A 115343-nucleotide genomic window follows, 5' to 3' on the forward strand; every position below is an offset into this window, starting at 1 on the left:
CTATTATTCTACAGGAGAACTCACTTGTTTTCTAATATCTAAAAAAATGACGTTAGTGAGTTAATCTCACCAACGTCATTTATTGTACAACCAATTTTCTATCTTACATAATCCAGGATGTTTGTTTGCAGTATTCTTGTTCCCATATTTAAAGATGCCTGATATGATACCATCTGCATAGAGTACTTCATATACGTTTCAGCCAGATCTATATCTTCAGTAAGTGATCGTGTGGTTTCCAGGTTTAAATACTCTTCTTCATTACGATCTCTAGCTGCAATCAATCGGTTTTGAATGGCACCAATATTTGTTCGCTGATTAACAGTATTATTCATCGCTTTGTCAACACCAGTTAACAGTCTGCCACCTAATGCTTCTGTATCATCTGAGTCAAGCGCTTGGAACAAATCAGAAAATAAAGCATTTAAATCTTGCGCATTACCTTCACTATCCGTAAAAGCATTAAACAACTTTGATCCATCAGTCTGTAATTCTACCATCACACCTCGACCGATTTCTTTCGAAACATTACCATTCGGTGCTCCAGCTGGATTATTGAAAACTAGCTCAAATCCTCCATTTTCTTTATTAACTGAAAAAGGTTTGTCAGAACTAGCTTGTCCTCCGAAAATATAGCGTCCAGCAAAGTTTGTATTTAATGAATCGACCATTGTTTCGACTTCACTCATGATTTCGGATTTTATCGATTGTCTGTCATCATTACTATAGGAGCCATTCGCGGCCTGCTGGGTCAGTGTGTAAATTCTTTGAAGTGATGAGGTCATGCTGTCTAAAGCAGAATCCTGAATATTAGTGAAATCGATGGAATCACTTATTGTCGTCTTGTACTGCTGATTCTGCTTGATTTCATTTTTTAGGTCGAGTATCTTGGATACCTTCAGTGGATCGTCACTCGGGCGGTTGACTTGTTTCATTGAAGACAACTGCTCCTGATATTTGAAGACACTATTTGAATTTTTATTTAGATTAGATAAAAAACTTTGAGACATTAAGGAGTTAGTTATTCTCATTTTTATACCCCTGTTCTATTGATTAATGTATCGAGCATCTCAGAAATCGTCTGAAGGACGCGTGAGTTGGCCTGGAAAGCACTTGAGTATCTGATCATGTCTACGACTTCTTCATTGATATCGACTCCAGAAATAGATTCACGACGCTGTGTCAGCAAGTGCATCAAGGCACTTTGAGTATCCAGCATATTATCTTCCTGCTGCTTGACGATACCCATCTCAGTAACCATACTGTTGTAGCGACTGAACAATGTTGAACCAACTCCGGACCCTTCAATTTTCATCGAGTCCTGGTTAAACGTCCAGCTTTCTGAATTAAGAGACAGATTCTGGTACTGAAGCCCGGCAATCGCTTGAGCTCTTGATCCATCACCTGAAAAAGTATTGTTAAGGTCTTTACCTGAAACAACATTTTCGGGATTTTTTCTAAGTGACTCACTTACTCGGATATTTAAAGCTGCATTTTCTTTAGTCAGTTCTCCGTTATTGAAGAATTCGACTCCACCGTTATCATAGTCTCCACCATTACTGTGGATAAGGTTGACTGCAGTAGCGAAGCTGAACGCAAACTCGTTTAAATCACTCTGCATGTCGGAGATAACTCCAAGAGCGTCTTGAGTCCCTTTCATTGATCCTTTTTGAGGATTGATAAATGTTGCAGAACCGGCTTCATTTTTAACAATGACCTTACCTATTAGATTTTCGCCTTCAGGACCTTCAACGCTATCCCCATTTGACAGGTAAAAAGTCCCGTTCTCCTCTTTCGTCACCACTGCCAGTTCTTTGCGTGACGAACTGTCCAGGACATTTGTTCCGGCAACATCGACGGAGACTCTATTGAAACGGTCACGTTCCACTGTAATGTCCACTTTACCTGCTAAATCTGTCAGCAGTCGATCCTGCTGATCCAGAAGATCATTAGGGGTAAATCCACGAACAGACGCCTGCCAGATCTGATGGTTCAGATTTTCCAGCTGCTTCAAGGTTGAGTTCGCGTCTAGTGCGGATTTGTCCAGTTCATTCAATGTATCTTTATGTAAGCTGTCCATGCTGTTAGCCATATGATGGATCGTATCGGTAAAGGTTTCGGTTGTCTGAACTAGCATCGTACGGGCAGATGCCTGTTCCGGATTAGATGCCAGATAAGTCCAGGCGTTGAATACTTCAGAAATCTGATTGGATAGTCCTGTATCCGACGGCTCGTTGAACGTTGCTTCCAGCTGGCCGATAATGTCAGATAGGGACTTATGTTTCTCTGTAGTTGAGTGTGCATCTCTCAGTTGCGTATTGACATACTGATCGCTGACTCGGTCAATGTTTCCGATACGTACACCTGTACCGATCTGTCCAACGCCTGCAACACTTTGAGCCAGATCAGCCTGCATGGTAACACGCTGTCTTGTATATCCAGTCGTGTTTGCATTCGCTACATTATGGCCGATAGTCTGCAGAGCTGTCTGCTGGGCATTCAGCCCTTTTGTAGCTGTATTTAATGTTCCAAATAATCCACTCATATGCTTTCTCCTTAAAGTGATTGATCAAATAACGTACTTTTTTTCGTGTCGTCAAATGTCCCTTTTTTCGAATACGTATTGTTCTGCTTCGCTGCTTTCTTGATATGCTCCAGCATCGTTTCAGTGTATCTGATCGATTGTTCGGTCAGCATAAGGTTCGTTTCCTGAAGGGCTTTGACTTCACGAGAAAGAACGCTGAGTTTATCAACCTCAACGTCGTCTTCGCTGAACTTAGACAAAGTAATCATAAGGTCTTCTTTCTCCTGGATGATTCCCGGCAGCTTTTCCGCATCGTTTTCAATCAGAACTGACTTTTCTCTCTCCAACACTTCTTTTAACTGAGACAGATAAGTCAGTACTTCTTCGGTTTTACTCATTTTATTAAAACTCCTTTTGTTCCTGAAGCGTTCTGACCAGCCCATCTGTGATCTTGCTGGCATCCACTTCATACTCTCCATTTTGAATAGCCTGCTTGATCGCATCAACGCGTTCAGAAAAAGCAGCTTTATCTGCATCGAGCATCGCCTGAGCTTCTTTAGAAATGCTGACTTTTACGGCTTCTTTTGGCTGTGCTTTAGAAGCTGAGTCAACAGCTCCCTCTTTTTTTAATTGTTTAGGCTGGTTTACCGATGAAACCAGGTTAGAATATTTATTTATTTTCATCGTTCATACTCTCCTTTACCCTACACTTTTTAGCTGACAGAGATTCAATTTTATAAAATTAGTGTATCTAATGTTATTATCGGATGGATACAACAGATATTAACCCCTATTTCCGATTTACAAAACTAGAATAAGTATATCGAAAATGGGGGCGGGATGTAACCCTTCGTAAGATGAAACCTGTGACATATCAAAGAAAAGGATAAAGAGTAACTACTAACAACACATTTTCCAAAATAAAAAAGCAGGACTGCTCCTGCTTTTCCATAACATATTTAATCTTTATTCAAATGACGGACACGTTGTTCTTTACTTAAAATATTTGTGATGCGGATACCGAAACTTTCGTTGATAACGACGACTTCGCCTTCTGCGATCAGTTTTCCGTTGACGTATATTTCAAGTGGTTCGTCAGTCATCTTGTCCAGTTCAACCACAGATCCTGTGCTCAATGACAGAATATCTTTGATTGTCTTACGACTTTTTCCTAGAACGACACTGAAGTCAAGCGGGACATCCATGATCAGGTCCAGATTACGTGGAGAATTTTTGGACTCATTTGGTGTCAGATCCTGAAATTTAGGTTTCTGAATGCTGACAGTCTCGTTTTGAACAGCTGTCTGTTCAGCAGGTTCAGCTTGTTTTGTTTGAGGTGCAGGTGTGTCTTCAACAGGTTTGACTACAGCCTGTTCGCGGCCATGAAGCACTTCAGCTTCGTCACCCAGCATAATATCTGCAATCTCCATAGCTGTATCAAGTGGAAGGACCTGCATGATTTCACTGTCCAGCAGTCCTTCCACACTCAAGCGGAAGGATGTACTGCAGACAACTTCCTGCTGGTTCGGCATTTCAACTGCTGCTTCTTCGGCATTTTCCCATTTCTTTACAGTCGGTGGAGATATGTCCACCCGTCTGTCGAACATAGTAGCCATAGCTGTAGAAGCAGCTCCGATCATCTGGTTCATGGCCTCTGATACGGCACTCAGTTCAAGTTCAGTGAACTCATTATCTTCGACATTCGTTCCGTCATTTCCCATCATTAAATCAGCGATAATAATTGCATCGTTTACATCGATCATCAGAACATTTTTACCAATTAGTCCTTCTTTGAACGAAATGGTCGTTACGACTTTAGGCGTTTCGTTGGCATCAACGACTTCCTTGATCGTTACTCCTTTGACCACAGGTGTTGTAATTTTCACTTCTCGATTCAATAACTGGGAAAGAGTCGTGGCTGCCTGTGACATGGATATGTTACCGACTTCGCCAATGATATCTTTGACATCCTGACTTAACGGATCTTCCGTCGGCTTAGGGGTCTCAGGTTCGACCGACCCACCATTAAGCATGGCATCGATTTGTTCCTGTGTTAACTGCTCACTCATCGTCACTCTCTCCTCCCGTAAATTTCAGTATTTCGACTGCCAGTTTCTTGTTAAGCAGTCCAGGTTTCACCTTAAAGTAAGGCTTATCTTCAACGTATAAGGTCAAAGGTTTGGATGTCTTTTCATCCAGCTGGATAATGTCGCCTTCTTCCATTTCCAGGAAGTCGGAAACGTCCATTTTAGATTCTCCAAGTACCACTTCAACGTCTACCGGAACACGATCCAGATTATGTGCAATTTGTCCTCTTTCAGAAGAATCAAACTCTTTTCCGGAATGGAACCAGTTCTTGAAACTGAGTTTGTCGAGTATGTCTTCAAAAAATATGTATGGAATGCACATGTTCAGGAATGTTTTCTGTTCACCCAAAGAGACTGTGAATGTAACCAAAACGACAGGTTCATTAGGAGACATCGTCTGAAGCAGTTGGGGTTTTGTTTCGGTGTCTTCAAGGGTAACATCGATTTCCTTGATGTCTCTCCATGCTGCTTCAAAAGAACGCATAAGGGACTTAAGAACATCCTCAAGTATAGCCAGTTCAATATCAGTGAAACTGGATTTGTTTTTCAGAGTTTCTTCTGAAGATACTTCAGTATAGCCACAGAGAAGCTCTACGATCTGAAGACTGAACTGGGGATTGATTTCCAGTATCTGCAGGCCACTTAATGGGGCGCTCTTGAATACGCCCATTAAAGTAAAGCTTGGGACGGAATGGACGAATTCGTCAAAGGAGACCTGTTCGATGGCGGCAATCTTAGCTTCGACAGGCTTTCTCAGTTGAGTCGACAGCAGATTGGATGCCAGTTTCGAGAAATCCTCAAAGACCATAGTGATCGTTGACAGGTATTCTTTTGACAGGCGGACAGGTCGTCTGAAATCGTAAGTCTTGACCTTCGCGCCACTTGTTTCCTCATCCATTTCTTCTGTATCGATTTCTCCACTATCCATGGCAACCAGCAAAGCATCTATCTCTTGTTGGGATAAGACTTGTTGGCTCACGCTACTTCCTCTTTCTCTTTCAGAATTGAGTCAATATTTATAATACTGACCATCTCATTGTAGACAGAGACATAACCGTCAACAAGCGCATCCTCCTCATCGTCGAATCGCTGGATCTGATCTTCAGTGATGTCGGTAACACCGACTACCTTTCCGACCATTAGTGCAAGCGGATTATCTTCTGTATTCACAATGACGGTATTATTGTACCACAATTCTTCTGTAGCGCTAGACCCGTTAAGCAGTGCTTCAAGGTCGATCAGGGTCATGATCTGGCCTCTCAGGTTGATGAGTCCCCTGGTCCAGGATGGTCCTTGGGGGATGATCGTCTCCTTGAGAGGAGTGGTGATTTCCTCTATATTCTCTGTATTAAAGCCATAAAATCGTTCTTTTAATTTGAATACTATCAGCTGCATTGAGTAAATCCCCCTCGCTTAATCTTCGGCTATTTCATGATGTGACAGAATTCTGAATCTTTATTCATTTACATTGAATGAATTAACTAATGGCTTTATCCAATGCCTTGATCACGCGTTCAGTATCAAATGGCTTGACGATGAAATCCATTGCCCCAGCACGAATAGCATCCATAACCATCGTCTGCTGCCCCATTGCTGAACACATCAATACAATTGCACTGCTGTCCATCGCCTTGATTTCTTTCAGAGCTTCAACTCCGTCTTTTTCAGGCATGGTGATGTCCATAGTAACAATGTCGGGCTGAACTTCTTTATACTTTTCAACAGCTTCATTCCCATTCTGGGCTTCTCCTGCTACTTCATATCCATTTTTTTCCAAAATGTCTTTCAGTTTGATACGCATGAAAGCTGCATCATCGACGATTAGTACACGTTTACTCATTTTATAAATCCTCCTATTATATTCCTAGTTGTGTCAGCAATAGTTCCAATGTGTTGGGTTTTGGAACGAAGTACAAACTACCCTCGATTTTATGACCCTCACTGTGGAAATTATTCCTGATGATAAATAGCTCGTCACTGTACTGTTCCTGCTGCATGTAGACACTGGTCAGAATCGATCCGAAAAGATCGGTCGTCATGACCGGAAGTGAAGCGATCAGTGGTTTACTGATCAGCTGCATCACTGCCTGAAGGAAAGACTGAAACAGAATATTGCTCAATTCCTTCAATGCTGAATCGGTCAGGTCTTCTGTAAATTCCGATGTTTCCGGCAACAGCATTTGAGCCAGTTTCTCTGCATCTTCAGGATCGATCACGAATAAAAATACTCCGTACTTCTTACCGTGCAGTTCAGAAAGGACAGCCCTAACAATTGTATCATCAGATTGTACTGTTTGATAGACCTCTTCGTAAGAAAGTAGTTCTACAAAGGGAACATCCATATCTACCGGACGCCCAATCATCTTGGACAGGCTGGTTGCGGCATGTCCGCCTCCAATATTGACGACTTCCTGAAGCGCATCCTGCCTGAGCAGTGCATGTTCCTTAGTCATCTCATCTATCCTTCTTTCTTGTACAGAGAGATGTAACGTCAAGAATCAGACTGATGCTTCCATCTCCAAGAATGGTTGCTCCGAGGAAATTGGAAATTTCGTTCAATTCGCGCCCCAGTTTCTTGATGACGATTTCTTTCTGATGGATCAGTTCATCTACAACCAGTGCGTAGCGGTTTTCACCAATCAGAACGACGACCACATGCTGCGTGCTCTCGTCAACTTCCGCAATATCCAGTGCTTTGGATACTCGAATTAGAGGGATAGTGTGCCCTTCGTACTTGTAGACTTCTTTCTGATGGACAGATATCGCTTCTTCCTCTTCAAACCGGTTGACTTTGTCAATGACCGCCTGTGGAATAGCGAATGTTTCTGTTCCTACTTTGACCAGTAAGGATTGAATAATTGACAGGGTCAATGGCAGGGTGATTCTGAACGTTGTCCCTTTACCCACCTCACTGAAAGTCTCAATGGTTCCGTTCAGGCTTGATATTTTTTCCTTAACAGCATCCATCCCCACACCACGACCAGATATACCTGTTACAGAAGCTGCCGTTGAAAATCCAGGATGGAAAATAAGATTCTGAATCTGCTCGTCGGACATGCCTTCAGTCGAAATACCTTTTTTATTGGCGCTCTGTTCAATCAGTCGAGGATTCAGTCCTTTCCCGTCATCAGCCAAAGTCACAATGACCCGGTTGCCCTCAGGATAAGCGGACAATTTGATTTTTCCAGTTCTTGGCTTACCTGCCTGTTCACGTTCATCAGGCATCTCGATGCCGTGATCAGCCGCATTTCGGAGCAAGTGAATGAGTGGTTCCCCAATCTCCGATACGACTGTCCGGTCAAGTTCGGTATCTTCTCCTTCAGTCAGGAAGTCGATTTCTTTTCCAAGTTCATTAGTCAGATCCCTCATCATACGTGGGAAACGCTGAACGACTACGTTGAAAGGCTGCATACGCAACTGAAGGACCAGTTCCTGAAGCTCTGTAGTAATTCGGCCGACCTGTGTCAGTGGTTCATTCAGTTCCTGAAGCTGATTCTTTTCAGAAACGTCCTCCAAGCGAGTCCGGTGAATAACCAGCTCTGACACTAGATTCATAAACTGATCCAGTCTTGTCAAGTCTACTCGTATGGTCTGACGAGCGGGAGCTTTCTTGCGCTCCGGGGTTTTCTGTACTGACTCATTAACCTCTTTTAGACTTTCAGAGTCTATTGTATTAACAGGGACGGATTGCTTAGCTTGTGTGTCGTCCTGCTGTTTCATCTCTTCTTCTATTGTAGTAGCAGTAACCATGAATTCTTCAATTTCACTGCTATCTTCTACATGTTTTTCAATTTCCTCTTTTTCTTCTTTAGACAGGAAATACAGAGTGACTGGACCATCCAATTCTCCTTGCTCAAGTGCGTCTGCAGAAGGCTTCATTTGAACAAAATCACCAATCTGTTCCAGTCGATTCAAAATCATAAAGGCGCGTGCGGCTTTCATCATGCTTTCTTCTTCAACTCGAATGCCTATAGCATAAAACTGATAACCCGTAGCTTCTGCAGACTGAACAGCCAGTTGATCCGCTTCTTCCAGATCAGGGAAGTCAAATTTCGGTTGACTGTTTTCATTAAGCACGGCTGAATCGGACGCTTCACCTTCTTCATTAGCCACTTGATGCAGTCTGTTTACAAGATCGGAAATATCAACAGCTTCCACGTTTTCAAGGCGCAGGTTCTCAACGATTTCTGTCAGCAGATCCAGGCTTTCAAAGAACAGAGAAATCAGTTCACTGGACACTTTGACCTGATCACTTTTCACCAGTTCAAAGACACTTTCGACCGCATGTGTCAGTTCTGCCATCGTTTCAAATCCCATAGTTGCCGCCATCCCTTTAAGAGTATGGGCAGCTCGGAATATCGCATCAATAATCTGCTTATCTTCAGGGTTCTGTTCCAGCTGAAGGACTTCCTGGTTCAGTATGGCTAGGTTTTCGTCTGTTTCTTCAAAGAACAGATCCAGGTATGCACTATTGTCTTCCATCATCTTCCTCCTATCGCATTACACCGTTTTTTCATAGATGAACGACGACACTTTCTTCAGTCCGAATTGTTCAGGCTGATAGATGGTCTCTGTTGCACCTGTAAACAGCAAGCCACCTTTAACCAGTGAGTCGCTCATTTTACGGTAGATCTCTTCTTTAATTTCGTTTTTAAAATATATCGTGACATTTCTGCAGACAATCACATGCAGGTTCTTCTCGAAGTCATCAAGAACCAGGTCATGCTTTCTGAAATCGACCATCTGTTTGATATTATTATTAAGCACGTAGCGGTTATTCTCAATAGCAAAATAATCGCTGCGATCGATTACTGATACATTTTTCAGTTCACTTTCTTTAAATATACCCGTTTTTGCTTTTTCTAAGATTGTATCATCGATGTCAGTAGCAATAATCTTTTTCTTTAAGGGGAGAGAATGGCGGTCAATAATCATAGCTAACGAATACGGTTCTGCTCCAATAGAACAGGCAGCACTCCAGATCGTTATCTTATCGAATTTTTTTGAAAGGTCTGTCCTCAGAAGCTCCTCAAACTTTTCAAATAAGTCTTTATTTCTGAAAAACTCCGTTACATTAATTGTTATGTAATCGAGAAACTGTTTTCTGATCAGTTCATCACCATGTATTAATGTGGAGTATTCTTTTAGATCATTTGCTCCTGCCTGCCTCATGACGGTCTGAATCCGTCTGTTAAGCTGTTTTTCCTTGTATGCATCCAGGCGGATATTCAAATTAGTATGGACCCAGCTATAAAAATAATCAAAGTCTAAAGTTGTCATATGGTCACCTTGTCATTTCTTTTAGTATGTCTGCAATGTCATTCAAGCTTGCCGTCTGATCTGATAATCCTCGTTCAACGACTGCTCTTGGCATGCCGTAAACGATCGATGATGCTTTATCCTGTGTCAGAACGTACCCGCCGTTTTTCTTAATTACTTCACACCCGGGGGCCCCGTCACTTCCCATGCCGGTCATGATAATCCCCAGGATATCGCTTCCGTATTTATGGGAAGCTGTTTCAAACAAGTAATCCACTGCCGGTCGAACACCATGTACTTTCGGTCTTGTATCCAGTTCAAGATGATTTCCATTGATCGTCATGTGTCGTGCGCCTGGAGCAAGATAGACTGTTCCCGGTCTGATTTTCTGCCCATGCTCTGCTTCTACTACTGGAATGCTCGCTGCAGTGTCCAGACGTTTCGCAAAGGAAGCCGTAAACCCTTCAGGCATATGCTGAACAATGAATACCGGTATTGAAAGATCAGGAGATATGGCCTGAATGGCTTTGACCAGTGCTTTTGGTCCTCCAGTCGAAGCGCCTATCACGATGGCTTTAAGTGTATCTTTCTTCGATAATAATGCGTCATTTAAGACTTTTGAGGGTTGCTCTGTAATTACAGGCTGTTTTTCCTTAGTAAAATGTATTTTGATGCGTCTGGATAGATCACTTTGAAAGACATCCCAGTTTTCACTGATTGAGACTGGTTTTTCTATAAAGTCTTCTGCACCTAATTCAAGTGCCTGAATCGTCGTTTCTTCATTAGTCTTGGAACTAAGCATGATGACTGGTAATGTATGCTTTTCCTTTATGGCTTCCAGTGTTTCAAGACCGTTCATCATCGGCATTTCGACATCCAATGTAATAAGATCCGGTTTAGATTGTTCAATCAGTTTTAATGCTTCTATACCATTTCTGGCTACGTCTGTGACTTCGATTCCACTGCAGTCATTGAGTACGTTAGTCAGTACTTTTCTGAGCAATGCAGAATCGTCGACGACTAAAACTTTAATAGTCATGCTACATTCCTCATTCTTCTCTATAATACAAATTCTTCCCGGTTGACCATTCTTACTCTTACATCAAAAGTCTCAAGATCGACAAACATCGACCGACCCATATTACCACCAAGGTGTTCTGAGAGTATAGGCAGCTTAAGATCCTCAAGCGTCTGTCTGACGGCCTCAATATTCCGCTGGCCAATTTGTAGCGTTGCAGATTCACTTGCAAAAGCGAACATGCTCGCACCTCCTGCTATTTTTACCTGGAATGTGTCCACTTGAGTTCGTTCCTTTAGTTCCGAAACGATTCTAGGCAAAGCCAGATCAGCAAATTTAGGCCAGTTGTTTACATCTGAAAACGATGTACTATCCGGCAGCATGATGTGACTCAATGCACCTATCTTGGATTTAGGCTCATATATGGCTATACCTATACAAGAGCCTAATCCAATGGTTACCAGCTCGTCTGGTGCCTGCGCTATTTTATAATCTGATATTCCCACTTTAATTTGTTCCGACATCTTATTCTCCAATATGATTGCTGAATTTAGTCTTTTACTGCATGGATCGATACTAAACGTCTCAGTTCGTCGCCTTTTTCTTCTGCAAAAAGATAGTGGCTATCTAGAATTGGAATGATTCCCTCTTCTGTCTGAACGAAAAATGAGATATAAGACGTGGATAGACCATCAATTTTTTCTTCTTCAGTTTCCAGCAGATCTTCAGTATTGAATGTTTTAACCACAGTTACTTCGTCAACCAGTAGACCGATCGTTGTATCTTTCCAGTTTACTAATATGATATCAGCTTCCTCAGGAGAAAGATGAGGTTTTTGGTAAAAACGGTCTAACAAGTCAATGACCGCTATAACTTCACCTTCAACTTCTTGTACGCCGACTATATAAGATGACATATCAGGTACAGGGGTATGGTTTTCGAGAGCAATGATTTTATCTGTTTCTGAAATAGGGAGGCCGAATGTCTGATCTCCTGCCTTGAATAAGATGTACTGTGTCATAATTGTATTTACTCCTTCTTATTATGCAAACTCCGGAGCCAGTCCGTCCAGGTCGACTTCGTTATCAGTCATCTGATCAGAATTCTTCTGATCAATAATGAATTTTTCTGCTGATACTTTAAGTGTCACGGCTACGTTTTCCAGTCGGTTGATATGTGAAGTGAATTCTTCCATTGTTGCAAGAATCTCTTCTGCATTTGCTGACACCTGTTCAGTCCCTGCAGAATTCTCCTGTGCACCTGCTGCAATACTTTCGAGCTGAGCCACTACTTCTTCTTTCTTCTCATTGATGATTGAAGAAGACTGCATGACCACCATCATGCTGGCCACAAGTCGTTCCAGAGATGCGGCAACATTTTCTGAGCTCTTGATCGCTTCATCAATTTTTTCTGTCTGCACTTTACTGTCTTCATTCGTTTCTTCCAGATGATGAACCATTCCAGATGACTTCTCCTGAATTGTACGAATGATGGTCTGAATGTCTTTTGAAGATGTCGCACTCTGTTCGGCAAGTTTACGGATTTCTTCAGCAACAACTGCAAATCCGCGACCGGCATCTCCAGCTCGTGCAGCTTCGATTGAAGCGTTAAGAGCGAGAAGGTTTGTCTTGGAAGCAATCGTTGTGATCGCCTGGACTATGCCTTCTATGTTTTGAATGTCGCCATCCACTTCCTCAATCTTCTCTTTAAGGTCATCCAGTGTTTCTAACGTTTCTTTCCACTTCTGTTCAACTTCATGGGTCGCAAATGTATTCTGACCGTTCACGATCATTGTCTTATCTGCATGCTCGCCCATTTGTCCGACGGCCTGATTGATTTCTTCCAGAGCTTCTGACAAGGCATTCATCTGTGTAGCCGTTGCTTCAGTATCCTGTGTCTGCATGGATGTCGCTTCTGCAACCCCATTGATGGTTTCAGAAACTTCTGCTGTCGAACGGCTGGTCTGATCAGCTATTTCTGTCAAAGTCGTTGCCATTGTTGATACATTCTGACTATTTCCTTGGATCACTTCTACAGTTTCTCCAAATGTTTCCATTGTTCGGTTGAAAGCCAGTCCAATCTGATGGATTTCATTTCCTTTAGGATCGAGTGCCTTGCCTTCTTTTGGCTTCCTGCCACGTTTTTCATTCCATTTGTCCAGCCCTTTAATTAAAGTTACGCTTGGGTTGAACAAGTCTTTTTTATTCAGTCGAGCTGTCAGATCTCCTTTTTCTACTCGTCTGAATGCATTCATCAGAGCATCAGAGATAGCTGCAACCAGTCCGGAAGCCAGAAGCGCCACGACTGCAGCGACAATTATTGTTAGAACAGTAATGAAGATCAAAATATTACGTAATGCACCCTGTTCTTCAGCCATTTCATTTAAACGGACCATTCCATATATATTGAGTCCTAAGTTCGGAAGAGATTCATGATAAATCCCAAATCTCCCACCGTTGATTTCTCTATCGTAAACCAATGCAGATGCATTCTCTTCACCGGTATCTGATGACGACGTTGATACGTCATTTCCAACTGTCTTACTGAAAAAGTCCGAAGATGACATGTTTTCTCCTACCCAGTCCTGCTGAGAAGAAGCTACAACGTTTCCACTGTCAGTCAGAATGCTGATGAATCCTGTATTGGCAATTGCTGTATTATTGATTTCTTCACGAATAACATTCATATCCAGGTCGATAGCCAGAACACCTGTTGTGTTTGTCCCAGTACCGATAGATCTAGTGACAGTCATTCTAGATCTGTTATTGAATACATGCGGTTCATTCCAGTTCAATCCTGATGAGACAAGAGCACGCTCAAGCCATGGGTAGATTTCATAAGGATCCTGATTCCCTCTCACTACTGAGAGCGTGGATACGAATGGATTCTGAGAATCTGCAGGTACAAAATGCACATCTGCAATGTAGGGATTTCCTGTGACCACATACTGAAAACGTGATCCCAGTTCCATCTGTGCAGATTCATCACCGCTTGCTACGCGCTGTAAAACCCCATCCAAAGCTAAACGCTGAACGGTTTCTTCAGCAGCTAGAGCAGCAGCTGATATATTTTCAACCAGGTTGGCTGTGATCTGCTGCTGCTGTTCTTCGACTCTTTGAGTAATCAGATCGGATGTTCTGTTATATGTATACAGCATGGCTCCTAGAACTGGAACGAGCATTAGGACAATCAGACTAATAGCGATCGGCAGACGCACACTTTTATGTTCTCTGTTTTTGCCATTCTTACCTTTCTTACTTGTGAAGCGGGATAATTGATCACTAACATTAATTTTTGGCCATTTCACAGCTTTCAGTTGAGTTTTCAACCGATCAAACTGGGTTTTAGCTTTGTTCATATGTATTCTCCTCGTATATAATTTTTTATTAGTGCACTTCATTTTTTATAATCGGTCAAATATACAAATTGTTTATGCTTTCAGCGTATCTTATTGATTGTTCTTAATTCTGTCACAATTGCTTAAGATTAATTATTGAAGCTTTCTCTTTAAAGGGATGACACTTATATATAACCTATCAAATTTCTGCTTAGTTTTCTGTTTATTATACGTATTAATAAAAAATTCGAGGTCTCTCTACTATAAATAGCAGACCTCGAATCTGATTCATTTGAATTATGAAAACTGGTTAGTTGATTCTTTTAAGTTTCCTGCCAGGACTTTCATTTGTTCTATCGATGCAGTAAATTCTTCCATCGAAGCGAGGATTTCCTCAGCGTTCGCGGATACTTCTTCGGTTCCCGCCGCATTTTCTTCGGCAGAAGCTTCGATATTATCTAACGCTTTTACGACAGCTTCTTTTTTCTCTTCAACTAGAGAAGCAAGCTGGAAAGCCTGAGCGATGTGTTTAGCCAGCACTTGAATATTCATTGATATGTCTTCATTAGTCTGAGTGACACCTTTCAATGATTCCGTCTGTTTGTCACTATCATCCAGCACACGATCCAGTGTAGACACCATTTCATTTGAATCATGTTGAATAACTTGTATGATTTCGGTGATCATTTCAGATGAGTCATTACTCTGTTCAGCAAGTTTCCGTATTTCTTCAGCAACTACTGAGAAGCCTTTTCCTGCTTCCCCGGCACGAGCCGCCTCAATTGACGCATTCAAGGCCAGTAAGTTGGTCTTTTCAGAAATGTCCTGAATAGCTTTCAGTATTTTTTCTACATCCTGGACATTGCCGTCCACTTTTCCAATATTAGCTTTCAGCCTATTGAAAGAATCTACGGTCTCATTCCAGGTCTGATTAACATGTCCCATTTTCCGGTCGTTTTCTCCCAGAGCCAGCACAGTGCCGTCCGCATGCATTCCAACTTCCTGCATATTTGAAGTAATCGCATTGACATGTTCCGACAGTTCGTCCATGAGCTTGACCGTGTTCTGAGTATCCGAAGTCTGCTGACCACTGGAGTGAGCAATGCTCTGAATCGTTTCTGATACTTCTTCTGTTGCATTTTTTGTCTGCTCAGTTATTTCTGCCAGATCAGAAGCCAGTTCATCTACTGATTTAGCTTTACCTTGAATATCATAGATTACCTTCTGGAATGTTGAGACAGCTTCATTGAAACTCCACCCGATCTGATGGAGCTCGTGTCCATTTTCTTTTATCTCATTAACAGCCGGCTTGTTTTTCTTCGATGTTTTTTTCTTTTTCCCAGTCTTTAAAGAGGTTATGCGTGTTCTCAAGTCCCCTTCCTGAATTCCAGCTAGAGCTTCCCTTATCATTCTAGTAATCGATACGAGATAATTCGATAGAAGAATGGATAACCCCGCTGCACCTATTATGCTGATGGCCAGCACTCTTAGACTGCTTGTCAGAAACAAGTCATTTTCCGCAGACATCTCATTAGAGGTGACTGCTCCGTATACAATTAGGTTCATGTCTGGGACTCGTTCATAATAGATTGGGAAGGTCCGGCCATTAAAATCATTATATATTTCACCGGACATGTCAGTTGCTTCTAAGAAAATACTCTGGTTGCTTACGTCTTGTCCGGATAGAGTTGGATCTTGTGTAAACTGCCAGTAGCCTGCTTCAGTTATGACAAACGGATACCCTGTCTCTCCAATTTGACTACTGTCGATGACAGCTGCAATACTCTCCATGTCCATTTGAAGACCTAATATTCCAGTCTCTCCATTTTCCTGATCGATTGTCATGGCTGCAGCCATTGTTGTGGCCCCTGATACCACATCAGTATATGGCTCAGAGAAGTAGATATCTCCACCCGCTCCAGTAGCTCCAGCAAGCCAGTTTTGTGAAACTGTCTCTAAGTCCTGCTGTTCCATTGTTCCAACTGCTTCCTGACCAGGGATAAAGAAGAAGACATCGCTTATGTATTGTGAGGCTGACTGGACGACGGTCATCAGCTGATCCAGCTGGCTTTCATCTTCCAAAGTTGTGACTTGTGTCATGTCTTCTACTTCAGCGAGAGCCTCCAGACCACTTCTTGCTTCAGATCCGGCATCCTCCATAAGAGTAACGATTCGGCTTGTTGCCTGCTGCTGCTCTCTAAGCACGCGCCTAGTTACTGCCTGATCCATGCGGTAGTATAGTGCGCCCGAAACTATTAATATAGGAACGAACACCAAAGTTGTGAACAATAGAATAAAACGAAGGCGTAATGATTTCTTTTTTTGATCACTATTAACTATTCTGTTTCTTTTCTTGCCTGATATCTTTTTCACTCTAATCCCTCTTTCAAATATTGTGCATACTTTCTCATTATCGGATTAGGATCTGAAAAATTAATAGTTAATATCTATAAATTTTTCTAATTCTATAATTAAGAGTATTATATAATTAAATAACAAGTTAAATTTGTCGGTTAGTTTGTAAATATAATATAATGAGAACATTCTTACTTTTAGTGAAAACTGATCAAAAAAGCCCATCCATTGCCTTTAGGCGGGCAAAAGATGGGACTGGTTTATACTATTATGTCAGTAACGATTAAAGATAGTTGCTAATTAATCCTGGACCCATCTGGATCCTTTTTTTGCGTAACCTTCTACTGCATATACCTGATTGTCTTCATCAAAAAGCTGACGTTCGAGAAGAGTATTCTGACGGAGTTCGACTAGCCAGTCTCCCCGTTCGCTTGGAATGCTGAGCTGATAATGAACCATCTGTTTCTTTATTTCTTTTTCAATCGCATGTCTTAGCATCTCTATATCTTCAGGGTCGCGAGCCGAAATCGTGCAGTTCGGAAAGAGCGAGGTACGCGCAGGGGATTCCAGCAGATCCTTTTTATTGTACACCGTCAGCATCGGAATCAGATTCATTCCCAGTTCATCAAGCAGCTCCATGACCGTTTCCTCATGCGCCTTGATATTCTCAGCAGATGCATCCACGACATGTAAAAGCATATCCACGTGCTTGGATTCTTCGAGTGTCGACTTGAAAGCTTCGATCAGCTGAGTGGGCAGCTCCTGGATAAATCCGACCGTATCCGTCAGTGTGATCTGCATGCCTGACGGGAGCTCACTTTTTCTGGTCAAGGGATCGAGTGTCGCAAACAGCTGATCTTTTTCATACGTCTCCGCTTGAGTCAGCTGATTCAAGAGGGTCGATTTTCCAGCATTCGTATACCCGATCAGACCGATCTGAAATACGTTACTGTTTTTACGCTGTTCCCGGCTTCGCTCACGGTGAGCCGCAATCTTCTTCAGTTCCTTACGTATCTCTGTCATCTGTCTCTGAATGTGCCGGCGGTCAGTTTCCAGTTTCGTTTCCCCTGGACCTCTAGTTCCGATTCCTGCACCCAGCCGGGACATGTTCTCTCCCTGACCAGCCAATCTAGGCAGAATGTAAGACAGTTGTGCCAGTTCGACCTGCAGTCGCCCTTCCTTACTCTGTGCTCTGAGGGCAAAGATATCAAGTATGACTTGAATCCGGTCGATAACTTTAGCATCAACTTCCTCCTGAATATTTCTTACATGACTGGGTGAGAGTTCCTGGTTGAATACAATCGTCTGGGCTTCCAGCTCGTCTGCCAAATGCTTCAGTTCATTGACTTTTCCTTTTCCTATCACCGTTTTATGATCGATCCGCTCTCTTTTCTGAGACAGTTTAGCAACGACTTTTCCCCCGGCATTTTCAACGAGCTGCTCGAGCTCATCGAAAGAATAACGAAAAGCATCTTCTTCGTTCTGTTTTTCTATGCCGACGATGATGACTTTTTCATATGTCTGTTCTTGTTCCATTTAATCACTTCCTATATGGTCTTTTATCTGGCTTTTTAATGTATCGATTGACTCAGGATGCTCAATAAGATCAGCCCACTGATCGATTTCAAAGCGATTTCTGAACCAGGTTAACTGACGTTTTGCGTAATTTCTGGAATGCTGCTTGATTGTATCGACTGCTTCTTCTAGCGGCATACTTCCTTCAATATACGGAATCAGTTCTTTGTAGCCAATCCCTTTCAAACTCTGAGCATCTTCCGGAACATGTTTGATCAGCTCTTCCGCTTCCTCGAGCAGGCCAGACTCCATCATCTGATCCACCCGTCGATTGATTCGGTCGTACAATAAAGTCCGGTCTGTAGTCAACCCTATTACAAAAGCATCGTACAACGGTTCTTTCTTTTTTTCCGACTGATATTTGGAAAATGGCTGACCTGTTTCGTGAATCACTTCAAGCGCTCGGATCACGCGTCTGACATTGTTTGGATGAATCTGTTCAGCCGAAGCAGGATCCTTTTCCCTAAGCTTCTCGTGCAAAGCTTCTCTGCCATCCTCACGTGCCAGACTGTCCATTTCATCTCTAAATGCCTGATTCGGTTTTGCTTCACCGCCATGACTGATATCATACAGAAGGGATTCGATATATAAGCCGGTCCCTCCTACAATGATCGGAAGCTTGCCTCTCTCAGTGATCTCACTTATTTTCTGAGACGCGGCTTCTTTAAAATCCGACACACTAAATGGGTCTATAGGGTCTTTGATATCGATCAGATGATGCGGAAGACCTTCCGCTTCCTTTTCAGTCACTTTTGCTGTCCCGATGTCCAGACCTCTGTAGACCTGCATCGAATCTCCATTAATCAGTTCACCATTAAATGTTTTTGCCAGTTCAATACTTAACGCCGTTTTTCCCACTGCTGTCGGTCCGACGATCACAATTATCTTATCTTTCACACTATTCCTCCGCGATCTGTTGTGACTCAAGTATAGCATACGTCAGAGGAAAACTTAAAAGGGAGTCCATTGCTGAATAAAGCTTTTATAGTGAAATGAAATGGACTATAGAATGGATGGATGGAGTTTATGGGGATTATTTCTTTTGAACTAAACTGAAGAAGGGCTAAAAGGTAGTTCAGCACTGGAAAAAGCGCTGAACTAAACTCATCTGATAACGTGTGGAGTTTAGAGGGTAAAAAGATTGGTGAACTTCATTTTACCAGGAAAAAATGAAGTTCACATCGAAAAGTACTGATAAACTCAATTCCAAATAAAAAACCGGAGGAGACGAAAGCCTCATTATAGACTTTCTTCTACTCCGGTCATTAATCAGTTAGGCATTCACAAAACTTCTACATGCATCAGCACAGGTAAAGCAAGCTTTTGCACATTCCTGACAGTGGTCATGGTCGTGCTGCTCACATTCTTTTCCGCAGGCCTGACAGATCGTTCCACAAAGTGAAACCAGGTCGTTTCTCAAAGACCCTTCTCTTCCACTGAACGACAGAACCATCTGGCAGATATCTGCACACTCCCGGTCCAGACGGATACACTCTCTCATCATATCAAGGTGCTCTTCATTCAAACAGGCGTCAAAGCAATTATTACAAGCCTGCATGCACTCATATGTCGCATCCATCACTTTTTTTAATTTCTCATCCATCGTCTCCCCTCCTCCTGTATCAGTCGTATCATCGCTTCTCCTTAATTATACGAGCAGGAATCGGGGGCTTTCAAGCAATAGCCACTGAGTATGGTTTCTGAGTCCGGGCCAGCAGAATATCTATCCTTGCATGACTTTTTATCATATATAATCAATCTTCGAGCAGCGTCAGTACTTCTTCTGTGCTTAGACTGTTCAGTGTCTGAGTATTGCCTTTAGTAATAACTGAATCGATCAGTTCGCGTTTCTTCTCCTGAAGATCGTTGATGCGTTCTTCGATCGTTCCCGTTGTAATCAGACGAATGATCTGTACGGATTTCTTCTGACCGAACCGGTGCACCCGGTCAGCCGCCTGATCTTCGATTGCCGGATTCCACCAGGAGTCATAAAGAATGACGGTATCTCCACCTGTCAGGTTCAACCCTGTTCCACCAGCTTTAAGTGAAATCAGGAACAGGTCCTTTTCTCCAGTATTGAATCGGGTCGTCAAATGCAGACGGTCTTCATTTTTGGTCTGACCATCGAGGTAATGGTAATCCACATCTATGGCATCCAGACGCTCCCTAATGATTTTCAGCATGGATGTGAACTGAGAGAACAGGACAACACGTTTGCCGTTGGCCCGCGCCTCTTCAAGGTATTCCATCAGACGCTCCAGTTTAGAAGACGCCCCTTCGAAATTAGGCATGACTAGCCTTGGATCACAACAGATCTGTCTCAGTCTGGTCATACCTGCCAGCACTTTGATCCGGTTGGCATTCAGCTCATCCGTATCGATCAATGTCTTGATTTCCTGCTTGATTGCCGCATGCTGGGTTTGATACAGACGCTTCTGATTATCAGACAGTTCAATGTACTCTGTTGTTTCTGTCTTCTCAGGTAGATCGTCCAGCACATCCCGTTTCAATCGTCTTAAAATGAACGGCTTGATCTTTGCAGAAATTCTAGACTGGTCCATAGCCTGGAACGCTTTCCTGTTCTTGAACAGACCTGGCTGGATGATTGAAAACAGGGACCAGAGTTCTCCCAAATGGTTTTCAATCGGTGTTCCTGACAAAGCAATCTTGCTTTCAGCTTTCAGTTTCCTGACAGCCTGAGTCGTCTTGGCTGCACTGTTCTTGACAGTTTGTGATTCATCCAGAACGATCGTCTCAAATGTTTCGTCCTCGTACAGATCTGAATCTCTTTGAACAAGAGGATAACTTGTAATCCAGATTGGAATGTTTTTATTCAGCGCTTCCTGTTTTTTAGCTTCCCGTTCTTCCTTGGAGCCTGAAATGATGATCGTTTCTGTATCGGGCACAAAGTTCAGCCACTCGTGCTGCCAGTTGTAGACGACACTAGACGGGCAGATGATGAGATAGCGCCCTTGTTTTTCTTCATATTTGGACTGTAGAAAAGCAATCGTCTGGACAGTCTTTCCAAGTCCCATGTCATCCGCCAGCACTCCTCCGAACCCATAATGATCTAGGCTTTTCAGCCACTTGAATCCAGTGACCTGATACGGTCGCATGTTAGCTTTCAGACCAGCTGGCAAATCAAAGTCCAGTGTTTCCGGACTCAACAGCTGCTCCACAAGTGACTTGAAGCGTCTTCCGGTATTTATAGTTTCCTCATCTAATGCGGACAGCCCCTGGAAGACAGAAACAGTCATATCAGTCTCAAACTCATCATCATCAATATCCAGTGATTCTTTAGCCCGTTTCATAGCCTGAAACGCAGGGTCTTTCAGATTCACCAGCTGACCGCTTGACAGTCTATAAAACGGCTGATTTTTTTCAAGGTCCTTCAACAGGGCCTGCAGTTCATTTGAAGGAATATCTTCAGTTTCGAAACTGATATCCAGTAGATTGGATGACTCCCTCATTTCCATCGTGACTCTCGGCTGTCTTTTCGGACTGTAAATCAGACGGCGGGCAGACTGAGACAGGAAGATTTCCATGTTTTCAGCAAGTTCCGGAAGTGAATCATACAGAAATCCGCTGATGGTATCCGTTTCAGTCAGCTTCCACATGCCCTGCTGACGGGCAACTGAAGGGACATGAGTATACAGCAGATTCAGAACATCTGATTCCTTCTTCCATTCCCTGACGAGGATCGTTTCTTCTACAGTAGACTCAGACTCTTCTAATGGATAGAGAGTCGTCTGTCCGTAAGAGTATACCGGACGAATCAGCAGTGACTGACCTTCAGTATCGATATATAGTTGAGGCTCTAATTCTGCCTGATAGATCAGTTGTCGGACGGCCTCGTCCATATCGACCTGTATGACTTCCTTGAGCTGTGACAATGTAACGGACAGGAAAGTTTCAATTTCAGACCGGCGCATGACCAGCGTATAGGAACCGGAACTCTTCAGTCCCTCAAAAATACTGTGAATCAGCTCATATGAAGGAGATGACAGAAGGTAGAAAACTTGCTTGTACTCAATCATCTTACCTTTGTCGTGGAAATGAAAGTCTTCAACTGTCAGTGACGTATCTGCAAGAGAAAAGTGGAATAAATTATCTTTCTTTTCAAATTTGAATGTCAGATCAAGATCTTCAATGCCTTCTTTTACCCGAAGCGTATCTCCGCGATCGATCTGAGTCAGCTGACGAGGTGGTCTTCCAAAACGCACAAATGCACCCATAGTGTTTTCCAGCAGTCGGATCAATTCTTTGATGTATAAAGCGGGAATTGAGAAACTTTCCCGATTCGACATCTGGCTTTCATATCCTACAGGTGTCAGAGATGAAATAATATCCTGAATATCCTTCAGTTTTTCAAAGACATATCGATCTTCCGCCAGTAAGGCATACTCGCTGGAATCAAATGTAAAGTTCTTCCCAAATTCAATCGCTTCTCCACTGATGATATCATCAATGACCCGTGCTGTATTTTTAACAATATATAAGTAATCCTTGCCGATTTTGAAAAAAAGATCGTAAATAGGATTAGCCGAAGTCCCGCTCACATTTAAGATATATTCGACATATACCGGCTGTTTATATAAGGAGTCAGTTTGTCTGGCAATTTCCTGCTTGGATAAATGGAGCAGTTCATTGACTGCCTTTTCACTTTTCTTATAAGAAAACATAGGCTGGGTCTTACTCCCTGAGCTGGCAGGTGTCTCATTTTTAGCTGTGAGATCATTAGCATCCAGATCATTCAAGTGGAACATGGCCGCGACCACATGCTTACAGGCACCCGAATTCTTTTCAAATGGTTTACACGTGCAATGATATTTTCTAGCCACACCATTCGGATAAAAGCGCAAGTGTACGGTTTCTAACTGACGGTCTTCAACATTAAACTGAACAGTGTGATTCTTGGTGTCCACTTTCAGATTCTTGACTGCTCTGTTCTTATATACTTCCTTGCCTTGAAGAAATGTCGAGTAGTTGCTGGCTAAAGAAGTGATCGTCATTTCTGGAAAAGCCTGTTTTTTCATCGATTCAGTCATCCCTTTTCAACTGTAGTTGCTTATGTCTGTTTATCCGTTTAAAATCTTCATCTATCCATTATACCAAACATTTCGCATTTATTGGACATAATAAAGCAATCAAGTGGTATAATCGAGTGAAGAATCTGCAATCGCTTCACTACATCCCTATATTTATTAAGGAGAATTGCTCATGTCAGTAAAAATTAAACGTCCATCACTTCCTGATAATCTGCCCATCATTAACTTTTCGGAAATCTTTGATCCGGAAGATCCCTATATTGAACAGGCAGAAATTGCTGATTGCGTCATCACTTTGTCCGATACACGACTAATCGAATTCAAAGGTGTGCGGTTCAGAAATGTCCAGTTCGATCAGCTGACCATAAATAATGCTTACTTCAAAGATGTAGAATTTATCAAATGTGAATGCATCAATGCCGAACTGACTGAAACAAGCCTTAAACAAGTATCATTCAATCAATGTAGACTAAACGGCATGCTTTTCACTGACAGCTTCCTTGAAGATGTCTCGTTTACTGATTGTATCATGCATCTATCAAGTATAGGCTTCTCAAAAGTCAAATCTGTATTATTTGACCAATGCAAGTTAAATGAAATGGACTTCCTTGAGTGTTCTTTAAAGCAAACCCGGTTCGAATCCTGTGACTTGAATCGGGCAAAGTTCAGCCATACCTCATTGAATACCATCGATTTGAGTTCATCAGAGTTTGACGCCATTGCGGTATCTATAGACGACATTAAAGGTGCCATAGTAAACGAATCTCAGGCTCTCGGTTTCCTGGAGATGCTTCAGCTTAAGATTAAAGACTAGACTGCGTATGATGTAGGTGATTTGATTTCCAAAATATGGGATATCCTAAGTTAGCTTTTCATTATAGACTCCCTCTTTTGCCCACTCGTTGACTTAAACTCTTTGAGCGGGTTATAATCCTTCATTTACTTACCACTCAGTTGAATGTTTTCGGCGAGTGGTCCATAATACCTAAACCTTTGCCCACTCATTAGCGTATATTCTGCGAGTGGGCATTAATTTCAAATTTATTACCCACTCTTTGAGCATTTTCCGGTGAGTGGGCAATAATTTAAATTATAATACCGCTTATTGTTCTTATCTACCACTAGTTAATTTTCCGTTCATCTCCCAGCTGTCCTTATGACTTAAGTTGTAACACTCATCATGATGAGTGTTTTCCTTTTAAAATTATTGCCATTTAGAAAAGTCAAAAAGACACACCCCCTGTCAGCACCCACCGACTAGGTTAACGAGTGTGTCTCTTTTGCTGCTGTTGACTTGTTCAATCGTTTAGTTTAGATCACTATATTACGTAATGAATCAGTGCTTGACGAGAGTCAATGAAGTAAAGTCAGCGTGTCCGCGGTCTTCTCTATCAGTCACAGCGTAAATTCCCATTGTACAACCGACGAATCCGCCTGCTACCTTTGTGCTCAAATAGTGGATGTCTACATTTTCTGCGATGACAAGTGTTTCACCATTGATCACAGTTGATGCGCTGACTGTCTGACCTTCTCCTGTAAGCGACAGCTGAAGAGTGCTGTCAGTTATGTCCTTGGACCCGACAACTGTTTCTTCTCCATCGATTAAAGTTAAGAATCTGACTGTTTTAACGCCATCCAGATAGCTGACTGTCAGACGAATCGAATACTGGTCATTCTGCAGAACGACTAGTCCCGCTTCTTCTCCTTCTTTCAGTGCTTCATCCATTTCTACACTTAAAGTGTAGTCCATAGTTGACTGACGCAGGCCGATATAGGTTGGTGTATCTATTTCCTGAATCGTCACAGTTGACGGATAAAGTCTTAACCATCCTTTTCTGCTCTCTCTGTCGTAATTATCCCAGTTAGGATTTCTCAAATGAACAAAAGCGGAATCTTCCTTGGTCAGATCAAAGGCTTCCTGAGTTTCAACCGGGACTAGTGGCAGTCCGTGCTCCTGCGTGTCCATAAGACGTCCTTCTCCAGGGTTGATGACTGGCCAGCCGTCTTCCCATTGAACTCTTGCCAGGAAGGTTTCACGTCCTAAGTTGTCATAGCCGTTGAACTGTCTGCTCGCCAGTAGAGTAATGAACCACTCTCCATTTGACGCTTCGACCAGATCGCCGTGACCGACATTATGAATAGGATACTGATTCCCTAAGTGGCGATGGGTCAGAATCGGGTTATTCTTATTGCCGATATATGGGCCATCGATAGATTCACTGCGTGCAATCGTGATCGCATGGTTGAATCCCGTGCCTCCTTCGGCAATCATCAGGTAGTACAGTCCATCCTTTTTATAGATATGCGGACCTTCAGGCCAGATTGCATCTCTCAGTGCACCTTTCCAAAGTTTAGTGCTTACGCCCACTAGAGACATGGTTTCGAGATCCAGCTCCTGAAGCCAGACTTCCCAGTCCCCGTTATAAGTTGCGCCGCGAGGGTTTTCTCTCGTGCCGACATAGTAGCATCTGCCGTCCTCATCGAAGAACAGGCTTGGATCAATTCCGGGTGCGTTGTCTATAAAGTATGGATCGGACCAGTCTCCTGCTGGGTCATCAGTCTTAACCAGGAAGTTTCCGCCGTTAGTCACGTTAGTTGTAATCATATAAAATGTGCCGTCGTAGTATCTGATGGACGGTGCAAAAATTCCTTGTGAATGAGCTGCACCAAGCAGGTTCAGCTGCTCTTTTCTATCCAGGACATTACCGATCTGTTTCCAGTTGACCAGGTCTTTACTTTGATAAATCGGTACACCCGGAAAATAGGCGAATGTGGAAGTGACTAGATAAAAATCTTCTCCCACCGCACAAACGGATGGGTCTGGAGCAAAACCTTCAATAATTGGGTTGTTAAACTTCTGCATAAAATGCTCCTTTTACTATTGTTCATTAATTTGACAACTCAATGAGCTTTACATCATGTTTCTGTATAGCAAAGTGAATATCTTCTGCTTCCAAATATTCTTTGTTAAATATATCCTTAGCCTTTTTATATGTTGTCTCATTAAGTTTATTTAAAGAGTATTGGACCTTTTTGTCAGAGTCATTAAGGTTAAAAACTGCAATCCACGTTTTATCTTTCGCTTTCGATTTCCAGATAACTATATCGTTTTGCCTCATGACTTGTTCAGGATTCTCCCCATTACGGTGCATTTCTATTAGTGTTTTATTTTTCAGTAAATTTAGAGTAGCTGAATCCATATCAGTCATTTCTCCACCAAAAAATAGAGGTGACTTGAACAGCGACCATAGTGTCATCATTGTCCTTTGCTCTGCCAAGGTAAATCGACTGGTTCTATTACTACCGCCTCCATCAACAGAACGAATGCCAATATGTCCCATAGGAAGCATATCGCAATCAGGCCAATTCCCTTTCCGCACAAAGGGAGCCCACTTTTGACACCTATCAAACATATCATATAACTGATGCCAATTATCCCAGTAATCATCCGTTAGACGCCACATATTTGCATTCTTTTGTAAAAAAGCGCCATGTTCAAGTGAAGCTGGACCAGGGGATAAGCTCAATACAATGTCATATCTCGATTCGTCTATTGCTTCACGCAGCATAGTTATTTCGTCCAAATGGCCTCCATACAGTTTTGAATCTGCAATATCATCTACTTTAAGAAAATCAACTCCCCAGGATCCGAATAAATCAATAAGAGATCTATAATAGTCTTTTGCTCCAGGTTTACTCGTATCAACACCATACATATCAGTATTCCATGGACATATAGAGTTCGGTTTTGCTATATCTCTTGCTGTATGATCTGATCCTAAAATTGATGTGTTGTTATGGACAGCCTGTCTCGGTATACCTCTCATGTAATGAATACCAAATTTCAACCCTAACGAATGAATAAAATCTCCCAAAGGTTTAAACCCTGCTCCATTAGCTGCCGAGGGAAAGCGATTCGCTGCTGGAATCAATCTCGAGAATTCATCCATTTCCAAATCTGCATATGCATGATACATGCTCGAGTTTGCAGTTGGTTCATACCATTGAATATCTACAACAACATACTCATAACCTGCATCATTTAAATTATCTTTCATATAAATTGCATTTTGCTTTACTTCTTCTTCAGTGACGGAAGCACCGTAACAATCCCAGCTATTCCATCCTTTAGGTGGTGTTTGAGCTAAACTTCTGAAATACTTCATCTATCATTACTCCTTAAGTGATTAAGTGTCAGTTCGCTATTAAGATTTATCATTATAGGTAGCTTATCTATTGGAGCATCTATCTCGATCGACTGTCCTCCAATATACTGCTGCTTTGTCCAAAAATCCTCCCATTTTGTGCCTTTCGGAAGATATATATTTCTTTTCCTAGCTTTATACTCTAATACTGGTGCAATAAGCAGAGAACTTCCAAACATAAACTGGTTATCAACCTCCCAAGCGTCAGGATCGTCTGGAAATTCATAAAAGAGTGGTCTCATTGGAGGAGTTCCCTTGTTATGAGCTTTTAGCATTATTTCTTTTATATATAGTTTAAGACTCTCTCTTAAACTAATATAATATTTGAAAATATTGTATGCTTCCTCACCATAACTCCATATTTCATTTTCTGCTCCACTGTGACATAGTCCACCACCTGACTCACCTATCGGAGGTTTAGATGGTAGTCTATCTCCGTGCATTCTCAGTACAGGACAAAACGTTGCATACTGGAACCACCTAATCATTAATTCCTTAAACTCAGAATCATGTATATTTCCTCCATGAAAACCACCAATATCGGTCGTCCACCAGGGAATTCCTGCTATTCCCATACTAAGCCCGGCCTTAACCTGATGGTTTAATGATTGAAATGTGGATGGAATATCACCGGACCAGACTAGAGCACCATATCTCTGACTTCCAGCCCAAGCAGCCCTAACTAAATTGATGATATTAGTTTGCCCTTCCTTCCTCATTCCGTCATAAAAGGTTTTACTATAGCAAAGAGGATACATGTTTCCGGTCTTCTTGCTAGGACCCGATTCAAAACGATAAATATCATGATCATATACGCTGAACTCAGGTTCAGCTTCATCTAGCCAAAACGTCTTTATACCATAATCATAGTAATTAGCTTTTATCTTTTCCCATAAATATTTCCTAGCATCAGCATTTGTAGCATCAAATATTTCTGTTTGTCCCAGAAACTGAAATTGGGTTCGAACCCCTCTATCTGTTTTCACAAGAAATCCTTTTTCAACCATCTCATGATAGTTTAAACTAGTAGACTCAACTGTAGGCCAAACCGAGATCATCGTTTCAATTCCCATATTCTCTAATTCTGTAATCATAGCTAAGGGGTCCGGCCAGTAAGTTTCATCAAAGCACCAGTCTCCTTGATTAGGCCAATGAAAAAAGTCGATTACGATCACTGATAAAGGAACCTGTTCATCTTTATATTTCCTTGCGATTCCTAGTAGCTCCTCCTGATTTTGATATCTTAATTTGCTTTGCCAAAGTCCCATTGCATATTCAGGCATCATCGGGACTTTTCCGGTTACTTCTGCATAACTTTCTTCAATCTGAGCTGGAGTATCTCCTGCTGTTATCCAGTAGTCGATTTGATTGGAACACTCAGCAGTAAATTCTGTCACGTTAAGATTGAAACTAGCCTTACCAATTGAAGGATTATTCCATAACATGCCATAGCCAAGATTAGATAGAAAAAAAGGGATACTTATTTGGCTGTTTCGATGAGTCAGCTCTACCATACAACCCTTCAAGTTAAAGAAATCATGCTGGTATTGCCCCATTCCAAAAATCTTCTCATTCGGTTGAGTTTCTAGTCTCATACTAATCGTATAATCCGATGACCCTACATTCGGAATTATCTGACGGCCTCCGTATTTCAGCTGATAAGTATACTCAGATTCTTTAAGTAAGATCTCTCCTTTATGATTCCTTATAGTAATATGACCAGATAAATTGACAGTCACATTAATTTTTCCATTAACAATAAATGCCTCCTCTTTATTAATTTGGATATCAGTGTCTTCTTCTAATATATTTAGTAACGCACTTTCTTCATTTGAAAACTCAGTGTATCCAGCGCGTATTCTAAAAGAATTTTTACCCCATGGTTCAATCAACAGTTTTTCCTTATCATAAAACCAGTATAATTTATTATTTTCTTTTTTAAACATACGGTCACGTACTCTCTTAAATGATCTTGAATATTATTTTTTATTAATCCAAACTATCATTTCTCCTTTGGAGCGATTTGCCCACAAATGGTAAGGAATAAAGATCACTTCTTGTTTTTTAGAATCAAGTTTTAATTCAGATTGATACAGAAAGTTTTTCCATGAGGCATCTTTCAATCGTCTTTCCGCTTTTCCTTTTAGAACAACAAAGTCTCCCAGAATTGAATCAGTTTTTTCTTCTGGGCTTGCCATATCTACTAAACTCAGAAGGTGTAGTTCACTTCCATTGTCCTCCTCTTCAAGGCAATAAACAAAAGGTCCCCTTTGAACTGCAACTTTATCAAGATTATTTTTAACAGATGGGTGAGATCTCCATTCGAGGACAGGTAATTCAAAGTTAATCTCAATTGTCTGGTCCGAGTCTATATCTATTGAAAGGTATCCCTCTTCTTCCTGATATACAATGTCAGTATTATTAAGTTCATAATTTTTAATCCAGGCTGGAAGACGAAGCATTAATCTGAATCGTTTGGAAACATCGGAGACCTTAACTTTTGTATAACCATTATATGGCAGATCAGTAGTCATACTGACAGACACCGTTTGATTATTCATATCAAACGATCCTATAAAATCTTGATACATATGAATGTAAAGATTTTCGTCTACTACGTCAGAGATATAATGGTTTAAAGAAGTCAATGTACGTGCAACATTAGGCGGACAGCAGGCACAGCCGAACCATGATGGCCGAGTGGGTTTGACATGGCTTTTTCCAGGATCATTTTTGCTTGCTTTAGGATCAACTTCAAGTGGATTAACATAAAAGAAATGTTTTCCATCTAATGCCATCCCACTGATTATGTTATTGTAAAGAGTCCTTTCCATAATTTCTGCGTACTCAACATCAATTTCATTTTTCATCATTGCTTTAGCAAAAAACAATAAACCAATTGATGCACATGTTTCACAATACATGGTGTCATTTGGTAAATCATAATCAAAAGTAAAAGCTTCTCCATGGACTGTCGAACCAATGCCACCAGTAATATACAGACGTTTTTTAACAATGTTGTCCCAGATTTTTCTGGCAGCAGCAAACATTTTTTCATCATTATGAATCGAAGCGACCTCTGCCATTGCAGCTGCCATATAGACTAACCTGACAGCATGACCGACAGCTTCTTCCTGATCAAGTACAGGTTGATGAGCCTGGTGATACTTCGTGTTAATATGTGGAATGGGCCCTGTACTTAAACCTTTTTTCTTATTATCAATTAACTGTTTTGTATAGAAATCAGGATCCTGTCCTCTGATTTTTAAAAACCATGAGCTCAAATCAACATATTCTTTCTTACCAGTTACTTCATAAAGTTTCACTAATGCTAGTTCAATTTCCTGGTGTCCATCTGCTCCGTTTATTTTTCCTTCTTCCGGTCCAAAGTGTTCAGAAATACAGTTAACAAATTTTTCTGAAACATTAATTAATTTTTTGCTGCCAGTAGCTTTAAAATGAGCTACAGAGGCTTCAATCAAATGACCTGCACAATAAAGTTCATGGCTTTCAAACAGTCGTTTAAATCTCAAATCGGGTCTTTCAATTTGGTAATAGGTGCTGAGGTACCCATCTTCGTCCTGAGCCTCTTCAATTAGTTGAGCCACCTCATTCATCATGTCTAATAAATTGTCATCTGGATTTAATGCATAACTATTGGCTGCTGATTCCAGCCATTTATACACATCGGAATCCTGAAATAACCAGCCATAGTGATTCCCTTTTTTTTGTCCTGCAGCTATTTTGAGATTCTCAATTGCATTACTTTTTTCAGAGGGAATACCATGATCATCTCTCTCTTTATCAATTGAAATACCTGCTCTATCATGTAGCACATCCCATTGGTATGGTATCATTTCTTTTCTTATCAGTTTGGTGTATTTAGTCCAAAACTGATCCGTAATGACTATTTCTGACTTCATTTATGATTGCCTCCATATATGCATGTTGTTAGTCCTTTTTCTGATCTGAATTAATACTCTTTTTCAAATCATCTACTTTGTCCACATTAAACTTTTCAAAATCTTCTGGTCGTGATTCCTTCTCCTTGTTGCTCTCGTTTCTATTTAGCTCATCTGTCTCGCTCTTATTACTTGTGGCTTCTTTCTCATCCTGTTCTGGCTCGATATGTGTTGGACGGCTGGCATGATGTGGACTGGAATTACCGTGTGTTGGATCATTCTGCATTGTTTCTCCTTCTTTCTATATCTTTTTTATAGAAATCATTTTTTAAAGGTCCTTTATTATTTAACGAGTATCAAAACGACTTTGAATAGGCAATAAAAATAAATAAGAGACACCCTTTTCGAGCCTCTCCTATTTACTTTAATCGATTAAAACAGTTTCCAGATCAACCATGTTGGCCCAATCCAAAATCACTTCTTTATCCAATGCCAACGTAGCGACTGTATGGTGACCACCACCGTTTTCGATCCATTGTCTGATGCTGGTCTTGAAGTCAGGATTCGGTTTCCATATCACTCGGGCGACAGGCAGATGAGGCGCATCTTCCTGCGGCATCACCGCTTCAAATGAGTTGACCATCAGACGATAATGCGTCCCTAAGTCCAGCATGGAGATTGTGAAGCCTTCTCCTGCTTTTCCATCGAAGACCAGACGTGCCGGATCTTCCTTATCCCCGATCCCCAAGGGATTGACTATCACTCTCGGTTTGGTTTCGGCGAAAGTTGGATCCACCTCCAGCATATGGGACTGCACAATATACTCTTCCCCTTTTACGAAGTTGTAAGTGTAATCTTCCATGAATCCAGTAGACACATTATTCGTCATGACTTTGACCAGGCGGTCAAGCGCCGCTGTTTTCCAGTCCCCTTCTCCTGCGAAACCGTATCCTTCCGCATTCAGACGCTGAACAGCCATACCCGGCAACTGGTTCATGCCATGCAAGTCTTCAAAATTCGTTGTAAAGGCGGTATAGCCACCTTTTTTCAGGAACCGTTTCAAGCCGATTTCGATTCTGATCTGTTCTTTCACTTGTTTCTCATAAAAATCAGCGTCATTTTCTCCCGGATCCATGTCATATAATGACTGACACTCGTTATAAACGGACTGGATTTCATCATCAGAGACTTGATCCATTTCAGCCACAAGGTCACCAATGCCGTAATAATCCACTGTCCATCCGAATTGAATCGCCGCTTCCACTTTGTCCCCTTCGGTGACCGCTACGTTACGCATATTATCTCCGAAACGGGCAACTTTGATGTGCTGGGATTCCGCATAACCTACAGCCGAAAGCATCCAGTTATTTATCTCTGAGTGGACCTCGGGATCCTGATAGTGTCCGACCACTACTTTATTCTTGATGTTCAAACGGGCATTGATAAAGCCATATTCCCGGTCTCCGTGTGCACTCTGGTTCAGGTTCATGAAGTCCATATCAATAGTGCTCCACGGCACTTCATTGTTATACTGCGTAGATAAATGCAGTAACGGTTTCTGAAGCAGCTTCGTCCCGGGGATCCACATTTTTGCGGGTGAGAAAGTATGCATCCAAGTGATGACACCTGCGACTTGATCTTTATAGTTGACCTCCTTGATGACATCCTTGATTTCATCAGCAGTAGTGACAAGCGCTTTGAAGACTAGAGGATATGACAGTTCAGCTTCTTTGTTCAGCGTCTCGACAATCTCCTCAGCGTGCGCTTTCACTTCATTCAGGGCTTCTGGTCCATATAAATGCTGGCTCCCCACTACAAACCAGAATTCCTTTTCACTCGTTTTTATCATTCTGACACGTCCTTAATTTATCATCATTTAAAAAATCTTTTGTTGAGATATATTATATTCATATTTTCATAGTAAAAATCTACAGATATATGCACTTGATGAAAATATAAATTTCTAAAAAAACAACACAGTTTTAATTAGTATTCTAAAGGTAATGTAAGTATATATGGATAACCCAAATACCGGAATAAACCCAGGAAATGTATAATATAAGCCAAATAGAAAAATAAGACTTAGCAGTAAAAGAATGGATTGTAATGGTTTACCAATAATCAGTACCAGACACTTTAAAACGTATTCTTTCAAGTTCCCTTTAAAATGAACGTATACTGGAAAGATATAGATAGTAAAGAGCAGGAGAATGACTGTAAATATCATTAACACTACTGACAAGATGTCACTAATTAAACCAAAGTGATAAACATCAAGAAGCCTTGAGTCAACGTATATAAATATCCAAATAAAAGCTAGAATTGACAGTTTATTTGCTTTGAAAAACTCTTTTTTATAGACTTTCTTAAATAATATCCATGACGTTTCTTCATAATATCCATACTTCATTTTCTGCCTAACACATGAGTAAAGTGCAATAGTAGATGGGAATATTCCCAATATAATCCCACCTTTGAGAGCAAATATTACCCAGTATATATTTAACAGAAACAGATCCAGACCTATTTCTCCAAGAGCATTATACTTTTTTAAAAAATTATCCATGTTAACCCCTCTATTTTAACCTTTTATCGATCCGATCATTACACCTTTTTCAAAGTACTTCTGCAGGAATGGATAAACAGCAAGAATAGGCAAGGTTGAAACTATGATCACAGCATATTTTATTTGTTCAGCATACTGTTGAGCATATCCCCCTATATCTCCTCCACCTGCACCTGCTCCTCCCTGGAATGCCTGATTAGATATTAAAATGTCCCTTAAAACAATCTGAAGGGGTTGTTTGCTGTAATCCCTAATGAAAATCAGACCAGTGAAGAAATTATTCCAATGCTGAACCAGATAGTATAAACCAATAACAGATATCAAAGCTTTAGAAAGAGGCAGTGCAACCTTCAAAAAGAACTGAAAATGTGTACATCCATCAAGTTCGGCGGCTTCATATAAACTATTTGGTATTGAATGTTCAAAAAATGTCCGTGCAATAATCAAGTTAAATACATTTAAAGCTGTAGGTATAACGAATACCCATCTGGAATCAATCAGACCCAAATCTCTGAAGAGTAAATAGGTAGGTATAATCCCTCCGTTAAAGAACATTGTGAAGGCAAAAAAGAAAGTTAAGAAATTTCTTCCTCTCATATCTTTTCTGGAGAGTGCATAAGCTGCAGGAAGTGTCACCAGCAAGTTAATAAATGTTCCACCTATTGTGTATATCATTGTATTCATGTACCCGATCCAGATTCTTGTATCTTGAAATATTTGCTCGTAACCATATAAGCTGAATCCTCTAGGGAATAAAGTCACTAATCCTCTAGTAACTAGCCGAGAATCACTTACTGAAGCAATTATTACGAAATAGATCGGATAAGCTATAATAATAAAAACCATTAGGCTCAAAACAGCTACCAGAAAATCAAAAAGTATATCTGCAGTAGATGTTTTAGAAAAGTATTTTTTTATAGCAGTCATCATCTCACCCTTTTAAAACAGACTTGTTTTAGCTACTTTTTTAGATATATAGTTTGCCAGCAGTAAGAATCCAAAATTTATCAGTGTATTGAATAATCCAATAGCTGTAGCATAACTGAATTGGTTCTGAATAATACCGATCTTGTAAACATAAGTTGATATAACTTCTGCAACAGGCAAATTTAAAGGATTTTGCATAAGGAATATTTTCTCAAAACCTGCATTTAATATCCCCCCCATATTAAGTATGAATAATATGATCATTGTTGGAACTAGCGATGGTATTTCAACGTGTCTGACTAACTGCCACCTATTAGCTCCGTCCATTCTAGCTGACTCATAGAGCTGGGGATCAACGTTAGATAGTGCTGCCAGATATATGATGCTATTCCATCCAGCTCTTTGCCATATTTCAGAAATTACATAGGTAGGAACAAAAAATCGTGTACTTCCTAAAAAGTCTCTCCTTGGAAATCCTAGCATATCAGCAAAATGATTTAGGATTCCGGACTGGGGTGACAGAAACACAGTAAGCATACCGACCATTACTACTATAGAAATAAAATGTGGAAGGTAGACTGTAGTCTGCATAATAGATTTAGCTCTTTTATGTTTAATCTGATTGATTAGAAGAGCCAATAATACAGGTGCAATAAACCCAACTACCATAGTAGTTGCACTGATTCTAATTGTATTGATCATCAGTGTACTGAACATTCTGCTGTCAAAAAACTGATTAAAGTACTGCATTCCTACAAATTCTCCACCGGTAATTCCTTCTGTAGGAACAAATCGTCTAAAGGCTAATTGTAATCCATACATCGGAATATAGTTAAAAATCAATATTACTAGAAATCCCGGTAAAATCATTAACCACAACTGATAATTTTTTCTGATTTCTTTTAAGAATCCATTTTGCGTTTTAGAGTCTGTAGTTTTGTTTTTAGTTTTCTTAGCAGATTTCGTTTCGTTTTTTGCCAAATTCAACTTGTTCACCTCAATTCATGAAGTATTTAGGATTATAATAAAGTGTATAAAGAAGCTACTTAGGGTAGCTTCTTTATTTTCCTGTTATTCACCTAACTGTTCGTAAGCTTCCTGCATGATTTCAATATTTTCAGGAAGTCCGGAGTTTTCCATCATCTCAACATAACTATCCCATTGTGCTTCAACTCCACCTTCAGTGACCCACTGACCAAAATATGTCATTGCAGTATTCATGATCTCAGCATTATTTACTGATAGAATATTGCTGTCATCTGTTGTGTATTTCAAGAATGAAACAGGAAGTACATCATTATCTCTATCAATATTATCAATAGTATCTTCTAACGGCTCCAACTGTTCCAAAGTTGCCTGCATATCCACACCAAGTTCTAAATCTAAATCATCTCTAATATACATAGGACCGTTATCAGCCCATGTGGACGTCCATTTCCATGTTCCCGGATCCATTGTTTCTTCTTCAGGCGGGAGAACTGAATAAGAGCCGTCACCATGATCTTCTATATTAGTACCTAAGTCTCCAAATAGTATCTGCATGCTGGTTACTTCGTCATAGAGCTGATCAGTGAATCTTAATGCAGCATCTATGTTCTCGGTATTTGCAGATACCTGAACCATATTCGTATTGTAATTCAGTACATAATGATCAAAAGACCAAGAAGGATCTGCATCGTAATCATCAGAAACTCTTAAAGGTGGCATAGAAACATATTGATCAGCTAACTCTGTACCAAATCTATCTTCTGCTTCCCATCCATAAGTATAACCGACAGTTGCATACTCTCCATCTCCACGTCCCAATGATTGAAAAGCAACATATTCTTGTGTAAATACTTCAGGATTAAGAAGTTGATCTGCATATAGAGAATTCATAAATACCATAAATTCTCTGTAGCGTTCATCAACGAAGAAATTTTTAACTTCTCCATCTTCAAGGAAATATCCTTGCCCTCCCCCATTTACTGGAGTTAAACCAGTGCTGGCGAGCAGTACAGTAGGATGGAAGAAGCCAAACCCTCCAGTTCCTACAGGAGCATAATCAAATGGTATTTCATCATTAGCATCACCACTCCCGTTAGCATCATTATCTCTGAAGGCAGTCAACACCTCATGTAATTCATCCCAAGTAGTTGGAACTTCTAGTCCTAAATTATCAAGCCAAGTCTGGTTAATATATTGTTTAGTAGCAGATTCAGGCCAGAATCTTTGATATTTTGATAAACCAAATATTTCTCCATCAAGTGTAGTTGCCATATCTCTCGCTACAGGTTTTTCCCCTAATAATGCGCTTACATTTGGCATTTGATCTAAATACTGATTAAAGTCTACAAACATACCTTTAAACTGCTGATGTTGCGCATCAGTTACTGCATTAGGTCCCACGATTATATCAGGTATGTCTCCCGCAGATAACATTGGTCCAATTTGCTGATCCCAATCCGCTGTAACAGTTTCCCAATTGACATCTACTCCAGCTGCTTGCTCAGCATCTTCCAACCATTGCATATCATTAATATCTTTAGTTAAGGGGTGTGCTAAAAATATGCCTGTTAATTGAACGATTTCGTCACCATTCTCATCTGTGGTCGCAGCATTGTTATTGTTATTACAAGCTGTCAATATTAATCCGGATAACAGAAGTGAACTTAGAATATACTTTTTCATGCTAATTCCTCCATTATTTATATTTTAACAATTGGTACGAACATCTGCCCTCCAAAACAGATTGACATCGCTTACATTTAAGTATTTTTGATAGGTTTATTGTATCACCTCTTATTTGTACGGTCAAGTTATTCTTTAATAATCTCTACTTTTTTTTTAGCTATTATAATCTTCAGATAAATATCCTTTTGTATCAATCTTTATAGTTATTTTATCAAATATAGTCATCAAATCTATCATTATGTTTCTTCTATATATTTCTATTAGTGTGCTCCAAAGAGAATGATAACTTATAGGTACGGACCATCTTTTTTTAATTATGTACATAGCATACTATTAATATATATCCAACACACACAATCACTTAACCAACACGAAATAATTTATAAGATTCCTTCATCAACGATTCGTACCGTATTTTACTGGCTATATTCTGAAAAACTACTATATTATCGAATGGAAAGTATAAAAAAACGGTTCTACGTCAAATGACGTTGGTAAAGAATAATAAGTAAACTAAGAGAGTTTATATAGGGTGTATAGTATGGTGGCCTAGGCCACCATACTATACACTTCTTTTTGTGCATGCTCACGTTGAGATGCTTTTAAAGAAAAGTGAATGATGATTCTATTCTTGTAGTTGGCGAAGTTCCTGTAGCCGTAGGCCACACGATTAAGAACCTTAATCTTGTTATTGATTCCTTCGATTTTTCCGTTGTTGTAGGGGTATTTAAACGTATTTTTAATAAACGGAAGATGCTTACGTAGTGTTCTCAAGCTGGTCTTCATATACGAGGATAAATTTGAAACGTCAGATCGGTCCAATATACAACTCAATTGATTATAATCGTTCATTCCTACTGCTTGAATAATCTGCTGATAGACATCATATGTAGCTTTTAGTTCACTATCATAGGCCAACATTTCAGAGACAATTGCCGACTCCAGGCGCTGTCCGAATAGCTTGTAGCGCTGATACTTAGTGTAAGAGAGATCCGTTTCTTTCTTGAGTATTTTTTTCCAGAAGTGCTTCAATCTACGATATTTCTTCTGATCTTCTCCATTTGACGTATTAAACTGATTCATGATCTTTACTCGTGTTTTGTTCATGGACCGATTGACGAGCTGAACGATATGGAACCGGTCGATGATAATCTCTGCCTTAGGAAAAAGCCGAGGAATAAAGCTGACATAGCTTGCATTCATATCTACAGTAATGGTCTTTACTTTCTCTCTTTGCTCCAAGCTGTAATGAGATATAAAGTGATTACTGACTGAGCGACTGTGTTTAGTAGGCAGAATATCAAGAATGTGGCCGTTTTGGACATCAATGTATTCGAATGCCATTCGCCCACTGGCGTATTTAAATTCGTCAAAAGACAAATGTGACGGCAATGTATGATAATGAGGTCTGTACTGCTTACTTTCCTGGTTTATAGTCCTTTGGACTGTGGCTTCAGACACGTTCGCCTCTTTAGCTATATCTTTAACAGAACAGGCTTCTGAGGATTTAGTCAAAATCTTAGCCTTAATGAAGGTGGATATAAAACAATGCTCTTTAACAATCGGGGTTTTTGCAGTGAAACTTGACCCAAAGGCTTTACACATGAACCGCTGCTTTCTTATACGTAAATACGTTGGTCGAATACCGCTCATTGGAAAAGTCACACGAGAGGACTGTGTCCCATTTTTATAGATACTGTAATCATTGTTCGGAGCATGACACTTCTCGCATTCGGCTGGTGTATAGCTTAGAGTACAATCGATATATTTAACTTTTCGCCCTTTCAAAACACCGTAGGTGACACAATCATCTTTAAATATGAGATTTTTATCTTGAATATCGAGCACTTTTTGCATATCATTTGAAGTAGGCAAGTGAGTTCCTCCTTAGGTGATGTTTTCGTCGACTATTATTCTACAGGAGAACTCACTTGTTTTCTAATATCTAAAAAAATGACGTTAGTGAGTTAATCTCACCAACGTCATTTATTGTACAACCAAAAAAACAGACGCAGTCAGAAGAATTCACATTTCTGACTGCACCTATTATATAATGGACTATTCCTTGTCTTTCTTAGTTTTCTTTAGTTCGTCTACTTTATCCACGTCAAATTTTTCGTAGTCTTCTGGAGTACTTTCATCTTCGACAATTTCTTCCTGTTTGTCACTGGATTCTTGTTCAGCTGCATCAGAATATTTATTCTCTTTATTTGCGGCTTCTTGATGTGCTGGATGGTTTACTGCACTGTTGCTATCCCCTTGAGTTGGATCGTTTTGCATCATGTATCCTCCTTATTTACTTAAGATAATTAATAGCTGTTTTTTCAATTTCAAGCATGTTAATATATCGATCCATAAACCGGTTAAATGACTCTATACCTTTTTTTTCTGGATCTAAAGTAATGATATCCAGCTGACTAAATACTTTCTTTTCTAAATAGTTTTCCAATGATTGATTGTCATTTTTGTCAATTAAATAGGATGCAAGCAAAGCCATTCCCCATGGTCCACCTTCACCAGCACTTTCCATAACTGACACTGGTACAGTTAAAGCATTAGACATCATCTGTTGACCGACTTTTTCTGTTTTAAAGAAGCCTCCGTGACCCAGTAACTGATCAACTGTCACATTTTCTTTTTGAGTTAAAATATCCATGCCCATTTTTAGTGTCGCTAAGGCTGAATAAATATGCGTACGCATAAAGTTTGCGAGTGACAGAGTACTGTCAGGCATCTGAAGAAACATTGGTCTACCCTCTTCAAAGCCAGTGATTGGTTCTCCAGAATAATAATTACAGCTCATTAGTTGACCGTTATCTTCATCAGCATTTAAAGCTGCATTAAATAGGGTTGTAAATAACTTTTCATCAGAGACATTCAGTCCTAAAGAGCTGATCAGCTCTTTAAAAAGTCTAGCCCATGCATTGATATCTGTAGTGAAATTGTTACAATGTACCATAGCTGCCGGTTTACCAGTTGGTGTTGTAACCATATCTATTTCTGTATAATAATCTGACAAGGCTTCTTCAAGAACAATCATAGAAAATACTGAGGTTCCAGCAGATACATTCCCAGTTCGTTCAGCTACCGCATTAGTCGCCACCATTCCGGTACCGGCGTCACCTTCTGGAGGACATAATACAGAACCACTTTTTAATCTTCCGCTAGGATCAATGAGTTTTGCCCCGTCGATAGTAAGTTGACCAGCTGCTTCTCCAGCACTTAACACTTCTGGAAGAATACCTAATAAACTCCATTCTTTATCTACATCAGCTGTTTTATTTTCATAGAGCTTTACCAATGACTGATTATAATTTACGATTTGACTATCTATCGGAAACATTCCAGCTGCTTCTCCAACTCCTATTACTTTCTTCCCTGTCAATTTCCAATGAACATATCCAGCCAAAGTTGTAAGGAATGTAATATCCTTAACGTGCTCTTCCTTATTTAATATAGCCTGGTGCAGATGAGCAATACTCCATCTTTGGGGGATATTAAAAGAAAATAAATTAGTCAATTGTTGAGCTGCTTCTTCTGTAGTAGTATTTCTCCATGTACGAAATGGAGTTAGTAAATTTTCATCCTTATCAAAAGGAAGATAGCCATGCATCATACCAGAAAAACCAATTGAATCAATTTTAGATAGGGGTTCTCCAAATGCAACTTCATATTTATTAGAAAGCTCTTTGTAAGCTATCTGTAATCCACTCCACACATCATCTAGTGAGTATGTCCAGTAACCATCAATAAGTTTATTTTCCCATTCAAAAGATCCACTCGAAATTTGGTTAAAGTTTTCATTTATCAAAACTGCTTTTATACGAGTAGAGCCAAATTCAATACCCAACACTTTTTGCTTAGGCAAAACAACGTTCTGTTCCATATTATCATCCTTTTTTCAAATGTATTAACCAAATAGGAGACACTCAAGCGTGAGCCTCTCCTATTTACTTTAATCGATTAAAACAGTTTCCAGATCAACCATGTTGGCCCAATCCAAAATCACTTCTTTATCCAGTGCCAACGTAGCGACTGTATGGTGACCACCACCGTTTTCGATCCATTGTCTGATGCTGGTCTTGAAGTCAGGATTTGGCTTCCATATCACTCGGGCGACAGGCAGATGAGGCGCATCTTCCTGCGGCGTCACCGCTTCAAATGAGTTGACCATCAGACGATAATGCGTCCCTAAGTCCAGCATGGAGATTGTGAAGCCTTCTCCTGCTTTTCCATCGAAGACTAGACGTGCCGGATCTTCCTTATCCCCTATTCCGAGAGGATTAACTACCACTTTAGGTTTTGTTTCGGCGAAAGTCGGATCCACCTCCAGCATATGGGATTGAACAATATACTCTTCCCCTTTTACAAAGTTGTAGGTGTAATCCTCCATGAATCCAGTAGACACATTATTCGTCATGACTTTGACCAGGCGGTCAAGCGCCGCTGTTTTCCAGTCCCCTTCTCCTGCGAAACCGTATCCTTGCGCATTCAGACGCTGAACAGCCATACCCGGCAACTGGTTCATGCCATGCAAGTCTTCAAAATTCGTTGTAAAGGCTGTATAGCCACCTTTTTTCAGGAACCGTTTCAAGCCGATTTCGATTCTGATCTGTTCTTTCACTTGTTTCTCATAAAAATCAGCGTCATTTTCTCCCGGATCCATGTCATATAATGACTGACACTCGTCATAAACGGACTGGATTTCATCATCAGAGACTTGATCCATTTCAGCCACAAGGTCCCCGATGCCGTAATAGTCCACTGTCCATCCGAATTGAATCGCAGCCTCCACTTTGTCCCCTTCGGTGACCGCTACGTTGCGCATATTATCTCCGAAACGGGCAACTTTTATGTGCTGGGATTCCGCATAACCTACAGCCGAAAGCATCCAGTTATTTATTTCTGAGTGGACCTCAGAATCCCGATAGTGTCCGACCACTACTTTATTCTTGATGTTCAAACGGGCATTGATAAAGCCATATTCCCGGTCTCCGTGTGCACTCTGGTTCAGGTTCATGAAGTCCATATCGATAGTGCTCCAAGGCACTTCACTGTTATATTGCGTAGATAAATGCAGTAACGGTTTCTGAAGTATCTTGGTTCCAGGTATCCACATTTTTGCGGGTGAGAAAGTATGCATCCAAGTGATGACACCTGCAACTTCATCTTTGTAGTTGACCTCTTTGATGACATCTTTAATTTCATCAGCAGTGGTCACAAGTGCCTTGAAAACTAAAGGATATGACAAATCCGCTTCTTTGTTCAGCGTCTCGACAATCTCCTCAGCGTGCGCTTTCACTTCATTCAGGGCTTCTGGTCCATATAAATGCTGGCTACCTACTACAAACCAGAATTCTCTTTGACTCGTTTTAATCATTCTGACACGTCCTTTATCCTACAATTATTTATTGTCCATAATAAGCATCTTTTCCATGCTTTCTTAAATAATGTTTGTCTAATAATTCCTGATCCATTCTAGAAGATCGATCATTTAGCATTAATCCGTGGTACGTCATCTCTGCAACTTTTTCCAATACTACTGAGTTATAAACAGCATTAGAAGGAGATGTTCCCCAAGTAAATGGTCCATGGTCATTTACCAGAACACCAGGGATATGATTTGGATCAATAGTGCGTTCATTAAATGTTTCAATAATTACTTTTCCAGTCTGTTTTTCGTATTCGTTACTGATTTCATCCGCTGTCATGGCACGAGTGACTGGAATATCTCCGTAAAAGTAGTCAGCGTGCGTCGTACCAGCTGCTGGAATATCCATACCAGCCTGAGCATAGCTCACTGCCCATGGTGAATGTGTATGAACAACACCCTTGATATCATTAAAAGCTTTATACAATTCGATGTGAGTTGCCGTATCACTTGATGGTTTTAAGTTTCCTTCAACAACATTTCCTTCGAAATCTACAACAACCATTTTTTCAGGTGATAGATCAGAGTACTCTACACCACTAGGTTTAATTACAATTAAATTACTCTCACGATCAATTCCACTCACATTTCCCCATGTAAATACAACGAGTCCATGTTCAGGAAGTGACATATTTGCTTCATATACTGCTTTTTTTATATCTTCCAGCAAAGCGTTCACTCCTATCATTAATACAATTCTAACCACTTAATAGGTACGTACCTGTATAGTCATAATCAGACATCAGAATAATCGTGGAACTGCTCTAATACTCATCTTCATAGGAAATATCTTTAGTCGATTCTCTCACAATTAGTCGAGGATCAAATATAAAGGAATCGATTCTTTCTCCTTTTTCAACCGCTTTCACAATACGCTGGGCTGCTCTTCTGCCCAATTCTTCTTTGGGGTGCTCAACTGAAGTCAACTTTACTGAGGGTAAAGTAGTACTGTAAAAACTGTCGTCATGACTCACAACAGAGATATCTCCCGGACAGGTTTTTCCAATTTCGTTCATTTCTTTAATAAGCATTACTGCAATCTCATCATTGTAGCAGACAAAAGCCGTTGGCAAGTGATCATTTTCCAGCATTATGCGGATTAAAGATGGAAGATCAGATTTCGCTTCAGTGTCATATCGCATAATAAATTCGTTAGAAAATGTCAGTTTCGCATCATACAATGCTTTTAAATATCCTTTTAGACGATTCTTTCCTTGCAGGTCATCGGATTTAGTGATAATCCCTATATTTGTATGACCTAATTCAATTAAATGCTCTGTAGCAATTTTTCCTGCTTTTTCATCGTTTAATGCGACAACTGGTAGATCGAGCTCTTCATAAGATGCGTTAAGCATAATTAATGGTGTTGGCTTTTCAGTTAAACTCAAGTAATAGTTTAAGTTAGGATTCATTAAGTTACTTTTCGTTGGTTCAACTATTAATCCATCGACATTTTGATCCATCATGCTTTCTAACGAGCGTCGTTCATTTTCTACGTTGTTTCGAGTACTGGACAACATTAGAGAATAATCATGTTTAGACAATTCTTCTTCAATTCCACGAATAATAGATGGAAAAATGTAATCGGAAAGATAGGTGGTAATTACACCGATCGTCTTCTTCCCATTACCATTTTCTTGATTCTTGTAGTAGTCACTGACAAATGTCCCGGATCCTTGCTGCTTGATCAAATAACCTTGATTGACTAATTCTGAAATGGCTTGTCGTATTGTATGTCTGCTGACATCATACTGAGCCCTCAATTCAGCTTCAGAGGGGATTTTTGCACCCAAAGTAAAGTCATTTTTCTCTATTTTCATTTGAATATCTTTTTTTATGATTAAATACTTCGGTTCGTTCAGCATAATCCCACTCCTAATTTGTACGTACATCTATTGTACAACATATCTGGCAAAAAAGAAATAAGTATGGTTATTTTTTAAACAAACTTATTCTATAAAAATCAGATGCAGCAATTAGGGCAGCATCCGAAATTTCACCACTTATTTACAGGACACTGTTTGTCAGATAAACTTGCCCTGAAGAGAGCATAACACCCGCACTTTGTACATGTCTGTCCCTTTAAAAAGGGACAGTTCATACATATTGACAGGCGTTTATCTCTGACATCATCTTCAGCAATATTTAGTTCCAGTTCTAACTGTTCTTCAATTAATTCTAATTCATTCTGACTGGCTAGTTCTGTAAGTCTTTCACAACTTTTGCAAGACATACTATGCCTTTAAAACTAGAGTTGCCACACTCATTGGTGGAATAGTAACAGACAGTATTCCGTCTTTAATAGAATGATTAGTGAAAGCTTCCTTAGTAACATGTTCTGAAGAATCGAATGAATTATGGGCATCCATTTGACTGCCTGAAACAATCCATCCCTCAACTGATGAGCTGGAGAAGTCTGAAACATCAAATGTTACTGTCTCTTCCTTTTCAATACCATAGTTGCATAATGAGACTGCTAAGGAATTATCTTTTTTCGATACTGTGAAGTCAACGTATTCATTTGCATCACCATATGTTTCAATCAGTTCAGCATCTTGATGATGCTTATACAGATCAAAAACATGATACGTCGGAGTTTTAATCATTTTACTGCCTTCAGTTAGTAGCATTGCCTGTAAGACGTTGACCATTTGAGCAATATTAGCCATTTTCACACGATCAGCATGTCTATGGAAAATATTCAGAGTCAAACTAGCGACCATTGCATCTCTAATGGTATTTTGCTGATATAAGAATCCTGGATTCGTTCCCTTTTCAACAGCAAGCCAAGATCCCCACTCATCTACTATTAACCCCACTCTTTTTTCCGGATCATATTTATCCATAATAGTGGAATGTTTAGTAATCAGTTCTTCCATTTTTTTAGCACTGTCTATTAAAGAAAACCATTCTTTTTCAGGAAAACCAGTAGCTGGTCGTTTATCTTCCCACTCTGATGCTAGTGCATAGTGATGAAGACTAATCCCATCCATGAAAGGGGCAGCTATCTTCATTACCTGTTCCATCCAATTGTAATCATCTATATTTGGACCACAGGCAATCTTATATACATGCTTGTCTGTATAATCCCTTACATAAGTCTGATAGCGTCTGTACAAATCTGCATAATATTCGGGACGCATATTTCCGCCGCATCCCCAGCTCTCGTTACCAACTCCAAAGAACTTGAGGTCCCAGGCTTTATCATCTCCATTTTCTTTACGAAGATTAGCCATAGGAGATTCTCCTTCAAAAGTCATGTATTCGACCCATTCCTGCATTTCCTGAACAGTTCCGCTACCGACATTCCCATTGACATAAGCATCTGCGCCTAAAAGATCAAGCAGATGGAAAAATTCGTGCGTTCCGAAGTGGTTATTTTCTACAACCCCACCCCAATGAGTGTTTACGATAGTTTTTCTGTTTTCTTTTGGACCAATACCATCTTTCCAGTGATATTCATCAGCAAAACAGCCGCCTGGCCATCTGACTACTGGTACATTGATTTCTTTGAGTGCTTCTACTACATCAAGTCTAATGCCCTTATCATTTGGAATATCTGAGTCTTCTCCAACCCATACTCCTTCATAAATACAGCGCCCTAAATGTTCAGCAAACTGCCCGTAAATATAACGGCTTATCTGTGGCCCTTTTTTGTCAGCAAGTACTTTAATCGTCATTATAATAATCTCCTCATACAATATAATTTAAGGTTTTATACCCCATATCATCTCATTGTTACTCCCATAAGCTGAAAATACGAGTCGGTCTTGATCATATTCATCAGGTTGCATAGCTGCTACCCCTTTGTACTCAATGTCTTCAATTGAAATAGTAAGATGTCCTTCGTCACTCAGAGTCCATTCACCGTTCATATCACCTGTTATCGTTCCATTTGATTCCAGATCGATGCTTAAAGTAGGAAGCATGTCGCTGTCATTAGTTGTTCCATGATTAATGAACTCATACTCTCCAACCATGTCCTCAAGGGAAACACTGGTCAATTCTACTGCAGTTCCTCTATGTTCATAAGGTAAAATAACTGGCCAATCTTCTTCATTGTTGATCATCTGATGAACACGAACTTCATGTTCTTCAGTTCCTCGATTGAATCGAGTATGGAATATGTTAAACCATGTTCCATTCTGATCTTGTACGACAGAGTTATGCCCAGCTGCACGATAACCTCTGCTTCTAAGACCCGTAAAGTTATAATTACCTAGCAATTTGATTCCATAACGCTCGTTTAAATCACCTGACTCGATTATCCCGGTGTTACCTTGAGCATCAACATACGGACCTTCGACATGTTCAGAGCGAAATAGCCTCATATTGTATCCACCATGTGCCTGCAGAGCGCCATATGTGATCCATAGATTGTAGTAGCCAGTTTCTTCATCATAGGCAATATACGGACCTTCACCCGACTGATGGTATCCTCCTGATAACTTAGTGCCAAAGTATCGATCAATAGTACGACCGTCTTCAGTTATTCCGTCTTCACCCGGATAAACTGGCTTACCCGTAGCATCTTCTAGCTCTAAAAGATGTATGCCGCCAGACCATGACCCATAAACTAGCCAGAAGTTTCCCTCTTCATCGTAAAATGGAGCAGGATCTATGGCATTAGGTGCATAATCTGTGTTGTATTCTCTTCCATTGTTTCTTACCCAGTCTTCATTGAAATCTGAAATCGTCCCATTTTCGATCAACTCTGGTAAATGTGTTCCTTCATAATGAATGTTTCGATCGCTACCATCCGTTGAATCTACTGAAGAAAATCCAGAATAAATAATTGTATCAACATAAGCATACGGACCTTCTATCTCTGGAGAGGCCATCAGTACAATGGCTGATCTTCTCCAAGTCGAGCTGGCAGAATAATACATTAAGTATGCTCCAGTTTCTCCATTTGACCATTCAAAGTGATCATTCCAGATAACATCAGGTGCCCAGAGGTTATAGCCTCCAGCTGAATCTGCATCATCATGTCCCGCCCATTCAAATGTTTCCTGTAGATTCTCATTGGTGTCTCCGAAAATAATATTATCTTCCATATTTTCGTATTCTCTCATATGAGGAACTTCCCACGTGAGAAAGTCTGTAGTTCTTGCCTGAGCGATATGCGTACCAAAAGCATAGAAAACCTCTTCGCCATCTTCTTTAATCACTGACCGAACAGCCGGATCATGGATAGATACTCTATCATGACTTCTTGTCTCCCATTCTCTCGTACTTGGTGGACGAACTCCATCAGAAAAAACCATGTAACCACTCACTCCTATAACTAATAATACTGCTGCAGTGACTCCAATTATTATTTTGACTTTTTTTGACATTCATCTTCTCCTCTAAATTATAAGTTTAACGTCGATGAACCAGGGGCACCAAACTGCGGAAACCCTTCAGAATCAAATTTAAAAAGTTGAGCATTAGCATGACGATTAGGATTATCAAGAGGATCGCCCTCTTTGTTTCTCTCTGGTCTCGCATGGTAAATCAGCACATCATACTGATCATCTTCACTTCTGGTAAAAGAATTGTGTCCAGGTCCATAAAGGCTGTTTTCCTCTGAAGAAGTAAATACTGGTTTCTCAGACTTATGCCATGAATAGCCATCTAGTAAATCTGCATCTTCATCAGCCCACAGGAGCCCCATAGCATAATTTTCATCAGTAGCACTGGCAGAATAGGTAATGAAGATTTTTCCGTTCCGCTTCAGAACTGCCGGTCCTTCATTAACTAAAAATCCTACTTTTTCCCAATCATACTCCGGGATTGTCAGTAATGTAGCATGCCCTCTCAATGTCCATGGATTCTCCATCTCGGAAATGTATAGATTAGAATTTCCTGGAATAGCCGGATCTTTTTGGGCCCAAACATAATACAGCACATCTCGATGCTCAAAGGTAGTTGCATCGAGACAGAAGCTGTTGATATGTGTCTTGACTTCCCCTTTTTCTGACCAGTTGTCAGACATTGGATTCTCGTCCTCACACTCGATGGCATACATACGATGCTGAAAGATGTTGTTTTTGGGCTGACCTGACGAAGCAGCAGCAAAATAGATGTACCATTTATCTTTAATATAATGAATTTCGGGAGCCCAAATCAGATGACTCATTTCACCTGTATCATGTGCTGTCCAAACAGTAACTCTTTCACTATTCTCCAAATCATTAAGAGTTTTTGCCCTTCTTAACTCGATAGACTGATAGCCTGGCACAGAACCTGTAAAATAGTAGTATCCATCTGTGTGTTTATATACCCAAGGATCAGCTCTTTCAAGAACAATAGGATTGGTATAGCTTTCAACATTTTTCATTTAATGCAAACCTCCATTAACTAACTGGTACTGTTCTATTTTATTCTGACTCAATTGTATTGCTTTATTCTTAGAAGAGTACGTCACAAAAGTAACCAAATACAATAATGATCCTATAACATCAAAAGAAAGGAATGAGAATATAATCATTACAAACAGCCACCCCTGCCACTTGCGTTGTATCTCGTTATCTCTAAGACGTTTTTTAAAATATATGTTCCCTACGCCTATTAGAATAATAAAAATAGAATAAGAAGTTAAAACAGTGTACAGAATGTCTACAAAACTTGAACTGCCACCGACTAACTCTGGATACATCTGATTGATTGCTACATCACCATTTGTCTTAAACCACATCCCGAAAACAAAAATGGTCAGTAAACCATTAATAAAATGCCAGATCGAAGTAGTCACCAATAGTTTTCTCTCTGTTTTTCTTTCCACTGTTCTTCCTCCTGTTTAACCTTTTAATCCAGTATTTAAATTTAATGACTCTATAAAATACTTCTGTGCAAATAAGAATAATAGTGATGTTGGAATCATTGCCAGAAATGCTGAGGCCATCAGCTGACCCATCATCATATAGTTTCCGTAAATATCCTGAAGAAGTAACATTCCCGCTGTAATTGTCAGTTGCCGCACATCGTTCAATACAATGGTCGGCCACAAGAAATCATTCCATGATCCTGTAAACGAAAAGATTGATGTAACAATCAATACTGGTTTTATCAATGGCACGATTATCTTAAGGTAGATCGTAAAATCACTTGCTCCATCCATACGAGCAGACTCATCATAAGATTTCGGCAATCCTGTCATGAACTGACGCACTAGGAAGACATTCCCTACAGCTGCAATTCCGGGAACGATGACTGCCAGCGGAGTATTAACCCATCCTAAGCGATGAACAATCATATAATTGGGAATGATATTAACTACAGCTGGAAACATTGAAATTGCCAGAACTGTAAAAAACATCGTATCTCGATATTTAAAGTCTAATCGTGCATATCCAAATGCTGCTAACGATACGACTATGACCATGAGTATTGTATGAGTAGTGGAAATCAGTACAGAGTTTAAAAACCACCTAACAATTGGTGCACTTGACGAATTAGAAAGGACCCTAGCATAGTTATCCATTACCCAGGATGCGGGCAATAGTCTGAATCCTGTTTGCATAACATCAGATTGTGTTTTGAAAGATGTGGTAAAAGCATATACTGCAGGTAACAGCCATATTAAAGCTGTGATGCTTAATAATATATAAGAAGCCCACTTTGTAATAACAAAGGACTTTGTTCTATCCATTTCAATACCCCTTTCTATTTTGCATTGTGATACATTATCCTAAACTGGAATGCGGCAATTACAATTATGACTAACCCAAGTAGTATCGACATTGCTGCCGCCATACCAGCAACAGATTGGCCTTGTCCAAAAGCTAATGTACGAATATACATCATGAGTACATGTGTCGTCTGTTCTGGTCCTCCTTGAGTAACCATTAAGGGCTGAGCATACACGTTAAATGCACCAGCAGTGGACATAACAATTGTATAAAGTAATGGGAATTTTATCATAGGAATAGTAATTTTAAAGAATTTCACCGTTCCAGAAGCCCCATCTATATCTGCAGCTTCATAAAGATCTCTGGATATACCACTCATGGCTGATCGGTAAATTACCAAATTTCCTCCTATGGACCCCCAGAGCGTCATTAAGAAAATAACCATCCATGCATACGGTTGATTCACTACCCATGTTACTTCAGAACCAAGCAAGTTGTTGACTGGACCTAATCTTGGATTGAAAATTAAAAGCCAGACAATTGCTGCTGCTGAAACAGAAATCAATCCAGGAATATAAAATATAGCCTGGAACAAACCTTTACCTTTTATTCCTCTGTGCTGCAACATAATTGCCAAGGCCAGAGGAATGATAACTTGAAGAGGAACTGTACCGGCAACGAACACTAATGTATTGATTAAACCTCTTCTAAATTGCCTATAAAATGAAGATGTAGGATCTCCTAAAATTGTTTGATAATTTTGCAGTCCAACCCATGTAGGTGAACTAATTAAGTTCCATCTTGTGAAAGATGCGTAAAACCCGTAAATCATAGGAAACAATATAAAAACAATAAAGAAAATAAAATGTGGGCCTATAAAAATCCATTGTGATAGATTAAATTTCTTTTTCTTTTCTAAAGCAAGCCCTTCTTGACTCATTGATTTATCCATACTTTGCCCCTTTCATATTTATAAAAGAAGAGCGGCATTCTCATTTATTTCCAGAATGTCGCTCTTACTGATGGTCATTGGCTATTCTTCTAGATCAAGCTCATCTAAATCAACATCAATATCTGCACCATGACCTTGAGCTACTAAATCTTCAACTTCTTGCTGTGCAGCTGCTAAACCGTCTTCAATGGAGATATTTCCGTAAACCATATCCATAATAACTAAGTTTATGGCTGCTTCCACATAGCCATAATACTCATAATCGAAAATTAATAAAGAGTCTATCTGTTCTTGAGACTTAGTAAAGAATGACTGTTGATAATTTTCAAAATCAGGTGATTCGTATACTTCTCTACTTGCTGGTATTTGTCCTGCTTCAGCCCAAGTAACGGAATTTTCATAAACCCAATCTAAAAATTCTGCAACTCCTTCTTCTTTTTCCTCTGTTCGATCTTCATTTGTCAACATTCCAAACAAGTGTGAAGAGCCTCTATTATGCCAAGTATCGCTGTCAAATGAATATATATTAGTTACGCCGTAGTTTAAGTCTTCTACCATATCGAATGCTAATGAGGACCATGTACCATCAGAAGAGAACAATACTGTCTGACCTTGGAACATTGCATAGCCATCTTCTCCTTGAGGTGTCATCAGCCCTGCTTCTTCTACTTCTACGAGAGCTTGTACTGCTTCTCTCATCTCTGGAGTATCGATCGTTGGATTTCCTTCGTCATCGCTTATATCTCCACCTAAGTTAACAGCTTGAGCTAGTAAAACCCAAGACATTAATGAAGTGTTTATCGCATAATGGCCTTCATCCAGTTCACCTTCTAAAGACATAATTTCATCAAATGTTAGTACATCGTCATCCAGGAAGTGTTCTACTCCATATTCGGCTAATAGATCTTCATTATAGTATAGAACGTTGGAGTGCACATCTAACGGAATAGTGTATTGAGACCCATCAACTTCTCCCGCTGTCCAAGCTTGTTCGATATAATTATCTTCTACTAAATTTGGATGATTTCCCATTAAATCATCAAAGGGCTTCAACATATTAAACCTGACGAATCCTTCCACCCTGTCAGCGTGGATAATAGCCAAATCCGGTGTTCCTTCACCTGTATTCATTACTGTATATATCTGAGTATATAAATCTGGAGTAACTACATGTGAAACTGGAAATTCAGGATCTGTGTCATTATATTCTTCAATCATCTGATCCATTATCTGTCCATCTTCACCAGTTAGAGGCGTCCACATAACTATTTCATTTGAGTTCCCACAACCAGCTAGTAAACTCATCGACAATGTTGCTGCACCAAATAATAATTTCTTCTTAATATTCATTCTCTTCCTCCTAGTATAAATAGTGTTTAAAATCTAATACCAAAATAATTAAAACGTACGTACATAAGATTGCTAAGAATTGCTTGTTTACCAAAAAACCAGCTATTAAACGCTGTGTTCGTCGTTATAAGTAGCAAACGACTTAATATAAAACGCTTTCCAGTAAAGATAAAAAAATAATAGTTGAATTAGTACGTACCTCTTGTTGTTTTAACTATAACATTATACATATGTACGTGCAAGCGTTTTTTTCTTTGTTAGAGATAAATCTACAATTCTTCTGTATTTATAGTAAAGAAACAAGACTAGTACAAAAGAAATTCTTAAGAAAATCAAAAGCTCGCTTCCCAATTTTCAGGTGATTAACCTGTAAAAATGGGAAACGAGCTTTTCGCTATAAACTTTTGTCTCTCCCTTATAGTCCCTAAGACTTCTATTGAGATTCCTTTCACTCTTACTATACCTTTGTAAATGAAAATAGTAGATTTTAGTAGGTGTTAGTAAGTTCTAAGTTAATTCAAATTGTAGCAGACTTGCTCTTCCATTCCCGGCGTAAGTAATATACAGAGGGTGAACACCATCAGGGAAATTGATCTGAGTTGTATAATCAGTCCATACATTAGTAAAATTGACCGGGATCGTTCCCAGCACCTCACCATTCCAGCTGTTTCTTATCTCAAAATTTCCTTTACAGTACCCTCGAACCTTTATGGAAAACTGTGTTGTCCCATTAAAATCAAAGTACTTATATCCGGCAGTTGCGGAGCGAGTCATATTTTGTATATATCCAGGTTCTTCATCTCCGTCTTTTCCATCTTGAGTGATCTTAGGAAACTGGCTGTCCATCCACAAGTCTCCAGTGTAAACAGCTTCATCTTCATGGAATAAGTTGCATGCGATATGTGCTGGATAGACTCCTTTTCCTTCGAGCGGTGCTCCGTTAGGTCCACATGAAGTCATTTCAACTTGAGCAATCATTCCCTGTTCATCTACACTGATTTTTTCAAGACAGCCCTGCCTGCTGAAGTTTGATCCATTCGTATGTCTATGGTAGAAAATATACCAGTCATTTTTGATCTGAACGATGCTCCCGTGGTTGTTTCCTCCGTAATACATCGGCTGATCAGCGGGTTTATAGGAATCAATGTGCATATCGTTGTTGCTGATGATAACCCCTTTGTATTCAAAATCTCTATCGGGATATTTACTGGTGGCATAACATAATTCATGCATGACTATAGAAGAATAGATCAGATAGTAAGTGTCGCCAATTTTACGGATCGACGGCGCTTCAAAGAATTCATGCCCTTCAAAACCCGTGCCTTTTCCGTTGGGTTCATTCGGCAGAACAAATTCAGTTTCCTGAACGATTGTCAGCATGTCATTGTCAAGGACAGTAGCCATTGCTCCATGGCGGGATGTGTCCCCTTTGGCACAGAAACCTGTGTAAAGATACACCTTATCCTCTTCAAACCGGACGCCGGGGTCGAACTGAGGATCATCCCCTGGTCTCTCGCCTAAAAGATTGCTTTCTTTATCTTTAACGTATCCGTAAAACTCATATTTACCGGCAGGCGTATCACTGACAGCTACTGACACAACCGGCACTTTATCTAGCACATAGTATAAATAATACCTTCCATCCGCTCCTTTAGTAACATCCGGGGCATAGAGGGCCATAGCGCCTTCTGAATTCAGTGGATCATCTGTTTTTTTGTAAATAACACCCTCATAAAGCCAGTCGGCAAGATCATCTACTGGAGCAGACCAGCAGACGTAGTCGTTCAGGCAGTAGGCATGGCTGTTGAATCGGTCATGTGAGCCGTAAATATATACTCTGTCTTCAAATACGTAAGGTTCTGCGTCAGGTATGTACTCCCACGAAGGCAGATAGGGATTGAATCCTTGCTTTGTCATTTCATCATCTCCATTGTTTAATTTGTACAGAGAAAAACTGAAACCTGTATCATTTTAGCTGGTAACGATAAAGATTTCAGTATTTAAATGGGATCACAAATTATAAAATGCGAGTTATATATATATAAATCAGATACTGTGCAACACCTTTTGAGAAAAGACCCCAATTAGCACTTGCTATACAATAACATAATAGCTTTTAATTAATCAGAATGCCTCTCGGTTAGGTTAGAGTTAATTTAAACTATACAATTATTAAATCTATTTCTGATCAGATATATAAACATAACGTTTTCAAAAGAGGATCAGCAGACCTTATGCTAAGATATCCGCTGATCCAACATTACTTTAAAAGTAATTCTATCTTATTCAGCGTCTTCTAGTGACTGCTGGAAGTCTCTGTAAGATTCGTTTACAAGTTCCATGAACTCATCAACGTTCTGGTTTTCCAGATCAGTCATGAATTCACCCCAGCGATCAAGAGAGTACTGACCAGTGATGAATCGTAGAGTGTACTGTTCTACAGTATCCTGAAGAGGTGTTGAAAGAAGAGATGCTCTTTCCTGATCAGCCTGGCTCATTGGGTATGGAGGATCTGGAACGATGACGTCAAGTTCTTCGTTCATTCTTGACTGCCATTCGAACTCGTCCTCATCCATGATGGACTGTCTGATGTGAGCAGGACCGGCAAAGGCAAAGGCCACGTTACCAAATCCGTAATCTTCTTGTAGATCTTCATCAGCGCCACGGTTCATACGCTCGTATCTGATGTTTTCAAGTGGGCGGTATCCGCCGGCAACTTCATCAGTTTTTTCATAAGTGACACCTTCTACGCCCCAGTGAGCGAATTCTGATCCTTCGTCACTGTAGTGCAGCCAGTCAAGGAACTGAAGTTTAGCAAGGAAATCATCATCATCAGCAATGTTAGCATTCAGCATGATACCACTGGATGTGTTGCTTCCGCGAATAACCTGTCCGTTCGGTCCTTCAAGGATACGCATTCTTGAGAATTCATATTCGCCTTCTCCGTGTGCTTCTTCAAGACTTTCGTTAACGTCTGTCAAAGTACCCACGTTACCAGATGTAACAAATGATTCTAGGTTAACTAATTTGTTTCTAGCCATTTCATCGTCTTGTGTTGTTGCTTCAATGTCTAACAGGCCATCTTCAGTCAGGCCAGCGAAGTACTCAACCATATCTCTGTAGCCTTGTTCCATAGGTGCATAGACGAATTCGTCTGTATCTTCATCATACATCGCACCGTTCATGAAGCCCCAGCCACCGATTGTATCAAATGAAGCACCACCGAAGTTCATCAGTGCATTACCTTGCCACCAAAGTGTCATAGCTTTGTCAGTTCCTGTTTCATCTCTTAGAGTTTCAAGAGCTGTTCTGAGTTCATCCCATGATTGAGGTTCTTCAATACCATGTTCGTTGAAGACTGTTTCATTGAATTTAAGACTGAAGTCAACTTGTACATTCTCGTTAAGACCAGGAAGCACATAGTATTTACCGTCAGAGTGACGCAGGTTTTCGATCTGTTCAGCTACGCCGTCCCAGTTTTCCAGTCTGTCGGAGAAGTGAGGCATTAAATGTACATAATCTGAAATTGGCAGAATTGCGCCAGAAGGAACGTAAGGGGTTTCATGTCCAGCCCAGATATCTGTAGAGTAGTCAGGCATATCTCCAGCCGATACAGTTACAGACAATCTTTCTTCCCAGTCAGATAACGGTACACTTGTAGGGTTCATTGTTACGTTGTGCTCGTTTTCCAGATGTTCAAAGAACAGCCAGTCTCTTTCAAGTGGGTATGCAGGTAAGTCTCTGTATAGTAAGCTGATGTCAAGTGGCTCAGTTGCTACAAAAGTATCGCCCACTTCAAAGTTTTCCATTGCTCCTACTGAACCAACTTCGTCTTCAGTAATTTCTTCTTCAGGTGATCCAGCTTCTCCTCCGTTGCCACAAGCAGCAAGCAGCAGTCCGCCGGATAAAGTTAGGTATAACGCTAGATTTCTTTTGTTAAGCAATTTCATTGATTTTTCCCTCCAGATTTTAAGCTTAGATGTACGTATGACCAAGATTTATATTCTTCAAAATTCCAGCTCAGACATCCATAGCTGTTATTGTTTCCGGTTTCATTCTAGTGAAAACAGATTTAAAATGTTTCCAGTTAGTTTAAAACTTAAACATACTATATCAAATAAAAAATAGAAGGTCAATGATTTTTTATATATTTATCATTGTATCCGTTTGATTTATTTATATAAAACTAATATACTTGTATACTACTTGTTGCTTAACATTGCTCATCGTATTCCTGCTGATACATTATTAGATAAGTCATATCTGAAATATACACTGAACAACATGTTCGTACCTTTTTTCATGACCCTTCTGAGAGACGCTTATGAGAACTTAAGCATTACTATGAAAATCATTTACTAAATTTTGTTCCAAATTTTTAACTTGGTGATAATCAAAAAGAAGTGCACTCATTCTAAATGAGAGCACTTCTTTTTTCTATTTAATCAGCAAGATAAACGTATCATGTTCCAGGACAAAGGTTTAAATGTTGCGGACACTTTGCTGTCATTGAGTTCAACAGAGTCATTGGATTTTATTTCCATTGCATCATGGTTTTCCTTTGTTGTCAGTTTTGGATCATAACCTGCGAGCTCAGTCGCTTCTTTAACTGACAGTCCGTCAAACCCTTCAAGCACTGACTCGACCTGCAGCTCTGAGTCTTCTGATCTGTTAACCGCAAAGATGACTACTTCATTCTCCTCTTCGTTATGAATCACAGTAGATTCAATGTAAGAGACATCCTTGTACTCAGCTGAATCATAGGTAGGTGCTTCGGTCAGAGTAGTCAGAACTGTTCCTCTTCCGAAATTGGATGCCTGCATGAATGGATAGAATGTAGGCTGTTTCCAGACTTTACCGTCCTTAATAGTCATGATCGGCGCAATCACATTGACCAGCTGAGCAAGGCAGGCAATTTTGACTCGGTCAGCGTTGTTCAGTAGTGTGATCAGTCCGCATCCTACAAGCAGAGCATCTTCAAAGTTGTAGATGTCCTCAAGAAGCGGTGGTGCAATATCCCAAGGATCTCTCTTAGCATCAGCATCTTTGGAATGATACCAGACATTCCACTCATCAAAAGATAAGTTGATCTGTTTATCGGATCCCTTTTTAGCTTTGACGGCATCACAAATTGCTACAACATCTTTAATAAAGCGATCCATTTCCATTGACTTCGCCAAATAGTTAGGCAGATCATTTTCAAAGTTTTCCCAGTATAAGTGAAGTGAAAGAAAATCCACATTCTCATAAGCATGATCCAGGACAGTGTACTCCCATTCACCGAATGTCGGCATTTTGCTTGAAGAACTTCCGCAGACCACAAGCTCTATTGAGTCATCAACGAGTTTCATGACTTTTGCTGTTTCTTCAGCCAGACGACCGTATTCATCAGCCGTTTTTGCCCCGATCTGCCACGGCCCATCCATTTCATTTCCCAGACACCACGTCTTGATGTTGAACGGTTCTTCGTCCCCATTCTCTTTTCTCAAATCGCTCCAGTACGTGCCTCCAGAATGGTTACAATATTCTAATAAATTTCTGGCTGCATCGATCCCTCTTGTCCCCAAGTTAACTGCCATATTGACTTCAGTATTGGCCTGACGTGACCATTCCATAAATTCATGCAAGCCGACTTCATTCGTTTCGATCGAACGCCATGCCAGTTCCAGACGTTTCGGGCGATCTTCAACAGGTCCAATACTGTCTTCCCATTTGAATCCGGATACAAAGTTTCCGCCAGGATAGCGGACAAGTGGAACATTCAGTTCATTGATTGCATCGATGACATCCTGTCTGAATCCTTTTTCATTTGCTGTGGGATGTCCTGGTTCATAGATCCCTTCGTATACTGCACGGCCTAAATGTTCGATAAATGACCCGTAAATACGTGGGTCTATTTTAGAAACTGCTTGAGTTCTGCTTGCACTGACTTTAGCTTTCATTCTCATCCTCCTAGTAAATATGTACGTACCAATATAAGTAATATATCACGCTGATTGCTCACCTGCAAGCGCATACTGAAAATCTTTATATACTACCTTCATTTTTTCTTCATAATATCTGCTGTTTCACTTGCTATATAATCGGTAAGTGGTAAAATTCGCTATGTACTTATTTTTTATAAGCATAAAGGATGATGATAATGATCAAAGGAATTACATTGGAGAATCCTTCCTCTGCCAGGCGCTATATGTTTATGATCACCTGGCCGATTTTCATAGAAGTCTTTCTTCAGATGCTCATGAAGCTCACTGACGTTTTCATGCTCAGTTTTGTTTCTGACCAGGCTGTAGCTGCAATTGGTGTAGTCAATCAGCTGATGACTTTTATGTTCGTACTGTTTAATTTTACAGCTATGGGGGCCGGTGTTGTTGTTTCCCAATATGTTGGAGCAGACGATAAGGATGGTGTCCGCAATACAATAGCGAGCGCAGTCACCATAAACCTTCTGTTCGGATTGGCAGTCAGTCTTTTTGTAGGATTCAATCGCCAGTATCTTCTCAATTTATTTTCTCTCGAACCGGAACTGTTTAGTTATGCAAACAGCTACGCTCTGATCGTCGGATTCGCACTATTTGCTCAGGCCATGATTTTGACTATTTCTTCCATCTTGCAGGCAATGGGCTTCACTAAAGATGTCATGCTCTCAGTGCTGGTCATGAATGTACTGAACATCTTCGGAAACTATGTCCTGATTTTCGGTGCATTAGGCTTCCCTCGACTGGGTGTGACCGGCGTCGCTCTGTCTACTGCAGGTGTCCGCCTGCTGATCATGGCAGGAATGTTTGTACTGTTATTTAGACGTATGCCTGTCAGAATCCCTGTCAAATCATTTTTTACACTGAAGAAAACTTTTGCCATGAAAATTCTAAATATTGGTGTGCCTTCTGCTGGTGAACAACTGTCCTACAATGTCAGCCAGATTGTGTTGACAATCATGATCACAACACTTGGAGCAACAGCCCTTGCCACTCGTGTCTATACTCAAAACTTCATGTCCGTTCTAGTCATTTTTTCTGTCTCAATCGCCAAAGGCATGCAGATTTTCATCGGACAACTGGTTGGTGCAGACAAACAGAAAGAAGCTTTCAAATATATGTATACTGGCCTTAAATTCGCCAGCATCGTAACGATAGCCATCGGTGGTCTCTTCACCTTCTTCGGCAGACAAATTTTCAGTATCTTTTCTGACGATCCTGGACTGATTGCACTCGGTGCTTCTATCCTTGTAATTGAACTGCTTCTACAACCGGCGCGTACCGGCAACATGGTCATCATCAGCGCACTGAGAGCGGCAGGAGATGCTAAATTTCCAGTCATTATCGGCATTACTGTCATGTGGGGTCTCCTCGTTCCTTTAGCTTACGTACTGGGGATTGTATTAGGTTATGGCCTCCCTGGAATCTGGTTTGCGATGGTCGTGGATGAATGGATCAGAGCCAGCCTGATGTACGTCCGCTGGAAAAAGAAACGATGGATGAACAAACGGCTGGTGCCTAAGCGGTCCTGACTTCAGTAAGTTTAATGATTCCCTTATAAACCTCTCTACTTGCAGTCATATAACGGTTTAGCTGAATGAAACCTTAGTATTGTGCTGGATTTACTGTAAAGTATGGAGCCCGACTGATGCGTCTTCAGTACGCAATGTCAGTCGGGCTCTTTTCTTTACTCTTTTTTTAATGAAAATTATCGATATGACCTGATCTATTCCACTTTTTTAATAACTCGGATAATGTTTTCCAATAGATTAAATCGCACAATCCTTTTCAACCCTGCTCCAGTTTCTTCCATAATATACACTGAAAATGAACGCACAAAAAGCACGCATCAGATTCTCCTAGGAGAGTCCGATACGCGCTTAGTATTAGGGGGTAGAATTATCCTTCAGCGATAGTTGTAACCAGGTACTGGTTAAGAATACCTTTGATTACCTCAAGGTTTCCAGATTCAGTTTCAAACTTATCTAGACCAAGAGCATAGTCCTGAAGTTTCTTGAAGTCTGTGTTTCCGTCAACGATGTCTTTACCGATGCCTTCAGTAAATGACTTGTAGCGGTTTTCAAGAATGGAATCAAGAGCTTTATCGTCGATAAGTTTCTGAGCAACTTTAGCACCAAGTGCAAAGCTGTCCATTCCAACGATGTGTGCTTTGAACAGGTCTTCAGGTTTGAATGATGTACGACGAACTTTAGCATCAAAGTTCAGTCCACCACGACCTAGACCGCCGTTTTTAAGGATTTCATACATCGCTAGTGTTGTTGCATACAGGTCAGATGGGAATTCATCTGTATCCCAGCCTAATAGCGGGTGACCTTGGTTAGCATCAACTGATCCCAGCATACCGTTGATACGTGCATAGTGAAGCTCGTGCTCGAAGCTGTGTCCAGCAAGAGTAGCGTGGTTAGCTTCAATGTTGAACTTGAACACGTCATCCAGGTTATACTTCTGCAGGAAGGCATATCCAGTTGCAACGTCGAAATCATACTGATGAGACGTTGGTTCTTTTGGTTTTGGTTCGATCAGGAATTGAGCATCGAAGCCGATTTCTTTCGCATAGTCATTAGCCATGTGGAAGAAACGAGCCAGGTTGTCCAGTTCAAGACCCATGTTAGTGTTAAGTAGGCTTTCGTACCCTTCACGGCCGCCCCAGAATACATAGTTTTCCGCACCTAGACGTTTACCGATTTCAAGAGCTTTTTTAACTTTAGCAGCAGCATAAGCATAGACATCAGCACTATTTGAAGTAGCTGCACCATGAACGAACATTGGGTTGGAGAAGTTGTTTGTTGTGTTCCAAAGCAATTTCGTTTTGCTGTCCTTCATGTAATCTTCAAGCATGTCAGCAATGACATCCTGATTTTCAAGTGTTTCTTTCAGAGAGCTTCCTTCAGGTGCTACGTCCACATCGTGGAAAGCAAAGTAAGGTGCACCGATTTTATCGAAGAATTCAAAAGCTGCTTCAACGCGAGCTTTAGCTCTATCCATTGGATCTGAGAAATGATCCCATGGACGCTGAGCTGTTCCAGTTCCGAATGGATCACCTAATTCTTCAGTGAATGTGTGCCAGTAAGCAATACCGAAACGCAGTGCTTCCTCCATAGATTGCCCGTTAAGCTGCTCTTCCGGGTTATAGAATTTGAACGCTAATGGATCTTTTGATTTAGCGCCTTCATACTTGATTTTGCTGATGTTGTCAAAATAAGCCATGTATACTATTTCTCCTCTCGGTTGTTTGTTTTGTGTTAGTTGGTTTAACTTACAAACTAACAATACCCTATTCTGGAAACGGTGTCAATATCTTTTAGTAAATTTTTTCTGCTTAATTTGATAATATCATCTATATATGCATATTGAAAGCGTTATTAAAAGTATTGTGCTATACTGGATGAAGATCAATGAAAGGAGTAGATTTCATTATGCAAAATGAACCAACTCAGACTGGCAATCCGTCTTTACCTGTGGATGCAGAAGCTGCACAGAAAACTAAAGATGAATTAGCTGAAGGTGAGATGCCTAAATCAGAAGAAGAAAAGGAAAAAGAAACAGCTCCTGGAGATGCTGAATCTTTTGATGTAGATAAAGTGGATGACCTTGAAAAATCAAAAAAGAGAGATAAAAAAGACTAATCGAGACTGAGATCAGTGGGAATATTAGTCGATCGAAATTAATTAAGCGCCGGACCCAAGTAAATAGCTTGGATCCGGCGCTGTTTTTTTAATCTAGTTGATGGGATAAGTGAATGGAAGCAAAGGCAGGCGAGTCGCTTCATCATAGATGACCCCTTCAGGGTCATTTCGCCAGGCGTATCTTACCCCTGTTACAGCGTCTAATGACTCTGTCAACGGGATCAGAATACGATTTTCTCTGATCTGAACGGTTTCCACTTCTATCCACAGTCCTTTCAGCTCAATATCGATTTCTGGCAGCTCCTCTGTCATCTTCAAATTACCATTAATGCCTCTGACCGATACTTCTACTCCATTTTCTGACAGGCGGACACCATTTACCTCAAGATTCATATATGGATCAGTTATATGATAGTCCCTGTTTAGAGCAACAGCTGCGAGTCTATGGGCCAAGGTTTTCTTATCGTGGGGGTGGAGTTCGTATGAGATCCCACAATCATAGGCCGGAATCATCTCCACCTGCTCATTCTCCAGTCTGGCTCTGTCCTGCTCGTACCTCAGCACTGCCCACTGGTGATCATCCTCTTTCCCTGCCGGATCTATATAGTTAGCTAGCTGAACATAATAGAACGGGAGCTCTTCCTGGAAAAGTTCCCGCCAGTCAGCAATCATCAGTTTCATCAGATCCTTGTAGCCAGTTGGCTGACCTGTATTCGATTCTCCCTGATAATAGAGGAAACCTCTCACTGCAGAATGTCTCAGCGGATGAATCATCGCATTATATAATACAGATGGTTTGTAATGCAGGAAAAGCATCGGATCGATCGGATCCTTTTCATAACCGATTTTAAAGTGCCAGTCCCCAGTCAGATCGATGGCTTTATGCTCAAGTTCCAGCTGATATGGGAATGACGGGATAAACCCGCCATTTGCCGCATCGATCGATAATCTGATTACGAGGGTGTTTTCTCCTGATTTAAAGTCTTCCTTTTCAAGCACGTATTTCCTGGGCGGATAACGGTAACCGGTCTCTCCGACCTTTTTTCCGTTCAGATAAGTTTCATCTCCATTTATCAGTGAGCCTAAACGAAGTCGGAAAGAGTCGGAAGTCATATCTTCATCGGTTACAGTGAAGGTTTTTCTGAACCATACGACCCCACAGAATTCTGCCAGGTCCTCAGTGTCTTTAAACATCACTGGAATGGGCAAGTCCTTCCAGCCGCTTAAATCGATGTCTTCTTCGTACCATTTAACATCTGAAATCAGCCCCAGATCATTGCTGTTAAGATCTGTGTACCAGGTTTTATTGATTTCGAGGTCTTTATCCACTTCAGCTTTGACGTTATCAGGATCTTTCCAGTAGTCCAGCTCCTCGTCATAATTCCCGAGATGTCTCAATGTCTCTTCCTTCATCCAGGCTTCAATCGGTGTACCACCAACAGCTGTATGAATGATTCCGACCGGTACATTCAGCTCTTCATGCAGTTTTTTTGCATAAAAGAATCCAAGTGACGAGAAGTCCTGTATATTTTCCTGTGTCGCTGTTTTCCATGTTCCCTGCTCCATCATATCTTTCGGCCCTTGAAAGGCCAGATCCATTTCTACGTGGAACTGACGAATGAGAGGGAAATTAGCTGAATCGATTTCTTCCTTGAATTCATCATAGGTTCGATTAACAGGAAGCTCCATGTTTGACTGACCGCCAATCAGCCAAACTTCTCCGACATAGGTATCATTCACTTCTTTTACTGAAGAACCTTCAACTGTAAGCTTATATGGACCTCCGGCATCTACTGGTGGAAAAGTTACTCTCCAGCAGCCTTTTTCGTCCGTTTCGGCCGTTTCAGACATTCCGTTCCAATTAATTAAAACAGGTTGTCCGGGTCTGTCCTTTCCTGAAAATACAACAGGTTTGTTTCGCTGGATGATCACCCCGTCACTCAGTGTATGAGGCAGTTTCAAGTAATCTGTCTTGTTCATTCGGTTTCCTTCTTTTCATTAGATAGTAGTTCTTTCAATATCAAAGTTTAGGGGTAACCTGTCTCTTATTTCGGGTCATCCCCTGTCTTTCCAGTAGTTCTTTTTCAAAATCATCGTACGTTTCCTTGTCTTTTGGGGTGGAGATAAATTCATAAAAAGCCTGCTTGGTCATCATTTTATGCGGCTCGACGTATAAGGAAAAGAGTACAAGAACTAATCCGAGTATAAGCAAGATCGCTAGCAGGATACCAAAAATCAGTTCCTCACCTTCCGGCCCCATCTCTACTCCACCTGTAATTTCCGCATAGTTGCTCCAGAGGAAGAATGCAAATACAAGAATCGGTCCGGCATACCATGGAGCAAAGATCAGCTGCATAAGCGCATACTTCCAGCCGTTCCCTTTCATCAGCTCTTCGGATCTGTTCAGGGCCTCCATAGGGCTCAGTGTAGGATCATCTTTCAGGCAATTCGTAGCCTGACTGTACATATAGGCTTTCCAAATACCTGGAATAATGAACAGCAGAGTCCAGCCGAAGACGATCACCCCTCTAAGCAGAACAAGTGAAAGCAGTCTGCCGGACATAGGGGTCTGGAATCCCTGAAATGCACCTTTCACTTCCAGCGACCGTCCCTTCAGAAGATCCAGACCGAACCAGCGGTAGCTCATATGCAGCATATCCCCAAGAACAAATAGAATAATGAGAAGAATAGGCAACAGCACATAGGTCCACTGAAACCCTGTCCACCCTTCAAAAAAGAGATCGATCAGAGAGAACACACGGTCGAACCCGAAGATAGTAATAAATACTTGAGCGACCAGTGTCCAGGAGACCAGTGAGAGGACATACCCGACCATCAGTATCAATCTGTTCCCTTTCATTACTGATGACGCGCGTCCTCGTAGCATTGCTATTGTCATAAAATTCTTCCTTCCCATTTCTGCAAATTAACTATTATTTAAAAGAGACCACTCGTTTAAAGCTCTCTTTAGGCTGATTGTTCACATCGAAAAGCATAGGCCAGTTTTTGCGTCCGCGTACTGGGAAATCATCCAGCCAGTTATAACGGTCACTTGCTGCCCAGAGAGTCACTGAATCGATATGATCAGAATATTCTCTAAACAGCGAGAAGAAAGCTTCATAACGCTCAGCCTGTTTTTCCATCATCTCTTCTGTCGGCTCAGTCAGATCAGTACGCTTATCGCCAAAATTGAAGACGGATACGTCCATCTCAGTCACTTGAAGTGTCAGACCTAGAGACGCATATTTCTCGATAGCAGCCCGGATATTATCCAGCGTCGGATCTTCCAGTCCCCAGTGAGCCTGAAGCCCCATCCCGTCGATTGGTGTTCCTTTATCCAGAAGATCTTTCAGCATAGTATAGATCTTATCCCTTTTTTCAGGGTGAGATTCATTGTAGTCGTTGTAATAAAGGGCCACATCAGGATTTGCCTGTCTGGCAAACTCGAATGCTTTCTGAACATAGTCGTCTCCAATTATAGTACGCCAAGGCGACTCGCGCAATATGTCTTCGCCTTCATCCGCCACCACTTCATTGATGACATCCCAGGCATAGAATGGAGATTTAAAGTGAGACATCACTGCATGCATGTGTTCTTTCATGTGCTTGAGTGCAACATCTCTGCTGGCTGGTTTGTCTCCATCCTTAAACATCCAGTCTGGTGTCTGATTATGCCATGCCAGTGTATGTCCACGCATAGTCATGTTGTTTTCTTTTGCAAAATCTACGATACCGTCGGCTTGTTCAAATGTGAATGTGCCTTGTTCAGGCTGCACTTCTTCCGGTTTCATTACATTTTCAGCAGTCAGACTGTTGAACTGTTCACGGATCAGATCTCCGTCGCGCTCAAGAGTCGCTGGACTTACGGCTACTCCTACTTTGAAATAATCTTTATATGCATCTTTTAATGTCAGTAACTGTTTAGTCATGGTTTATTTTCTCCTCTTATATTAATTTGTTTAGGTTGACTGTCAGCACAGCTCTCTGAGTCTATCCTGACCAGCTTCTATTATGTGAGATAGTGATTAATTGTTCCAGTTCATTCTATACTGTCCGCTCAAAGCCAGAACAGCAAAGAAGTAAAGCCCGTTATCATAATACCGTCTATTTCCAGTTCTGGGCTCTGTTTCAAAGAACTGTCTGACCACTTTATCACTCAGTTCTGACTGTTCCAGAGCCAGCGTCCCCATAGCATTTGACGCAAGCAGTCCAATTGGGTGAAGAGACGGCTCGCCTGTTTCTGTTCCATCTATTTCGTATTTCTGATAGTCATCCAGTTCCTTGCCGTCAAAGAATCTCAGCAGATTTTCAATGATCTGGCGGTAATCTTCCCGTTTGCCGAACCACTCTGCGTCCAGTCCGATATTGGCAGCCATCCGGTAGGCATCACTGTAAAAATCTCCATGATCATTGACAGGGTTCGGGGTCCCATCATAATGAGCATACTCCGGATTCATTCCAGTGTGTGGATGAGCTGAAGTAACAATATAGCCTCTGCTGGCCTTTACTGCTTTTTTCCAGAAGTCTTTGTCTTCTTCATTTGACCATGCTGCGAAGTGTTCATAGAAGTGCGGCAGATGATAGGACGGATCCGAAAAATCGCAGTCAGGAATGAATTTGATCAGATGATTTTCTGGATCCCACATTGGATCGCCCTCTTCACCATTCTCACCTTTATGGATACAGATGGAAAGCAGCTCTCTCGCCTGTTCACTGTAGTTGAATGGTTTTTCTGCTTTGTCGCCCCATCGTTTAGAAGCCAGGAACAGTGCCATCGCAAAGAATTCTTCACCATCAGGAGCTGGTCCTACATGAATCTTTTCACCATCAAGGGTACAATGCCAGGCAAAATAGCCTTTATGCGGCCCTTCGTGATTACGCATGTACGTTTCAGTCCAGTTCCAGATCCGGTCAAAAATATCCTGACGATCCATCTGAACGGCCATCATCATGCCGTAAGACTGGCCTTCTGTTCGGACATCTGTGTTGCCCGTGTCGACCATGTAGCCCATGTCATCTCCTACGTTGAAATAGAACTTCGATTCAGGGTCTGTAAAAATAGCATCCCATGCAGCAGTCACTTTCTTTTGAATAGCCTCATCAGAATACCCCGCTTCACTGAAACGGTTTCTGTACGTTTTCTTTTCCAGATTTGTCATTTAATCTTTCTCCCTTGCTTCATATTTAACAATTGAATAATTAATTCGGTGTTCAACGTGATCGTCGCTTATATGAATGATCACGTTATCTGGTGTCCAGTTTTCTTCTTTCTTACAGAGGTAATTGACAACCTGCTGTGCGTCGGTCTTCAGCCAGCCCCTACTTCTGCCACACTGCTCTGTCCTGCCTTCCCCTGAAAGTTCTACACCGATCTGATACGGCATTGAAGCTTTACCGAAGTAGTGAAGCATGACAGCTACTGACCAGATGCCTGCACTGGTTTTGTTTACTCGAGCAGTCACTGATAAGGGCCACGCTCTGTCCAGTTCCAGCGTAAACGGATTTTCAGAAGAAAGCTTATCAGGTTTCGTCATTCCCTGTTCTAAAAAAATCAGATTTTCAGAATCAACCGGCTCCTTGTCCTCTGTTCTTACTCTGTAAAACCCAGCAGTCTCTACATAAATCGCTTCTGTAGTCACTTTTCCCGGAACCAGTGAAAAGTCCTCAATGTCACATGGCTCTTCATAGGCATAATCAGCTATTCGATCAGCGTGAGGGGTCGGCTGAGGTCCCAGATAGGTCGGCTTCAGCCCTCCGCAGTCGATGATAATTTTCTGAATCACCACTTGAGGATCGACCAGTGACACATTCAGCTTATGCTTACCTTCTATTAAGCCAGAGATTTTCATTGAGTAAGTATGGCAGTTAATGATTACACTCTTCTCCCAGTCCGGCGAATCATGTTCACCATTCTGCGAGAGGTCTCCGGGATTTTGAATAATCAGCTCATCCTCATCCAGAGACAGACCCAGACGCATGCCGCGAGCCGGATCAAATGGAAGAGAAGGCGCAGTAATGACCGTTACTTCAATGTCAGTCTTTTCTGGAAGAACAAAATCATAAGAGAGCTGCGGGACATCTTCTGGAGAATAGTCTTTTCTGTACTCCACCGGATAAATAGCCATTGATGACTTGGTCCGTCCGTAATCGGGTATTTCTGTCCACTTATGCGGACCGGTCTCTTTTTTGTCTGAATAATCTACAGCTTCAATGGCAATTTTGCCACTGGATGGAACGAATCCTCCTGAAATCAGTGTTTTCGGATTGTCGATCTGACAGACCACTGTCTCAGTCTGTCCCTGATTTGACGTGACAGTTAATGTGATATCAGATTTCCCTTTCGGTGCCTTATCCCAGTCGATACTTATTTTAGTACGTTTTTGGACGGACAAGGTAAACGAGGGATGATCGACAACGGCCCAATCATTGTCAGATACAACTTTTATTTCAACCAGTTCTCTTCCTCTGTTGTATACATCAACAAACAGCGGCTTCCTTGTGTAGCGGTCAGTCATTGCGTCGCCGTATACCTTGATGCCAAATTTTCCATCTACCGATTCTTCATCTGAGAGGAATGCGACTTCCGGCATAATCAGATCTTCTGGCTGCTGCCAGTAAGTATAGCCGATATGGAGCTGATCCATCATATGATCCCATTTGCCGTTTGACACCCGTTTGTTGTATTCAAAAGTCAGCCGCTTGTCTTCTTCAAACAGACGCTGTGCTTCCAGAGCAGCGACATTGGCTGCAACCCGTCCTTCAGCCTTATACAGCTTACTTAAGTCAGCCATCAGCTGGAGTTTCAGTACCGTAAAAGAAGCTTTCGCCGGGTAGTATCCCACTTGGAAAAATGCGTCTCTCAGATCGTGAGGAAGCGTCTGAAGCAACTTTTCAGCCTTATCGACTGTTTTCTGAAATTCATACAAGGTCCGTTCAGCTTCATATTCATTTTCCCAGCTATATAAATCTACCAGGTTGATGACTTCAGGCTTCAGTCGACCATTAAATTTAACGTAATCTCTGATAACTTTTGCTATATCTGAAGCATATTCAGCACCAAATGTGTAAGCGGCCCAGTCCAGGGCGTACTGTTCAAGATTATCCGGAGAAAACGCCTCGATATCCCAGGCCAGGCGAAGAAAGAACTCGGTCTGATACTCCATCGGCTTCAGATCTCCGACATTGACGATCCAGACTTTATTCGCATCATAGGCATAGGCTTTCTGCATCTGTTCATAGGTTTTCTGGATCGGAACAGTGTTGACCCATTTATAGGACCTTGGCCCACCAACATAGTCGAAGTGATAGTAGATCCCAGCTCCGCCTTTACGGCTGCGTTCTTCTTCTGTCGGTAGCCGTCTGATGTTCCCGAAATTATCATCTCCCCAGAGAAGCATGACATCTTCAGGCACAGACATGCCGGAATCATAGTATTCTTTCACTTCCTTGTAAAGCGCCCACATCTGAGGGACGTCTTCTACCGACACATCCATAGTATCCTGAATGATCTGCCTCTGATCGGATATGATTTTTTCCATGAGCTGGATCTTTTCCTGAAAGGACATGTCTCCTCCCATAGGCTCATCTCCATCACCACGCATCCCCAAATTGATGATCGTTTCGTAAGGTTTGGAGCGTTCGATTCCTTTTGACCAGAACTCTTTTAAGTAGTCCGCATTCTCGGCATAATCCCACGGTCCTTTTTTATGGGTCTTCCAGTCTCCGTGAGGCCGGTCCATCGGTTCGTGATGAGAGGTGCCGATCACCACGCCATACAAGGCAGCTGTTTCGATGTTCTTTTCATCATCCTCATAAAATGTGCTGTCCCACATGGCCGGCCAGTGGTAGTTAGCTTTCAGACGCAGTGTCAGTTCGAAGATCTTTTCATAGAATTCATGGGTAAAATCAGGAAAATGAGTCCGCACCCAGGTCATCAGAGACGGCCCTTCGTCATTCAGGAAAAATCCTCTGTACTGGACACTCGGTTCGCCTTTCAGGACTTTTCCTTCTTTCAGATAAAGTGTGTCATGAGTTTTGACAGGAACGTCCATCCACCAGTACCACGGGGATACACCAATTTTTTCAGTCAGATCGTATACCCCAAAAATCGCACCTCGGTCGTCACTGCCGAGAATGATCACACTAGGTTCTGACTGTCCTTCTAGAATGACAGTCTGGATAATGAAGCTCTCCCATTTCCCCTTAAGATCATCTACATTCATACCCACTTGTTCCATCAGATCGCTGTTTTCAACTGTACCGATGAGGATCGACGGACAATCCGGGATTGTATTGAACAGGTCAGGTTTATTTCCGGTCACTTTTTCCAGATCATTCTTCAGATCCTCAGCAACTCTCTGAACACGTTTATGTTCAGTTTTCAGGACAGTTATCGGCATGACGCGGGCACCTTCAGCAACTGTGACGGTATTCTTCTCTTGTTCAAAAGTAATATAGTCTGAATCGAAAAACATAGTTTCCTCCAACTTAGTTTTTATATTGCTCATTAATTATATCTTCAGTGAAACGATGCGCAGATCATCAGGCTCTGACAATCTATCGCCCCTTCCCCGGCAAATTCGATGGTTACACCATACGGGTCATTCAGTCCAGCCAGTAAGCAGTCCAGGTCAATCCATTCTTCGGAATACACATCCAGCGGAACGATCGTCTGGATAGGCTGTCCATCCTTTGTACTCTGACTCACCATTAATTCTCCAGTTGCGTTGCCTCTGACAATCAGCTTCATCGCTTTATCTTCATTGAACTGAAAATATTTCAGTGTGATCAGGGCCCCATCTGTCAGGTTCTTAACGATCGATGTTGGCATGCCCATAACTGTTTCCTGAGTTACGTAAGGCCCATTATCCGGCACTTTATAATTGACAAGATTGCAGGCCATTCCTGCAGGATAAAACCCGGTTTCATCAAAAGGCGCTTGTCTCAGGCCATTGCTGGTGAATTCAGTTTCACAGAATGACCCATCACTTCTCCGCTCGACTTTGTCAGCTACCACTTGTCTTGAAAAATGATTTTGATTAGTGTGGCGATGATTGAAAATAAAATAGCTGCCGTTTATTTTCTCTAAGCTCCCGTGATTGTTTTCGATCAAATGGGCATCATCAGATGATAAGCCGTTATTCAACAAGTTGGGTGAGGTCGAATGCAGCAGCCCCTGATGAACGAATCCTTTATCCGGGTATGAACTGACAGCATAATGAAGACCGGTCAAATCAGTGGACATATAAACCAGTACATAGTTCTCATCGAAGCGTCTGACAGATGCAGCTTCAAAGAAATTAGGGCTGAATCGGTCGTCATCAGCCGGCATGATGATATTCGGATCGGTTTTAGCTGTAATCATGTCTGCGCCCAGTTCTCTGACAAACAGCCCCACAACGGGATGACCATTCTTTTCATTCGCTTTCTGTCCCGATCCGGAGTACAAATATATCCGGTTATCATCGACCAGAACAGCCGGGTCAAATTCAAAATAGTCGTCAGGTGAATCCCCATAAACCTTCCCATTTTTATCTTTAACGTCACCATAGTAATCAAAAGGACCGGTCGGATTGTCGCTGACAGCTACTGACAGCACACCGGAGTCTGCCATTGAATAATATAAGTAATAGCGCCCGTCAGGTCCACGAGCAACATCCGGAGCATACATATAGGGTTTCCCCTTATTTAGAGGAGATGCATGCTGGTCCTTGCGATAGATGACTCCTTCATACCGCCAGTCTGTCAGATCAGTGACTGGTGCGGACCAGGTCACATAATCATTTTCGCAATACATGTTTCCATTAAATTCATCATGACTGCCGTAAATATAGACACGGTCTCCGAAAACATGGGCTTCCGGATCTGGAATGTATTCATCAGCAGGCAATATAGGATTTCCGAATACTGGTATCATGATCTCCTCCACAATTTAAAGCTCTTCTGCTTTTAGGTTGTCGTCTGGGTCAGCTGATCTTTACTCTTGCCTTTATGTTATACTGTCGGTTCCAGTCGAATCGCCTGTTCTTCCGCCAGCAGACTCAATTCCTGCGCTTTGAAAATATGATCTTGTGTCATGGCTTTTTCTGTCCCGTTGATACAATCCAGAATCATCTCTCCAAAGAATGGATAGCCGACTTTTCCGTTGCAGTCGATATGCTGCTCGCCTTCTTCAGTCACCAGATACAGATGATTCCCTGATTCTTCTTTTGCTACATCCACATATTTTCTCAATTCGATCGTTCCTTTTGTCCCCGTAATGAAGGTTCGACCATCTCCCCAGGTTGAGAGTCCGTCCGGGGTGAACCAGTCGACTTTGAAATAGAATGTGGCTCCATTTCCACCTACTAATGTCGCATCACCAAAGTCTTCCAGCTCTGGCTTGTCCGGGTTTGCATAATTCGCTACTTTACTGTGAACCACTTCTGCTTCTGTATTACCAGTATAGTGAAGGAACTGCTCGATCTGGTGGCTGCCGATATCGCATAGAATGCCACCATACTTGTCTTTCTCGAAGAACCAGTCCGGACGACCCGCCTTACCTAATCTGTGAGGACCAAATCCGGTAACCTGAATTACTTTTCCTATTACCCCTTCATCTATGAGCTGTCCAGCATAGATGGCACTTTCAACATGAAGCCGTTCTCCAAAGTAGACGAAGAATCTTCTTCCTGTTTCCTGAACGACACGCTTACTTTCGTCCAGCTGGTCCAGTGTGGTGAACGCTGTTTTATCTGCAAAGTAGTCTTTCCCGGCACGCATTGCTTCATTACCGATCGTGCTTCTCTCACTGGCAACTGCAGCTGATAAGACCATATTTACTTCTTCATCTGAATAAATCTGTTCTTTCGATTCAGCCAGTTTAACGTCAGGGTAGGTTTCCTTAAAACTTCTCATTTTTTCAGGATCCTTGTCATAGACCCATTTAAGCGTCGCACCTGCTTCGACACAGCCGTTAGCCATTCCATAAATGTGTCCGTGATCGAGTCCGATCGCTGCAATGACGAACTCCCCGTCTTTCACTACTGGTTCTGGCTTTCCTTTTGGCGCATGGTTCATTCCGCTTGCTTTTGTCATGTTTATTCCTCCAGTTCAGTTATTTTCGAATGAGTCTATTGATACTGTAATAGGTTCAGCAACAGTTTTTGATGATGCCGCCATCATTTCGATCAGTCTAATCGAAGGAAGCGCATCGCTGACAGATACATAATCTGTCGAGTCATCGATAATAGCCTGATAGAAGCGGTCGATCAGAAGTTTATGACTGGCTCCAAAGTAAAATTTGGCGCCTTCCAGCTGTTCATCCTGAGCAAGTTTTTCTTTACTGCCATCTTCACTAACTCGATATAAACTGCCATCAGTCAACTTGAACGTTTCATGTTCAGTCACTATTTCCATGTCGACTTCGGAATTATTGATGTTTGCGTTTGTCGCATGAAAATAGGCTCGAGCCCCATTTTTAAATCGTATGACACTGCTCGCTGTATCTTCAACTTCACTGTCTATATCTAATAGCTGAGATAATGTGGCTTTTACTGATGACACTTCTCCCCCAAGAAGCTGTACCAGATCGAGTGTGTGGATCGACTGGCTCATAATATTGCCGTAGCCAACTTCCACCTTCGTTCTCCTCCAGGGTTTCAGTTCATAGTAACTGTTCTCACGGTACCAGGTGACCAATGCTTTGATTCCAGTAATCTGCCCTGTTTCTTCTTTCGCAAGCCACTCCTGTAAAGTAACAAAAGATGCATTGAGTCGATTCTGGAAACAGACACAGATTTTCTGACTGTTTTCATCTTCCAGTTTTTTCTGAAGGAGACCTTCTTCATAGCTGATCGAGACAGGCTTTTCGAGAAAAACATGTACCCCTGCTTTCACACACGCTTCTGTTACGGGATAGTGCAGAAAATGCGGCAGGCAGTTATGAACGACATCCAGATCCTGCGTTGCCAGCATCTCATTAAAGTCAGTAAAAAACGGCACATTTTTAATTGAGGAAGCAAGAGCCGGATCAGTATCGCAGACTGCAGCCAGCTCGGCATGGTCATTCATCTCAATGGCCTGTATGTGGACTGGTGAAACATCTCCAAGTCCGATAATACCCACTTTCAGCTTTCCTTTTTTATTTTCCATTCTGTTCTCTCCCCTATGACCTTCTATGTGGTGATTTCGCCTTCTTCAAAGTTTTCTACAGAACCAGATTTTTCATAGAACCTTGGGACATTCGCCATGACCCCTTCCTTCGTATAAAATGGATGAGACGAATCAATCGGCAGGTCGACTTTCTGTCCAGCTTGAGAGGCAGAATAGATAGCCATGATCAACTCCAGCGTCTGCTTGCCCTGGTACCCATCAACGACAAGATCTTCGTGACCGATTAAGGATTGAATGACATTGTTCAACTGACCTGTATGTCCTTCATAAGCCAAATCATCCAGCTCTTCATAACGTTTAGTAATGGCTTCCATTTTTTCTGTATTTTCTTTGGGGAATCCATTTCCTTGAGCTGCCATTGCAGACACCTTGAATGGAGCAGATATGCGCCCTTCCTCACCCTGGAAAATCAGCTGCTGATCTTCTCCGTGATGAACCACTGAACTGGTCAGTGTGGCTAATCCTCCGTCTTTGTATTTCCCAATAGCGATAGAAATATCTTCCACTTCGGCATTATCGTGTGCTACGTTGCTCATGACAGCTGTAACTTCATCCGGCATGCCGTTCAACCATTTGAAAATATCCAGATGATGGACAGCATGATTCAATGTGCAGCCGCCGCCTTCTTTCTCCCATGTCCCTCTCCACCATAAATCATAGTAATTGTGCCCTCTCCACCAGAAAGAATCAACTTGAGTATGAAGGACTTTACCAATCACTTTTTCGTCCAGAAGCGTTTTCAATTTCATCATTGGATTAGTAAATCGGTTCTGAGAAATGATAGACAGGGTTTTGCCTGTTTCTTCTGAGACTCGATTCATGTCATCACATTCTTTTAAAGAAGCCGCCATCGGTTTTTCAACGACAGCATGCGCCCCAGCTTTCATTGCATTGATTGCTATTTCAGCGTGTACGTATGGAGGAGTACAGACTGACACCAGATCAACGGTTTCATTTGCCAGCAGCTCCTCATGATTATCATAAACTGATACATCAAGGTCAAAGTCAGACGCCATTTTCTCTGCTTTTTCCGGATAGATATCACACAAGGCGACAATATTAACATCCTCTTTAAAAGTTAGATAGCCTTTTATGTGTAAAGGGGCAATGCCCCCAGTTCCTATAATTGCAACGTTTAACATGGTTTGAATCCTCTCCTGTCAGTAGTCTTTTAGTAATAGAACATCAAATACTTTAATAAGATCGGTAGATTTCAGCCTGCTGAAATCAGTCTGAACTTTATTCTGACGGGTCAATACTTCAGTTCAGAAACAGATTTGTCGCCTGAACTATACTCTATTCTGGCAGAGTGGAGTTCAGGCCTTATTCATGCTCCTAAACTGCACTCAGCAAACGTGAAAATAGAGTTTACATCAACATATTTGAATGAACTCAATTCGCAGAATAATTCTCTACAATCCAAAGAAAAGCTATGACTGAAAAGATCATAGCTTTCTTTAAATGGTTTAATCGTTGTCTGTCACTAACTTGTGAGACAAGTCTTTGATCGTCGGATAGACTTCCTGATAGTTTGCATAGACTTTTTCATACTGTGCAACAGCTTCAGGATTAGGTTTAACTTCAGATTTGTATTTAACGAATTCTTTTGAGCAGGCTTCAAAGTCGCTGAACCATCCTGCACCGACAGCGGCAATCATAGCTGCTCCCATAGCAGGTCCCTGTTCAGTTTCCAGCGTCACGACAGGCGCATTGAAGATATCAGCCTGCATCTGCAGCCAGTCCGGATTTTTAGCTCCGCCACCCACTGAGACGATCTGAGAAAATTCTTTGTTCGAATGCTTTTTCATCAGTTCATATGAATCTTTAAGAGAAAAAGTGATCCCTTCCAGCACGGCACGGGCAAAGTGATCGCGTGTATGTGCAATATCCATTCCGAGGAATGTTCCGCGAATGTTACTGTCTGTATAAGGCGTACGTTCTCCAGAGATATATGGAGCGAACAGCAGGCCGTCTGAACCTGGTTTAATATCTTTGACCCCTTTAAGCAGTTCTACAAAGCTTTCTTCAGGCGCAAAAGTTTTCTTGAACCAGTTCAAGCTGCTTCCAGCTGCAAGTGTCACGCCCATTGTGTAAAAGGCATTTGGTACAACATGGTTGAAGTAGTGCAGGTGTCCGTTGTAGGCTTTATCCCCTGATTCTTCATAAGACAGGAAGACTCCTGATGTTCCAATGCTTGCCATGCCCTGATCAGGACGGACAATACCCGCTCCAACAGCAGCACACGGGTTGTCAGCTCCACCAGAAAAGACTGGTACCTCATGAGATAGTCCAAATTCTTCAGCCAATTCACGGTCCAGCTTACCGATCTCATCATGAGACTGAACAAGTGGCGGGCAGATATCAGTGGAGATGCCGACTGCTTCAGCTACTTCACTGCTCCATGCTCTGCTTTCCACGTCTAAAAGAAGCGTTCCTGCTGCATCAGAATATTCCATCTGTTTCTGACCGGTCAGGCGGTACCCAAGATAGTCTTTAGGAAGCAGGAAAGTGCTGACCTTGTCCCAGACATCCGGTTCGTTTTCTTTGACCCACAGCAACTTGGGTAGAGTGAATCCTTCAAGCGCTTTATTTTTTGTTATATCGATCAGGTTGTCGACTTTAGATGTGATGGTTTCACATTGCTTAGTCGTGCGCACATCATTCCATAAAATAGCCGGGCGAAGCACATCATCCTGGTCATCCAATAAGACAAGTGAATGCATCTGACCGGAAAAGCTGATGCCTTCCAGGTTATCTTTCGCATCTGGAGTTGATTTAAAGATAGCTGCCATGACTTCTTTTGCTGCTCGAAACCATTCTTTCGGGTCCTGTTCACTGTGCCCTCTTTTTGGAGTCAGCAGAGGGTATTCTGATGAAGACTCATCAACGATTTTTCCGCTTTTATTGACCAGAATCCCTTTCAGACCACTGGTTCCTAAATCTAAACCTAAAACGTAGCTCATATTTACACGTCCATTCTTAATTTTTATATAAAAAAGGAGACTGACTTAAGGAAAGCTCCAATCCAGAATCGATTATTGCCTTCCTTGGAGTCCGTCCCCTTCACTTATTTTATTCAGAAGTTATTTTGTTGTGCCAGACTGTCCAACGACTGTTTTGTTCTTTCCTTTAGATCCACTTCCAAAGTGACGAGTCAATGTCCAGTGATCACGGTCATCTTCCTTTTCTTCATAACGGAAGTAGTCGAAGTCAGCAGGCTTGCTCATACCACTTGTATCGATACAGCTCATTCCTACAAAGGCACCTGTAAAGAATCCAGATTCCTGAATGTACTCATCAGACAGTTTCCATGAGTCAAAGGTTGCAGGAATATCTTTCCAGTTCTCGCCATCGAATGAGTAGCTGAATGTGTACGTATACTGATCAACTTTAACTTTGAACCATACCGCTTCAGCATCATCAGGAACAGGAATCACATCATCGCCCAGTGGGTTAGATACATTATTACGTTCAGATGCATAAAGATCGATAACTTTCCCTTTATCTTCGTGCCAAGTCACATGAACGCTTGTCCAGTTTTTCGTGTTGTAATAATTGACTAGACCTGCCTGCTGCTGGAATGTGACTGGATCGAAGGAAACTTTGGTTTCAGCTTCGAACTCGAATGCCTGCCAGCGACGAGCTACGAGTGCCTGTTTGTGCAGGTTTGAGAATCCACCAGCTCCATATAGACGTAAGTTTCCTGGCTTGTCTGTCAATGATGCGAACTGAGTATACGGAATACGCAGTGTCTGCCACTGTCCACCCAGCTCTTCTGAATCAAACTGATCGACGACAGGGAAGTCTGCATCCCATTTATGCTCAGGTACGTCAGGACCTTCTACTGCTACTTTAGGATAGTTGCCATCTACAACATATGGCCAACCGTCTTTCCATTCCAGTTTCTGGATGGCTGTTTCACGACCAAGCTGGCTGTATCCTCGATCCATCAGTAAAACATCTCCAGGCGCTTTAGTCGGCCGAGCTGTCAGGTGAGCCAGGTACCACTCTCCGTTTTTAGTATTGACGATAGAGGCATGCCCAGCTTTTTGAAGAGCCAGACGAGGGTGTCCCCATGATGAAATCAGCGGATTGTCCGGATGTGTTTCATAAGGACCTTCCAGATTTTTAGAACGTGCAAGCGTTGCATGGTGGTCATACATTGTTCCACCTTCTGCTGTAAGCAGGTAATAGTAATCATCAAATTTGTATAAGTGAGGGGCTTCGGTCAGACCGACATCTGTTCCTTTGTAAATGATTTTACGGTCACCGACCAGTTTCTTCTCATCGTGATTATATTCCTGAAGGACAATTCCTCCAAAGTCGTGTTTCCCGTTTCGGTGATCCCAGACCATGTTGACGAACCATTTGCGTCCATCTTCATCATGGAATAGAGACGGATCAAAACCGGACTGGTTCATGAATACCGGATCGCTCCATTCACCGTCGATCGTTTCGCAAGTAGTCAGATAGTTTGTAACGTCCTTATAAATTCCACCAGTTACTTTAACATCAGAGAAGATCAGGTAGAATTGTCCGTCAGCGTAACTTAATTGAGGGGCCCATACGCCGCCTGAATCCGGATTACCTTTCATATCAAGCAGTTCCACTCTATTAAGCGGACGAGCCACCTGGCGCCAGTTTACCATGTCTCTTGAGTGATAAATGACGACTCCCGGGAACCATTCGAATGTGGATACGGCGATATAAAAATCGTCCCCCACTCTTAACATGCTTGGATCTGGATTAAATCCTTTAAGTACCGGATTTTGAATTGTTGACATATTGACAGCCTCCTGTGTAGTTTTTATTTAAAGAATGCATTATTCTTTATCTTTAACAAAATTAGTTCTGACATCTCTTACTATACTGTAGTTATACAATGTCCATAGATAAGATAGAACAGCTGGGAGTGCGAGCAGTAACCATTCAGTCGTGACCAGCAATAAAAAAGCTAGAATGAATATCACGAAAAAGTTACCAAATGTAAGTTTCATTTTAATGAAGAAATAGTACCAGCCCAGTCTAAGTAAATCTTTATACCGGAATGAAAATTTGGTTTGTATCAGAAAAACTGGGATCAGATACAAAATAAGTACGATCGTCAGAAAAATGAAAAAGTACCCTAACAGGAACAATGTATTATCAGCAAGTGCCAGATAATAATTGATATTGACGGAGAAGAGATAGACAACTACCAGAAACGGCAGCCAGATCTTCAATGAGTCCATCAAATTGACCCGATAATATTTCCTGAAATCTCTCCCCGGCTCTGAAAAATCTTCATTTTCAATCACCTGATGCGTCGATCCAAGCATCGCTCCAATTGCCGGCCCAAGGGGAATGATCCCGATCAGATACCAGACAATATTGGCCAGTGTCGGCTCTACAAAGAGAAAGAAGAAAAATAAAGGGATAAAATTTAGATTGAACCATAATGTTGATATCAGGAACCAGGAAATGTTCTGAGCTATCTTATACAGCCTCTTGTTTCCTATATCATTATTGAATTCGTCTGACATAACTAACGTCCTCTCATGACATGAATCTGTCCCCATCAGTTGATGGCTGGATTCACATCGATTACTTCGCCACTATGAACAGCTGCTTATAACCGCACCAGTAATTGGAGCGCATACATAGCTGACACTTCTTTATTATACCGTTTTCAGACGACATTGTCATCCATCACAAAAAAATTAATATAACAAAATTAGCTTGAGTGTCTATTGTCACGGTTATAAGCAACTAATTATATTAATAACTATGTAAACAGACAGAAGGTCCCCTTCTGAACAGGTCCTATCTACAATAAAGGTCATGCAGATAGGCTCTTTAAAGCGAATCGATATGCTGATGCATACGCTCCACCTGTATTCAGAAGGCAACCTTTGTCCTGAAACCTGTACACGGTCTTAGCTGTACATAGTTTCTATCCTGTTCACTCCATCAGATAAAATTATTCAGATAAAGTTTCCTGGAAATCCTGATACGCATTGTTGATGATATCAAGGTACTGATCTACGTTCTGGTTTTCCAGATCAGCCATGAATTCATCCCAGCGGTCAAGATCATATTGTCCAGTAATGAAACGTAGTGTATATGTTTCTGTAGTATCCTGTAGAGGTGTTCCAATCAGTGAAAGCTGTTCCTGATCTGCAGCAGTCAGCGGATATGGCGGCTGTGTAGGAATAACTTCACGTGATTCATTTGTAGCTTCCTGGAAGTCGATTTCTTCTTCATCCATTACAGACTGCAGAAGATCCTGAGGTCCACCGGATGCAATGATTCCATTACGGAAACCATGATCTTCCTGCAGATGCTCAGTTCCATCAGGATTTAATCCTAAATAGGTTATAGGATCTAGAGGCATATATCCACCTGCAACTTCGTCAGTGCGCTCATAATGTTCACCTTCTACACCCCACCAAGCTAGATTGTTTCCTTCGTCACTATAGTAAAGCCAGTCAACGAACTGCAGTAAAGCAAGGAAGTCATCACGTTCAGCTACGTCAGCACGAAGCATGAATCCAGCAACGAAGCGGCTTCCTCCAACGTAAGGTCCTTCTGGTCCTTCAGGTGAAACGATTTTTCCGATTTCATATTCGCCTTCACCATGAAGCTCAGCCATTGATTCTCTTTGACCAATAACAGTCTGGGAGTTTGCAGAAATGACATAAGAGTTCAGGTTGTTAAACGAATTCTGTGCAGTTTCGTCTTCTTGTGTGAATGACTCAGGATCCATCAGACCGTCTTCAACCAGGCCTGAGAAGTATTCAACCATGTTACGGTATCCGTCTTCCATAGGTGCGTATCTAAATTCATCTGCGTCTTCATCGAAGACTACACCTCCGCCGAAGCCCCATCCAGCTACAGTACCGAATGAAGGTGCAGCGTAGTTAAGCAGTGCATTTCCTTCCCACTGATCTGAGAAAGGAACATTCCCGGTTTCATCACGAAGGACTTCAAGAGCATCTCTCAGTTCGTCCCATGAATTAGGATCTTCTATACCATACTCTTCGAAGACAGTTCTGTTGATCATTAATGTATAGTCGTGACGGACGTTTTCTTCAATACCAGGAAGCATATAGTATTTTCCATCTTCCTGACGGTTCAGATCCAGCTCATCTTCCAGATCCCATTGTTCAATTCTTTGAGATAAGTGAGGCATCAGATGTACATAGTCTGAAATCGGCAGGATCGCTCCTGAAGCTACAAACTGAGACTCATCTCCAGGGTATGTGTTGGAAATAATATCCGGTGCGTCACCTGCTGCTATAAGTACGGAACGTCTTTCAGCAAAGTCAGATAGAGGAACGACTACATTATCAAATGTAACATTTGTTGTTTCTTCCAGTACTTCATAGAATGTCCAATCCGGATCGATCGGATAGTTAGGATGATCACGATAAAGGAATGAGAATTCCAGAGGCTCTTCTGAATAGAATGTATCCCCAGCACTAAAATCTTCCATGGCATGTTCTGATCCCAGTTCGTCCTCTGTAACTTCGCTTTCGCCACCATCGTTTGTTCCATTACCATTGTCAGTGTCTCCACCATTGTCTCCTCCACATGCAATCAGTAATGTTGCAGTCGAAAGAGTTAAACCAGCTAATAATTTTTTCTTAAGTGATGAACCCATTTTTTTCCTCCTTAAATTATAAAGCTTATAGTTAATCTTGTACGGTAGTATATCAATTTATAGAATAAATAACTAAGGACATCCCCCTCTCTGACACTACATCGAATGTCAGCAACACATGCCGTGACTGTTGAGCATTATATAGGCTCTTCAGCATGTCTAATAGTTGTGCACCAGCCCTTATCTCATCATGGACGGCTTGCTGCTATTTATTTTCAGGGCCTTTCTGTCAAGCGTTTACATAATAAGTATTTAGTCAACCTGGAAGCAGAACAGCTCCCAGGTTGATTGATACCTTACTCTTTAACAGATCCTAACATAATTCCACTAACAAAGTATTTCTGTACGAACGGGTAAACCATGATGATCGGAAGTACAGTCAGGAACATTGCAACGGAACGAACGTTTGAAGCAATTTGTGTGCTTCCAGCTTCAGCAGCTGCAGCCTCACCAGTAGCTGTAGCTCCAGAAATCAGGTTTCTAAGGAACAATGTAACTGGGAATAATGTCCATTCATTAAGGAACATGAATGCCTGGAACCAAGCGTTCCAGTAAGCAACGGCATAGAACAGAGTCATTGTCGCCAAGATTGGTTTAGACAATGGAAGAATGATCTTCAAGAATATGCCATAAGTCGACATGCCATCGATCGATGCAGCTTCTTCAAGAGCTGTCGGAAGATTTTCAAAGAAAGCCTTCATGATCAGCATGTTGTAGATACTCAATGCCAGTGGGAATACGACAGCCCACATTGTATTAGTAATGTTAAGTGTATTGTTATATACGATATAAGTCGGGATGATCCCACCTGCAAAGAACATAGTGAATACTGCAAAGCCTACCCAGAAACCTTTACCTTTTAATCGAGTTTTAGGTTTAGATAGAACGTAAGCTAGCAGTGTAGTCAGGAACATAGCGATAGCCACACCGACTACAGTATACACAATCGTATTTCTATAATGGATCCAGAAACGCTGGTTCTGAAGTACAGCACGATAAGTGTCTACGTTGAATCCACGAGGTAGAAGGAAAACTTCACCTGCTGTGATATATCTTTCACTACTGAAAGACTGTGCCACGATATTCACGAACGGAAGAAACGTAGCAATGACGATGAGAATCATTACAATGATGTTAACTACTCTAAATATTTTATATCCCTTAGTATCATTTAAATGCATGTGTTTTCCCTCCTTTTACCAAAGACTTCTATTAGTCAGTTTTCTGGACAGCAAGTTTGCGCCCATTACCAGGATGAATCCGATAACAGCTTGTGCCAGACCGATAGCTGTTGCATATGAGAAGTTTGCACTTCCCAGTCCGATACGATACAGGTAAGTTGAGATAACGTCCCCTGTTTCATATGTCAGCGGGTTGTAAAGCAGGAATACTTTCTCAAACCCGACGTTCATGAAGTTACCAATATTCAGAATCAGCAAAGTAATGATTGTTGGCATGATTCCTGGAAGGGTAACGTGCCATGTCTGTTTCAGACGACCTGCCCCATCGATTGCAGCAGCTTCGTATAAGTTAGGATCGATATTAGTCAGTGCAGCAAGGTAAAGAATTGCTCCCCAACCTGTACGCTGCCAGATTTCAGACCCGACATAAATCGTACGGAACCATTCTGCACGCTGCAGGAAGATTGTTGGGTTTCCACCGAACCATTCGATAACTTGGTTGACGATACCACTTGCTGACAGCATTTCCATGATCATACCAGCTACGATAACCATTGAGATAAAGTGCGGCAGATAGGATGCTGTTTGTACGAAACGTTTGAATTTGATACTTTTAACTTCATTTAGAAGTAAGGCAAATATAATCGGGATCGGGAAGTTAAATAGTAATGTGTATCCCCCAATTGTCAAGGTGTTACGGAATACTCTCCAGAATGTTCGGTCATTCCAGAACATTTCGAAGTAACGCAGTCCAACAAATTCCTGACCAAGCATGCTTCCACCTGGTACAAAACGTCTGAAAGCAATGACATTACCGATCATAGGCAGGTACTGGAATACAATCAGGTAGACAACAGGCAGGATAAGGAATGTATAAAGCTGCCAGTCTTTTCTAAGTGATTTTCTTACAGATTCAAATTTTGATACTTCTGTTCGTTTCAGTTTCTCCTGGTATTCTTCTACACTCATTGCGCCTTGGGCAGACGCTATACCAGTTTCTGGGTTATTACCAATGCGTCCTGTTTCTCCGCCTGGTACTTGGCTATCTATTTCCACTGGGATTCCTCCTTCTTATTCAAAAAAACTCTTTCATCATTGACAATAATTCATAAACAACACTTCTTATTCCTTCGATTCTCTTTTTAGTTTTTCAAGCATGTCCCATGCACCAATCATATACATGATTCCAAGAGCCCGGTCGTACAAGCCATAACCCGGTCTACTTTCTTCTCCCCATAAATGTCTGCCGTGGTCCGGACGCATATAACCTTCGAAGCCGATTTCATGATACGCTTTCATAATTTCCAGTATTGGAACGGATCCATCCTGTTCTCTGTGAGACGTTTCGATGAAATCACCATTCTCGAATACTTTAACATTACGAATATGAGCAAAAGGAATACGGTCTTTAAACGTCCTGATCATATTAGGGACATCATTATCTGGGTTGGAACCTAAAGCTCCACTGCATAATGTCAGTCCATTGGAAGGGCTGTCAATAATGTCCACGATTTTCTGAAGATTTTCTTTGCTTCGGACTATTCTAGGAAGATTGAATACAGGATAAGGCGGGTCATCCGGATGGATAGCCATTTTGATCCCATTTTCTTCTGCCACAGGAACAATTTCTTTCAGGAAGTAAGCCAGATTGTCGAAAAGATTATCTTCTGATACATTTTCATAGGCTTTAAATAATTCTTCGATCTTTTCGAGTCTCTCAGGCTCCCAGCCTGGCAAAGTCATTCCTCTGGAAGAATTCTTTACGTTTTCAACCAGTTCATATGGATCGACCCCTTCGATCTTATCGACTTCATAAAACAGTGCAGTCGACCCGTCTTCCAGCGCTTTAGCCATGTCTGTTCTCACCCAGTCAAAGACTGGCATGAAGTTGTAACAGACGACTTTTACTCCGCCAACTTTACCTAAGTTTCGTAAAGTCTTTTTGTAATTCTCAATATATTCTTCTCTGTCTGGCGTCCCCAGCTTAATCGATTCGTGGATATTAACTGATTCCACAACATCGATTCCCAGGTTGTACTCTGCTGCCTGATCTTTCACTTCCTGAATGCGATCGACTGGCCAGACAACGCCCGGCTGAAGATCATGAAGCGCCCAGACTACAGAATGCATTGAAGGAATCTGACGAATATCTGAAAGCGATATCGTGTCGTTCCCCTCACCATACCAGCGGAATGTTGTTTTCATTCCATTTCCCCCTTCTTACATCCTACCCTTTATATTGTCGGGGGCCAGGCCCCCAACTAATTTCAAAATTCTCACTTGTAGATTTTTCTTCCTTTTGCATCCTCGACACCGGATTTACGGTAATAGTACGTATTGACCTGGTCACGCCATTCTCTAGCACTTCGGCGCTGTTCTTCCAGACGTTCTTTTACATTAAGGTAGGATGCCTCATCTATCTCATCTTTCAGTGTCTCCCACTGCTCCTGATACGCTTCTACCTTATCAAATCCTTCGAAATGAGTATCGTAGATGTGCTGGATAATTGTTTTCCCTGTTTTAAGCTTGTAGCTGTATGGCAGATGATGGAAGAATAGAAGCAGTTCCTCCGGACATGTGTCGACATTTTCGTACATAGCATAATTTTCATCGTAGTACTGTCTTGTGTATCCAGTACCCGAAGCTACTGTACGGTCCACTCCAAGTCCATCTCGATCTGAAAAGTGATAGGTGCCCCACATATCATATTCGTATCCGTCAATATTTGGTCCGTAGTGATGATTCGGCTGAACCATCCATCCGATACCTAATGGAGAGGTATACTTCTCATATGTATCCCAGCTGGATATTAGTATATCAAGTAAGGTCTTTTTCCCTTTTTCAGAAAGAGAATAGGTGGCTTCGATCCATTCTTCTGCAATCTCTTCAGATGAAAGGCTTGAGTCCCAGATCAGTCGTCCATAACCAAACAAATTAGCTTGAGATAATTTATGTCCGGTCCAGTTCTCATCCATGCCTGTATTGACTACAGCAGTAATGCCGTTACGCTCAGGGTTCTGTGGATAACTCACAAGAACGTCCTGCACCGTAGTTCCCGGTCCATCTGCATAGGTGTCGAAGTCAAGCACTTCTTTCCACATCGGGATAAGATAACAGATATGTTTCTGCTGGCCTGTATACTCTTGTGCAATCTGGAATTCCAGTACCTGATTAGTCTGTTTCAAAGCTCCAAACAGTGGCGAAACAGCTTCTCTTACTTGGAAGTCCATTGGTCCGTTCTTGATCTGAAGAACGACATTATCCGCAAAGTCACCATCCATCGGTGCATAATGATCATATGCAGCTCGTGCACGGTCGGTTGAACGGTCACGCCAGTCCTGATGATTGTCATAGACGAAGCATCTCCAGAAGACAGTTCCACCGAATGGCTCAAGTGCTTCAGCAAGCATGTTCGCTCCATCAGCGTGTGTACGTCCATAAGTAAATGGTCCAGGGCGGTTTTCTGAATCCGCTTTAACAACAAATCCGCCGAAGTATGGGATGTGCTCATAAATCAGTTCAGCAGTATCTTTCCAGAATGCTCTGACTTTCTCATCTAGTGGATCTGCAGTATCTGTCCAGTCCACTTCCATCGGTGCTGCATAGTTCACACTGAGGAACAGAGTCAGTCCATATGATCTGAAGATCTCAGCCAGATGCTTGACATCTCTTATGAAAGAATCAGTAATGAAGTAGCTTTCTTTCTGATGTACATTTACGTTATTGATAGTCAAAGCATTAATACCTACAGAAGCAAGCATTTTTGCATATTGGGCAAACCGTTCATCCTGCAGTCTGAATTCATTATTACTGAAGAACAGTGAGCGGCCTGCATACCCTCTTTCAACAGATCCGTCGAAATTGTCCCAATGATTGATCATTCGAATCTTATTCTTAGGATTAGACGTTACTGCAAGTTCTGGCTGTGCATTTTGCTGGTAGGCTCTGATTAGATGGAAGAATCCGTACATCAGACCTTCAGGCTTGTTCGCGGTAACAGTTACCGCATTTTCTTTTTGTTCTATTTTAAATCCATCTAATATGATAGAATCATCTTCAGTGACCTTAAAGCTCAACGTGTGATCGCCTGCTTCAAATGATTCTTTATATAGAAGAAACTCTTTTTCCAGTGTTTTTTCAAGATGGGCAGCCCCATCGATTTCAATAGTACTAAATGGCCATGCTTTCAATGTGTCTGGCGACAACCAGCTTTCATCGAAGTCAAGTTTAGTAGTCATGCTCAATCCCCTTTTAAATACATTTAGTTACCGCTAACAAATCTAACAAAAAAAATCATTTGTTTCGAGCTTCCTTTTTTTCGAATGATACTGTAACATGAAAAGAAAGAAAACCTTTACATTTTATGTTTTTTTATTTTGTAAGATATGATACACTTGGTGTATCGATAGTTTGTTAGTTGAATTAACTAACTTCTGTAATAACTATAGCGAAACTTGATTTTGATGTCAAGCGCTTCCAGATAGTTTTTTGATTTTATGACCAAACATTGTCAATCACTTAACTCATTCGCATATAAAACCTTGATATAGAAGGATTACACGTAAATATAGAAACGAGGAACAGTCATGTTTAGGATAAAAAGTTCAATAAGAGAGAATAACAGTATACTGGTACTTTCAGAGATCATTAACCGGCCGGAAATTTCCCGCGCGATGATCTCTGAACTAACTGGTTTGAACAAGGCAACGGTATCTGAAATCGTAAGGCGTCTCATCGATGACAATTATGTCATTGAGATCGGTCCTGGTAAAAGTACGTCTTCAGGCGGTCGGCGCCCTATTCTTCTCACAGTAAATAAAAAAGCCGGTGTATCGATCAGTTTTGATGTCCGTTACGACCGGATCAGTTATCTGATCACATATCTCGATGGTGAAAAGATTGACTACACAACTGAAGGAAAAGAAATGAATAAAGATAATATTGTCGACACGATCGCTTCTGTTGTTGACCACGCAAAAAACACTATGGATGAATGCCCATTCGGCATCATCGGTGTGACCGTATCTATTCACGGTATTGTTTATGACAACAAAATCGAGTTTACTCCTTATTTTGATCTGGATGAAATCGATCTGGTCGCTGAACTGGAAGAACGGATCGATCTCCCTGTTCACATCGAAAATGAAGCGAATCTGTCCGCCCTTGCAGAAGCAGCTTTTGACAATGAGCACAAAAGCATCATTTCCTTCAGCGCACATACCGGAATCGGTGCCGGAATCATACTGGACGGCAAGCTCCATAGAGGTAATAAAGGGCGCAGCGGAGAAGTTGGACACACGGTCCTCTACCCTAATGGAACAAATTGTCCCTGTGGTAATCAGGGCTGTTTAGAGCAGTACTGTTCTACAAAAGCAATCGTACGAAAATATCAGCTGCTTAAAGGCAATCCTTCGCTTACCTTTGAAGATCTTGTTGAGTCTTATCATCAGAAAGACTCATCCACTTTGAACTTGATTCTGCAGTTCGCTAAAGATTTCGGAATCGGTCTGATGAACGTGATCGGGAACTACGATCCGGAAGTCGTCTACATCAATTCTGAAATTCTGGAAGAAATACCCGAGCTGATCAGTCTGCTTCAGCATTACTTGAGCATGACGATCTACAAGAATGTGCCTTTGAAGCAGTCCATTCTGGGAAGAAAAGCCAGTCTATACGGTGCCACAGTCATGAACTTGCAGTCATATCTTCACGTTGATAACGTAGAATTCAGTTTGAATATGGAAAAAGTAATGGAAGTGTGAGCGAAAGTCGTCATGCTTCTCTCACTACATATGTAAGAGGCCGGCTGCTGAGCATCGGCCTCTTCTTTATAGTCTTTTGGTTTGTTCTGGGAGCATTTCTCTGATTAACTATTTCAGAAACTACCCGTCTTAATAACTGAGCAGCTTCGGCAGGTGATATATTTTATTATAAGTGTGTGTAGTGGCAGTTTCGGCCTCTCTGGATGAGCTGATCTGTCACTAGGTTGTGTTTTAATGATACTTCATCACGATGCGACACCCCTAAACTATCGTTAGACAATTTCTAACGACAGTTTATTAATCAGTTTGATTTCAATTTACAGCTAGAGAGCCTCTGGTTATAGTTCTTCTTTCTGATATCAGCACAAACTATAACTACAGCCCTTCTAATAGCATTTTTTCAAGATCTTAAAGAATAAAATGTAACTAGACAGCGTCTAGTTATACCTTATCAGAGAATGAGGGACTCATAGTTCAGATAATACTCGTATAAAGGTAGATCATCTGGTGATTCATTGATTAAAATGAAGCTAGATGATATTTTCAGAGGTATGCTCGTTTCGAGACAGAACAGCATAAGGCGCTTTACTCGATTAGATGAGATGAAATCAGATTAGATTACCTCATAAATTAAGAGTGCCAGTTAGTTACTGACAAAAAAGAACAGCGTACGGGATGAATCTCCCCTCGCTGTTCTTTTGATTTATTCTCTTCTTAGCTTAAAGCGCGTTTCAGGGTATCTCTGACTGCTCCTGGTTTTTCAATAAGCTCAACCAGGTAGTTCACAACTTTGTCAGCCAGTCCCGCTTCATACAGATCGACCGCGAAGATGTCTGATCGACTCAGAATCGGTCTGACGATATCAGCGATCTGGTCTCTGTTATCGTCTCCCAGTTTAATTGTTCCAATGACTGGTGTCAGTTCTTCAAGTAACGGATCCGGGCTTAATTCCATCTGCTCGCCCTTGTCATCCACCTGCATCAGGTAACGCAGCCAGCCTGCAAGGACTAACGGGATGAAAGTCAGTTCGGATACATCTTTATCTTCAGAAGCAAGATAAGATTGAATCGTTTTTCCGTAGCGTATGGACAGCTTCTGTGACGTATCTGTTGCTATACGTTGAGGAGTATCTGGCATAAACGGGTTAGGGAATCTGACATTAATGACTTCATCAATGAAGGCTTCAGGATCAAGGATTTTAGGATCCACAACTACTGGCAATCCTTCCTGGTACCCGATTTTCTCGATCAGTGCAGTCAGTTCGTCATCCTTCATTTCTTCATGAATCGATGTGTGCCCCAATAGACAGCCATAGATTGCCAAAGCTGTATGCAGAGGGTTTAGACAAGTCGTTACTTTCATTGTTTCAGCCTTGTCTACAGTTTCGCGGTCAGTGAAAATGACGCCTGCTTCTTCGAGAGGCGGACGTCCATTAGGAAACGTATCTTCGATGACGAGATATTCCGCTTCTTCCGCATTGACAAAAGGTGCTGTATAGGTATGTCTGGAAGTAATGATTGTCTCTGTGTCTTCAAATCCTTCTTTTTTAAGAATCTCCTGTACATCGCTGTCCGGTCGTGGCGTAATTTTATCGATCATGCTCCAAGGGAAAGCTACTTTAGTAGAATCTCCGACATAGTCCCTGAATCCGTCATCAACCAGTCCTTCTTTAGACCAGACATCAACAAATTCAGTAACGGTCTGCTGCAGCAGCGCACCATTATGAGAGGCATTGTCCATTGAGACTAAAGCAATAGGATCAGCTGACTTCTTGTAGCGTTCGTATAATAAGGCAGTCAGTTTACCCATATAGCTCACTGGCTGTTTTGGACCGTTTTTAAAGTCCTCCTGAACATCCGGCATAACTTCTCCCCGGGCATTCACCAGGCTGTACCCTTTTTCTGTGATAGTAAAACTTACCATCTGTAGAGAAGAAGCCGTAAAGATATCCTTCAGACGGGAGAACTCTTCTTCGTTGCTGCTGTCCATCTTCAGTGATTCGATGACCGACCCGACGACAGTCTTATCAACTGAACCGTCAGCTTTCAATGTGACAAGTAAGCTCAATTCATTAAAGGGTCTGTACGCTTTTTCAATGATTTCATAATCGAAGCCTTCCCCGACAATGATTCCCTTATCCATTTTTCCTTCATTCAGTAAGCGGTGATTCAGCATAGCCGGGAATGCACGGAATATATTGCCTGCTCCCAAGTGCAGCCATACTGGCTCTGCTTTTGTTGCCTCGGTGACAGCTGCCCTCTCATATGCAGGTACAGCATACCCTTTCTCTTCCCACTGTGACTTATTGCTCAACCCTTCATTCGATAACTTCATCTTATTCTCTCCTCATTTTTTATTATGATAATAACTGAAAGCCTTCAAAATCAAACTGACTTCCCGGAAGGAAAACAAAAGTCAGCGTGCCCTCTCCTTCAATCGGGTCCAGATCGAACACTTTATCGGTCACTTCAGTCGTCTCTGTGAACTCAACGACCTGATTCACTGACTCTCCGTCTTCTGATTCAAAACGAACATGGATCGTATTCAAGTCGATAGGCGAATGCCCTCTTAGTCTGATTTGACTGGCCCTTTTATCGCTTAAATCCATGTCTTCGAATACCAGAGACACGTTATTCCCGATATCAGTAACTAGAGAATCAGTTCTGTTAAAGGCATCGCCATATATGTGATCGGCATCCAAAGCTGAGTTGTAACTAAATGCACGGTCGTGCTTCTTAAAGTAGAACCCTTTCAAGTGAACTTTTGCGTGCATGACAAAATATAGTGCTGTAATGCCCTTGAGGCGCTTCTTCAATTTATACGTTTCTTCCTGGTAGACATTCCATTTTGACTCTTTCTGATAGTGAGCATCCAGCAGATGAGTGCTGCCTACTTCCTTAGGATGCCCTTCCCAGATGTCTATGACGTACGCCTCATCGCTTAACGCAAACACAGGAAGTGTAATCGTATCTGAACCGTACCGGCCGAAATCGATCTCATGGTAGCCGACGATCGTCTCTCCCAGTCGACCCGTCGCGACACCTCGCTCATTCCCGTTGGATACATCGCCTTCCGAGTCATCATAGAGAGAACCGGATATTAGAGCATATGGATTCTTGTAGGCTGTTCCTATTCCTTCAACTGTCATGTCAAGTTCCGAGATCAGTCTGATTTTACCTGTTCCATTCTGAGTCGTACACCTTACTCTGAATGTCCCGTCCCCTCTGGCTTCCACTGTTGCCTTGTCTTCATCAGCAATCAGCCGCACATTGCCTGCTTCTACGCCAGCATCGTTTACGACACTCCACTGAATGTCTGAATAAGTCGTGCTCGACGGATGCAGGACAGCCTTTACAGTTACTGATGGACGCTCCGGAGTCAGTTTGCGTCCGCCGTCGCTGATCAGTTCGATTTTCCTGATCGGAATTTCTCTTGTCTGACCTGTATTAACTGGACGCTCTGTGTTCTGTGCCAATACTTCATGCTCAACAGGACCAGAGGCTTCGACTGCAGTCAAGTCCAGCTCTGCTGTCTGAACGCCTTCTGCTTCTGCCTTGATATGAATTGCTCCTGTTTCATCAGTAGCCTGGATTACTGCCATAGCTTTTCCACTGAACAGGCGTCTGGACCGGCCCTTATACTGATCATAATCTGTACTGTCCCCATTGTCGAAACCGACCAGTCGTCCGGCTCCTGTTACTGTAAGCATCACTCGGTCAGTCGCATTGTCAACGGGGTGACCGTCCTCATCTTCGGCCGACACAGCTACAAAAATAAGATCTCTCGCATTAGCTTCAAGAGCTGGTTTGTCTGCTTCAAGTGTGAGTCTGGCTGTATCCTTAAAGGAGTGCCGGCTCTGTTCGAGCACCACATTCCCTTCATGATCATACGCAACCGCCTTCAGTTCTCCTTGTTCATACGATACCTGCCAGGTCGGAGTAATACCTTTGTCCTTGCTGTGATCGATTTCTCTCTCTCCAATTTTCCGGTCATTTAAAAACAGCTCGACTCTCGGGGCATTGGTCGCCACTCTGACATCAATCGTCTGTCCAATGTTGAAGTCCCAGTATGGAAACAGATGAAGCACAGGTTTGTCCTTGAATTCCGTCCAGGCCGACTGATAGATATAGTATGAGTCCTTAGGAAAATTAGCCGTATCGATTTGACCGAAATAGGCATTCTTTGTATGATAAGGGGTCGGTTCACCGATATAGTCGAAGCCGGTCCACACAAATTGTCCCATGGAATAGGGACGGTCCCTCTCACCGGTCAGGATCACCTCAGGAGATTTTGCTCCCCAGCTGGTCGAGCTGTTGCCCAGCGATGAACACTGCTCGTCATCATCAGCCAGTACCGACTGCTGATATGGAAAATGATAGATGCCCCGGCTTTGAACAACGGATCCGGTCTCACTTCCATAAATGACCCAGTCCGGATGTTCTTCGTGGTGATCATCATAATATTTCTCACCATAGTTATACCCTGCGATTTTGACGATATCTGCACACTGCTGAGCATTTTCCCACGGCATGTAATTCGATCCCAGAGTCACACGGGCATTTCCCTTCGGATCAAATGTTTCGACCCAGCTTTTCAGCTGACGGGTCAGCTCTGCGCCCCTCTTATCGGCATGGGTGTCGTATATTTCATTTCCGATAGTCCAGAGCAACAGACTCACATGATTGCGGTCACGGAGCACCCAGCTTCTGACATCTTTATAGGCCCAATCTTTGAAAAATCGTGCGTAATCATAAGTCGTTTTTGACCGTTCCCACATATCGAACGATTCAGACGCAATTAGAAAACCCATGTCATCTGCCAGTTCCATCAGCTCTTTGGCCGGCATGTTGTGTGACGTACGAATCGCATTGACTCCCATGTCTTTAAACAATTTCAGACGATAGCGCATCGCTGCAGGATTAAAGGCGGCTCCTAACGCTCCCAAATCGTGGTGCTCACAGAATCCTTTGATTTTATAATGCCTGCCGTTAAGATATAACCCTTTATCCGGCAGCAATTCGATCGTTTTGAATCCAACCTTCTGACTGCGCTGTTCAATCACTTCATCCGAGCCTTTATATTGAAGAATCGTTTCCAGAGTATATAACTCCGGCTGTTCCGGAGACCATTCCTCTACAGAGAGATCATTTTCCTCCAGCGATAGGGTCCCCGATTCATAAACATCTTCAGACAGTTCACTATGAACCTCTCCATCCCTGACTAGTTTATGTGTCAGTATCAGCGATTCTGACTGATGCCCCTCCCTTACAATATCAGTATCGACTTCAATCGCATATGTGCCATTCTTCTTTGTTGTCGATACATAAATACCATTTGTGGGTATGTATTCCGGACCCCTGGTAATCAGCCAGACATTTCGGTAAATGCCTGCACCGGAGTACCAGCGACTGTTAGGTGCTTCATGCACAACCTTTAATTCTATAAGGTTTGACCCTTCTTCAAGAAAATCCGTTATCTCAAATTCGAACGCAGAATAGCCGTAAGCCCATCGACCTGCTTCTTTTCCGTTAATATAAAGTGTCGAGTTCATGTAGACACCATCAAATCGCAGACTTACATGTCTATGTTCACCGTTATATTCAACTTCATTCCTGTACCAGCCCACACTATTCTGATATAGATCAGCAGTATCCTCAATCAGCCAGTCATGGGGCAGTTCTACCGGCAAAAAGCTCGTCGGTTTAACATGGTCGGTCCCTTCTACTTTCGCAAATGTCCAGCCCTTCATAAAGAGCGATGTCTTGTTCACTTTTATGCCTCTTTTCCTGAATGTTTGTGTTTAAGTTTGTTCGTCATGTTAGTTGACTTAGTAAACAAACCTCATTGACATAAGAGTAGTCTTTTTTGTAAACGATGTCAACACAAAACCAGGTGATTTGACTTTTAGATAGAACGACTTCTAATCCTTTATTCATATGGGGTCGAGCTACCTTTTTCTACAGAGAATATGGTAAACTGATTTTAAAGGAGGCGTTGGTACATGAAAATTTTAGTAGATGCGGATGCATGCCCTAAAAAAGAAACCATTATTGCAGAAGCGCAGAATTATCAGATCGAGGTCCTGCTGGTTTCAAGTATTTCTCACTATTCAACAAAGGAACTTCCCGATGGCATTGAACGCATATGGGTCGATAAAGGCTGTGATCAGGCCGACTTCAAAATCATGAAGCTGGCTTATCCCAATGATATTGTAGTCACTCAGGATTACGGACTGGCCTCCATGCTTCTTCCTAAAAGGTGCAGAGTGCTGCACCACGAAGGCTACGAATATACAGAAAGAATCATTCAGAAACTGGTCGACGGCCGCCATATATCAGCTGCAATGAGACGAAGCAATATGAATAAAAGCCGAGTGAAATCGTTGAACCCATTTGCTGATGAGCAGCAGTACGCATTTGATGACCTTCTGCGCCAGGTGATCGATGAACAGCTCGATGAGACAGAAAGGGTCGAAAACTGACGTGATAACAATTGCTCTGACCGGATGGAGTGATCATGAACTGATCCAACGTGACCGTTCACGAAAACTGGAGGACTATGCCAGTCATTTCCCAGTGGTTGAACTCGACACGAGCTTCTATGCCATTCCTTCCAGAACCAATATTCTGAACTGGATCGATAAGACGCCGGAATCATTCACTTTTTTCCCAAAGGCATTCAATATGATGACATTACATAAACCCTTCCAGCCCGATTTCAGTCGGATGGACGATGTCTTTGATGCCTACCTGGATGCATTCAGTCCTATGATCGAACAGAATCGGATCAAATCTTTTCTTTTTCAGTTCCCACCCTATTTTGACTGTACACGTAAACATGTCAATTACTTGAAGTATGTGCGCAGTCACATGCGCGATCTGCCGGTTGCCGTGGAATTCAGGAATCAGTCCTGGTTTTCCGAGAACAATCAGGAACGGACACTTGAACTACTGAAGCTTCTGGAGTTCTCCAACGTCATTGTTGATCAGCCCCAGACTCCCAATAATAGTGTGCCTAAAGTAATCAGAAGTACCCACTCCAGACTCAGTGTCCTTCGCCTTCACGGCAGAAACTACGAGGGCTGGCTTGGAGAAAATGTCAAGGACTGGCGGGCTGAACGGACGCTTTACAACTATTCGGATGAGGAACTGATGGAATTCAAAGAAATCATTGATCAGTTGTCTAAGCAGTCGATGGAAGTCTGTGTGATTTTCAATAATAATTCTGGTGGTCATGCCGCCCAGAACGCTAAGACACTTCAGAAGCTCTTAAATTTATCCTTCGATTATCTCGGACCACAGCAGCTCGATTTATTTTAGTGGAATCCATTTTAAACAGGATGCTTTGTTAGACATAAATTTTGATTCAACCAACGAGCTTTAAATTGATGCAGTTCCTCGTTTAATGAACTGTTCTATATCCTGAATAAGGAAGCTGTTGATACTCTTCACCCTCAGAATGTAAACAAAAAATCCGGCACCCCCTCTCTCTATATCAGAGACGGGATGCCGGATTTTTTGATAAAGATTATTAGATCTCAGGTCGCTCTGTCCAAACTTCACTAACTCAGTTGGATCTTTTTTTCGTCCTGGTCCTTCTCTTTCTTTTACGCCATTTGAACAAAGCCCTCAGTGTGCTGTAGATGACGATCCCTACCAGAGCCCCAATCGTATCAATGATCACATCCATTACGAGCGGCAGTCTACCAGGCACGAAGTACTGATGCAGTTCATCCGTTATCGCATAAAGAAAAGAGATGACTAGAGAGAGACCGAACGCTCGCCATGGCCTGACATTTGACAATGTAAAAGCATTCATAAGAAAACTGCCAAGAAACAGATACACAAAGAAGTGCGCATATTTTCTAAGGTAGCGATGGATCACCCATCGGTTCATTTCAAATATGCCGAAACGGCTGACTCTTGGACGGACAAAAGTGAACAGGAAATAGGCAATACCTACACTAATGATCAGGAACAGAACAAACAGGACGATTTTAAGACTAAAATGGGAGTCCATCTTTGCCAGCCAGATTAGAAAGATGTGATACACGAAAATGACTGATATAATGCCTACCCACTGCCAGTTCGTTATGATTTCTCCGCCCAGTTCCATCAGCCCGACACTCCATCTGACCGATTCTTCCGCAGGCTGTGATGAGAACCAGAAGATGACACCCATCCAGAACAGGACCATAGCCCAGGAAAAAAACTGAGCTAGTCTTAATTTTGTCTGACTGTTCATACTCATCTGCTCACCCTCGTTTCCTTTCGAGTACTACATAAGTAATTAGATTCATTCGACCATACTGCCTTTTTCCATCATTTTTTTGCCGTCGATCCAGACAGTCGGCTCTTTAACTACACAATCGATATGAACACCAGCTTCAGTGACTCCTCCAAAAGGCTTGTTTGAGCCGAACGCAATATGGATCGTGCCATAAACTTTTTCGTCTTCCAGAACGACTCCTGTAATGCGTGCAGAAGGATTGGTTCCGATTCCGAATTCAGCAATGATCCGTCCATCGGTGTCTCCTAAAATCTCTAGCAGTTCTTCACCCTGTCTGCCTGTAGCATCGATCAGCCGCCCGTTTTCTAAAGTCAATGTCAGTGGCTCTTTCACTTTTCCGATCTGAGCAATGGACCCGTCAACAACAAGCTTGCCATTAGCCGACTGTTCAAGTGGCGCAATAAAAGCTTCACCTGATGGCACATTTCCAGCCTGGCCTTTTTCTCTGAAGACTCCTGTGCTCGGTATCCCTTTTCTCCCAGCAACAGAGAAGCTCAGGACTTCTCCGTCTTTTTCGATGCGTACTTCTTCTGCATTGTCCAACAGCGCCGTATAACGGGCAGTCAGTTCTTCCACGACTTGCGGATCCGCTTCGATCGCTCCTTTTTCAAGCATAGGCAGGGTCACACCCGGCATGGTTCCGATACGTGTACCTTCAGCAGCCGCTTCTTTCTTAGCACGGGTGTGTGTGATACTTGCCGTCGTCACGCACAATGCCACATCTGCGTCTTTCATGGCTTGAGCAACAATGGCCGGCGGCTCTTCACCTGACTTATAATGAGCGGGAAACTGCAGGAATACGGTTTCGTTTCCTTTGATACAGGCTGCTTCATAGAACGGCATTGCTACCTGCTTCATACGGTCATCTGTAATGATAGCGACTTTCTCGTTTTTTTTCAGCGCAAAGTTGTTTTCAAACACCTTTATCGCATTTTCAATATAATTTGTCACGTAAATCAGCTCCTGAACTTTTATGGTGTCTGTTTCTATTCTAACTAAAATCTACGAACATTTAAATCAAAACCATCAGTCAGTCTTATGCAATTTGCTTTGTTAAGACCTTGCTTTAGGTGTAGACTGAATGAAAGAAGAAGAAAGGAAGGAAAAACATGTCACAGAAAATGTACGCATATGGGTTTACTGATCCTCAGAAAGATCAGGATCTGCCAGTTTTTGAAAAGCGGGAATGCCCTGTACCTGAACCACATGGCAGAGAAATCGTGGTCGAGGTCAAAGCGGTCGGGATCAACCCGACAGACCTGGCAACCCGCCGGATGAAAAAGTCGTCAGACGACTCGTTCACTATTCTTGGAAGAGATGTCTCCGGGACAGTCACTTCAATCGGACCAGATGTCACTCTCTTTAAAGAAGGGGATGACGTCTTCTATCCAGGTACCAGTACCGTCCAAGGGGCTCAGGCAGACTATCATAAGATTGACGAACGGATGGTCAGTCTTAAACCGAAAAATCTAAGTTTCGCTGAAGCAGCTGCACTACCACTGACCGCTCTGACCTCTTATGAAGTCATTCATGATCGTCTGAATCTCTTTGATATGAGTGAAGATCCTTCTGAAATCACTCTACTGATCGCTGGAGCAGCAGGTGGAGTCGGCTCGATAGCCACCCAACTGGCTCTGAATTATGGCTTCAAGGTCATCGGTACGGCATCGCGGGAAGAATCGTCAAAATATCTACAGAAGCTTGGAGTCAAGCACGTGATCGACCACACTAAACCTTATCAGAAACAGCTTGATCAACTTGGCATCACAACTGTCGACGCCGTCTTCCTGGCTGCCAAGTCGGATGAAAATATCAAAGAAGCCGCTAAAATCGTCAAGCCTCAAGGACGTATCTGTTCACTTCTTCCATTGTCTGAAACTTTACCACATCCATTTTTTGCTAAAAGTCTGACAATGAGTTTTGAACTGATGTATACCCGATCAGTCTACCAGACTGATGACTGGATCAGACAGCACGAATATTTAACTGAACTGAAAAACCAGGTCGAGCAAGGATTCATCAGTTCTACTTTGTCCAAGCATTTTGATCGAATGAATGAGGACACATTAAAAGAAGCTTATACTTTACTCCAGTCGGAACACACTATAGGGAAAATCGTTCTTGAACACAGTCGCTCCTAGTCTGCAGGAACGTTGAATTCAAAATATGCTAATCACATACAGTAAAAGCACATCATTCTTTCATTTATAGAAAGGTGATGTGCTTCTTTTATAGGACATGGCTGTCTTTCTTGCGCTGGTTCTTTTCCTCAATCTTTTTATTCGTAAAAATGAATAGGAAAGCAGGAAAACTTAAAGTAAAGAAGAAAAACAATGGAACAAAGTAAAGTGACAGACCGACTTGTACTCCCATCATCAGCAGTAACCCTAAACTGTAATGGGGGTATTTTATCGTGTTTCTTAGCGAAAGGACTAAACGCTCCTTTAAGGATTCTTCTCTTATGACCAGTCTTGCATATGAATAAAAGAACAGAAACAGGAACAGTATGCTTAGAACGATAATAGCCCCCAGCAGAATAGACCTGAGCGCAAGCTCCTGCGGCATCTGAAAGACGATGATGGCATCTATAATTAGAATAATCAGCAGCAGTGCGAACGGCGCACCTCTCTTATAGCTGCTCCAGATATTCGTTTCAAGATAAGAAACAAATTCTGCTTTAAGCTTGAAGCTGCTTCCGCTGATTTTTCTGGAAATACAGTGGAAGACAGCTTCTGTCGCGGCAAAGACAGGAACAATGAGTATGGACGCCAGCAGCCATAAAAGATTGATCAGAGCTAAAAAAGAAAAGTACTCAGTAAACACAACAATTGCAGACTTGTCACCCTCCACTTTATGGTTCGAAGAATGTTGGTCGTGACCCATCAGCCTTTTGTCCCCCCAGTCAGATCCATCCCACTAATGAAGTACTTCTGTGCAAAGAAAAATAATAAAACAGTTGGAATCATGACCAGCGTAGCTCCGGCCATCAGATAATTCCATTGCGTTGTGGACTGATTCTGAAAGCTCTGCAGCCCAATCTGCAACGTGTAACGCTCTTCGCGGGTAATATAGAGCAGCGGACCTAGAAAATCGTTCCATGCTCCATTGAAAGACATAATTCCAACGGTAATCAGTGCCGGTTTAGTCAGTGGCAGCATCAGTCTGCTCCAGATATACAGATGATTCGCTCCATCAATTTTAGCTGCCTCAATCAGCTCGTTACTGACAGACATATAAAACTGCCTCATAAGGAAGATGAAAAACGCACTCCCGAAAAAGGACGGTACGATCAGAGGCAGGTATGTTCCTACCCATCCGATTCTAGTAAATAAGATATATTGTGGAATCATAGTGACAAATCCTGGCACCATCATCGTCGCTAATACTAGAGCGAACAAAATGTTCTTGCCTGGGAAATCAATTTTCGCAAAACCGTAAGCTATAAATGAATTGGACAGGACGTTACCTGCAACAACAAAGGTCGTAATCAGTAAGGTGTTTCGCATATATCTGAAGAATGGAAACGCCTGTATCGTATGCAGATAGTTCCCCCATTCAAACGTTTCAGGAATAATGGTAGGAGGGAACCTGACGATCTCTTCCATTGGTTTCAACGATGTACTCAGCATCCACCCTAAAGGCGCAAGAAGGACCAGACTCACTGATATCAACAGTACATAGACGATTAATTTGCCTATAAACTGCTGTCTTTTTCTACTTTTAAAGTAATTAGTGTTCCATTTTAACCGAGACTTAGTTTTTTCACTCGGTACAGCTTTTGAGGTAGCAATAAGCTTTCCTCCTTTCTTGTAATAAACCTGTTCAAGTGATTAGTAGTGAACCCATCTTGGGGCTAGTTTTAAGTTAATAAATGTTAACGTCAGAACGATAAGGAACAGAATCATCGACATGGCCATAGCATACCCCATGTTGTAGGCTACAAATGCCTGATTCCACATATGCAGATTGTAAAATAGCAGAGAATTAGCCGGACCGCCCGTTCCTCCTTCAGTCATAACGTAGGCTTCCTGGAAAATCTGGAAAGCCCCGATAGTTGAGGTCACCACATCATAAAAGATGATCGGTGTGATCATTGGCAGGGTAATATGAAAGAACTGACGGGTAAAACCGGCCCCATCAACTTCTGCAGATTCATATAACTGCTTCGGTACATTTTGTAAAGTGGCAAGATAAAGAAGCATAGCGCCACCCACACTCCAGAGTCTCATGATAATCAAGGCAGGTTTCGTCCATTGAGGATCAAAAAGCCATGAGGGCCCGCTGATGCCTACCCATGAGAGAATTGTATTGATCAGTCCAGTTGAGGGTGACAGCAGCTGCATCCACAGGACATAAACTGCGACCCCAGACAAGACCGCAGGCAGATAAAATATTGTTCTGAAGAGTCGAATCCCTCTAATCTGTCTATTAAGTAAAACCGCTAAAAATACGCTGCCTATAGCAGTAAGTGGTACATTGAATATGACATAGTACGCGGTATTGTATAAAGACGTAGTGAAGAGCTCATCCTGTGTGAACATGCGTCTAAAATTAGTGAGTCCGATAAAATCCATGCGGGATGTAATATTATAGTTTGTAAAACTTCCTATAAATGAGAACATCATCGGAAGAAACATAAATCCAAGGAAACCTATAATAAATGGAGAAACAAAGAGCAGCCCCCACATGGCTTCTTTTTTCTGACTAGGCGACCATTTTTTCTTTCTCAGCTGCCTGACTTCACTGACAGCTTTTTTAAACTGCGACTGTTCTTCAACAGCTTTCATAATTGACATCCCTCCTGTCAAACATAGTTAAAAAGGGATGCAGGCCCATCCCTTTTCACTTACATTCTCTAACCGATTAAAAAAGATAACTTATACTGACTTACTGATGCTGTTCCACTAAGTTCTCAACTGAATTCTGAGCGTCTTCCAGTGCTTCTTCAGCTGTTTTTTCTCCCAGGAATGCAGCATCTATCTGCGTATTGACGAGCGACAGATAATCAGGAGCATTAAGCGGCACTGGTGTGATCACAGTCTGTTCGAGATTCTGGTTCGCCATATCATAAATCATCTGAGCTCTTTCATCCAGTTCGGTATTGTCAGCAAGATTTTCGTTGGCTTCCACATTAGCCATAATGTCAAAACTGTTCATACCGAATCTTTCCTGAACATCAGTTGACGTCAGATACCGGATGAATTCATAGGATTCTTCAGGATGAGAGGTGTTTTCCGGGATTTCCAGAACGAATCCGCCTCCCCATGACCAGTTTCCACTTCCTTCTTCTCTTTCCGGAAGAGGAGCAACACCAAATCTGAAATCATCCGGTGCATTCTCGCGTAAATTGGTATAATAGTTAATGTTCTGGCCCCGCATAGCAACCAGGCCTGAAATGAACGGATCTGCTACACCAGAACCGAACTCAGCTTCATACTGAGTGATTGTATCGCGTCCGTAGTAATCCTGCCAATCGAGCATCCATTCGAGTGCATCCACTTTTTCGGGTGTATTGATAGCGACGTTGCCTTCTTCATCGAACCAGGATGTACCGCCATCTGCATTCAAAGTCCAGACGTCTGCACCAATATTCCATCTTGGATAGAATCCAATCTGCTCCCAGGACTCACCTGATTCCTGATCAAGTGCACGTGCCATTTCTTCCAGTTCATCCCACGTTGCTGGTGGACTGTCAGGGTCCAGTCCAGCCTCTTCAAAAGCATCGAGATTGTAAAAAAGGACCTGAGTATCCGTATTGAACGGAACAGCGTATGCTTCATCTTCAAACAGGACTGTCTCCCATAATTGAGGATAAAACTCTCCAGAGATATCTTCTTCATCAATAAATGCCTGAAGATTAGTTGCCTGATTAGCATCTGCTCGCTGACGCACACTGTTTATGTCCTGAACGATGACATCAGGTGCATTCCCACCTGCAATTGCTGCCAGAGCCTTTGTCCAGATATCTCCCCAAGGCTGGTACACGTATTCTACAGTAATTGTATCATTGGTTTCATTAAAATCTTCAATAATTGCTTCAATCGTGTCTCTCCTAGGACCAGATCCCCAGAATGACCAGAATTCCAGTTCAACCTGCTCTCCTGAAGCGCCTTCAGAACCTGGATTACTAGTATCTTCGGCATCTGAATTCCCATTTCCACATGCTGCTAGAATCAAAGGTGTTGCAGTTAGAGCAGCCAGTTTGTAAAGACCAGTTTTGTTGTTTTTCATCCCCACGTTACTTCCTCCTTTTTACGTATCAATCATATATTCGAACTGATATGTAAAGATATTTTCACTTTAAATGATAAACAACTTCTCTCTACTATTCAAATTAAAACACCTGACTACTGCTAAAATAATCTCACTATTCTGTCAACACTTGTTAAAAGCACAACAATCTCTTGTATAAAATTACTTAAAATAGTTTTATCTTAACATTCTCATAAATATAGGTAAAAAAAGAAACAGTAGAAGCATCACTTCTACTGCTCTTTTTCTTCTCAAATAGTTTATATCATTAAGTTCAAAATTTCCTATTTGTCCTTTTCACATGTTCTATTTGTCCCATGTATCAAAAATCGACTTGATCGTTCCTTCAAGTGCGCCTCCAAGAACAAAAATGACCCAGCTCCAAGCCCAGAAACTTCCTCCGATCAAGAAGCTTGCTGCAAAGTAAATGACGACAATGATCGGCCAGTAAATCTCTTCTATTATATAATCGATGCGTTTACGTCTGGCTTCTGCTTTGACTTCCTCTTCGAAACTGTTCGGATTTTTTCCATTTGTGAGCAGGATAGTATAAGCGTTATATACATTTCCGCTATAGGTGAAACAAACTACTCCTGTTCCAATTAATATGAGCATCAGTCCTACGCCGACTAACACTGGTATCAAGTTGGTCATTGCTCCTAAAAGCATCGGAGTTAATGACAGGATACACAGTGACACCCCTAGTACAATACTTATGGCAAGTGATTTCTTATAGGCTTTCTGCTGTTCTTCAAGGTGTTCTCTTAAATCAGGCAATAGTACAAAAGGTTTATGATAAGCTTTCAAGTCAGCTGCCCGCATTCCTTCAAGAATAAAGAGTGCAATACCAACGACCAGAAATGCCAGTAAGAATACCAGTCCGATCAGAGGTGCCGCCTGAAAGAAGTTCTGCAGTCCCAGTAAGGCAATTAACCCTCCGACCCCTGCAAGTATAGATAATACGCCTAGACCGATTCTCAGGCCAATCGTCCCTTTTGTCTGAAGGAAATAGTCGATGCCTTCTTCCTCCATTGTCGGATATTGCTCCCGTCTTTCTTTAGACAGTCTAGATATGCCCATTTCTTCTAGAAGCTCTTCAATATTTCCAAACTCAGCAATGACGACACCGATAGCCTCATGCTCAGAAGCCCCCGCATCAATCAGTTCATTATACTTGTCCTCCATATTCGCCAGAATATCTGTCCTTAACTGATTCGTTTCCTCAGTGAGCGGTACTGTTTTAAATACTTGATCGACATAATCCTTAATGATTTTCATCTTTTTCCCCTCCAACAATTTGATCGACTACTTGCCTGGTCAATGCCCACTCTCTTTTTTTCTCTGACAGATAGTGACATCCCTCTTCTGTTATCCGGTAATATGTCCGTTTCTTCCCCTGAGTAACATCTCCCGGATACGCTTCGATAAAGCCGTTTTTCTTAAGACGATTGAATGCAGAATACATGGTTGTTTCTTTTATTGTATAGTTTCCGTCAGTCCGGTCTCTGATTTCTTTAGACAAGGCATAGCCGTAAGAGTCCCCTTCTCTAAGAAGCGACAGGAGAAAGGTGTCGTTGTAGCCTCTGATCACATCACTGCTTATCAATTGACCAAACCTCCTTCTACTGTTTCCATTATGTAAGGACAGTCAAAGTACTTCATCTGTCGTTGTAATCAGTTTATCATATGATTTAGATGATTACTACACTTATCGTAGTAAAAAAATAAAAATCAGACTCCAGGTGGATATCCCCTCTGAAGCCTGATTAATTTTAATCGATATCTCTTTTTCTGAAACCTGCCGCTCCTGTCACAGTCAGAGCTGTACCTATTATTGTCAAAAGTACTGCAGTCCATACATTCCATTCTTCCACAGGCATTTCAGGAATGTGATAGAACGCTGACAACCAGCTGACTGCTTCTGGTATGTCGAACAGACCGCCAAAATACAATAGTATAAAAGCAAAGCCCAGATAGAGCCATATTAGCGAAGAGGCTTTAGGAAGCCAGCCGACCAGCATGACAGTCAGCCCGATCATGACCACCATTGCCGGGAGATAAGCGAGTCCGGCAGATACCATATCAAGCAGAGCTATATCATAACCCATGGCTACCGCTGCTCCACCGAAAGCGAGCGACTGAAGGAGCTGAAAGATAAAGGCAACAGTTAAACTTGTCAGGATAAAGGTGCTCAGGACAGACGTTCGCGATCTTGCTCCGGCAATGATTTTATCCAGGCGGTTTTTCTTTTCTTCACTTCTTAATCTCAGGATGATCTGAACAGTGGGTATCGAAGCTGCCATTGCCAGCACACCCATGATCATAGCTATAAACTGATCAGCCATTGACACGCTATCGTCTCCGGCTATGATCTGTTCAATAATCTCATTACCGGCAAGGACATCTTCTATATCGCCAATCACCGATCCATAAGATACCCCAAGAAGGATCATAGCCACCACCCATACAATAAGAGGCGTTCTTACAAGCTTCAGTAAAAATCCAAGAGGTGTTTTTAAGAAAACTGATGCATGCCTTTTTCCAGGGCGGTCAGGCAGCAGGCCTGCACCAACATCTCGTCTATGCTTCAATCCGAGAGCAGTGACGATCAGCACAAAACTAAGAACCAGACCGACCCACACCGGGAACCAGTTATTCTCAACGAAAGGTTCAGCTCCATAAAGCAAACCTAAGGGTGAAATCCAGCTCAAAGCATTAAATCCACCTGAATCCCCTATTATACGAAGCATGTAAGATAACCCCAGCACCCCAAATGACAGCATCATGGCTCCACGAGCATTGGATGATAGCTGGGCAGTTATTAACGTAACGCCTCCAAATATCAGTCCGACTAGTCCGTATAAAATACCGGTCAGAACAGCTCCTTCAGTGGTCATGCTTGAATCTCCCAGACCAATTAAAAGACCAGCAGACATTACTGCCAGAAGTGTATTCGTAAGAACGAGAAGCAGGATCGCTGACGTAGTAGATGCCAGCCGTCCAGTCGGCAGAGACTGAATAAGTTCAAGGATACCGTCTTCTTCTTCTGACCTTGTGTTACGGACAACTAAAAGTATGGACATGATTGCAAAAAGAACAAATCCCATGATCGTCATAGTATGAGAGTACATGGCTCCAATCGTATAATTATCTATTCCTATTGCACGACCGAACAGTGCTTCCATTGCCGGATTCTGCATCGCCTGAGCCATTGCCTGACGTTCAAGCGGATCCCCATAGACTTCCACAAAGGCGACCGCACCCAGAATGACATAAAAAGCACAGCCGGCTAGCCAGAGAAGCAGTTTCAGCCATTCTTTTCTGATAGTAAATGCGAACAGTTTTCCAGTTCGTGCATGAGACTGCATCATGTCACTCAACTCCTTCAACTGTTTCATAGTGACGCATAAACAGATCTTCCAGTTTTGGCGCCGCACTCTCAAGTTTCAGAACGTTAAACGGTTGTATATAAGATAAAAACGCATCGAACTGATCACTGTCCAGTTGAAAAATGACCTGATCTTTGTTAATCGATACATTATGGGCAAAGGACTGCTCTTTGATTGATGAGATATTCTCTTTTGTTTTAAGAGTGATCTGAGTCCGTGTCAGATGTCTCAGATCATCAAGTGTTCCTGACTCTACAATAACACCTTTACGGATGATAGCCACACGGTCACAGAGGCGTTCAACTTCAGACAGAATGTGACTCGACAGCAGAACACTTGCCCCTTTGGCCAGCACTTCCTTCGCACATTCCTGAAAGACTCTTTCCTGCAGCGGATCGAGACCGGAAGTAGGTTCGTCGAAAATGTAGACCTCTGCGTCAGCCGCAAAGGCAGCAATCAGAGCAACTTTCTGTCTGTTTCCCTTTGAGTATGCCCGACATTTCTTTGTCGGATCAAATTCAAAACGTCTGATCAGCTCTTCCTTACGCTGTTTATCAACTTTAGCTCCACGCATGCTCAAAAACAGATCGATAACTTCTCCTCCCGTTAAATTTGGCCAGAGATTGACATCGCCAGGTACGTAAGCCACACGCTTATGAATCGCGACTGATTCTTTCCAGACATCTTTACCGAAAATGGTAGCCGATCCCCCGTCTGCTCGAATCAGTCCCAGTAGTATACGGATTGTGGTAGATTTACCCGCTCCATTCGGACCGATAAAGCCGACTATTTCACCTTTATTGACTGAAAAACTGACTTTTTCCAGCGCTTTCGTTTTACCGAAAGATTTTTCAATTGCATCTACTTCTATTAATTTTGTCATGTTTATCCCTCCATTCATTCTACAGTTCATCTTTCTTATAATAGATGATTTTTAAAGTATCCAGATAAGTATTAAACTCGTCATAATAAGGCGAAAATGCCGCGTTACTCCCTTCATCTAGATTTTGACTTTTCACCCGTTGTTCAAGTTCTGCCCGGTATCCCTCTACCGTCCATCGAATAAAATTAAACGAGGTCTCCTGAGGAACATCTTCTCTAAATTTAGTAAAATCAATATTTTTAGTGAGGACAGTTCCCCAGATCTGTTCAGCTTCTGCTCGTTTACCAGAAAGTTCAGCCGGCAGATCATATTTATCTGCATGGATGAACACACTTGCAAGAAAGCCTAGGGCATGTGGCTGTTCTTCATATACATCCCATTTGAGTCTAGTCGTCTGTTTCAATCGCTCAAAAAAGTCGGTTTCACTAAAATCGATCTGATGTAAAAAAAGGGTTTCTGCGATGAGAAATGCTTCTTCGATCAGGGTATAGAATAGTGCCTCCTTGCTTTTAAAATAGTAGAAAAGCGTGCCTTTCCCTATACCTGCCTCTTTAGCCATAGTGTTAGTGGATGCCAGATCAAATCCTTTTTCTGTAAATTCCTTATAGCAGGCATTCAAAATCCGGTCCTGCTTATCTTTCTCGAGGCTCTTAAAAACATCACTCATTTCTCTCCTCCTTTCTCTTTAATATGTTTTGCTGACCGAGCCGGTCGAACGATAGGTAAAAATTGACCACCCTGGTCGATGAGGCAAGTATACCCCTTTCGACCAGAGTGGTCAATAGGTCCTGAGACTGACAGGACGCTTATATACTCTGATTTTCTGACACACGCTCCATTAAGTTGATGCCGACTCCCATTAATATGATGCCTGTAAGAATGAGTGCCCCGATAGGTTCCAGAAGCTGAGATAACGTACGGTCTTGAAGTACCGCCCCCATCATCCCCTGAATCCCGTATTTGATTGGCATCAGTTCTGCCAGAAACAATAGAATTCGATTACTGACTACTTCAAGAGGCCAGAATGCTCCGCCAAGCATCGCCATCGATGTCGCTACAATGGGTATTACGACCTGCAGCTGTTGGGGCGAACCGACAAGTCCCATTAGAAGCATTCCTAGTGAAACAATTGCAAACACAAAGCAGATGATGATCACACCTATTTCAAGATAATTGGTCCCGAACTCTATTCCTACAAGATAACGAAGAATCAGTAAGGCCAGTGTGATCTGAAGCACTCCAACCAGCATATAGTGCAGGAGCTGGCCAGCATATAGTCTAGTCTTCGTCAGCGGAGAAAAAATAAGTCTCTGCCAGGTTCCTGTCTGTTTCTCTTCAACTAAATTTGTCATCAGATACAAAATTGAATAGACTGAAAAATATAAGCTCATACCGACCACGACAGCCATTCTGTATATTTCATTGGAAGACGCAGCTTCTGTCCGGCCGGTCGTCTCTACCAGAATGTAGCTGCCCACATTGATTTCACCAATTCCGAAGCTCTCACTCACTTGTTCAAGACGCTGCTCTTCAGAATAAATCTGATTAACGTATTGGATCAGTGTAGAGATTTCCATATCTTCCCGTCCAATAAGAAACTGATAACGATCCTCTTCCAGTCCTAATGCAAAGGCACGCTCATTCATCCTGATGTCTTCATATACCGTTTCATAATCACTTTCAATGAATTCGAATGTTTCTTCTTCATTTAATCGGTCAAGCCAGTCTGACTGCTCTTCCTGACTCAAAGTCTCACTGAAGGTTGGAATAGTGATGGTCTGTTCCCCTTGTGCCCCGGCCAGAAAATAAACGAAGACTAAAGTCATCCCTAGAAAAGTAATCAGCAGAGTCGGTTGCTTGAACAGCCTGATCCACTGTAATTTAAAGACTGTCCACATTTAATCCAACCTCCTTTTCGGAAAAAGCCCGACACTTATGACCAGCAGAACAGCTGTCATCCCGGCAACTCGTGTAACAAGTGGACTGATCTCGCTCATATTAAAGCCCTGCATCAGCTGAAGATAAGCCGTCATCATCGCTCCGTTCGGTGTCCAGTTTCCGATGCTTCTCAATGCTTCTGAGAACTGTTCCACTGGAGTGAAGCTTCCTCCAACAAAAGCAAACAAGGTGACCAGTATGCCTCCGAAAAAGCCGGATGACGCATCGCTGTTGGAGTACAAGGTGATTGATGTCAGGAGACTGGTGATCGCCCCCACGACAAGTGAAAACGCCAGACTAAGCATCCCCAGATCGATCCAGAACCGAAGCGGATACCCCCTCAAAGTGCCAAAAATCAAGGTGCTCAAACCGAAAAGAATCCCTAGCTGAAGAAACGTGATGATCGTGCCCGAGATCATTTTGCTGCCTAAAAAAGTCAGTGGGCTCATTCTAGAAATCATCAGCCTTCCGAATACATGCTGCTTCTTCTCTTTGAAGGCTCTGCTGGCTAGAGCGGGGGCTGTATGGAGGGCAAACATGACTCCCATTCCAATAGTGTAATACTGAAATGAAGAAATTGGATCTGCAGCAGTCAGGGTAGTAATTTCTCCGTAATTGTCATCTGATAGACCAGATGCCTCTGCGCCTCCTTCAGTAGCGACGGCGATAGACGCTTCTAAATTGAACTGATTAGCATATGTTGACAACACACTTCTAATGATATCAGTCGTGACATTATCGAAGTTCTGAACCTCCAGTGAAATAACTCCTGTTTCATCCTCATCGAACATGACAGCGTTCCATACAGAAGCATTGAATCCATCAGGTATGGTTATAACACCGGCTACTTCTCCTTCATCTAACGCTTCCAGTGCATCTTCGTTGCTCGCATACTCGACGACTTGGATCCACTCAGCTACTTCATCATCATTGAGTAGTGTGCTGAGCTGAATTCCGGGCGCCATAGCTTCTGCCTGACTTGTAAGCAAGGGAATCGTATCATCTGGAACGCCTCTGTTCTCGAGTACTTCCTCCCAGTCTTCCAGCTCTCTGTCAATTGACTGCCCCTGCACAAGTGCTACCGGAAAAGCATTGATAGTGAACTCAGATAAGGTGAGGTTCCCTAATGCAAGCCCAAGAATAGCTATGAGAATGAACGGCATGAGGAGCAGTTCAGTCAGATCTGACCGACTTCTGGTCAGAATCAATGTATCCTTTTTTATAAGTGAAAACATACCTTATCCTCCTTCAGTCTCTTAAGGTCCGTCCAGTCAAATGCAGGAATACATCCTCCAGAGATGGGGTTTGAAGGGACACTCCAGTAATTTTAGTTTGTGTCTGTCTTGACAGCTCAAAAATATCTTCAAGAAGATTTTCTCCTTTTGATGCAATGACTTTATAGCCCTGCTCTTCTTCAGATACTTGAGTGACAGCCGGCAGCTGACTTAGCTTTTCTTCAAACGATAGCGAATGAGTCTGGACAGTTATATGGATGGTTTCTTCATTAGATAAAATACTTTTCAGCTCATCATTGGTACCAGAGGCGATAATTTCTCCATGATCCATGATATAGACCCGATCACATAATTTTTCTACTTCTTCCATATAATGACTGGTGTAGAGTACGGTTATTCCTCTTGACCGGTTGAGCTCTCTAATCATATCGAGAATATAGTTTCTTGACTGTGGATCGATTCCTACAGTCGGTTCATCCATGATCAGTATCTCCGGTTCATGAAGCAGGGTCACCCCTATATTGATCCGTCTCTTCATCCCACCAGAATAGGTCCTGACTGCATCTTTCTTTCTCTCAGTCAAGCCGATGAGATCGAGCACCTCTTCTATTCTTTTTTCGAGCAGTTTCCCTTTAAGTCCGTAAACCTTACCAAAGAATTTCATGTTCTCATAGGCAGATAACTCCTCATATAAGGCTATTTCCTGAGGAACTACACCAAGTACTTGCCTGAGGGCCTGAGGATTTTTCCAGGCATCCGTGTTATTGAACCTCACTTTCCCAGAAGTTGGGGGGAGCAACGTGGCAACCATGGATATGGTAGTCGATTTACCTGCACCATTCGGACCTAGAAGACCGACTGACTCTCCTTTTTCCAGATACAGGTTTACCTGATTGACTGCAGTTTTTGATTTAAACCGTTTAGTCAGGTCTTTCGTTTCCAGCATAAGTTTCACTCCTTTTTCTTATCTCTCCTGATTAAAGTATATAAAAAAGAAGACAGCATGGATACTGTCTCCGGTCATTCTTTAGAATGACTAAAGTCACTCTTTTCTATCCAGGTTATGTCTAATCGCATATATAGCAAGCTGTGTCCGGTCTCTTAAATCCAGCTTGTCCAGAATGCCGCTGATATTGTTCTTGACTGTGCCGATTGAAAGAAATAGTTCCTCAGCTATCTCCTGGTTGTTGTGTCCCTGTCCGATGAGAGATAAAATGCTCAGCTCTCTTTCTGTCAGCTCATGATTGACTGCATCGAGACTGGTGTTGCTGTGAATGAGAGAGGGCATGACTTTTGCAGCAACTTTTCCTTCTATGATCAGTCCACCGTCCAGACAGTGATAGATAGCCTGATGTAGTTCATCAATTTCCCCATTTTTTAGCAGGTAACCATTAACCTGATTTTTTAAAGCTTCCATAGCATAATCTTCATCATTGAAAGTAGTAAGAATAAGGATCTTCATGTCTGGATAGATCTCCCTGATCAGTTTACTGGCCTCTAGTCCATTCATTACAGGCATTCTAATATCAAGAAGAGCCAGGTCAAACTGTTGCTGCCTGCAGAGATTGACGGCTTCCTGTCCATTTCCTGCCTCACCTGTTACTTTTAGAGACGTATCAGCTTCAATCATCAGTTTGATTCCTTGTCTTACGAGAGTCTGATCCTCCGCCAGCATTATTCTGATCATTTTTACTAATCTCTCCTTCATCAATTAAGTACGGAAATTGTCCTCTTACCACGAATCGATCATCGATCTGCTCTATTTTCAGATCACCCTCGATACTATCAAGCCGCTTTCTCATATTCTTCAGTCCGAACCCTTCATTGAAATTGACTTTTTGTATAACTTTATGAGTCACAGTAAATTGAAAGTATCTGCCGGCAATTAGTTTAAACTGAATATCAGCCTGTCTTGTCTGACTATGACGCATCATGTTTGTCAGTGACTCCTGAATCGCCCTGTATACAACCACGGATTGGTTATTTGACAGCGGGACGTTTAAAACACCAGATTCGAATAAAAAACGGATCTGGAGATGGCTTTCTGCTTCCAGCTTTCTGACCAATTGAATAATGGCCTGCAGACCAGCTGTCTCATCGGCTTTAAGGGCACTCACAGCTTCTCTTGTCTCCTGAAGGCTTGTTTTAGCTAGTTCCTTAAATTGGGCCAGCTGGTTGCCCATTATCTCATCTTTGTTCTGAAAACGTGCCACTTCGAGCTGCATAACTAGTGCAGTTAATCTGTGTCCGACTGAGTCGTGAATATCCCTGGCGACAGCACTCCGTTCTTCCTGTCTGGCCAGCTGTTCTGCTCTTGAAACACGTCTTTTCAAGTAACGATAGTCTGAATACAGCCGTTCATTTTCTGCTCTCAAATCGCTGAATCGCCCAACAGTCTGCTCGTACATATAAACGAGATATAAAAGAAAACTCATACAGGCGATATGAGTTATGAGGTTAAGAGATATTCCTGCTGCCACATTTGGACTGAGACTTACTAATAATAAATACGTCAGATAGACAGCCGTTTTTCCCAGCTCACTTCTCAAACCATATTCAATTCCAAGTACACTGAAAATAAACCAGATCAGTGGAGATGACCCCATGTCCCACAAAGGAAGGAGTACAAGAACAGGCAGAATTAGAAAAGCCGCTATTCTGACCTTTTTATTAAGGATAGGGAGAAGAAAGTAAATCAGAAAAAACGGAATGCTTACTGCCACTTTCCATTCGTTCACTCCATCGACCTGAAAAACAGCTGCAAGCCATAATCCAATAAGAAAACCTGTAGTTGTCCAAAAACTGATCATATTATCCCTCAATCGTTTTTTTATGTAATATTTTCTATCGAAAATAGCGAAATGATACATCCATAATATATCACACTCCTGCAACCGATTGACATATCCTTTTATGCTCTGCTTCTTCTTTATTCAGCTATATGATTTGACATGAAAAAGAGCTAGTGATAAATTATTAATTGGTGCATGAGAATTATTGGTTTTTAAATGAGAACTTTTTGAAAAACTCTGATATTCAATACTCAAAAATCAGAATAAAAAAATCACGCCCACTTATTAATAAATATTAATAAGACAAATATACACATTTTCCCTTGATTCAGTTCTATTCATTATAGTAAAATTAATAACCAAATTATATAGAGCATTTCATTTGAACCATACCATCTCATTATGTATGATTTAGATATGTATTAATCATTTCGAAATTGAAATAAGTAACATGATAATAGAATCTAAGGAGGAGGAAAACCCTTGAGTTTCTATGAAGGCTTAAAAAGCTTTATAAAAAATCACTCGATCAAGTCAGATCAGCTTATATCCTCAAAGTCACTTAAAGAGCAGAAACATAAATATCCACTGACTATCAAGCACAAACTTCAGCTTGCTGCCAGTGATATAAGCAGGAATCAGCAGACGATCGATGCAATTGTAAACAAAATTATAAAAAAAGACTATTCGAAACGCTCCTTCGGTGGGAAGACTGAAAAAGAACTTTCTACCTATAATAAAAAAATATACCAGTATGAAAGTTACCGTACAAATAACGTTAAACTAGTCCCTTCTCAGGATACTAACTTGGAACTTTTTGTAGAGGACATTTATCTAGGAGAATTACCTGATGAAGATACTCAAGCTGCCTTGCATTATCTTCAGTCAACCATTCTTATGTCCTTTGCCTATGTCACAGGTGGTCCTTATAACCAGTGCGACCCTTCAAGTGGTCAAATGATGCACGACTCTGACCCTTATGATCTCACTATTTTCATACAGTTCAGCTAAAGTAACTCTGCATTAAAATAATACCCGAATGAATCTAAACTATTCCCTAAGCTGTAAACCAATCATTTACAGCTTAGGAGTTACTTTAGACTGTTCGGGTTTTTCTCTGTTATACAATAGCGTGTTTATATTATTCTTGCCCCGATCGTCTGCTCAAAATGGGACAGTGCCCATTCATGTCCAGCCTGATTGAAACTTGCTACAGCATCTTTGTACACAACAATTTCGAATCCCTTGTTGTATGCATCAACTGCTGTATGGAGCACACAAATATCGGTGCATACCCCAATTAAGTGCAGTTCAGTTATTCCACGTTCTCTCAGTTTCAGTTCAAGGTCAGTCCCCTGAAATGCACTATATCTGGTT

General features: G+C 41.7%; 93 protein-coding genes (1 of these 93 running past the window's edge). 9 read left to right on the top strand and 84 right to left on the bottom strand.

What is annotated here, in order from left to right; all coding sequences use genetic code 11:
* Positions 1-98: 98 nt before the first annotated feature.
* The 20 genes from flgL to BMX79_RS03255 form a co-directional block, all read right to left on the bottom strand.
* Positions 99-1031, bottom strand: a complete 933-nt coding sequence (gene flgL, locus BMX79_RS03160; RefSeq protein ID WP_091479050.1) for a flagellar hook-associated protein FlgL — start codon at positions 1029-1031, stop codon at positions 99-101.
* 2 nt (positions 1032-1033) lie between these two features.
* Complete coding sequence (gene flgK, locus BMX79_RS03165; protein ID WP_091479052.1) at positions 1034-2545, bottom strand: flagellar hook-associated protein FlgK; 1512 nt, start codon at positions 2543-2545, stop codon at positions 1034-1036.
* 11 nt (positions 2546-2556) lie between these two features.
* Entirely contained in the window at positions 2557-2922 is a 366-nt protein-coding gene (locus BMX79_RS03170) for a flagellar export chaperone FlgN (protein ID WP_091479054.1), read from the bottom strand.
* 4 nt (positions 2923-2926) lie between these two features.
* Complete coding sequence (gene flgM, locus BMX79_RS03175) at positions 2927-3208, bottom strand: flagellar biosynthesis anti-sigma factor FlgM (RefSeq protein ID WP_091479055.1); 282 nt, start codon at positions 3206-3208, stop codon at positions 2927-2929.
* Positions 3209-3483: 275 nt separating this feature from the next.
* Positions 3484-4593: a flagellar motor switch phosphatase FliY gene (gene fliY, locus BMX79_RS03180; RefSeq protein ID WP_091479057.1), complete on the bottom strand. Its 1110-nt coding sequence runs from the start codon at positions 4591-4593 to the stop codon at positions 3484-3486.
* Positions 4586-5590, bottom strand: coding sequence for a flagellar motor switch protein FliM (gene fliM, locus BMX79_RS03185; RefSeq protein WP_256212648.1), 1005 nt, complete (start codon positions 5588-5590; stop codon positions 4586-4588). Before fliM ends, fliY begins: the two co-directional genes overlap by 8 nt.
* Positions 5587-6006, bottom strand: coding sequence for a chemotaxis protein CheW (locus BMX79_RS03190; protein WP_091479059.1), 420 nt, complete (start codon positions 6004-6006; stop codon positions 5587-5589). Before BMX79_RS03190 ends, fliM begins: the two co-directional genes overlap by 4 nt.
* 82 nt (positions 6007-6088) lie before the next feature.
* Positions 6089-6451, bottom strand: a complete 363-nt coding sequence (locus BMX79_RS03195) for a response regulator (RefSeq protein ID WP_091479060.1) — start codon at positions 6449-6451, stop codon at positions 6089-6091.
* A 16-nt stretch (positions 6452-6467) separates the two neighbouring features.
* Entirely contained in the window at positions 6468-7064 is a 597-nt protein-coding gene (locus BMX79_RS03200; protein ID WP_091479062.1) for a chemotaxis protein CheC, read from the bottom strand.
* 1 nt (position 7065) lies between these two features.
* The gene (locus BMX79_RS03205; protein ID WP_091479064.1) at positions 7066-9093 is read right to left on the bottom strand and encodes a chemotaxis protein CheA; all 2028 of its coding nucleotides are present in this window, start codon (positions 9091-9093) and stop codon (positions 7066-7068) included.
* Positions 9094-9111: 18 nt separating this feature from the next.
* The gene (locus tag BMX79_RS03210) at positions 9112-9891 is read right to left on the bottom strand and encodes a CheR family methyltransferase (RefSeq protein ID WP_091479065.1); all 780 of its coding nucleotides are present in this window, start codon (positions 9889-9891) and stop codon (positions 9112-9114) included.
* A gap of 4 nt (positions 9892-9895) precedes the next feature.
* Positions 9896-10909: a protein-glutamate methylesterase/protein-glutamine glutaminase gene (locus tag BMX79_RS03215; RefSeq protein ID WP_091479067.1), complete on the bottom strand. Its 1014-nt coding sequence runs from the start codon at positions 10907-10909 to the stop codon at positions 9896-9898.
* 20 nt (positions 10910-10929) lie between these two features.
* On the bottom strand, positions 10930-11412 hold the full coding sequence (locus BMX79_RS03220; RefSeq protein ID WP_091479069.1) for a chemotaxis protein CheD: 483 nt from the start codon (positions 11410-11412) through the stop codon (positions 10930-10932).
* A 26-nt stretch (positions 11413-11438) separates the two neighbouring features.
* Positions 11439-11909 carry a chemotaxis protein CheW gene (locus BMX79_RS03225; RefSeq protein WP_091479071.1) on the bottom strand — a complete coding sequence of 157 codons (471 nt, stop codon included), beginning with the start codon at positions 11907-11909 and terminating at the stop codon, positions 11439-11441.
* 21 nt (positions 11910-11930) lie between these two features.
* Positions 11931-14246 (bottom strand): methyl-accepting chemotaxis protein, encoded by a 2316-nt coding sequence (locus tag BMX79_RS03230; RefSeq protein ID WP_170231050.1) that lies wholly within the window; start codon positions 14244-14246, stop codon positions 11931-11933.
* Positions 14247-14522: 276 nt separating this feature from the next.
* Positions 14523-16598, bottom strand: coding sequence for a methyl-accepting chemotaxis protein (locus tag BMX79_RS03235; RefSeq protein WP_091479074.1), 2076 nt, complete (start codon positions 16596-16598; stop codon positions 14523-14525).
* Positions 16599-16880: 282 nt separating this feature from the next.
* Complete coding sequence (gene hflX, locus BMX79_RS03240) at positions 16881-18116, bottom strand: GTPase HflX (RefSeq protein ID WP_091479076.1); 1236 nt, start codon at positions 18114-18116, stop codon at positions 16881-16883.
* Positions 18117-19091, bottom strand: coding sequence for a tRNA (adenosine(37)-N6)-dimethylallyltransferase MiaA (gene miaA / locus BMX79_RS03245; RefSeq protein WP_091479078.1), 975 nt, complete (start codon positions 19089-19091; stop codon positions 18117-18119).
* A 337-nt stretch (positions 19092-19428) separates the two neighbouring features.
* Complete coding sequence (locus BMX79_RS03250; RefSeq protein ID WP_091479079.1) at positions 19429-19758, bottom strand: four-helix bundle copper-binding protein; 330 nt, start codon at positions 19756-19758, stop codon at positions 19429-19431.
* A gap of 151 nt (positions 19759-19909) precedes the next feature.
* Complete coding sequence (locus BMX79_RS03255; protein WP_177165386.1) at positions 19910-23191, bottom strand: DEAD/DEAH box helicase; 3282 nt, start codon at positions 23189-23191, stop codon at positions 19910-19912.
* Positions 23192-23375: 184 nt separating this feature from the next.
* Here BMX79_RS03255 and BMX79_RS03260 point away from each other — a divergent pair, with 184 nt between their 5' ends.
* The gene (locus BMX79_RS03260) at positions 23376-24017 is read left to right on the top strand and encodes a pentapeptide repeat-containing protein (RefSeq protein WP_091479083.1); all 642 of its coding nucleotides are present in this window, start codon (positions 23376-23378) and stop codon (positions 24015-24017) included.
* A gap of 522 nt (positions 24018-24539) precedes the next feature.
* On the opposite strand, the gene BMX79_RS03265 is transcribed toward BMX79_RS03260, so the two are convergent.
* From BMX79_RS03265 to arfA, 27 genes are all read right to left on the bottom strand, one after another.
* Positions 24540-26066: a glycoside hydrolase family 43 protein gene (locus BMX79_RS03265; protein WP_091479084.1), complete on the bottom strand. Its 1527-nt coding sequence runs from the start codon at positions 26064-26066 to the stop codon at positions 24540-24542.
* Positions 26067-26091: 25 nt separating this feature from the next.
* Entirely contained in the window at positions 26092-27369 is a 1278-nt protein-coding gene (locus BMX79_RS03270) for a glycoside hydrolase family 27 protein (protein ID WP_091479086.1), read from the bottom strand.
* Positions 27366-29354 (bottom strand): glycoside hydrolase family 31 protein, encoded by a 1989-nt coding sequence (locus BMX79_RS03275; RefSeq protein ID WP_091479087.1) that lies wholly within the window; start codon positions 29352-29354, stop codon positions 27366-27368. Before BMX79_RS03275 ends, BMX79_RS03270 begins: the two co-directional genes overlap by 4 nt.
* 33 nt (positions 29355-29387) lie before the next feature.
* The gene (locus tag BMX79_RS03280; RefSeq protein ID WP_091479088.1) at positions 29388-31331 is read right to left on the bottom strand and encodes a glycoside hydrolase family 127 protein; all 1944 of its coding nucleotides are present in this window, start codon (positions 31329-31331) and stop codon (positions 29388-29390) included.
* A gap of 28 nt (positions 31332-31359) precedes the next feature.
* The gene (locus tag BMX79_RS03285) at positions 31360-31596 is read right to left on the bottom strand and encodes a hypothetical protein (RefSeq protein WP_091479089.1); all 237 of its coding nucleotides are present in this window, start codon (positions 31594-31596) and stop codon (positions 31360-31362) included.
* Between the two features lie 138 nt (positions 31597-31734).
* Complete coding sequence (gene araA, locus BMX79_RS03290; protein ID WP_091479090.1) at positions 31735-33159, bottom strand: L-arabinose isomerase; 1425 nt, start codon at positions 33157-33159, stop codon at positions 31735-31737.
* Positions 33160-33273: 114 nt separating this feature from the next.
* Complete coding sequence (locus BMX79_RS12785) at positions 33274-33876, bottom strand: YesL family protein (protein WP_091479092.1); 603 nt, start codon at positions 33874-33876, stop codon at positions 33274-33276.
* Positions 33877-33891: 15 nt separating this feature from the next.
* Entirely contained in the window at positions 33892-34803 is a 912-nt protein-coding gene (locus BMX79_RS03300; RefSeq protein WP_091479093.1) for a carbohydrate ABC transporter permease, read from the bottom strand.
* 12 nt (positions 34804-34815) lie between these two features.
* On the bottom strand, positions 34816-35784 hold the full coding sequence (locus BMX79_RS03305; RefSeq protein ID WP_246117709.1) for an ABC transporter permease: 969 nt from the start codon (positions 35782-35784) through the stop codon (positions 34816-34818).
* A gap of 90 nt (positions 35785-35874) precedes the next feature.
* Positions 35875-37473 carry a type 2 periplasmic-binding domain-containing protein gene (locus tag BMX79_RS03310; protein WP_091479095.1) on the bottom strand — a complete coding sequence of 533 codons (1599 nt, stop codon included), beginning with the start codon at positions 37471-37473 and terminating at the stop codon, positions 35875-35877.
* 552 nt (positions 37474-38025) lie between these two features.
* Positions 38026-39351 (bottom strand): ISL3 family transposase, encoded by a 1326-nt coding sequence (locus BMX79_RS03315; protein ID WP_091479096.1) that lies wholly within the window; start codon positions 39349-39351, stop codon positions 38026-38028.
* Positions 39352-39534: 183 nt separating this feature from the next.
* Complete coding sequence (locus tag BMX79_RS03320) at positions 39535-39756, bottom strand: hypothetical protein (protein WP_091479097.1); 222 nt, start codon at positions 39754-39756, stop codon at positions 39535-39537.
* A 16-nt stretch (positions 39757-39772) separates the two neighbouring features.
* A complete protein-coding gene (locus BMX79_RS03325) occupies positions 39773-41362 on the bottom strand; it encodes a xylulokinase (RefSeq protein ID WP_091479098.1) in 1590 nt (529 codons plus the stop codon).
* 69 nt (positions 41363-41431) lie between these two features.
* Complete coding sequence (gene araA / locus BMX79_RS03330) at positions 41432-42856, bottom strand: L-arabinose isomerase (protein WP_091479102.1); 1425 nt, start codon at positions 42854-42856, stop codon at positions 41432-41434.
* A 28-nt stretch (positions 42857-42884) separates the two neighbouring features.
* Complete coding sequence (locus BMX79_RS03335; RefSeq protein WP_091479103.1) at positions 42885-43577, bottom strand: L-ribulose-5-phosphate 4-epimerase; 693 nt, start codon at positions 43575-43577, stop codon at positions 42885-42887.
* A 94-nt stretch (positions 43578-43671) separates the two neighbouring features.
* Entirely contained in the window at positions 43672-44772 is a 1101-nt protein-coding gene (locus BMX79_RS03340; RefSeq protein WP_174760387.1) for a GntR family transcriptional regulator, read from the bottom strand.
* Positions 44773-44903: 131 nt separating this feature from the next.
* Positions 44904-45140 carry a DUF6171 family protein gene (locus BMX79_RS12655; RefSeq protein WP_091479104.1) on the bottom strand — a complete coding sequence of 79 codons (237 nt, stop codon included), beginning with the start codon at positions 45138-45140 and terminating at the stop codon, positions 44904-44906.
* Between the two features lies 1 nt (position 45141).
* The gene (locus BMX79_RS03350; RefSeq protein ID WP_091479105.1) at positions 45142-46587 is read right to left on the bottom strand and encodes an alpha-N-arabinofuranosidase; all 1446 of its coding nucleotides are present in this window, start codon (positions 46585-46587) and stop codon (positions 45142-45144) included.
* 27 nt (positions 46588-46614) lie between these two features.
* Positions 46615-48246 (bottom strand): glycoside hydrolase family 43 protein, encoded by a 1632-nt coding sequence (locus tag BMX79_RS03355; RefSeq protein WP_246117648.1) that lies wholly within the window; start codon positions 48244-48246, stop codon positions 46615-46617.
* 17 nt (positions 48247-48263) lie between these two features.
* Positions 48264-49232, bottom strand: coding sequence for a glycoside hydrolase family 43 protein (locus BMX79_RS03360; protein WP_091479106.1), 969 nt, complete (start codon positions 49230-49232; stop codon positions 48264-48266).
* Positions 49233-49676: a hypothetical protein gene (locus BMX79_RS03365; protein ID WP_091479107.1), complete on the bottom strand. Its 444-nt coding sequence runs from the start codon at positions 49674-49676 to the stop codon at positions 49233-49235.
* Positions 49677-49691: 15 nt separating this feature from the next.
* Positions 49692-50543 (bottom strand): carbohydrate ABC transporter permease, encoded by an 852-nt coding sequence (locus BMX79_RS03370; RefSeq protein ID WP_091479109.1) that lies wholly within the window; start codon positions 50541-50543, stop codon positions 49692-49694.
* Positions 50544-50557: 14 nt separating this feature from the next.
* Positions 50558-51475 (bottom strand): carbohydrate ABC transporter permease, encoded by a 918-nt coding sequence (locus BMX79_RS03375; protein ID WP_371862066.1) that lies wholly within the window; start codon positions 51473-51475, stop codon positions 50558-50560.
* A gap of 81 nt (positions 51476-51556) precedes the next feature.
* Complete coding sequence (locus tag BMX79_RS03380) at positions 51557-52825, bottom strand: extracellular solute-binding protein (protein WP_091479111.1); 1269 nt, start codon at positions 52823-52825, stop codon at positions 51557-51559.
* 507 nt (positions 52826-53332) lie between these two features.
* Entirely contained in the window at positions 53333-54742 is a 1410-nt protein-coding gene (locus BMX79_RS03385) for a family 43 glycosylhydrolase (protein ID WP_091479115.1), read from the bottom strand.
* 365 nt (positions 54743-55107) lie between these two features.
* Positions 55108-56775 (bottom strand): extracellular solute-binding protein, encoded by a 1668-nt coding sequence (locus tag BMX79_RS03390; RefSeq protein WP_091479116.1) that lies wholly within the window; start codon positions 56773-56775, stop codon positions 55108-55110.
* Between the two features lie 495 nt (positions 56776-57270).
* On the bottom strand, positions 57271-58767 hold the full coding sequence (arfA, locus tag BMX79_RS03395) for an arabinosylfuranosidase ArfA (protein ID WP_091479117.1): 1497 nt from the start codon (positions 58765-58767) through the stop codon (positions 57271-57273).
* Between the two features lie 200 nt (positions 58768-58967).
* On the opposite strand from arfA, the gene BMX79_RS03400 reads away from it, so the two are divergent.
* Positions 58968-60335 (top strand): MATE family efflux transporter, encoded by a 1368-nt coding sequence (locus BMX79_RS03400; RefSeq protein ID WP_091479118.1) that lies wholly within the window; start codon positions 58968-58970, stop codon positions 60333-60335.
* 367 nt (positions 60336-60702) lie between these two features.
* Here the strand turns inward: BMX79_RS03400 and xylA are convergent, their stop codons facing one another.
* Entirely contained in the window at positions 60703-62031 is a 1329-nt protein-coding gene (xylA, locus tag BMX79_RS03405) for a xylose isomerase (protein WP_091479119.1), read from the bottom strand.
* A 209-nt stretch (positions 62032-62240) separates the two neighbouring features.
* Between xylA and BMX79_RS03410 the strand changes: the two genes are divergently transcribed.
* Positions 62241-62450, top strand: a complete 210-nt coding sequence (locus tag BMX79_RS03410) for a hypothetical protein (RefSeq protein WP_143059408.1) — start codon at positions 62241-62243, stop codon at positions 62448-62450.
* A 93-nt stretch (positions 62451-62543) separates the two neighbouring features.
* Here BMX79_RS03410 and BMX79_RS03415 read toward each other — a convergent pair whose 3' ends face one another.
* The 15 genes from BMX79_RS03415 to BMX79_RS03485 all read right to left on the bottom strand — a co-directional run bounded on the left by BMX79_RS03415 (position 62544) and on the right by BMX79_RS03485 (position 84395).
* On the bottom strand, positions 62544-64430 hold the full coding sequence (locus tag BMX79_RS03415; RefSeq protein WP_091479122.1) for a sialate O-acetylesterase: 1887 nt from the start codon (positions 64428-64430) through the stop codon (positions 62544-62546).
* Between the two features lie 40 nt (positions 64431-64470).
* Positions 64471-65349: a DUF975 family protein gene (locus BMX79_RS03420; RefSeq protein WP_170230986.1), complete on the bottom strand. Its 879-nt coding sequence runs from the start codon at positions 65347-65349 to the stop codon at positions 64471-64473.
* Between the two features lie 34 nt (positions 65350-65383).
* A complete protein-coding gene (locus BMX79_RS03425; RefSeq protein WP_091479127.1) occupies positions 65384-66379 on the bottom strand; it encodes an endo-1,4-beta-xylanase in 996 nt (331 codons plus the stop codon).
* 96 nt (positions 66380-66475) lie between these two features.
* Positions 66476-67609, bottom strand: a complete 1134-nt coding sequence (locus BMX79_RS03430) for a family 8 glycosyl hydrolase (protein ID WP_091479130.1) — start codon at positions 67607-67609, stop codon at positions 66476-66478.
* Positions 67610-70924 carry a glycosyl hydrolase 115 family protein gene (locus tag BMX79_RS03435; protein ID WP_170230985.1) on the bottom strand — a complete coding sequence of 1105 codons (3315 nt, stop codon included), beginning with the start codon at positions 70922-70924 and terminating at the stop codon, positions 67610-67612. It lies immediately after the preceding gene.
* 44 nt (positions 70925-70968) lie between these two features.
* Positions 70969-72366: a family 43 glycosylhydrolase gene (locus BMX79_RS03440; protein ID WP_091479135.1), complete on the bottom strand. Its 1398-nt coding sequence runs from the start codon at positions 72364-72366 to the stop codon at positions 70969-70971.
* A 77-nt stretch (positions 72367-72443) separates the two neighbouring features.
* Positions 72444-73526, bottom strand: a complete 1083-nt coding sequence (locus BMX79_RS03445) for a Gfo/Idh/MocA family protein (RefSeq protein WP_091479137.1) — start codon at positions 73524-73526, stop codon at positions 72444-72446.
* A gap of 15 nt (positions 73527-73541) precedes the next feature.
* On the bottom strand, positions 73542-74582 hold the full coding sequence (locus BMX79_RS03450) for a Gfo/Idh/MocA family protein (RefSeq protein ID WP_091479139.1): 1041 nt from the start codon (positions 74580-74582) through the stop codon (positions 73542-73544).
* A gap of 23 nt (positions 74583-74605) precedes the next feature.
* Complete coding sequence (locus BMX79_RS03455; RefSeq protein ID WP_091479140.1) at positions 74606-75745, bottom strand: Gfo/Idh/MocA family protein; 1140 nt, start codon at positions 75743-75745, stop codon at positions 74606-74608.
* A gap of 324 nt (positions 75746-76069) precedes the next feature.
* On the bottom strand, positions 76070-77566 hold the full coding sequence (xylB, locus tag BMX79_RS03460; protein ID WP_091479144.1) for a xylulokinase: 1497 nt from the start codon (positions 77564-77566) through the stop codon (positions 76070-76072).
* 120 nt (positions 77567-77686) lie between these two features.
* The gene (locus BMX79_RS03465) at positions 77687-79387 is read right to left on the bottom strand and encodes a glycoside hydrolase family 43 protein (RefSeq protein ID WP_091479145.1); all 1701 of its coding nucleotides are present in this window, start codon (positions 79385-79387) and stop codon (positions 77687-77689) included.
* A 39-nt stretch (positions 79388-79426) separates the two neighbouring features.
* The gene (locus tag BMX79_RS03470; protein ID WP_170230984.1) at positions 79427-80125 is read right to left on the bottom strand and encodes a DUF624 domain-containing protein; all 699 of its coding nucleotides are present in this window, start codon (positions 80123-80125) and stop codon (positions 79427-79429) included.
* A gap of 437 nt (positions 80126-80562) precedes the next feature.
* Entirely contained in the window at positions 80563-82245 is a 1683-nt protein-coding gene (locus tag BMX79_RS03475; RefSeq protein WP_091479152.1) for an ABC transporter substrate-binding protein, read from the bottom strand.
* A gap of 296 nt (positions 82246-82541) precedes the next feature.
* On the bottom strand, positions 82542-83426 hold the full coding sequence (locus BMX79_RS03480) for a carbohydrate ABC transporter permease (protein ID WP_091479154.1): 885 nt from the start codon (positions 83424-83426) through the stop codon (positions 82542-82544).
* 15 nt (positions 83427-83441) lie between these two features.
* Positions 83442-84395 (bottom strand): ABC transporter permease, encoded by a 954-nt coding sequence (locus BMX79_RS03485; RefSeq protein WP_091479454.1) that lies wholly within the window; start codon positions 84393-84395, stop codon positions 83442-83444.
* Between BMX79_RS03485 and BMX79_RS12795 the strand changes: the two genes are divergently transcribed.
* Positions 84323-84538 (top strand): photosystem I reaction center subunit XII, encoded by a 216-nt coding sequence (locus BMX79_RS12795; RefSeq protein ID WP_371862065.1) that lies wholly within the window; start codon positions 84323-84325, stop codon positions 84536-84538. The two genes, BMX79_RS03485 and BMX79_RS12795, sit on opposite strands and share 73 nt — an antisense overlap.
* Before the next feature lie 10 nt (positions 84539-84548).
* Here BMX79_RS12795 and uxuA read toward each other — a convergent pair whose 3' ends face one another.
* The gene (uxuA, locus tag BMX79_RS03490; protein WP_091479156.1) at positions 84549-85631 is read right to left on the bottom strand and encodes a mannonate dehydratase; all 1083 of its coding nucleotides are present in this window, start codon (positions 85629-85631) and stop codon (positions 84549-84551) included.
* 71 nt (positions 85632-85702) lie between these two features.
* Entirely contained in the window at positions 85703-87664 is a 1962-nt protein-coding gene (locus tag BMX79_RS03495) for an alpha-glucuronidase (RefSeq protein WP_091479158.1), read from the bottom strand.
* A 348-nt stretch (positions 87665-88012) separates the two neighbouring features.
* On the opposite strand from BMX79_RS03495, the gene BMX79_RS03500 reads away from it, so the two are divergent.
* Entirely contained in the window at positions 88013-89188 is a 1176-nt protein-coding gene (locus BMX79_RS03500) for an ROK family transcriptional regulator (protein WP_091479160.1), read from the top strand.
* Positions 89189-89902: 714 nt separating this feature from the next.
* On the opposite strand, the gene BMX79_RS03505 is transcribed toward BMX79_RS03500, so the two are convergent.
* Together BMX79_RS03505 and BMX79_RS03510 are read right to left on the bottom strand one after the other, a co-directional pair.
* The gene (locus BMX79_RS03505) at positions 89903-91522 is read right to left on the bottom strand and encodes a mannitol dehydrogenase family protein (protein ID WP_091479162.1); all 1620 of its coding nucleotides are present in this window, start codon (positions 91520-91522) and stop codon (positions 89903-89905) included.
* Between the two features lie 22 nt (positions 91523-91544).
* Positions 91545-94958, bottom strand: a complete 3414-nt coding sequence (locus BMX79_RS03510; protein ID WP_091479165.1) for a DUF4982 domain-containing protein — start codon at positions 94956-94958, stop codon at positions 91545-91547.
* A gap of 231 nt (positions 94959-95189) precedes the next feature.
* Between BMX79_RS03510 and BMX79_RS03515 the strand changes: the two genes are divergently transcribed.
* On the top strand, positions 95190-95669 hold the full coding sequence (locus tag BMX79_RS03515; protein ID WP_091479167.1) for a YaiI/YqxD family protein: 480 nt from the start codon (positions 95190-95192) through the stop codon (positions 95667-95669).
* Positions 95644-96507 (top strand): DUF72 domain-containing protein, encoded by an 864-nt coding sequence (locus tag BMX79_RS03520; RefSeq protein ID WP_256212649.1) that lies wholly within the window; start codon positions 95644-95646, stop codon positions 96505-96507. The genes BMX79_RS03515 and BMX79_RS03520 overlap by 26 nt, the downstream gene beginning before the upstream one ends.
* A 247-nt stretch (positions 96508-96754) precedes the next feature.
* Here the strand turns inward: BMX79_RS03520 and BMX79_RS03525 are convergent, their stop codons facing one another.
* Complete coding sequence (locus tag BMX79_RS03525) at positions 96755-97438, bottom strand: VanZ family protein (RefSeq protein WP_143059409.1); 684 nt, start codon at positions 97436-97438, stop codon at positions 96755-96757.
* A gap of 45 nt (positions 97439-97483) precedes the next feature.
* Complete coding sequence (locus BMX79_RS03530; RefSeq protein ID WP_218025356.1) at positions 97484-98428, bottom strand: aminopeptidase; 945 nt, start codon at positions 98426-98428, stop codon at positions 97484-97486.
* A 158-nt stretch (positions 98429-98586) separates the two neighbouring features.
* Here BMX79_RS03530 and BMX79_RS03535 point away from each other — a divergent pair, with 158 nt between their 5' ends.
* The gene (locus BMX79_RS03535; RefSeq protein ID WP_091479169.1) at positions 98587-99618 is read left to right on the top strand and encodes a zinc-binding alcohol dehydrogenase family protein; all 1032 of its coding nucleotides are present in this window, start codon (positions 98587-98589) and stop codon (positions 99616-99618) included.
* An 88-nt stretch (positions 99619-99706) separates the two neighbouring features.
* Here BMX79_RS03535 and BMX79_RS03540 read toward each other — a convergent pair whose 3' ends face one another.
* The 14 genes from BMX79_RS03540 to BMX79_RS03605 form a co-directional block, all read right to left on the bottom strand.
* Positions 99707-100360 carry a DUF624 domain-containing protein gene (locus BMX79_RS03540; protein WP_091479170.1) on the bottom strand — a complete coding sequence of 218 codons (654 nt, stop codon included), beginning with the start codon at positions 100358-100360 and terminating at the stop codon, positions 99707-99709.
* Positions 100360-101106, bottom strand: coding sequence for a carbohydrate ABC transporter permease (locus BMX79_RS03545; protein ID WP_174760389.1), 747 nt, complete (start codon positions 101104-101106; stop codon positions 100360-100362). The genes BMX79_RS03540 and BMX79_RS03545 overlap by 1 nt, the downstream gene beginning before the upstream one ends.
* A gap of 201 nt (positions 101107-101307) precedes the next feature.
* Entirely contained in the window at positions 101308-102165 is an 858-nt protein-coding gene (locus BMX79_RS03550) for a carbohydrate ABC transporter permease (RefSeq protein ID WP_246117649.1), read from the bottom strand.
* 199 nt (positions 102166-102364) lie between these two features.
* Positions 102365-103708, bottom strand: a complete 1344-nt coding sequence (locus BMX79_RS03555; protein ID WP_091479465.1) for an ABC transporter substrate-binding protein — start codon at positions 103706-103708, stop codon at positions 102365-102367.
* A 327-nt stretch (positions 103709-104035) separates the two neighbouring features.
* A complete protein-coding gene (locus BMX79_RS03560; RefSeq protein ID WP_091479176.1) occupies positions 104036-105007 on the bottom strand; it encodes a permease prefix domain 1-containing protein in 972 nt (323 codons plus the stop codon).
* On the bottom strand, positions 104994-105335 hold the full coding sequence (locus BMX79_RS03565; RefSeq protein ID WP_091479177.1) for a PadR family transcriptional regulator: 342 nt from the start codon (positions 105333-105335) through the stop codon (positions 104994-104996). The genes BMX79_RS03560 and BMX79_RS03565 overlap by 14 nt, the downstream gene beginning before the upstream one ends.
* Positions 105336-105501: 166 nt before the next feature.
* Positions 105502-107100 carry an ABC transporter permease gene (locus BMX79_RS03570; RefSeq protein WP_091479178.1) on the bottom strand — a complete coding sequence of 533 codons (1599 nt, stop codon included), beginning with the start codon at positions 107098-107100 and terminating at the stop codon, positions 105502-105504.
* Between the two features lies 1 nt (position 107101).
* Positions 107102-108001 carry an ABC transporter ATP-binding protein gene (locus tag BMX79_RS03575; protein WP_091479179.1) on the bottom strand — a complete coding sequence of 300 codons (900 nt, stop codon included), beginning with the start codon at positions 107999-108001 and terminating at the stop codon, positions 107102-107104.
* Between the two features lie 19 nt (positions 108002-108020).
* Positions 108021-108668, bottom strand: a complete 648-nt coding sequence (locus tag BMX79_RS03580; protein WP_091479180.1) for a TetR/AcrR family transcriptional regulator — start codon at positions 108666-108668, stop codon at positions 108021-108023.
* A gap of 139 nt (positions 108669-108807) precedes the next feature.
* Positions 108808-109899: an ABC transporter permease gene (locus BMX79_RS03585; protein WP_091479181.1), complete on the bottom strand. Its 1092-nt coding sequence runs from the start codon at positions 109897-109899 to the stop codon at positions 108808-108810.
* Positions 109900-111174, bottom strand: a complete 1275-nt coding sequence (locus BMX79_RS03590) for an ABC transporter permease (RefSeq protein ID WP_091479182.1) — start codon at positions 111172-111174, stop codon at positions 109900-109902. It abuts the gene before it with no gap.
* A 13-nt stretch (positions 111175-111187) separates the two neighbouring features.
* Positions 111188-112120 carry an ABC transporter ATP-binding protein gene (locus BMX79_RS03595; RefSeq protein ID WP_091479184.1) on the bottom strand — a complete coding sequence of 311 codons (933 nt, stop codon included), beginning with the start codon at positions 112118-112120 and terminating at the stop codon, positions 111188-111190.
* Between the two features lie 96 nt (positions 112121-112216).
* Complete coding sequence (locus tag BMX79_RS03600; RefSeq protein ID WP_091479186.1) at positions 112217-112861, bottom strand: response regulator; 645 nt, start codon at positions 112859-112861, stop codon at positions 112217-112219.
* Positions 112797-113984 (bottom strand): sensor histidine kinase, encoded by a 1188-nt coding sequence (locus BMX79_RS03605; RefSeq protein WP_170230981.1) that lies wholly within the window; start codon positions 113982-113984, stop codon positions 112797-112799. The genes BMX79_RS03600 and BMX79_RS03605 overlap by 65 nt, the downstream gene beginning before the upstream one ends.
* Before the next feature lie 465 nt (positions 113985-114449).
* On the opposite strand from BMX79_RS03605, the gene BMX79_RS03610 reads away from it, so the two are divergent.
* Entirely contained in the window at positions 114450-114977 is a 528-nt protein-coding gene (locus BMX79_RS03610; protein WP_091479193.1) for a hypothetical protein, read from the top strand.
* Between the two features lie 125 nt (positions 114978-115102).
* Here BMX79_RS03610 and BMX79_RS03615 read toward each other — a convergent pair whose 3' ends face one another.
* Positions 115103-115343, bottom strand: the 3' portion of a protein-coding gene (locus tag BMX79_RS03615) for a cysteine hydrolase family protein (protein ID WP_091479195.1). It continues 308 nt past the right edge of the window; the window shows 241 of its 549 coding nt (coding positions 309-549); the start codon falls outside the window, past its right edge — the gene reads right to left on this strand; the stop codon is at positions 115103-115105.

The organism is Alkalibacterium pelagium (assembly GCF_900109325.1).
Lineage (GTDB): Bacteria > Bacillota > Bacilli > Lactobacillales > Carnobacteriaceae_A > Alkalibacterium > Alkalibacterium pelagium.

What these genes read in the sequence shown, in the direction of transcription:
- BMX79_RS03485 (WP_091479454.1), bottom strand. Translation starts at nt 84,395, where the DNA reads ATGAGTGTAGAAGAATACCAGGAGAAACTGAAACGAACAGAAGTATCA.
- BMX79_RS03300 (WP_091479093.1), bottom strand. Translation starts at nt 34,803, where the DNA reads ATGACTGCTATAAAAAAATACTTTTCTAAAACATCTACTGCAGATATA.
- flgK (WP_091479052.1), bottom strand. Translation starts at nt 2,545, where the DNA reads ATGAGTGGATTATTTGGAACATTAAATACAGCTACAAAAGGGCTGAAT.
- BMX79_RS03550 (WP_246117649.1), bottom strand. Translation starts at nt 102,165, where the DNA reads ATGTGGGGGCTGCTCTTTGTTTCTCCATTTATTATAGGTTTCCTTGGA.
- BMX79_RS03200 (WP_091479062.1), bottom strand. Translation starts at nt 7,064, where the DNA reads ATGACTAAGGAACATGCACTGCTCAGGCAGGATGCGCTTCAGGAAGTC.
- BMX79_RS03170 (WP_091479054.1), bottom strand. Translation starts at nt 2,922, where the DNA reads ATGAGTAAAACCGAAGAAGTACTGACTTATCTGTCTCAGTTAAAAGAA.
- BMX79_RS03310 (WP_091479095.1), bottom strand. Translation starts at nt 37,473, where the DNA reads ATGAAAAAGTATATTCTAAGTTCACTTCTGTTATCCGGATTAATATTG.
- BMX79_RS03495 (WP_091479158.1), bottom strand. Translation starts at nt 87,664, where the DNA reads ATGACTACTAAACTTGACTTCGATGAAAGCTGGTTGTCGCCAGACACA.
- BMX79_RS03500 (WP_091479160.1), top strand. Translation starts at nt 88,013, where the DNA reads ATGTTTAGGATAAAAAGTTCAATAAGAGAGAATAACAGTATACTGGTA.
- BMX79_RS03270 (WP_091479086.1), bottom strand. Translation starts at nt 27,369, where the DNA reads ATGAAGTATTTCAGAAGTTTAGCTCAAACACCACCTAAAGGATGGAAT.
- BMX79_RS12785 (WP_091479092.1), bottom strand. Translation starts at nt 33,876, where the DNA reads ATGGATAATTTTTTAAAAAAGTATAATGCTCTTGGAGAAATAGGTCTG.
- BMX79_RS03455 (WP_091479140.1), bottom strand. Translation starts at nt 75,745, where the DNA reads ATGTTAAACGTTGCAATTATAGGAACTGGGGGCATTGCCCCTTTACAC.
- hflX (WP_091479076.1), bottom strand. Translation starts at nt 18,116, where the DNA reads ATGGAACAAGAACAGACATATGAAAAAGTCATCATCGTCGGCATAGAA.
- BMX79_RS03215 (WP_091479067.1), bottom strand. Translation starts at nt 10,909, where the DNA reads ATGACTATTAAAGTTTTAGTCGTCGACGATTCTGCATTGCTCAGAAAA.
- BMX79_RS03425 (WP_091479127.1), bottom strand. Translation starts at nt 66,379, where the DNA reads ATGACTAAACAGTTACTGACATTAAAAGATGCATATAAAGATTATTTC.
- BMX79_RS03230 (WP_170231050.1), bottom strand. Translation starts at nt 14,246, where the DNA reads ATGAACAAAGCTAAAACCCAGTTTGATCGGTTGAAAACTCAACTGAAA.
- BMX79_RS03250 (WP_091479079.1), bottom strand. Translation starts at nt 19,758, where the DNA reads ATGGATGAGAAATTAAAAAAAGTGATGGATGCGACATATGAGTGCATG.
- araA (WP_091479090.1), bottom strand. Translation starts at nt 33,159, where the DNA reads ATGATAAAAACGAGTGAAAAGGAATTCTGGTTTGTAGTGGGGAGCCAG.
- BMX79_RS03400 (WP_091479118.1), top strand. Translation starts at nt 58,968, where the DNA reads ATGATCAAAGGAATTACATTGGAGAATCCTTCCTCTGCCAGGCGCTAT.
- flgL (WP_091479050.1), bottom strand. Translation starts at nt 1,031, where the DNA reads ATGAGAATAACTAACTCCTTAATGTCTCAAAGTTTTTTATCTAATCTA.
- BMX79_RS03390 (WP_091479116.1), bottom strand. Translation starts at nt 56,775, where the DNA reads ATGAAATTGCTTAACAAAAGAAATCTAGCGTTATACCTAACTTTATCC.
- BMX79_RS03525 (WP_143059409.1), bottom strand. Translation starts at nt 97,438, where the DNA reads ATGAGTATGAACAGTCAGACAAAATTAAGACTAGCTCAGTTTTTTTCC.
- BMX79_RS03280 (WP_091479088.1), bottom strand. Translation starts at nt 31,331, where the DNA reads ATGAAGTCAGAAATAGTCATTACGGATCAGTTTTGGACTAAATACACC.
- uxuA (WP_091479156.1), bottom strand. Translation starts at nt 85,631, where the DNA reads ATGAAAACAACATTCCGCTGGTATGGTGAGGGGAACGACACGATATCG.
- BMX79_RS03415 (WP_091479122.1), bottom strand. Translation starts at nt 64,430, where the DNA reads ATGAACAAGACAGATTACTTGAAACTGCCTCATACACTGAGTGACGGG.
- BMX79_RS03320 (WP_091479097.1), bottom strand. Translation starts at nt 39,756, where the DNA reads ATGCAAAACGATCCAACTCAAGGGGATAGCAACAGTGCAGTAAACCAT.
- BMX79_RS03225 (WP_091479071.1), bottom strand. Translation starts at nt 11,909, where the DNA reads ATGACACAGTACATCTTATTCAAGGCAGGAGATCAGACATTCGGCCTC.
- BMX79_RS03540 (WP_091479170.1), bottom strand. Translation starts at nt 100,360, where the DNA reads ATGGGTCACGACCAACATTCTTCGAACCATAAAGTGGAGGGTGACAAG.
- BMX79_RS03435 (WP_170230985.1), bottom strand. Translation starts at nt 70,924, where the DNA reads ATGTTTTTCGATTCAGACTATATTACTTTTGAACAAGAGAAGAATACC.
- BMX79_RS03575 (WP_091479179.1), bottom strand. Translation starts at nt 108,001, where the DNA reads ATGACAAAATTAATAGAAGTAGATGCAATTGAAAAATCTTTCGGTAAA.
- BMX79_RS03410 (WP_143059408.1), top strand. Translation starts at nt 62,241, where the DNA reads ATGCAAAATGAACCAACTCAGACTGGCAATCCGTCTTTACCTGTGGAT.
- BMX79_RS03465 (WP_091479145.1), bottom strand. Translation starts at nt 79,387, where the DNA reads ATGTCAACAATTCAAAATCCGGTACTTAAAGGATTTAATCCAGATCCA.
- BMX79_RS03450 (WP_091479139.1), bottom strand. Translation starts at nt 74,582, where the DNA reads ATGGAAAATAAAAAAGGAAAGCTGAAAGTGGGTATTATCGGACTTGGA.
- BMX79_RS03605 (WP_170230981.1), bottom strand. Translation starts at nt 113,984, where the DNA reads ATGATCAGTTTTTGGACAACTACAGGTTTTCTTATTGGATTATGGCTT.
- BMX79_RS03275 (WP_091479087.1), bottom strand. Translation starts at nt 29,354, where the DNA reads ATGTTTAAAAAAGAAAATAATAAATTATACTGGTTTTATGATAAGGAA.
- BMX79_RS03570 (WP_091479178.1), bottom strand. Translation starts at nt 107,100, where the DNA reads ATGATGCAGTCTCATGCACGAACTGGAAAACTGTTCGCATTTACTATC.
- BMX79_RS03340 (WP_174760387.1), bottom strand. Translation starts at nt 44,772, where the DNA reads ATGCTGAACGAACCGAAGTATTTAATCATAAAAAAAGATATTCAAATG.
- xylB (WP_091479144.1), bottom strand. Translation starts at nt 77,566, where the DNA reads ATGAGCTACGTTTTAGGTTTAGATTTAGGAACCAGTGGTCTGAAAGGG.
- BMX79_RS03190 (WP_091479059.1), bottom strand. Translation starts at nt 6,006, where the DNA reads ATGCAGCTGATAGTATTCAAATTAAAAGAACGATTTTATGGCTTTAAT.
- BMX79_RS03600 (WP_091479186.1), bottom strand. Translation starts at nt 112,861, where the DNA reads ATGATCAGAATAATGCTGGCGGAGGATCAGACTCTCGTAAGACAAGGA.
- BMX79_RS03195 (WP_091479060.1), bottom strand. Translation starts at nt 6,451, where the DNA reads ATGAGTAAACGTGTACTAATCGTCGATGATGCAGCTTTCATGCGTATC.
- BMX79_RS03520 (WP_256212649.1), top strand. Translation starts at nt 95,644, where the DNA reads ATGAGACAGAAAGGGTCGAAAACTGACGTGATAACAATTGCTCTGACC.
- BMX79_RS03350 (WP_091479105.1), bottom strand. Translation starts at nt 46,587, where the DNA reads ATGACGATTAAAGTACTTGCTGACAAAAAAGGGCCACAGATAAGCCGT.
- BMX79_RS03480 (WP_091479154.1), bottom strand. Translation starts at nt 83,426, where the DNA reads ATGCATTTAAATGATACTAAGGGATATAAAATATTTAGAGTAGTTAAC.
- BMX79_RS03445 (WP_091479137.1), bottom strand. Translation starts at nt 73,526, where the DNA reads ATGACAAAAGCAAGCGGAATGAACCATGCGCCAAAAGGAAAGCCAGAA.
- xylA (WP_091479119.1), bottom strand. Translation starts at nt 62,031, where the DNA reads ATGGCTTATTTTGACAACATCAGCAAAATCAAGTATGAAGGCGCTAAA.
- BMX79_RS03535 (WP_091479169.1), top strand. Translation starts at nt 98,587, where the DNA reads ATGTCACAGAAAATGTACGCATATGGGTTTACTGATCCTCAGAAAGAT.
- BMX79_RS03555 (WP_091479465.1), bottom strand. Translation starts at nt 103,708, where the DNA reads ATGAAAAACAACAAAACTGGTCTTTACAAACTGGCTGCTCTAACTGCA.
- BMX79_RS03440 (WP_091479135.1), bottom strand. Translation starts at nt 72,366, where the DNA reads ATGATACCAGTATTCGGAAATCCTATATTGCCTGCTGATGAATACATT.
- BMX79_RS03285 (WP_091479089.1), bottom strand. Translation starts at nt 31,596, where the DNA reads ATGCAGAATGATCCAACACACGGTAATTCCAGTCCACATCATGCCAGC.
- BMX79_RS03505 (WP_091479162.1), bottom strand. Translation starts at nt 91,522, where the DNA reads ATGAAGTTATCGAATGAAGGGTTGAGCAATAAGTCACAGTGGGAAGAG.
- BMX79_RS03545 (WP_174760389.1), bottom strand. Translation starts at nt 101,106, where the DNA reads ATGCTGAGTACATCGTTGAAACCAATGGAAGAGATCGTCAGGTTCCCT.
- BMX79_RS03515 (WP_091479167.1), top strand. Translation starts at nt 95,190, where the DNA reads ATGAAAATTTTAGTAGATGCGGATGCATGCCCTAAAAAAGAAACCATT.
- BMX79_RS03475 (WP_091479152.1), bottom strand. Translation starts at nt 82,245, where the DNA reads ATGGGTTCATCACTTAAGAAAAAATTATTAGCTGGTTTAACTCTTTCG.
- BMX79_RS03205 (WP_091479064.1), bottom strand. Translation starts at nt 9,093, where the DNA reads ATGGAAGACAATAGTGCATACCTGGATCTGTTCTTTGAAGAAACAGAC.
- fliY (WP_091479057.1), bottom strand. Translation starts at nt 4,593, where the DNA reads ATGAGTGAGCAGTTAACACAGGAACAAATCGATGCCATGCTTAATGGT.
- flgM (WP_091479055.1), bottom strand. Translation starts at nt 3,208, where the DNA reads ATGAAAATAAATAAATATTCTAACCTGGTTTCATCGGTAAACCAGCCT.
- BMX79_RS03380 (WP_091479111.1), bottom strand. Translation starts at nt 52,825, where the DNA reads ATGAATATTAAGAAGAAATTATTATTTGGTGCAGCAACATTGTCGATG.
- BMX79_RS03265 (WP_091479084.1), bottom strand. Translation starts at nt 26,066, where the DNA reads ATGCAGAAGTTTAACAACCCAATTATTGAAGGTTTTGCTCCAGACCCA.
- BMX79_RS03580 (WP_091479180.1), bottom strand. Translation starts at nt 108,668, where the DNA reads ATGAGTGATGTTTTTAAGAGCCTCGAGAAAGATAAGCAGGACCGGATT.
- BMX79_RS03220 (WP_091479069.1), bottom strand. Translation starts at nt 11,412, where the DNA reads ATGTCGGAACAAATTAAAGTGGGAATATCAGATTATAAAATAGCGCAG.
- BMX79_RS03560 (WP_091479176.1), bottom strand. Translation starts at nt 105,007, where the DNA reads ATGAAAATCATTAAGGATTATGTCGATCAAGTATTTAAAACAGTACCG.
- BMX79_RS03590 (WP_091479182.1), bottom strand. Translation starts at nt 111,174, where the DNA reads ATGTTTTCACTTATAAAAAAGGATACATTGATTCTGACCAGAAGTCGG.
- BMX79_RS03595 (WP_091479184.1), bottom strand. Translation starts at nt 112,120, where the DNA reads ATGCTGGAAACGAAAGACCTGACTAAACGGTTTAAATCAAAAACTGCA.
- BMX79_RS03255 (WP_177165386.1), bottom strand. Translation starts at nt 23,191, where the DNA reads ATGAAAAAACAGGCTTTTCCAGAAATGACGATCACTTCTTTAGCCAGC.
- BMX79_RS03385 (WP_091479115.1), bottom strand. Translation starts at nt 54,742, where the DNA reads ATGACAAAGCAAGGATTCAATCCCTATCTGCCTTCGTGGGAGTACATA.
- BMX79_RS03260 (WP_091479083.1), top strand. Translation starts at nt 23,376, where the DNA reads ATGTCAGTAAAAATTAAACGTCCATCACTTCCTGATAATCTGCCCATC.
- BMX79_RS03430 (WP_091479130.1), bottom strand. Translation starts at nt 67,609, where the DNA reads ATGACAAATCTGGAAAAGAAAACGTACAGAAACCGTTTCAGTGAAGCG.
- BMX79_RS03360 (WP_091479106.1), bottom strand. Translation starts at nt 49,232, where the DNA reads ATGAAAAATGTTGAAAGCTATACCAATCCTATTGTTCTTGAAAGAGCT.
- BMX79_RS03420 (WP_170230986.1), bottom strand. Translation starts at nt 65,349, where the DNA reads ATGACAATAGCAATGCTACGAGGACGCGCGTCATCAGTAATGAAAGGG.
- BMX79_RS12655 (WP_091479104.1), bottom strand. Translation starts at nt 45,140, where the DNA reads ATGTCTTGCAAAAGTTGTGAAAGACTTACAGAACTAGCCAGTCAGAAT.
- araA (WP_091479102.1), bottom strand. Translation starts at nt 42,856, where the DNA reads ATGATTAAAACGAGTCAAAGAGAATTCTGGTTTGTAGTAGGTAGCCAG.
- BMX79_RS03370 (WP_091479109.1), bottom strand. Translation starts at nt 50,543, where the DNA reads ATGGATAGAACAAAGTCCTTTGTTATTACAAAGTGGGCTTCTTATATA.
- BMX79_RS03210 (WP_091479065.1), bottom strand. Translation starts at nt 9,891, where the DNA reads ATGACAACTTTAGACTTTGATTATTTTTATAGCTGGGTCCATACTAAT.
- BMX79_RS03325 (WP_091479098.1), bottom strand. Translation starts at nt 41,362, where the DNA reads ATGGAACAGAACGTTGTTTTGCCTAAGCAAAAAGTGTTGGGTATTGAA.
- BMX79_RS03585 (WP_091479181.1), bottom strand. Translation starts at nt 109,899, where the DNA reads ATGTGGACAGTCTTTAAATTACAGTGGATCAGGCTGTTCAAGCAACCG.
- miaA (WP_091479078.1), bottom strand. Translation starts at nt 19,091, where the DNA reads ATGCTATACTTGAGTCACAACAGATCGCGGAGGAATAGTGTGAAAGAT.
- BMX79_RS03355 (WP_246117648.1), bottom strand. Translation starts at nt 48,246, where the DNA reads ATGTCAAAAAAAGTCAAAATAATAATTGGAGTCACTGCAGCAGTATTA.
- BMX79_RS03470 (WP_170230984.1), bottom strand. Translation starts at nt 80,125, where the DNA reads ATGTCAGACGAATTCAATAATGATATAGGAAACAAGAGGCTGTATAAG.
- BMX79_RS03375 (WP_371862066.1), bottom strand. Translation starts at nt 51,475, where the DNA reads ATGGATAAATCAATGAGTCAAGAAGGGCTTGCTTTAGAAAAGAAAAAG.
- arfA (WP_091479117.1), bottom strand. Translation starts at nt 58,767, where the DNA reads ATGAAAGCTAAAGTCAGTGCAAGCAGAACTCAAGCAGTTTCTAAAATA.